109 protein-coding genes (1 of these 109 running past the window's edge) are annotated in these 115,343 nt (G+C 34.1%); 50 read left to right on the top strand and 59 right to left on the bottom strand.

Annotation, left to right across the window (positions count from 1 at the left end; genetic code table 11):
* The 6 genes from hisA to hisG form a co-directional block, all read right to left on the bottom strand.
* Window positions 1-535, bottom strand: partial view of a 1-(5-phosphoribosyl)-5-[(5-phosphoribosylamino)methylideneamino]imidazole-4-carboxamide isomerase gene (gene hisA / locus NTX22_12690; protein ID MCX6151380.1) — the 5' portion only. Its footprint begins 185 nt before the window's first position; only the first 535 of its 720 coding nucleotides appear in the window; it begins with the start codon at window positions 533-535; its stop codon lies beyond the left edge, outside the window.
* A 141-nt stretch (window positions 536-676) separates the two neighbouring features.
* On the bottom strand, window positions 677-1,261 hold the full coding sequence (gene hisH / locus NTX22_12685) for an imidazole glycerol phosphate synthase subunit HisH (GenBank protein MCX6151379.1): 585 nt from the start codon (window positions 1,259-1,261) through the stop codon (window positions 677-679).
* Window positions 1,258-1,851 carry an imidazoleglycerol-phosphate dehydratase HisB gene (gene hisB / locus NTX22_12680; protein ID MCX6151378.1) on the bottom strand — a complete coding sequence of 198 codons (594 nt, stop codon included), beginning with the start codon at window positions 1,849-1,851 and terminating at the stop codon, window positions 1,258-1,260. Before hisB ends, hisH begins: the two co-directional genes overlap by 4 nt.
* A gap of 305 nt (window positions 1,852-2,156) precedes the next feature.
* On the bottom strand, window positions 2,157-3,203 hold the full coding sequence (hisC, locus tag NTX22_12675) for a histidinol-phosphate transaminase (GenBank protein MCX6151377.1): 1,047 nt from the start codon (window positions 3,201-3,203) through the stop codon (window positions 2,157-2,159).
* Window positions 3,196-4,488, bottom strand: coding sequence for a histidinol dehydrogenase (hisD, locus tag NTX22_12670; GenBank protein MCX6151376.1), 1,293 nt, complete (start codon window positions 4,486-4,488; stop codon window positions 3,196-3,198). Before hisD ends, hisC begins: the two co-directional genes overlap by 8 nt.
* Entirely contained in the window at window positions 4,485-5,354 is an 870-nt protein-coding gene (hisG, locus tag NTX22_12665) for an ATP phosphoribosyltransferase (GenBank protein ID MCX6151375.1), read from the bottom strand. The genes hisD and hisG overlap by 4 nt, the downstream gene beginning before the upstream one ends.
* A gap of 321 nt (window positions 5,355-5,675) precedes the next feature.
* Between hisG and NTX22_12660 the strand changes: the two genes are divergently transcribed.
* Window positions 5,676-5,951 carry a hypothetical protein gene (locus NTX22_12660; protein MCX6151374.1) on the top strand — a complete coding sequence of 92 codons (276 nt, stop codon included), beginning with the start codon at window positions 5,676-5,678 and terminating at the stop codon, window positions 5,949-5,951.
* A gap of 7 nt (window positions 5,952-5,958) precedes the next feature.
* On the opposite strand, the gene NTX22_12655 is transcribed toward NTX22_12660, so the two are convergent.
* The 4 genes from NTX22_12655 to NTX22_12640 form a co-directional block, all read right to left on the bottom strand.
* On the bottom strand, window positions 5,959-6,483 hold the full coding sequence (locus NTX22_12655; GenBank protein ID MCX6151373.1) for a methylated-DNA--[protein]-cysteine S-methyltransferase: 525 nt from the start codon (window positions 6,481-6,483) through the stop codon (window positions 5,959-5,961).
* Between the two features lie 5 nt (window positions 6,484-6,488).
* Complete coding sequence (gene serA / locus NTX22_12650; protein ID MCX6151372.1) at window positions 6,489-7,685, bottom strand: phosphoglycerate dehydrogenase; 1,197 nt, start codon at window positions 7,683-7,685, stop codon at window positions 6,489-6,491.
* Between the two features lie 236 nt (window positions 7,686-7,921).
* Window positions 7,922-10,384, bottom strand: coding sequence for an ATP-binding protein (locus NTX22_12645; protein ID MCX6151371.1), 2,463 nt, complete (start codon window positions 10,382-10,384; stop codon window positions 7,922-7,924).
* Between the two features lie 259 nt (window positions 10,385-10,643).
* Window positions 10,644-12,122, bottom strand: coding sequence for an aminotransferase class V-fold PLP-dependent enzyme (locus tag NTX22_12640; protein ID MCX6151370.1), 1,479 nt, complete (start codon window positions 12,120-12,122; stop codon window positions 10,644-10,646).
* 182 nt (window positions 12,123-12,304) lie between these two features.
* Here NTX22_12640 and NTX22_12635 point away from each other — a divergent pair, with 182 nt between their 5' ends.
* Both NTX22_12635 and NTX22_12630 read left to right on the top strand, forming a co-directional pair.
* On the top strand, window positions 12,305-12,607 hold the full coding sequence (locus NTX22_12635) for a hypothetical protein (protein MCX6151369.1): 303 nt from the start codon (window positions 12,305-12,307) through the stop codon (window positions 12,605-12,607).
* A 161-nt stretch (window positions 12,608-12,768) separates the two neighbouring features.
* Window positions 12,769-13,080, top strand: coding sequence for a hypothetical protein (locus NTX22_12630; GenBank protein ID MCX6151368.1), 312 nt, complete (start codon window positions 12,769-12,771; stop codon window positions 13,078-13,080).
* A 3-nt stretch (window positions 13,081-13,083) separates the two neighbouring features.
* Here the strand turns inward: NTX22_12630 and NTX22_12625 are convergent, their stop codons facing one another.
* Complete coding sequence (locus NTX22_12625; GenBank protein MCX6151367.1) at window positions 13,084-14,010, bottom strand: J domain-containing protein; 927 nt, start codon at window positions 14,008-14,010, stop codon at window positions 13,084-13,086.
* Window positions 14,011-14,180: 170 nt separating this feature from the next.
* Here NTX22_12625 and NTX22_12620 point away from each other — a divergent pair, with 170 nt between their 5' ends.
* Window positions 14,181-15,632, top strand: coding sequence for an aminopeptidase P N-terminal domain-containing protein (locus NTX22_12620; GenBank protein MCX6151366.1), 1,452 nt, complete (start codon window positions 14,181-14,183; stop codon window positions 15,630-15,632).
* A gap of 15 nt (window positions 15,633-15,647) precedes the next feature.
* Here the strand turns inward: NTX22_12620 and NTX22_12615 are convergent, their stop codons facing one another.
* Window positions 15,648-17,681: a tetratricopeptide repeat-containing sensor histidine kinase gene (locus NTX22_12615; GenBank protein ID MCX6151365.1), complete on the bottom strand. Its 2,034-nt coding sequence runs from the start codon at window positions 17,679-17,681 to the stop codon at window positions 15,648-15,650.
* Window positions 17,682-17,846: 165 nt separating this feature from the next.
* On the opposite strand from NTX22_12615, the gene NTX22_12610 reads away from it, so the two are divergent.
* The 15 genes from NTX22_12610 (at window position 17,847) to NTX22_12540 (ending at window position 31,744) form a co-directional block, all read left to right on the top strand.
* Window positions 17,847-18,593, top strand: a complete 747-nt coding sequence (locus NTX22_12610) for an ABC transporter ATP-binding protein (GenBank protein ID MCX6151364.1) — start codon at window positions 17,847-17,849, stop codon at window positions 18,591-18,593.
* Window positions 18,590-20,275 carry a hypothetical protein gene (locus NTX22_12605; protein MCX6151363.1) on the top strand — a complete coding sequence of 562 codons (1,686 nt, stop codon included), beginning with the start codon at window positions 18,590-18,592 and terminating at the stop codon, window positions 20,273-20,275. Before NTX22_12610 ends, NTX22_12605 begins: the two co-directional genes overlap by 4 nt.
* Window positions 20,276-20,338: 63 nt before the next feature.
* On the top strand, window positions 20,339-21,259 hold the full coding sequence (locus NTX22_12600) for an EamA family transporter (protein MCX6151362.1): 921 nt from the start codon (window positions 20,339-20,341) through the stop codon (window positions 21,257-21,259).
* A gap of 26 nt (window positions 21,260-21,285) precedes the next feature.
* The gene (locus NTX22_12595; GenBank protein MCX6151361.1) at window positions 21,286-21,735 is read left to right on the top strand and encodes a hypothetical protein; all 450 of its coding nucleotides are present in this window, start codon (window positions 21,286-21,288) and stop codon (window positions 21,733-21,735) included.
* A gap of 26 nt (window positions 21,736-21,761) precedes the next feature.
* On the top strand, window positions 21,762-22,523 hold the full coding sequence (gene budA, locus NTX22_12590) for an acetolactate decarboxylase (protein MCX6151360.1): 762 nt from the start codon (window positions 21,762-21,764) through the stop codon (window positions 22,521-22,523).
* Between the two features lie 157 nt (window positions 22,524-22,680).
* Complete coding sequence (locus tag NTX22_12585) at window positions 22,681-23,670, top strand: DUF1028 domain-containing protein (GenBank protein ID MCX6151359.1); 990 nt, start codon at window positions 22,681-22,683, stop codon at window positions 23,668-23,670.
* Window position 23,671: 1 nt separating this feature from the next.
* Window positions 23,672-24,604 carry a hypothetical protein gene (locus NTX22_12580; protein ID MCX6151358.1) on the top strand — a complete coding sequence of 311 codons (933 nt, stop codon included), beginning with the start codon at window positions 23,672-23,674 and terminating at the stop codon, window positions 24,602-24,604.
* Between the two features lie 95 nt (window positions 24,605-24,699).
* A complete protein-coding gene (locus NTX22_12575; GenBank protein MCX6151357.1) occupies window positions 24,700-25,605 on the top strand; it encodes a homocysteine S-methyltransferase family protein in 906 nt (301 codons plus the stop codon).
* A gap of 104 nt (window positions 25,606-25,709) precedes the next feature.
* Window positions 25,710-27,137 carry a PQQ-dependent sugar dehydrogenase gene (locus NTX22_12570; protein MCX6151356.1) on the top strand — a complete coding sequence of 476 codons (1,428 nt, stop codon included), beginning with the start codon at window positions 25,710-25,712 and terminating at the stop codon, window positions 27,135-27,137.
* 68 nt (window positions 27,138-27,205) lie between these two features.
* Window positions 27,206-27,397, top strand: a complete 192-nt coding sequence (locus NTX22_12565; protein MCX6151355.1) for a hypothetical protein — start codon at window positions 27,206-27,208, stop codon at window positions 27,395-27,397.
* A gap of 259 nt (window positions 27,398-27,656) precedes the next feature.
* Window positions 27,657-28,970 (top strand): NCS2 family permease, encoded by a 1,314-nt coding sequence (locus tag NTX22_12560; protein ID MCX6151354.1) that lies wholly within the window; start codon window positions 27,657-27,659, stop codon window positions 28,968-28,970.
* A gap of 92 nt (window positions 28,971-29,062) precedes the next feature.
* On the top strand, window positions 29,063-29,497 hold the full coding sequence (locus NTX22_12555; protein ID MCX6151353.1) for a nucleoside deaminase: 435 nt from the start codon (window positions 29,063-29,065) through the stop codon (window positions 29,495-29,497).
* Window positions 29,498-29,606: 109 nt separating this feature from the next.
* Window positions 29,607-30,014: a bacteriohemerythrin gene (locus NTX22_12550; GenBank protein ID MCX6151352.1), complete on the top strand. Its 408-nt coding sequence runs from the start codon at window positions 29,607-29,609 to the stop codon at window positions 30,012-30,014.
* 28 nt (window positions 30,015-30,042) lie between these two features.
* The gene (locus NTX22_12545) at window positions 30,043-30,999 is read left to right on the top strand and encodes an AraC family transcriptional regulator (protein MCX6151351.1); all 957 of its coding nucleotides are present in this window, start codon (window positions 30,043-30,045) and stop codon (window positions 30,997-30,999) included.
* A 124-nt stretch (window positions 31,000-31,123) separates the two neighbouring features.
* Window positions 31,124-31,744 carry a GyrI-like domain-containing protein gene (locus tag NTX22_12540; protein MCX6151350.1) on the top strand — a complete coding sequence of 207 codons (621 nt, stop codon included), beginning with the start codon at window positions 31,124-31,126 and terminating at the stop codon, window positions 31,742-31,744.
* Between the two features lie 73 nt (window positions 31,745-31,817).
* Here the strand turns inward: NTX22_12540 and NTX22_12535 are convergent, their stop codons facing one another.
* Window positions 31,818-32,450: a hypothetical protein gene (locus NTX22_12535; GenBank protein MCX6151349.1), complete on the bottom strand. Its 633-nt coding sequence runs from the start codon at window positions 32,448-32,450 to the stop codon at window positions 31,818-31,820.
* Window positions 32,451-32,464: 14 nt separating this feature from the next.
* Window positions 32,465-33,451, bottom strand: a complete 987-nt coding sequence (locus NTX22_12530; protein ID MCX6151348.1) for a substrate-binding domain-containing protein — start codon at window positions 33,449-33,451, stop codon at window positions 32,465-32,467.
* 299 nt (window positions 33,452-33,750) lie between these two features.
* Here NTX22_12530 and NTX22_12525 point away from each other — a divergent pair, with 299 nt between their 5' ends.
* Together NTX22_12525 and NTX22_12520 are read left to right on the top strand one after the other, a co-directional pair.
* Window positions 33,751-35,028, top strand: coding sequence for a DEAD/DEAH box helicase (locus tag NTX22_12525; GenBank protein MCX6151347.1), 1,278 nt, complete (start codon window positions 33,751-33,753; stop codon window positions 35,026-35,028).
* A gap of 76 nt (window positions 35,029-35,104) precedes the next feature.
* A complete protein-coding gene (locus tag NTX22_12520) occupies window positions 35,105-35,299 on the top strand; it encodes a YwbE family protein (GenBank protein MCX6151346.1) in 195 nt (64 codons plus the stop codon).
* A gap of 260 nt (window positions 35,300-35,559) precedes the next feature.
* Here NTX22_12520 and NTX22_12515 read toward each other — a convergent pair whose 3' ends face one another.
* From NTX22_12515 to NTX22_12390, 26 genes are all read right to left on the bottom strand, one after another.
* Complete coding sequence (locus NTX22_12515) at window positions 35,560-36,666, bottom strand: redoxin domain-containing protein (GenBank protein MCX6151345.1); 1,107 nt, start codon at window positions 36,664-36,666, stop codon at window positions 35,560-35,562.
* 411 nt (window positions 36,667-37,077) lie between these two features.
* Window positions 37,078-38,046, bottom strand: coding sequence for a peptidoglycan DD-metalloendopeptidase family protein (locus NTX22_12510; GenBank protein ID MCX6151344.1), 969 nt, complete (start codon window positions 38,044-38,046; stop codon window positions 37,078-37,080).
* A gap of 142 nt (window positions 38,047-38,188) precedes the next feature.
* The gene (locus NTX22_12505; GenBank protein ID MCX6151343.1) at window positions 38,189-38,506 is read right to left on the bottom strand and encodes a hypothetical protein; all 318 of its coding nucleotides are present in this window, start codon (window positions 38,504-38,506) and stop codon (window positions 38,189-38,191) included.
* Entirely contained in the window at window positions 38,467-39,537 is a 1,071-nt protein-coding gene (locus tag NTX22_12500) for a competence protein CoiA family protein (protein MCX6151342.1), read from the bottom strand. The genes NTX22_12505 and NTX22_12500 overlap by 40 nt, the downstream gene beginning before the upstream one ends.
* Window positions 39,538-39,775: 238 nt before the next feature.
* Complete coding sequence (locus NTX22_12495) at window positions 39,776-40,549, bottom strand: DUF1828 domain-containing protein (GenBank protein ID MCX6151341.1); 774 nt, start codon at window positions 40,547-40,549, stop codon at window positions 39,776-39,778.
* On the bottom strand, window positions 40,546-41,046 hold the full coding sequence (locus NTX22_12490) for a hypothetical protein (protein MCX6151340.1): 501 nt from the start codon (window positions 41,044-41,046) through the stop codon (window positions 40,546-40,548). The genes NTX22_12495 and NTX22_12490 overlap by 4 nt, the downstream gene beginning before the upstream one ends.
* A gap of 220 nt (window positions 41,047-41,266) precedes the next feature.
* On the bottom strand, window positions 41,267-42,202 hold the full coding sequence (locus NTX22_12485) for an NAD-dependent epimerase/dehydratase family protein (GenBank protein MCX6151339.1): 936 nt from the start codon (window positions 42,200-42,202) through the stop codon (window positions 41,267-41,269).
* A 186-nt stretch (window positions 42,203-42,388) separates the two neighbouring features.
* On the bottom strand, window positions 42,389-43,267 hold the full coding sequence (locus NTX22_12480; protein MCX6151338.1) for an endonuclease/exonuclease/phosphatase family protein: 879 nt from the start codon (window positions 43,265-43,267) through the stop codon (window positions 42,389-42,391).
* Window positions 43,268-43,424: 157 nt separating this feature from the next.
* Entirely contained in the window at window positions 43,425-43,886 is a 462-nt protein-coding gene (gene tnpA, locus NTX22_12475) for an IS200/IS605 family transposase (protein ID MCX6151337.1), read from the bottom strand.
* Window positions 43,887-44,036: 150 nt separating this feature from the next.
* Window positions 44,037-44,336: a hypothetical protein gene (locus NTX22_12470; protein ID MCX6151336.1), complete on the bottom strand. Its 300-nt coding sequence runs from the start codon at window positions 44,334-44,336 to the stop codon at window positions 44,037-44,039.
* Window positions 44,337-44,495: 159 nt separating this feature from the next.
* Window positions 44,496-47,648, bottom strand: a complete 3,153-nt coding sequence (locus NTX22_12465) for an efflux RND transporter permease subunit (GenBank protein MCX6151335.1) — start codon at window positions 47,646-47,648, stop codon at window positions 44,496-44,498.
* A 23-nt stretch (window positions 47,649-47,671) separates the two neighbouring features.
* Complete coding sequence (locus tag NTX22_12460) at window positions 47,672-48,754, bottom strand: efflux RND transporter periplasmic adaptor subunit (GenBank protein MCX6151334.1); 1,083 nt, start codon at window positions 48,752-48,754, stop codon at window positions 47,672-47,674.
* 45 nt (window positions 48,755-48,799) lie between these two features.
* Entirely contained in the window at window positions 48,800-49,159 is a 360-nt protein-coding gene (locus NTX22_12455) for a four helix bundle protein (protein MCX6151333.1), read from the bottom strand.
* A gap of 48 nt (window positions 49,160-49,207) precedes the next feature.
* Window positions 49,208-50,632, bottom strand: a complete 1,425-nt coding sequence (locus tag NTX22_12450; protein ID MCX6151332.1) for a TolC family protein — start codon at window positions 50,630-50,632, stop codon at window positions 49,208-49,210.
* Window positions 50,633-50,649: 17 nt separating this feature from the next.
* Window positions 50,650-51,279, bottom strand: a complete 630-nt coding sequence (locus NTX22_12445; GenBank protein ID MCX6151331.1) for a TetR/AcrR family transcriptional regulator — start codon at window positions 51,277-51,279, stop codon at window positions 50,650-50,652.
* Window positions 51,280-51,674: 395 nt separating this feature from the next.
* The gene (locus NTX22_12440; protein MCX6151330.1) at window positions 51,675-52,919 is read right to left on the bottom strand and encodes a Glu/Leu/Phe/Val dehydrogenase; all 1,245 of its coding nucleotides are present in this window, start codon (window positions 52,917-52,919) and stop codon (window positions 51,675-51,677) included.
* Complete coding sequence (locus tag NTX22_12435; protein ID MCX6151329.1) at window positions 52,916-53,125, bottom strand: hypothetical protein; 210 nt, start codon at window positions 53,123-53,125, stop codon at window positions 52,916-52,918. Before NTX22_12435 ends, NTX22_12440 begins: the two co-directional genes overlap by 4 nt.
* Window positions 53,122-56,130, bottom strand: a complete 3,009-nt coding sequence (locus tag NTX22_12430) for a histidine kinase (GenBank protein MCX6151328.1) — start codon at window positions 56,128-56,130, stop codon at window positions 53,122-53,124. Before NTX22_12430 ends, NTX22_12435 begins: the two co-directional genes overlap by 4 nt.
* Before the next feature lie 316 nt (window positions 56,131-56,446).
* Window positions 56,447-57,808 (bottom strand): NADP-specific glutamate dehydrogenase, encoded by a 1,362-nt coding sequence (gene gdhA, locus NTX22_12425; protein MCX6151327.1) that lies wholly within the window; start codon window positions 57,806-57,808, stop codon window positions 56,447-56,449.
* A gap of 193 nt (window positions 57,809-58,001) precedes the next feature.
* Window positions 58,002-59,228: an ammonium transporter gene (locus tag NTX22_12420; protein MCX6151326.1), complete on the bottom strand. Its 1,227-nt coding sequence runs from the start codon at window positions 59,226-59,228 to the stop codon at window positions 58,002-58,004.
* Between the two features lie 166 nt (window positions 59,229-59,394).
* The gene (locus NTX22_12415) at window positions 59,395-60,027 is read right to left on the bottom strand and encodes a response regulator transcription factor (GenBank protein ID MCX6151325.1); all 633 of its coding nucleotides are present in this window, start codon (window positions 60,025-60,027) and stop codon (window positions 59,395-59,397) included.
* A gap of 36 nt (window positions 60,028-60,063) precedes the next feature.
* Window positions 60,064-61,104 (bottom strand): histidine kinase, encoded by a 1,041-nt coding sequence (locus NTX22_12410; protein MCX6151324.1) that lies wholly within the window; start codon window positions 61,102-61,104, stop codon window positions 60,064-60,066.
* 176 nt (window positions 61,105-61,280) lie between these two features.
* Window positions 61,281-64,268 carry a histidine kinase gene (locus tag NTX22_12405; GenBank protein MCX6151323.1) on the bottom strand — a complete coding sequence of 996 codons (2,988 nt, stop codon included), beginning with the start codon at window positions 64,266-64,268 and terminating at the stop codon, window positions 61,281-61,283.
* Between the two features lie 154 nt (window positions 64,269-64,422).
* Window positions 64,423-65,916, bottom strand: a complete 1,494-nt coding sequence (locus NTX22_12400; GenBank protein ID MCX6151322.1) for a T9SS type A sorting domain-containing protein — start codon at window positions 65,914-65,916, stop codon at window positions 64,423-64,425.
* Window positions 65,917-66,078: 162 nt separating this feature from the next.
* Window positions 66,079-67,407 carry an NADP-specific glutamate dehydrogenase gene (gene gdhA, locus NTX22_12395; protein ID MCX6151321.1) on the bottom strand — a complete coding sequence of 443 codons (1,329 nt, stop codon included), beginning with the start codon at window positions 67,405-67,407 and terminating at the stop codon, window positions 66,079-66,081.
* Between the two features lie 284 nt (window positions 67,408-67,691).
* Window positions 67,692-67,829 carry a hypothetical protein gene (locus tag NTX22_12390; protein ID MCX6151320.1) on the bottom strand — a complete coding sequence of 46 codons (138 nt, stop codon included), beginning with the start codon at window positions 67,827-67,829 and terminating at the stop codon, window positions 67,692-67,694.
* A 156-nt stretch (window positions 67,830-67,985) separates the two neighbouring features.
* On the opposite strand from NTX22_12390, the gene NTX22_12385 reads away from it, so the two are divergent.
* Entirely contained in the window at window positions 67,986-69,176 is a 1,191-nt protein-coding gene (locus tag NTX22_12385; GenBank protein MCX6151319.1) for a Xaa-Pro peptidase family protein, read from the top strand.
* A 228-nt stretch (window positions 69,177-69,404) separates the two neighbouring features.
* Window positions 69,405-69,803: a DUF2203 domain-containing protein gene (locus NTX22_12380; protein ID MCX6151318.1), complete on the top strand. Its 399-nt coding sequence runs from the start codon at window positions 69,405-69,407 to the stop codon at window positions 69,801-69,803.
* A 78-nt stretch (window positions 69,804-69,881) separates the two neighbouring features.
* Here NTX22_12380 and NTX22_12375 read toward each other — a convergent pair whose 3' ends face one another.
* The 3 genes from NTX22_12375 to NTX22_12365 all read right to left on the bottom strand — a co-directional run bounded on the left by NTX22_12375 (window position 69,882) and on the right by NTX22_12365 (window position 71,622).
* Window positions 69,882-70,307, bottom strand: a complete 426-nt coding sequence (locus tag NTX22_12375; GenBank protein ID MCX6151317.1) for an OsmC family protein — start codon at window positions 70,305-70,307, stop codon at window positions 69,882-69,884.
* An 83-nt stretch (window positions 70,308-70,390) separates the two neighbouring features.
* The gene (locus tag NTX22_12370) at window positions 70,391-71,140 is read right to left on the bottom strand and encodes a DUF1828 domain-containing protein (protein ID MCX6151316.1); all 750 of its coding nucleotides are present in this window, start codon (window positions 71,138-71,140) and stop codon (window positions 70,391-70,393) included.
* Window positions 71,137-71,622, bottom strand: coding sequence for a hypothetical protein (locus tag NTX22_12365; GenBank protein MCX6151315.1), 486 nt, complete (start codon window positions 71,620-71,622; stop codon window positions 71,137-71,139). Before NTX22_12365 ends, NTX22_12370 begins: the two co-directional genes overlap by 4 nt.
* A gap of 159 nt (window positions 71,623-71,781) precedes the next feature.
* On the opposite strand from NTX22_12365, the gene uvrB reads away from it, so the two are divergent.
* From uvrB to NTX22_12330, 7 genes are all read left to right on the top strand, one after another.
* The gene (gene uvrB, locus NTX22_12360) at window positions 71,782-73,794 is read left to right on the top strand and encodes an excinuclease ABC subunit UvrB (GenBank protein ID MCX6151314.1); all 2,013 of its coding nucleotides are present in this window, start codon (window positions 71,782-71,784) and stop codon (window positions 73,792-73,794) included.
* A gap of 45 nt (window positions 73,795-73,839) precedes the next feature.
* Window positions 73,840-74,535, top strand: coding sequence for a Crp/Fnr family transcriptional regulator (locus tag NTX22_12355; protein ID MCX6151313.1), 696 nt, complete (start codon window positions 73,840-73,842; stop codon window positions 74,533-74,535).
* A 172-nt stretch (window positions 74,536-74,707) separates the two neighbouring features.
* Window positions 74,708-75,334: a DUF6448 family protein gene (locus tag NTX22_12350; protein ID MCX6151312.1), complete on the top strand. Its 627-nt coding sequence runs from the start codon at window positions 74,708-74,710 to the stop codon at window positions 75,332-75,334.
* A gap of 15 nt (window positions 75,335-75,349) precedes the next feature.
* Window positions 75,350-75,694 (top strand): antibiotic biosynthesis monooxygenase, encoded by a 345-nt coding sequence (locus tag NTX22_12345; protein MCX6151311.1) that lies wholly within the window; start codon window positions 75,350-75,352, stop codon window positions 75,692-75,694.
* Window positions 75,694-76,152 carry a hypothetical protein gene (locus NTX22_12340; GenBank protein ID MCX6151310.1) on the top strand — a complete coding sequence of 153 codons (459 nt, stop codon included), beginning with the start codon at window positions 75,694-75,696 and terminating at the stop codon, window positions 76,150-76,152. Before NTX22_12345 ends, NTX22_12340 begins: the two co-directional genes overlap by 1 nt.
* Before the next feature lie 74 nt (window positions 76,153-76,226).
* The gene (locus NTX22_12335) at window positions 76,227-76,775 is read left to right on the top strand and encodes a hypothetical protein (protein ID MCX6151309.1); all 549 of its coding nucleotides are present in this window, start codon (window positions 76,227-76,229) and stop codon (window positions 76,773-76,775) included.
* Window positions 76,776-76,805: 30 nt separating this feature from the next.
* Complete coding sequence (locus NTX22_12330) at window positions 76,806-78,434, top strand: cbb3-type cytochrome c oxidase subunit I (GenBank protein MCX6151308.1); 1,629 nt, start codon at window positions 76,806-76,808, stop codon at window positions 78,432-78,434.
* A gap of 73 nt (window positions 78,435-78,507) precedes the next feature.
* Here the strand turns inward: NTX22_12330 and NTX22_12325 are convergent, their stop codons facing one another.
* Together NTX22_12325 and NTX22_12320 are read right to left on the bottom strand one after the other, a co-directional pair.
* The gene (locus NTX22_12325; protein MCX6151307.1) at window positions 78,508-82,884 is read right to left on the bottom strand and encodes an acyl-CoA dehydratase activase; all 4,377 of its coding nucleotides are present in this window, start codon (window positions 82,882-82,884) and stop codon (window positions 78,508-78,510) included.
* 253 nt (window positions 82,885-83,137) lie between these two features.
* A complete protein-coding gene (locus tag NTX22_12320) occupies window positions 83,138-83,998 on the bottom strand; it encodes a DUF2911 domain-containing protein (protein ID MCX6151306.1) in 861 nt (286 codons plus the stop codon).
* A gap of 306 nt (window positions 83,999-84,304) precedes the next feature.
* On the opposite strand from NTX22_12320, the gene NTX22_12315 reads away from it, so the two are divergent.
* Window positions 84,305-86,770 carry an AAA family ATPase gene (locus NTX22_12315; protein ID MCX6151305.1) on the top strand — a complete coding sequence of 822 codons (2,466 nt, stop codon included), beginning with the start codon at window positions 84,305-84,307 and terminating at the stop codon, window positions 86,768-86,770.
* A complete protein-coding gene (amrS, locus tag NTX22_12310) occupies window positions 86,771-87,793 on the top strand; it encodes an AmmeMemoRadiSam system radical SAM enzyme (protein MCX6151304.1) in 1,023 nt (340 codons plus the stop codon).
* 164 nt (window positions 87,794-87,957) lie between these two features.
* Here amrS and NTX22_12305 read toward each other — a convergent pair whose 3' ends face one another.
* The 6 genes from NTX22_12305 to NTX22_12280 form a co-directional block, all read right to left on the bottom strand.
* Entirely contained in the window at window positions 87,958-88,239 is a 282-nt protein-coding gene (locus NTX22_12305) for a hypothetical protein (protein ID MCX6151303.1), read from the bottom strand.
* A gap of 46 nt (window positions 88,240-88,285) precedes the next feature.
* Entirely contained in the window at window positions 88,286-88,648 is a 363-nt protein-coding gene (locus tag NTX22_12300; GenBank protein ID MCX6151302.1) for a cupin, read from the bottom strand.
* 107 nt (window positions 88,649-88,755) lie between these two features.
* Window positions 88,756-90,231 carry a T9SS type A sorting domain-containing protein gene (locus NTX22_12295; GenBank protein MCX6151301.1) on the bottom strand — a complete coding sequence of 492 codons (1,476 nt, stop codon included), beginning with the start codon at window positions 90,229-90,231 and terminating at the stop codon, window positions 88,756-88,758.
* A gap of 65 nt (window positions 90,232-90,296) precedes the next feature.
* The gene (locus NTX22_12290) at window positions 90,297-90,536 is read right to left on the bottom strand and encodes a hypothetical protein (protein ID MCX6151300.1); all 240 of its coding nucleotides are present in this window, start codon (window positions 90,534-90,536) and stop codon (window positions 90,297-90,299) included.
* Between the two features lie 175 nt (window positions 90,537-90,711).
* A complete protein-coding gene (locus NTX22_12285; GenBank protein MCX6151299.1) occupies window positions 90,712-91,671 on the bottom strand; it encodes a sigma-54 dependent transcriptional regulator in 960 nt (319 codons plus the stop codon).
* Between the two features lie 454 nt (window positions 91,672-92,125).
* Window positions 92,126-93,895: an amidohydrolase gene (locus NTX22_12280; protein ID MCX6151298.1), complete on the bottom strand. Its 1,770-nt coding sequence runs from the start codon at window positions 93,893-93,895 to the stop codon at window positions 92,126-92,128.
* A gap of 359 nt (window positions 93,896-94,254) precedes the next feature.
* On the opposite strand from NTX22_12280, the gene NTX22_12275 reads away from it, so the two are divergent.
* The 18 genes from NTX22_12275 to NTX22_12190 all read left to right on the top strand — a co-directional run bounded on the left by NTX22_12275 (window position 94,255) and on the right by NTX22_12190 (window position 108,227).
* Window positions 94,255-95,277 (top strand): 4Fe-4S dicluster domain-containing protein, encoded by a 1,023-nt coding sequence (locus NTX22_12275; protein MCX6151297.1) that lies wholly within the window; start codon window positions 94,255-94,257, stop codon window positions 95,275-95,277.
* A gap of 40 nt (window positions 95,278-95,317) precedes the next feature.
* Window positions 95,318-96,139 carry an FAD/NAD(P)-binding protein gene (locus tag NTX22_12270; protein ID MCX6151296.1) on the top strand — a complete coding sequence of 274 codons (822 nt, stop codon included), beginning with the start codon at window positions 95,318-95,320 and terminating at the stop codon, window positions 96,137-96,139.
* Window positions 96,136-96,639 (top strand): 4Fe-4S binding protein, encoded by a 504-nt coding sequence (locus NTX22_12265; protein ID MCX6151295.1) that lies wholly within the window; start codon window positions 96,136-96,138, stop codon window positions 96,637-96,639. The genes NTX22_12270 and NTX22_12265 overlap by 4 nt, the downstream gene beginning before the upstream one ends.
* Complete coding sequence (locus tag NTX22_12260) at window positions 96,636-97,565, top strand: NADH-quinone oxidoreductase subunit H (protein MCX6151294.1); 930 nt, start codon at window positions 96,636-96,638, stop codon at window positions 97,563-97,565. Before NTX22_12265 ends, NTX22_12260 begins: the two co-directional genes overlap by 4 nt.
* Before the next feature lie 86 nt (window positions 97,566-97,651).
* Complete coding sequence (nuoB, locus tag NTX22_12255) at window positions 97,652-98,071, top strand: NADH-quinone oxidoreductase subunit NuoB (GenBank protein MCX6151293.1); 420 nt, start codon at window positions 97,652-97,654, stop codon at window positions 98,069-98,071.
* Window positions 98,064-98,495, top strand: a complete 432-nt coding sequence (locus NTX22_12250) for an NADH-quinone oxidoreductase subunit C (GenBank protein ID MCX6151292.1) — start codon at window positions 98,064-98,066, stop codon at window positions 98,493-98,495. The genes nuoB and NTX22_12250 overlap by 8 nt, the downstream gene beginning before the upstream one ends.
* A 35-nt stretch (window positions 98,496-98,530) precedes the next feature.
* On the top strand, window positions 98,531-99,721 hold the full coding sequence (locus NTX22_12245) for a nickel-dependent hydrogenase large subunit (GenBank protein ID MCX6151291.1): 1,191 nt from the start codon (window positions 98,531-98,533) through the stop codon (window positions 99,719-99,721).
* Entirely contained in the window at window positions 99,708-101,522 is a 1,815-nt protein-coding gene (locus tag NTX22_12240; GenBank protein ID MCX6151290.1) for a proton-conducting transporter membrane subunit, read from the top strand. Before NTX22_12245 ends, NTX22_12240 begins: the two co-directional genes overlap by 14 nt.
* A 23-nt stretch (window positions 101,523-101,545) precedes the next feature.
* On the top strand, window positions 101,546-102,109 hold the full coding sequence (locus NTX22_12235; protein MCX6151289.1) for a DUF4040 domain-containing protein: 564 nt from the start codon (window positions 101,546-101,548) through the stop codon (window positions 102,107-102,109).
* The gene (locus NTX22_12230) at window positions 102,096-102,545 is read left to right on the top strand and encodes an MnhB domain-containing protein (protein MCX6151288.1); all 450 of its coding nucleotides are present in this window, start codon (window positions 102,096-102,098) and stop codon (window positions 102,543-102,545) included. Before NTX22_12235 ends, NTX22_12230 begins: the two co-directional genes overlap by 14 nt.
* Window positions 102,542-102,880, top strand: coding sequence for a sodium:proton antiporter (locus NTX22_12225; protein ID MCX6151287.1), 339 nt, complete (start codon window positions 102,542-102,544; stop codon window positions 102,878-102,880). Before NTX22_12230 ends, NTX22_12225 begins: the two co-directional genes overlap by 4 nt.
* Complete coding sequence (locus NTX22_12220; protein MCX6151286.1) at window positions 102,877-104,352, top strand: proton-conducting transporter membrane subunit; 1,476 nt, start codon at window positions 102,877-102,879, stop codon at window positions 104,350-104,352. Before NTX22_12225 ends, NTX22_12220 begins: the two co-directional genes overlap by 4 nt.
* Window positions 104,353-104,354: 2 nt before the next feature.
* The gene (locus tag NTX22_12215) at window positions 104,355-104,870 is read left to right on the top strand and encodes a Na+/H+ antiporter subunit E (GenBank protein ID MCX6151285.1); all 516 of its coding nucleotides are present in this window, start codon (window positions 104,355-104,357) and stop codon (window positions 104,868-104,870) included.
* Window positions 104,867-105,205 carry a monovalent cation/H+ antiporter complex subunit F gene (locus tag NTX22_12210; GenBank protein MCX6151284.1) on the top strand — a complete coding sequence of 113 codons (339 nt, stop codon included), beginning with the start codon at window positions 104,867-104,869 and terminating at the stop codon, window positions 105,203-105,205. The genes NTX22_12215 and NTX22_12210 overlap by 4 nt, the downstream gene beginning before the upstream one ends.
* Complete coding sequence (gene mnhG, locus NTX22_12205; protein MCX6151283.1) at window positions 105,198-105,578, top strand: monovalent cation/H(+) antiporter subunit G; 381 nt, start codon at window positions 105,198-105,200, stop codon at window positions 105,576-105,578. Before NTX22_12210 ends, mnhG begins: the two co-directional genes overlap by 8 nt.
* Before the next feature lie 110 nt (window positions 105,579-105,688).
* Window positions 105,689-106,291 carry a 4Fe-4S binding protein gene (locus NTX22_12200; GenBank protein ID MCX6151282.1) on the top strand — a complete coding sequence of 201 codons (603 nt, stop codon included), beginning with the start codon at window positions 105,689-105,691 and terminating at the stop codon, window positions 106,289-106,291.
* 57 nt (window positions 106,292-106,348) lie between these two features.
* On the top strand, window positions 106,349-106,822 hold the full coding sequence (locus NTX22_12195; GenBank protein ID MCX6151281.1) for a hydrogenase maturation protease: 474 nt from the start codon (window positions 106,349-106,351) through the stop codon (window positions 106,820-106,822).
* 10 nt (window positions 106,823-106,832) lie between these two features.
* The gene (locus tag NTX22_12190; GenBank protein ID MCX6151280.1) at window positions 106,833-108,227 is read left to right on the top strand and encodes a HAMP domain-containing sensor histidine kinase; all 1,395 of its coding nucleotides are present in this window, start codon (window positions 106,833-106,835) and stop codon (window positions 108,225-108,227) included.
* Window positions 108,228-108,278: 51 nt separating this feature from the next.
* Here NTX22_12190 and hypE read toward each other — a convergent pair whose 3' ends face one another.
* The 8 genes from hypE to NTX22_12150 form a co-directional block, all read right to left on the bottom strand.
* On the bottom strand, window positions 108,279-109,340 hold the full coding sequence (gene hypE, locus NTX22_12185) for a hydrogenase expression/formation protein HypE (protein ID MCX6151279.1): 1,062 nt from the start codon (window positions 109,338-109,340) through the stop codon (window positions 108,279-108,281).
* Window positions 109,341-109,449: 109 nt separating this feature from the next.
* Window positions 109,450-110,541 (bottom strand): hydrogenase formation protein HypD, encoded by a 1,092-nt coding sequence (gene hypD / locus NTX22_12180; GenBank protein MCX6151278.1) that lies wholly within the window; start codon window positions 110,539-110,541, stop codon window positions 109,450-109,452.
* 72 nt (window positions 110,542-110,613) lie between these two features.
* The gene (locus tag NTX22_12175; protein ID MCX6151277.1) at window positions 110,614-110,865 is read right to left on the bottom strand and encodes a HypC/HybG/HupF family hydrogenase formation chaperone; all 252 of its coding nucleotides are present in this window, start codon (window positions 110,863-110,865) and stop codon (window positions 110,614-110,616) included.
* Entirely contained in the window at window positions 110,843-113,152 is a 2,310-nt protein-coding gene (gene hypF, locus NTX22_12170; protein ID MCX6151276.1) for a carbamoyltransferase HypF, read from the bottom strand. The genes NTX22_12175 and hypF overlap by 23 nt, the downstream gene beginning before the upstream one ends.
* 8 nt (window positions 113,153-113,160) lie before the next feature.
* Entirely contained in the window at window positions 113,161-113,811 is a 651-nt protein-coding gene (hypB, locus tag NTX22_12165; protein MCX6151275.1) for a hydrogenase nickel incorporation protein HypB, read from the bottom strand.
* A gap of 12 nt (window positions 113,812-113,823) precedes the next feature.
* The gene (locus NTX22_12160; protein ID MCX6151274.1) at window positions 113,824-114,168 is read right to left on the bottom strand and encodes a hydrogenase maturation nickel metallochaperone HypA; all 345 of its coding nucleotides are present in this window, start codon (window positions 114,166-114,168) and stop codon (window positions 113,824-113,826) included.
* Window positions 114,169-114,194: 26 nt separating this feature from the next.
* Window positions 114,195-114,863, bottom strand: a complete 669-nt coding sequence (locus NTX22_12155; protein ID MCX6151273.1) for a sulfite exporter TauE/SafE family protein — start codon at window positions 114,861-114,863, stop codon at window positions 114,195-114,197.
* A 140-nt stretch (window positions 114,864-115,003) separates the two neighbouring features.
* On the bottom strand, window positions 115,004-115,343 hold a 340-nt coding region (locus NTX22_12150), incomplete at its 5' end, for a TOBE domain-containing protein (protein MCX6151272.1).

Raw genomic sequence — 115,343 nt, 5'->3', positions numbered from 1 at the left:
TTGCACCTGTCAACATTCCATCTGTTGATATATCTGTACACAAAAAAGTTACTACTCCAATTTCTTTACAATATTCTATATGATCAAAGATGGAGATAGATGTTTGCTCTGTCCAACCTTTTATAACTACTTTTTCGTTTTTAACATCTGCGGCAACAATAATTTTTTCAACATCAAATTTTTCAGTAATCTTTACAAACTCATTTTTATTTTGAATAGATAGAGAACCGATAATTACTTTATCAACTCCCAAAGATAAAAGTTCAGAAACATTTTCACTATTTCTAACTCCACCTCCAAACTCAATCTTTAAATTGGTTTCAGATTTTATTTCTCCAATTAAATCTTTAACAGATATTTCTCCGGATTTTGAACCAAGAAGATCAACCAGGTGCAACCACTCAAATCCGAATTCATCAAAAATCCTTGCCTGGTGTAATGGCGAATTTGGATAGTATTCAATTTTGTCAAATTCTCCTTGCCGAAGACGGACAATTTTGTTTTGAAATATGTCTATTGCTGGAATTACTATCATAGTTATTAAAAAATATTTATTTATTCTTACAAAAAAAGAAAGATTATGTTTTACTCTTAATCTTGTTCTTACTCTTTTTTCAAAAGAAAATGCTGAGTAAGATTAAGAGAACAATTAAGATCAAGTTTGAGATCACGCTCTTCATAATTCAATAAAATTCTTTAGAACTCTTAATCCTGCATCACCAGATTTTTCCGGATGAAACTGCACACCGAAGTAATTTTCCTTTTCGACTGAAGCAGAAAAATCGATTCCATGATTTGTTTTAGAAGTTGTACTTTCACCTAAAGAAAATAAATAGGAATGTGCAAAGTAAAAGAATTCTCCATCCTTTATTCCATCGAACAACGGACTTTTTTTGATTTGAAATACTTCGTTCCAACCCATATGTGGAACTGTTACTTTTGAAGAATCAAACTTTTCAATTATGCCTGGAATTATTCCGAGACAAGAAACATTTCCTTCTTTAGAATAATCTGCCAGCAACTGCATACCAAGACATATACCAAGGATGGGGCGTTTGATTATCCGGAGAAGGTTGATCAAATTATATTTATGCAACTGTCTGATAGCATACGATGCTTCTCCCACACCAGGAAAGATTGCTTTATCTGCTTTGCAAATTTCCACCTCACTATTGGTTAGAATAAATTCCTGTTTTAGAGTTCTAAGTGCATTAGCCACCGAAGCCGTATTTCCCGCTCCGTAATCAATCAGCGCAATCATATAACTCCTTTTGTTGATGGAAGACTTCCTTCACTTCGTTCATCAATTCTGCAAGCTTCGTTCAACGATTTGGCGAATGCTTTAAACATTGCTTCAATTTTGTGATGATCATTTTTACCTTTTGCTCGCAAAAAAATATTTGCTTTAAGCCCGGAAGCCAATCCTCTGAAAAATTCTTCGGTTAATTCTGTTGGAAAGTCACCGACTTTTTCGCGTTTAAATTTGCATTTAAAATTCAAACTGCTTCTTCCACCAAGATCAACTGCACATCTGGCAATCGATTCATCCATTGGAAGAAAAAAACCATAGCGTTTAATTCCTTTCTTATCACCAAGCGCTTCGTTCAAAGCAGTACCGAGTGCAATCCCAACATCCTCAACTGTATGATGTTCGTCTACTTCAAGATCACCTTTAACAGCTATGTTCAAATTGATATTTGCATGCTTGGCTATCTGTTCAAGCATATGATCGAAAAAGCCAACACCGGTTTTTATTTTCGATTTTGCGCCGCCATCAAGCGAAAGTTTTATCTTAATATCTGTTTCTTTTGTAACACGATTTACGGATGCTGTTCTTAACGAACTGTTGATTTTTTCAATTGCCTGCTCAAAGGATTTTATTTCTGACTGTTGGGAAACAACGATGGTTTTATAATCATTAAGTTTTTGCTCAGCTTTGCTTATAAAATATTTTGCTTTGAATGAGCTTTCTTTTTCCAGTTTTTGATTAATCGAAATTCCTTCGCTCAATAAAATTTTTTTCATCAACTCATCCGGTTCGAAGTCTTTAACTTCAATTACAAAATTTTTCTGTGCAAGTTTCTTCAATCCGCTTATTAAACCGGAAGCTTCTTGCAAATTGAAATCGAAAAAATTCTTGTCAATGGTTACTTTATTCATAACAACTTCTTTATTGCTTCCAAAAATTTATTATTCTCTTCTACTGTTCCAATTGATAAACGCAGGCAATCCTCAAGCATCCGGTAAGAGCTTCTGTCTCTGATTATTATTCCTTCGTCAGCTAATTTTTTCTGTATTCGTTTTGCATTCTTACACGTGAATAAAAGATAGTTTGCATCAGAATGAAATATTTTATTTATACCGGATATTTTCTGCAATTCAAATTTAACTCTTTCTCTTTCAGAAATCAGGCGCATTACAAATTCGTCTTTCTTTTTATTATTTTCAATCGCTTTTAAAACAGCGTAGCGGGTAAGCGTGTTAATGTTATAGGGTGCTTTCACTTTAAACAAGAAATTAATTATTTCCGAATTGGCAATGCAGAAACCGAGCCTTATCCCTGCCAAGCCCCAGGCTTTAGAAAAAGTCCGGAGAATTACAAGGTTAGGAAAATTTTTTACATCCTGAATTAGCGTATTATCTTTTGCAAAGTCAATATATGCTTCATCAACCACAACAATTGAATTGAACATTGAACATAGTTTCAATATGTCTTCCCTGTTTAAAAGATTTCCAGTTGGATTATTTGGTGAACAAAGAAATAACATTTTAATTGTTGAATTAAAGTTTGCCTTAACAGCATCCAAATCAATTTGAAAGTCGGGATTCAAATCGATGGAAATGGTTTCAACATTATTTATATCGCAGGCAACTTTGTACATTCCGTAAGTTGGATCAAGAATCATTGCTTTGTCTTTGGTTGGTTCACAAAATATTCTAATCAAAAGATCGATGATTTCATCTGAACCAACACCAAAGAAAAGAGATTCTTTCTGAATATTGTAATAATTCCCCACAGCTTTTTTTAATTCTTTTTGATGGGGATCCGGATACCTGTTTAATTCAAGAAATGCAAATTCTTCAACTGTTGTACCTAATCCATTTTCATTTGCATCAAGCAGGATACCTTCCGAATACTGATCTCTCGCTGAAGTATAAGGTTTCAACTTCCTGATATTTTCTCTAACTAAGTTTTCAATCATTTTTCTTTATCCTTATTGTAACAGCATTTTTGTGCGCACCAAGCATTTCCACTTCCGCTAAAGTTTCTACTGTATTTGCTAATCCCTTCAAGCCTCTTCTTGTTAATTTTTGAAAACTTATTGATTTCATAAAATTCTCTACTGAAACGCCGCTAATTGATTTTGCATAACCATAAGTCGGTAATGAGTGATTTGTTCCTGAAGCATAATCGCCAGCGCTTTCCGGTGAGTACTCTCCCAGAAATATTGAGCCGGCATTAATCACATTCATTTTATAATTTTCCGCCATATTAATATGAAGGATTAAATGCTCAGGAGCATATTCATTTGAAAACAAAAATGCATCATCAATATTTTCAACAAGTAAGGAGAAAGATGAATTGAGGGAATCAGCAGCAAATTTTTGACGTGATAAACCTTTTATTTGCTCAGCAATCTCAACTTGAACCTGCTGAATAATTAAAGACGAATTACTGATGAGAATTACTTGGGAATCACTTCCATGCTCTGCCTGCGAAAGCAGATCGGCAGCAATAAAAGCCGGGTTTGCACTTTCATCAGCAATTATTAAAACTTCACTTGGACCAGCGGGCATATCTATTGTGCAACCGGATAAATCAATACTTACAAGAAGTTTTGCCGCTGTTACGTACTGATTCCCAGGACCAAATATTTTATCAACTTTTTTGAAGTTGGCATCTCCGTAAGCCATCAATCCAATTGCCTGCGCTCCGCCAAGTTTATAAAATTCATTTATTCCAATTAACTTGGCTGCAAAAAGTAAAGCATTATTTATTTTACCATCTTTTGCCGGTGAACAGACAACAATTCTTTTGCAACCAGCAAGCTTTGCTGGAATACCAAGCATAAGCATTGTTGAAGGAAGAACAGCGTTACCACCAGGAATGTACAAACCTACATTCTGAATTGCTCTGAATTCTCTTGAACAGCGAACTCCGGGCATCATTTCAACTTCATAATCTTTTGGAATTTGATTACGATGGAAAAATTCAATATTGCGTGCCGCTGATTTTATAGCATCTTTAATTTTTTCGTCCAGGTTAATTTCTGCAGATTCAAATTCTTTAGTTGAAACAAGAATATCGTCTGAAGAAAAGCCATCATAAAGTTCAGCGTACTTTAATGCAGCTTGCAATCCATTTTCTTTTATGTCGCTTAGAATTGGTTTAACAATACTTAACGTGTCATCAAGATTTATTGCCGGTCGTTTAAGTAGTTTTTCCCGCTCTTCAGGATTCAGGTTTTTAAGTTCGTAAGTTTTCATATTATCATATTCTCAATAGGTAATAAAAGAATTCCTGATGCTCCGGCATTTTTCAGGTCACCAACTATCTTCCAGAACTGATCCGATGGAATAACCGCATGAACCGCCAGAGAATTACCATCAGCTAAGCTAAGTACAGTTGGACTTTTTAGCGAAGGAATAACATTAATTATTTCTGTAAGTGATTCTTTAGGTACATTCATCATCAGGTATTTAGAATTTTTGGCTAATAAAACCGAACGGATTCTTATTAAAAGATTGTTAAGCGTTTGGAATTTTTCGTCATCTTCTTTTAAACTTTTATTGGAAATTAAAACAGCTTCAGAATCAAAAACAACAAATGATTTTTTAAGTTTATTCATCATTAAGGTTGTACCGGTGGAAACAATATCACAAATCAGGTCAGCCACACCAAGCGAAGGAGCAATTTCCACCGATCCACTGATTTCAATTACTTTAGCATTAATTAAGTTTTCGTTTAAATATTTTTTTAAAATGTTTGGATAAGATGTGGCAATTGTTTTTCCGGACAATGCCTTAATTGAATCCGGAACGGAATCATTCGGTGCTGCAATCATCAACCGGCATCTTCCAAATCCAAGTTTTTCATTAATTATAACTTCCGCCTGCTTTTCAAATAAAACATCTTCACCAACAATACCAATATCAGCTACACCATCCTGAACGTATTCAGGTATATCATCATCGCGGAGGAAAAGTAAATCAATTTTAAAGTTACGCGCAGAAACTATCAATCTTTCCGAATAAGTTTCTATATCCAAGCCGCAATGTCTAAGAAGTTCAAGAGATTTATCCGAAAGCCTGCCTTTTTTCTGAAGTGCTAATTTAAGATTTCCATTTTCCATTTTTCTTTCCTCAAAGTGTTTAAAACTAAAAAACCCCGATTTTGTGTCGGGGCTTTCTATTTTGCGTATTGAACTTTACTTAAAACAAACCGACACCACCAAGTGGGAAATTTAAATGATGATGATGAATCATCGGTTTAACAGAACTAATAATATTTACTGATTTGGTCTTCATAATACTGTTACAAAGTTATAAAAAATTTTTAAGTTTTCAAAATTCCATAAAAACTATAAAATGCAGCATTGAAACTATCAAATTAAAGTTGTATTATTTTTGTGCAAAGTAAAAGATAATCTTCCAAATATCTTAAAGGAGTTAAGATGGCTATAATACTTTTTATTTTTTCATTTTTTGCTCCCAGGATCATTGTTGTTTTACTCTGGTTTTTTAGTCACTGGTTCGATGGTGTTTTTTCCAGTTTGCTTTGGCCAATTATTGGATTCATTTTTCTTCCAACAACTCTTCTTTGGTACAGCGTGGTTTTTCAGTGGTATGATAATTCTTGGGGAACAATTCCAATTGCAGGATTAATAATTGCAGTGTTAATCGATCTATCCCCAGCCGCAAAAAAAAGAAGACGGAAAAGGAACGGGTGAATTTATTTCAAAAAAGGTTTAATTGGTTTCCTGTTTCTTGATTCGATGAAAATTTTCTTTCATGATTTAACAGCCATTCCTTAATCCACAACCCTCCGCTATAACCTATTAGATTTCCATTGCTCCCAATAACGCGATGACACGGAATGATGATAGGAATTTTGTTTTTACCGTTCGCCAATCCAACTGCCCGTACAGCTTTTATATCACCTGTTCTTTTGGCTAAATCCAAATATGATATGGTTTGTCCAAACGGAATTTTCATTAATTCCTTCCATACTTTTTGCTGAAAAATTGTTCCACCTAAACTTAACCTGCTTGAGAATTCAGTCAACTCACCTTTGAAATATTTATCCAACTCAACAATACAATAATCAAGAATGTCATTTTTATTTTCTGGTTTAGATTTATCATTTCGCAGGAACGATATGGAAATGATGCTGGTTTCTGAGGATATAATTTCTATAACACCAACCGGTGATTGATAATAACCACAATATTCAACCGATTCTTTTGGAATTTGGGAAACCATGAATATTAATATAGTATTCTTAACTTTATTGTGTGAGCTACTTTCTCAAGATCACCCATAAGTGAATCGTTATAATTTTTGTCTACATCGGCAATCACGTAACCAATCAACTCATTTGTTCGGAGGAATTGTGATTCTACGTTAACAGAATTTCTTGCAAAGATGGTATTGATTTGCGAAAGAACGCCTGGTAGATTTTTATGAACATGAAGCAACCGGTGAGAATCTGACATTGAAGGTAATTGAATTTTAGGAAAATTTACACTTGTATAAGTACTTCCGGTTCGGAGATACTCAATCATCTTATTAGAAACGAATTCCGCTATATTGTACTGCGCTTCCTCCGTACTACCACCAATATGCGGGGTTAATAGAACGTTTGGAAGATTTTGTAATGGAGAATAAAATTTTTCATCAGCACTTTTGGGTTCTTCCGGAAAAACATCAATAGAAGCACCAACTATTTTACCAGATACAATATTATTTTTCAACGCTTCAACATCAACAACAAAGCCACGGCTAAGATTTAAAACAATTACTCCATCCTTCATCAGATCAAATTCTTTCTCTCCAATCAATTTTACATTATTAGGATTTCCGTCAACGTGAATTGTTATTACATCAGCAATTTTAAAAAGCTCTTCAAGTGAAGATAAGCGGGTTGCGTTTCCTATTGTTAGTTTATCAACAACATCGTAATAATAAACAGTCATGCCCATTGCTTCCGCAAGCATAGAAACCTGTGAGCCTATATTTCCATAACCAATAATCCCAAGCTTTTTTCCACGGACTTCGTGAGCGTGATTTACTGATTTATCCCAAATTCCCTGGTGGGCTTTGTATATTTTATCATATAATTTCCTTATAAGGAAAATAATTTCAGCAATAACAATTTCTGCTACACTGCGGGTATTACTATACGGTGCATTAAAAACTGCAACTCCATTTAATGATGCTGCTTCCAGTTCAATCTGGTTTGTTCCTATGCAAAACGCACCAATGGCAAGCAGGTCTGGTGAATTTTCCAGAACTTTTTTTGAAATTTGTGTTCTTGAACGAATTCCTAAAAGCTGTACCTTTTTTAATGATTCAATCAGTTCATCATCTGGCAAACTTTTAGACAAACTCTCAATCTCAATTCCATCTTTTTTAAGAATTTCTTCTGCAAACGGATGAATATTTTCTAATAATAGCGCTTTCATGTTTTCTTTAAATTTTTATTGTGTTCTAAAAATAACATTTATTTTAAAGCAGTACAAAATATTTTCCAGCCCAAGGTGCAATTGGAAAGTATTAATGAATATAATTTTCTAAAAATGAAATTAAAACTATTATTGGGCTTAGCGTATAGCAGAAAATTCTATTGAGAGAAATTTATGTTGTAGTCACCAATTGTTTATCTGGAGCAATCAGTTGTTAATTTTATAAGATTGGAATTTTAGTCCAACACTTTATCAACTAATTTAACAATTTTATCTTTAGAAAAAGGTTTAGATAAATAATGCGTGCAACCTTCATTAAGAATTCTCTCCCTGTCACCAACCATAGCACAAGCTGTAATGGCAATTATAGGAATGTCCTGGTAACCATTTAGTTTTCTTATTTCCTTTGCTGCTTCAAGCCCATTCATTTTACCGGCAAGATTTATATCCATAAGAATTGCGGAATATTTTTTCTTTTGCGCCATTTCAATTGAGTTTTCACCGGTAGAAGTAAAATCGAGATGATAGGAATCCTTTAGAAACAGTTTAACAACTGAGCGATTAATCTCGTCATCTTCTACGAAAAGAAGTGCAGGAATGCTTCTTCTTTTAGCGATATTTGAAATTTCTGCTGGTTGTTGTTTTTGCTTTACTATTTTGATTGGACCTAAAGAATCAGGTTTAGAAACTATGATTGGAAAACTTATTTTAAAGATAGAACCAATACCTACTTTACTTTCAACATCAATTGAACCATTCATAGACTGAACAAACTTTTTTGTAATAGTTAAACCTAAGCCCGAACCATCAAACTTCCGGTTATAACCTTCGCTTACTTGTCTAAAGGGTTCAAATATAATATCCATACTCTGCGGAGGAATTCCGATTCCAGTATCTATAACACGAATAACGGCAAACTCATTTCCCTCATAATTTTCTTTTACAATTTCTAAATTAATCCCGCCGGTTTCTGTGTACTTAATCGCGTTATTTAAAAGATTAGATAGCACCTGTAAAAATATTTTTGCATCAAGATAAGCAAACAACATTTCATTTTTAATGGTTGTTCTAAGGTATAAGTTCTTCTTCCTGGCATACTCCTGAAATTTTTCTATTGATTCTTGTACAATTTGAGAAACATTAACTTTCTTTAGTTCTAATTCAAGTTTATTCGCTTCGATAATAGAAAGATCGAGAACAAGATTTAGCGTTTCAAGTAATCTTTGCCCACTTTCGTGAATCATATCAGCACGCATTTTTAATTCCGGATCAACAAGCTCAGTTGAAAGTAATTCAGCAAAACCCATTACGCCAATTAGTGGTGTACGCAGTTCATGACTCATATTAGCAAGAAAACTATTCTTCAGGCGATTCATATCTTCTGCTTTTTCCTTTGCAATTATAATTTCCTTTTCTGCATTTTTTCTATGGGAAATATCAATCGCAATTTCAAATCGAACATCTTTACCATTGGGCCATCTGATTATTTTATCGGTAATAAGATAATCTTTACCAAGCAAATGGTTGTGGAATTCCCACTGGTAAGGTTCGCCATTAAGTTCTTTGATCTTTGCATTTGTGCAAAATTTACATGGTAAATCAAATCCATACAAAATTTTATAACATTTTTTTCCAATAGCCTCAGATTTAACTAGTCGTTGAGTAAACGGATTTGTATAAAGTATTTCATGGGAATTTAAATCCGCCACGTATATTAGCTCACTTAAACTATCAAATAGATAAAGCATTTCATCTCTCTCATTTTCCAGCGTGATCTCAGTTTTTTTTCTTGTGGTAATGTTCCTAACAACTGCCAAAACTTCATTTTGCCCGGCTTTAACAATATGCGATTCATAAAAATTGGTCTTGCCGGCAAGATTCATACTATATTCCAGCACTTCATTATTCCCGGATTCTATACAAAGTTTTACCAATCCTAATATTTTTTCGGAAAGATCGGAGTTAAAAATATCTTTTATATTTGCTCCAATTATTTTTTCCTTGGGAAGGGCTAATTCGCCAGTATTGTTTGCATGGAAATCGACGAATACTCCTGCCAGATTAATTCTGAACATTAAATCAGGAATTGCTTTTAATGTTACCCGATATTGATCTTCAATTTCAGTTAATGCTAATTTGGCAAGTTTACATTCTCTTTCTAATTTCTTTTCATTTGTATTATCTCTTGCGCATCCAATCGTTCCAATAATATTTCCAAGATCATCAACCAACGGAGCTTTGTAAATATCAAGAAATAAGTATTCGCCTTTAACATTACCAAATTCTTCAAATCTTTCTAACTTTTTACTATTCATTACCCTGGAATCTGATTCCTCGCTAATTTCTCCGAAAGTATACCAATTCGCATTCGCGGGATGCAAAGCTTTTTCTCTTTCAACAAAAAAGGATTCTGATTTTCCAATTGGTTCATCTGTACTTTTTGCCATCAGCAATTTATTACAAAGCGCTTTGTTAGTGAAGATATAATTATTATCCAAATCCTTAACCCAGATCATATCTGGAAGGTCATTACACATTAAAGTTAAAATATTGCCTAATGACTTATAATCCTCACTAATATTAATTGGTTGATTGATTTTTGGAAAACCAGGATAGGCTGATTCTAAATATCTGATTCTCTCTTTAAGAAATTCATTTTCCGCAGATAATTCTTCGATAGTTAGAGAAATATTATTCATAAACCCCTCTCTTTTGAGTTTTGTATTGAATTATCGACAAAATTCAAAGAAAATTAAATAAGCTAAAACAAATCTAAATAATTGAGTACAATTTACGTTAAGCATAGAAAATCTCTTTTGATTTTATTCACAATAATCGGGCAAACATTTATCATTACATCAAAATATAATTAAGCAACAATATAAATTACATAGAACCAAATTTTTCGCTTTACATAACTTCTAGCTTGAATATTCTTTTGTTAAACTGGAAGCGGTATTAATCTAAATTAAAAAGTTTATTTGATTGAACTTTATCCTCCCTTGAATTGATATTGTAAAATATATTTTTGGTTGGAGAATATTGATAATCCGCTTTTAATTTATCAATATTTTCAACTAATTCTTTAATTGCACCTGTTATAAAAAATAATTCATCATTTGTTGTAGTTGGGTGGAGAGATAGGCGAACCCAGCCCGGTTTTGCCGATAGATCTCCATGATCAATTTGGGTTGTTATTTTTTTAGAAAGCTGCGGACCGATATGAAGCAAATAATGCCCATAAGTTCCAGCGCAAGAACAACCGCCCCTAACCTGAACACCATATCGATCATTTAATAACTTTACAACTAAATTATAGTGAACATTTTCTACATAGAATGAAATAATTCCCATTCGCTCTTCTACATTATTGGCAAGAATATGAAGACTGGGAATTTTTTTAAATTCTTTGAAAGCAATTTTCAATAATTCCTTTTCTCTTACTTGCATATTTTTCACATTCATTTCGTTTTTAAGCTGTATACATAAAGCAGCTTTAATTGTCTGAAGAAATCCAGGTGTTCCTCCATCTTCCCTAATTTCAATATCATTCAGGAATCTATATTTTCCCCATGGATTTGTCCAATCAACAGTTCCGCCCCCAGGTTGATCCGGAGTTTTTCTATCATAAAGTTTAGAATCGAATACTATTACGCCTGGTGTTCCTGGTCCACCTAAAAATTTGTGCGGTGAAAAAAATATTGCATCTAATTTTTCAAGTTGGTCCTTAGGATGCATATTGATTTCATCATAAGGTGCAGAAGCAGCAAAGTCAATAAAACAAACGCCTCCATATTCGTGCATCAATTTTGCCATTTGATGATATGGAGTTCGAATACCTGTAACATTTGAACAAGAAGTAAAAGAACCAATCTTAATTTTTCTATTTTTAAATTTGTTTAATTGATGATGAAGTTTGTTAAGATCAACTAAACCATCAGCATCCGGTTCTAGTACAACTACTTCTGCCAGAGTTGGAAGCCAGTTAGTATGATTTGAATGATGTTCCATGTGTGTAAGAAAAACAACCGGTTTATCGTCCCCTTTTAGATTTATGCAATCCTTAACTTGTTCTGGTACCGCAAGTCCTAAAATGCGTTGGAATTTATTAATAACAGTAGTCATTCCAAATCCGGCGGTTATTATTACATCGTCAGTTCCTGCATTTACATGATTCTTAATCATTTCGTGAGCAGCATGGTAAGCTCTTGTCATTGTTAAACCGGTTATACTTGATTCCGAATGTGTGTTGCCAACAAACGGACCGAATCTTTCCAGCATTATTCTTTCGATGGGTTTGTATAACCTGCCACTGGCAATCCAGTCGGCATATACAATTCTTTTTTTACCAAAAGGGGTTTGGAAGTGTTGATTATACCCGACTATATTACTTCTAAACTTTTCAAAATATATTTCTTGTTTATCTATAATTTTCATATAGCTGTAAATTTCTGATGGGGAAATATATAAATTTTAAATGAGATATTTTACAATCTAATTCCTGCGTATTTTCCTCAAATTGAATAACAAAGGAATGTTCTTTCAGTGTACTTATTCCAGTACTTAATTTTTATACTTTTTACTCGATAATTTACTTAACTATAAATGCGGAGTTATACATGGCTAAATCAAATTGTTGGGAAATAAAAAATTGCGGGCGGCAGCCTGGTGGCATAAAAATTAAAGATTTTGGAATATGCCCAGCTTCAACTGAAGTGCGGTTGAATGATATTAATTCGGGGAAAAATGGTGGAAGATCTTGCTGGGCAATTACTGGCACTTTATGCGGTGGTAAAGTACAGGGATCCTTTGCTACTAAACTTGGTAATTGTTTAGAATGTGCTTTTTATAAATCCGTTCTAAACGATGAAGGAAAACAGCTAATGGGTGTAAGAGATATTTTGGCAAAACTTAAAAACTGATAATTATTTTTATTTATAAAGGAGATGTTTTACAATCAAACTTGATTGCTTTTCTAAATTTGATTGGCGGGCAGGTATTATTTAAATCTTATTATTCGCGTGCTAAAATTTTTTACTTTTTAATCGATAATAGACTTTAGTTATATATACGGAATTAAATGATGGCAAAATCTAATTGCTGGGAAATTAAAAATTGTGGGCGGCAACCTGGTGGAGTAAAGGTAAAAGATTATCGGGAATGTCCTGCTTCCACAGAAGTGCGTTTGAATGGAATAAATTCAGGGCAAAATGGCGGTAGATGTTGCTGGCCAATTTCAGGTACTTTTTGTGGTGGCAAAATTCAAGGAACATTTGCTGTTAAATATGGAAATTGCTTAGAGTGTAACTTTTACAAGACCGTTTTTTGTGAAGAAGGAAAACAATTAGTAAGTGTTAAAGATATCTTGGCGAAACTTAAAAATTGTGAATATTAAATATCAATTTAGTTTTCCCTTTCTCAATTCAGCTAATTTATTGAATAACTTAATTTCTTCATGAGACAAGTTTTGGGGAATAGTTATGTTAATTTTGATAAACAAATCACCACGAAATGAATTATTATCATAATCCCTAAAACCCATTCCTTTAATCCTTAATAATTTTCCATTCTCTGTTTCTTTCGGAATATCGATACTAATCGTTTTTCCATCAAGAGTTTTTATTTGTTTTTTTCCACCAAGTATTGCAGTGAACAAATCGACGTTTAATGTAAGGTAAAGATCATTCCCCTTTCTTTCAAACAACGATTGTTTACCAATATGAATAGTTAAATATAAATCACCCTTATCACCGCCACCTAAGCCAGAGGCACCCTGATTTTTCAATCGAAGTTTTTTCCCGTCTTCAATTCCAGGATTAATTTTCACTTTCAAAGTTCTACCATCCACGGTAATCTGTTTTTCTATTCCAGAGAAAGCTTCTTCCAAAGAAATATGAAGTGCTGCTTCATAATCAGCACCTTTACGCACCCGCACACGCGATGTTCTTGTTCTACCACCCATAAAATTTTCGAACAGATCAGAAAATCCGCCATAATCTTCAAAAATATCTTTAAAATTTCCTGAAAAGTCAGAACTTTTATTTCTGGAAGATGATTGATTCTTAAACCAATTATCAAAGTCGCTGCCTGCAAATTGAGAATTATTCCAATTTGAACCTAATCGATCATATTTTTTTCTTTTATCAGGATCGCTAAGCACTTCATTAGCTTCATTAATTTCCTTAAACTTCTCTTCGGAGGATTTATCCCCCTGGTTCTTATCCGGATGAAAACGTTTAGCCAACTTGCGATAAGCTTTCCTTATCTCATCTTGCGTAGCGGTTTTACCCACTCCCAATATTTTGTAGTAATCTTTAAAATCCATTAGCAATTAAATATTTGTTACACCACAATTTTAAAATTTTTCTTTACTATTCAAAATAATTTTGAAAATATTATACTAATCAATAGAATATTTATATGGATTTTAAACAATGAGTTCATTAAATATGATTCAAAAATTATTCGTTATTGGTAAATTTTTAGGAAAATAAAATGTGGAATAGAAATCCGGTCAATCCTTTTTTGGTGATTTTAAATTTTCTAATCATCATTCCGTTTATCAACTATTATCCTCAATTAAGCGATAAAACCACTTTTAAAAATCGAAGAGAATCTCTTCTTAGTAAAATGGATGGCGGGATTGCCATAATTAAAGGGGCAAAGGTTGCCAACAGAAATGGTGATGTTGATTTTCAGTTTAGACAAAATAGTGATTTCTATTATTTAACTGGATTTGAAGAACCAGGTTCAGCATTGCTATTAATTCCAGGGGAAAATAAAAAGTTTGTTATGTTCGTTCGCCAAAAAAATTTAATGATGGAAGCATGGATGGGCGCAAGATCTGGAATTGAAGGTGCCATAAAAAATTTTGACGCTGATACTGCCTTTGGAATCGGTTTGTTTGAAAAAACGTTGACCAGTTATTTAAAAGGAAAAAATAAAATTTATCTTAATACTTCCGACAAAGATTTTGTTAAACTTATTGATAGTTTATATAAAAAAGCGAATGGCAATCTGAACAAAGAAAACTTAAATGTGAATAAGATTATTGCGGAGATGAGAGTTATTAAAAGTCCCGAAGAAATTTCATTGATAAAAACTGCGTGCGATATTACAGCGGAAGCACAAATTGAAGCAATGAAGGCAGCCAAACCAAACATTATGGAAATTGAGCTGGCTGCAATAATCGAATACATATTTAAAAAAGATGGAGCCCAATACACTGCATTTCCATCAATTGTTGGTTCAGGAATAAATTCAACAATACTACATTACGAAGCCGGTAACAGAAAGTTGGAGAAAAATGATGTTGTTGTTATGGATTTGGGATCTGAATATAATAATTATGCTTCAGATATTACACGCACAATTCCGGCTAATGGAAAATTTTCTACAGAACAAAAAGATATTTATGAAATTGTACTGCATGCATTAAATGAAACGATAGATTATGCAAAACCTGGCATTGGATTCAATGAAATTCAGAACCATGCTAAAAATATTATAACCGATGGATTATTCAATCTTGGCTTAATATTCGATAAAACAAAAAGCTGGCAAACGGATATCTGGATGCCTCATGGTATTAGTCATTATGTCGGTTTGGACGTTCATGATGTTGGCGATGTAAATTATAGCGATCCCATAGGACGACTGGTTGAACCCGGAATGGTTTTTACTATTGAACCTGGTATTTATGTTAGTGAAAATGTTTTGATCAACCTAAAAGAATTTTATGGATATAAAGTTAATAAAAACGAATTAGAGGAATTTATAATTAAGGTTAAACCTAACGTTGAAAAATATAAAAACATTGGTATCCGTATAGAAGATACTGTTGTAATCACAAATAATAGCTGCCAAGTTCTTTCATCTAAAGCTCCAAAAGAAATTGACGAAATTGAAAATTTAATGCTGGAGAAAAGCAGTTTCATAGCAAAGTAAATTGAATGATTAATATTAATTCCCCGATGGAAGTGTAAAGGTGAATGTACTGCCTGACTCTAAATCACTTTTAACCCAAATTTCACCGCTACATTTCTCAACCATTTCTTTGCACAACAATAATCCTAATCCTGTTCCTTTTTCCTTCGCAGTACCGTTGCTCGATTCTAACCTGGAGGTAAAGACTTTACCCATTTCTTCTGGTCCGATCCCAACGCCAAAATCTTTAACGGAAAATTCTTTGTGTTTATTTTTTGAAATTGAAGATATAATTATTTTTCCATCGTTACAGCTATATTTTATTGCATTTGAAATCAAGTTGCGAAATATTAGATGTACCATTTCTTTATCTGCAAAAACTTTTTGCTCAAACTTAATTTCGTTTATCAAGTTCAAATTTTTATTTATAGCATTTGATTTAAATAAACCGATTACATCTTCTACAATTTTATTTACTTCAATTATTTCTGGATTAAATTCAATTCCTCCCAGATTCAATCTTGACCAGTTGAGTAAGTTTTCGAGCAATTCAAAAACTTTTTTTGCTGAATCGTTTATACCAAAAGAATAATTTTTAATTTCATCACTGGTAAGAGATTCATAATCTTCTGATAGAAATTGAGAAAGACCGATTAAAGAAGTAAAAGGGCTTCTTAGGTCGTGGGCTATAATTCCGAACAGTTTATCTTTATCAGAATTTAGGTTAGTCAATTCTCTATTTAACAACTGCAACTGCTCTTTCTGAGAGTTTATTTCTTTATTTTTTTCTTTTAATACATTTAGAGATTTTCGTTTAGAGAAATATGCCGAAAACGTTACGCCTGCCAAACTAGTAATTAAAACAATAACAATTATTAAAAAAATTCGCCAGTTTTTATCAATTATAGAATCTTTCTGAAGTATGTTCAATTCCTTTTCTTTTTTGTCGGTTTCGTATTTAACCTGAACTTCCGCAATTACGCCGCCATTTTTTTCAGTGACCATTGAATCACTATAAGCTTTAAAAAGTTTTTGATATTGAAGTGCGTTTTTATAATCACCTTTTTTCTCAAAAGCTTCTGAAATTTTTTGATATGAAGAAATAATGCCCCTTAAATCGTAATAACTTTTCCTGGTTTCGACTGATTTAAAAAAATAGTCTAGTGCCTGTTTAAAGTTGTTTAGTTTTAAATAAACGCTACCAATATCGGTATAAGTATTCCCAACTCCTTTTAAATCACCAAGCTCCTGCTTTATTTTAAGCGATTGCTGAAGATATTCTAATGCTTTATTCTGTGATCCTTTTTCTCTATTAATAATTCCCAGGTTATCATAAATGGCTGCAATTCCAAATCTATCACCCAGCATTTTTCTAATTGCTAAAGATTTTTCGTTGTAGCTTAAAGCTCTATCAAAATTATGGCTGCGTATAAAAACAAAACCAAGATGCTCATAAGATAATGCAATTCCTTCCAGATCATTAATTTGGCTGGAAACTCTCAAAGCATTCTGCATATATTTTATTGCTTTTTGATTATCATTAAGTATATAATTTGTAATGCCGATAAAATTATAACCGGTTGCTAAATTCTTTTTATCGCCAATACTTTCTGATACTTTTACTGCTTCAAAATTATGCTCAATGGCTTTTTCATAATCACCTAAACAGATATCTGTCATCCCTAAAAAATTCAAGGACCTGGCAATTCCATTATTATCCGCAATTGACTTTTTTATAACATATGCAGTCTGAAAATTATCATATGCATTGTAGTATTTATGAAAATTGTACTGAACCGTACCTAATTCGAGTAATAAATCAGATTCTCCCTTTTTATAATTCAACTTTCTGGAAAACTCCAATCCGTTATCTATCCATTTCATTCCTTCTGATGGTTGGACCTTTGAATAGCATTCTGCAAGATTTGTAATAGCATCTACTTTCTTTGTACCAACAAGTGTGGGAATTTTGTTCAAAAGACTATCTATTTTGTTTTCGATAATCGTTTGAGCAAATGAATTGACAATTACGCAAGCTTCAAACAATAATAGGAATAATTTGATTTTCATAAAGGTTTTTTAATAATAACAGCCACCGTAAATATATTGTTTTATATCTAATTATCGAAAATAAAATCATCTTGTTAATACAACAAAAGTAAACTTGTTTAATAAACGAATAAGAACAATTTAGACTTAAAATTAGTAATTTTCTAAAGGGACAATAATTTTTTAATGATTTTTATTATCGTTAGTTATATGCTTAAATTTTTGAACCTGACTAAAAAATTTGGCGGCTTTACCGCAGTTGATGGTTTAAATCTCCACATAAAGAAGAAAGATTTATTTGGCTTCCTTGGTCCCAACGGTGCAGGAAAAACAACCACAATAAAAATGATGGTTAGCCTTTATGCTCCGAGCTCTGGTTCAATCATAATAAATGAAAAGGATGCTGCTGACTTCCAAAATGAAACAAAAAAATTATTCGCATACATTCCAGACCAACCATTTGTTTATGACAAATTAACCGGAAGAGAATATTTATTCTTCTGCGGCGGTTTATACAATCTCTCAAAGAACAATATCAAAAATAAAATTGAAGAGTTAATTGAATTGTTAAAAATAGGTGATTGGATTAACAAGCGAACAGAAGTTTACTCGCAAGGAATGCGGCAGCGGATTGTTATTGCCTCTGCTTTTCTGCACGATCCAAAACTAATTATTATTGATGAACCAATGATTGGACTTGATCCACAAAGCGCTTTTATTGTTAAACAAGTGTTAAAACAAAAAGTAAATGATGGTGCAACTGTTTTTATGTCCACACATAGTCTGCACATAGTGGAGGAGATTTGTAACCGGGTTGGAATAATTAATAATGGCAAACTTATTTATGATGGTTCAATCGAAATGCTTCAGAAAATGAAGAATGAAAAGAACAATAATTTTGAAGAATTGTTTATAGAACTTACAAGCGAATGAAGCAGATTGCTCACATAATCAAATACAAGATTCTTACATTCCTAAAGCTAAATCCAATAAATACCTCCGGTGATTTTTTAAAAAGTTTTGGAAGCGTGATTGTTTATTCAGGTTTTGCAATCGGAACATTTTTTTTCTCTAAGTCTGTAATAAATTACCTGTTAGTAGAAATGAAAATCGGTTTGTTCCTGCTTCACGAATTTCTTTCAATTATATTATTCATCTTTTTTCTTTCTGTTAACGTTGGTAACATTATTGTTTCTTATTCTACACTTTACAAATCAGGCGAGATTGACTTTCTGCTTACAAAACCAATTAGCCCGTTAAAAATTTTTGTTATCAAATTTTTAGATAACTTTTTCTACAGCTCATCAACTCTGCTGTTAATAATATTTTCTTCCTTCCTTGGATACGGGATTTATTTTAAAATTGACCTTCTAACAATTTTTTCAGTTGTCCTCTTCAATTTCCTGCCATTTATGTTTACAGCCGCCGCTATCGGTGTTATAATTCTTTTGTTAGTAATGAAGTTGGCTTCTAAGATAAATTTTAAATATATAATTTATGGCTTAATCATTTTTTATTTAACATCGTTAATTACGTTCTTTAAAATTTCATCTCCTGTTAAACTTGTTAATAGTGTAATGGAATATTATCCAAATGTCGATCAATATTTTGGACAGCTTATTCCACCAATAACAAAACTGCTACCCAACCACTGGCTGTCAGAATCGCTTTATTGGATAGTTTTAAATCATTCGGATAGAGCATTTCCATATTTTATTTTTCAAGTTTTATCCTCAGTTATATTGTTTTCAATTGCTGTAATGATTGGAAGGAAATGGTATTACAAAACATGGCTTAGTTCCTTTAACCTTCGGAATGGGCAAAAGAAAAGACAAAATCATAACACGAGTTTATTTGATTTTGAAAATAAATCAGCAATTAAATCACAAACGGAAATGATTCTGAAAAAAGAATACAAATTATTTTTCCGTGAACCAAGCCAGGTAATCCATCTTAGCCTGCTATTAATTCTAATTACTATTTTTATTTTTAGTCTCAAAGGTTTATCGCTTCTTGGAACACGAATAACAGAACTTCAAACAATTATTTATCTATCGGTTTTTCTATTTAACATTTTGTTTGTTTCAACATTATCGCTGCGTTTTGTTTTTCCAATCATCAGCCTGGAGGGTGAATCTTTCTGGAAAATTAAAACTTCACCAATAAATGTTGTTAAAGCAATGCGCATAAAGTTGATGGTTTACATTATTCCAATTTTTATTATTTCGCAAATTCTAAGTTTCTTCTCTAACCGGAAATTTTCTAGCGATTTAATTTTGATAGCCGGAATTATTTCAGCTTTTTCCACTATTGTTTTGGTAATGTTAAATTTTGGGATGGGCGGCATTTTTGCAAATTTTAAAGAGCGAAATCCAATCCGGATTTCTTCTTCACAAGGTGCTTCTATAGCATTTTTACTAAATATAGTTTACATGATTTTTCTTGTTTCGGTTATGCTAATTCCTATCAGCAAATATTTCGAAGCAGTTAAAAACTATCTTGTTCCTGATCTAACTAATATGATTATTTCTGTATCGATAATCGGAGTTACATCAATCTTAATTTCTTTCCTTTTTTATAGGCTTTGTATAAAATCTCTCTCCCGCGATTTTTAATTTGGGAATTTTAATTATTTTACTTTTATTTTCATTAGGATTTGAAATTACATTAAAACTATATTGAACAAAGAAAACATAAAAGCATACATAGCTTGGATTAACATCTGCATAGTTTGGGGAACTACTTACCTTGCTATTAGAATTGGAGTAGAAGGTTTACCACCAATGCTATTTGCTGGCTTAAGATGGATTCTGGCTGGTTCGATTCTTTTCATTTATTTAAAACTTAGTGGTTACAAATTACCCGACCGAAAAGAATTTTTGCATATTTCCGTTATCGGAATTCTTTTACTTGGTTTTGGCAATGGTTTAGTTGTTGTTGGTGAACAATGGATTGAAAGCGGATTGGCTGCACTGCTAATTACAACTGTACCATTCTGGATAGTTGGACTTGAAGCATTTATGCCCGGAGCAAAAAAAATAAATGCTTTAGTTCTTATAGGTTTATTCCTCGGTTTAGCTGGTGTTACTTTAATTTTCGGAAGTAACTTAAAATATCTTTTTGAACCCTCACACATTGCCGGTATTATTAGCTTAATGATAGCAGTTGCAATTTGGTCAATCGGTACACTCTACTCCAAATACAAAAAGTTAAACGTTCATCCTTTAATGAGTGCTTCAGTACAAATGTTAGTTGCAGGAGTTTTACAAACAATTTTAGGAATTATTTTAGGCGAACTTCCAAAACTAAACTTTCAGGTTAACAGCTTTTTGGCATTTTTATATCTTGTTACATTTGGATCTTTGATCGGTTATACATCCTATATTTATGCTGTCACTCATTTACCGGTATCTTTAGTTTCAACTTATGCGTATATAAATCCGGTGATTGCTGTTTTTTTAGGGTGGCTGGTTCTTGGAGAAACATTAAATCTGATAACCGTCATCGCTTCGTTTGTTATTATACTTGGAGTGGCAATTGTAAAACGTGGTGTTGAAAAAAGTAAAATGGAATTAATCCCAACATCAGAAAAAAGATAGTTGAGAAAATTGAGGAACAGCAAATTATGGTAGAAAATAAAAAAGAATATGATCCTCGTATGCATTCAGCAGAGCACATATTGAATCAAACGATGGTAAGAATGTATAACTGCGGCAGGTCTTTCCGTGCTCATATCGAAAGTAAAAAATCAAAGTGCGATTACCGGCTTGACCATAATTTAACTGATGAAGAAAAAAACGAAATTGAAGCACGTGTTAATTCAATTATAAAAGCTGATGTGCCGGTTGTTGAAGCTTTTCTAACAAGAGAAGAAGCACACAAAGAAGTGAGTTTATCAAAGTTGCCGGAAGATGCTGGTGAGACAATAAGAATCATCAAGATTGGTGATTATGATAAATGTCCTTGCAGCGGTCAGCACGTAAAGACAACAAGTGAAATTGGTGGTTTTAAAATCATCTCTACAGATTTTAGTGATGGAGTTTTAAGATTGAGATTCAAGTTGGATTTGGAATAACCACAAAAACTATTTTAAGGATAAAGATGAAAAAATATTTACTGATTTCCATTCTATCAATTTATGCAATTACCTATTCGCAGGATAAGTTGGATATTATTTATCAAACCTCCACAATCAATGCGCTGATGGAAGGTGTGTTTGATGGACCAGTATCTTTTGCTGAGCTTAAAAAGCATGGTGATTTTGGCTTAGGCACATTTAATTCGGTAGATGGAGAAATGATTGAGCTTGATGGAATAATTTACCAGGTAAAAGCAGATGGAAAGATCTATCCCGTTGATGGGAAAATGCAAACTCCATTTTCTGTCGTAACTTTTTTCAAAGCAGATAATTCTTTTGCGGTAAAAGAAATTGATCTTAAAAAAATTGAAGAGGAAATCGATAAAAGTATTCCATCAAAAAATTTGTTTTACGCATTTAAGGTAACAGGAAATTTTGCTTATGTTAAAACACGGAGCGTTCCGGGTCAATCTAAACCGTATCCAAAACTAATTGAAGTAACCAAGAATCAAGCAGTATTCGAATTCAAGAATCTGAAAGGCACATTGATAGGATTTAGAGTTCCAACTTATGCAAACGGATTTAATGTTCCTGGTTACCATTTTCACTTCTTATCCGAAGATAAAAAGTGCGGTGGACATTTATTGGATTGCAACCTGGTTGAAGGAAATATTTCAATTGATCAGAAGCAGAATATTTTGGTTTCTCTTCCATCAACTAAAGAATTTTTTGATGCTGATTTAAGCCAAGACAAACAGCTGGAAGTGAAGAAAGCAGAGAAATAAATATTTTAAGGATGTCTCAAACGTTTTTTTAGGTTGTCATTCACACAAAAGTGGAAACCCACTTAAATATTGAAACTTGAATTCAAGTTTACTTTAGAATGACATTAGGAATTCAACTTTTAAGACAATTTCAATTCATTAACTATGGAGAAGAAAAATGAAATCAAGAATTAAATTAATTTTAGGAATAATTTTTATTCTCACTACCATTAATAGCGCACAAACTTTTTTTGGATCAAATCCATTAGCGCACACATTTTCTATTGTTGCAAGGGATTCAATTACCGGGGAGATTGGAATTGCCGTACAATCTCATTGGTTTAATGTTGGTGCGGTTGTTACCTGGGGCGAAGCAGGTGTTGGAGTTGTTGCCACTCAATCATTTGTAAATCCATCCTTCGGAATCCGCGGGCTTGAACTATTAAAACAAGGGTTATCTCCAAAGGAAGCTGTTGATAAATTGATTGAAGAAGATGAAGGAAGAGATGTACGCCAGCTTGCTATATTGGATGCAAAAGGAAGAGTAGCTGCATACACCGGGAAAAATTGCATTCCAGATGCTGGACATATTGTTGGCAATAATTTTTCTGTACAGGCAAATTTAATGGCGAGCGATAAAGTTTGGCCCGCGATGGCAAAGGCTTTTCAGGAATCAAAAGATCAGCTTGCTGAAAGAATGATTGCTGCTTTAGAAGCGGGGCAAAAAGCTGGTGGTGATATTAGAGGAAAACAATCCGCAGCAATATTAGTTTTTAAAGGGAAATCAAGCGGAAAGGCGTGGGAGGATAAATTGATTGACCTGCACGTTGAAGATAATCCGGAACCTATAAAAGAAATAAAAAGAACATTAAAAGTATTCCGAGCATATGAACACATGAACGCCGGCGATTTGGCTACCGAAAAAGGAAATATGGAATTAGCCATGCAGGAATATTCCACTGCTGAAAAAATGTTTCCACAAAATGAAGAAATGCAATTTTGGCATGCGGTTACTTTAACCAATAATGGATTACTGGATAAAGCTATTCCAATTTTTAAAAAAGTTTTTGCCAAAAACAATAACTGGAAAATCCTAACTCCAAGACTTATAAAAGTCGGTCAGCTAAAAGTAGATGACGCTGGTTTGAAAAAAATTTTAGGAAATTAAATTGAGCGTAATAATGAAGACTATGTCAACTGTTTTTTTAGTTTGCATTTTCCTTAACAGCCAGATCATAAGTCTTGAGAAAAACAAAACTTCAATAATTAAGCAAAATGATAATACTTATCTGTTAAAGTTTGCGAATTTACAACTTGTTGTTAATCCACTTATTGGTGGAAGAATTACATCAATAAAATTAGATGCAAAGGAATTTCTGGTTGGGAAAGAAGTTCATCAATTAAATTATGGTTCTACTTTTTGGCCCGCACCGCAGAGCATTTGGAATTGGCCGCCTCCATTTACTTTGGATCAAGCACCGTATGAAGTAATTTCATCATCAAAGACAATATTGCTTAAAAGTAAAGTTGATACTGTACTTGCATTACAGTTTACAAAAGAATTTTCAATTTCAGAAGCAGACACTTCAATACAAATCAAATATACAATTATCAATCCTTCCGGTAAGGATACAAAAATTTCTCCCTGGGAAATTACCAGGATGCCCAAAGGCGGCATTGCATTTTTTCCAAAAGGATTAACAGAGCCAAAGGTAAAAAATTTTGATCCAATTCCTTACGAAGAGATTAATAATTTATTATGGTATAAAAGTGAAAATAAAAAGGAATCAAATCATAAACTAAGTGTTGCTGACGGCTCCGATGGCTGGTTTGCTTACACGGTTGATGAATTCATATTCATAAAAAAATGGGGAGACGTTCTACCGGAAAATCAGGCTCAAGGTGAAGGTGAAATACCTTTATATGTTAGTCCAGATTATCCTTACCTTGAAATTGAAGCACAAGGACCTTTTCAAATTGTTAAAGCTGGAAAAGAAATTAATTGGAATATGAAATGGTTTATTAGAAAACTACCTTCACAAATAAAACGGGAAATTGGAAATAATGAGTTGGTTAAATTCGTTAAAAGAATAGTACGGTAACAGATCATTTAATCCAATTGAAATTTTAATAAGTTTGATTGAAAGATTAATTGATAATTTCTATATTGTTTCCAGATTAAAAAAAGAAAAAATTTATGTCAAAGAATATTTTAGAATTACTTTCATCAGGGATCATACTTGTATCTGATGGCGCAATGGGTACAGAACTTCAAAAACGGGGAATGAAACCCGGTACCTGTCCTGAATTGTTAAACGCAACGGATCCCGAACTGATCCGGGCAATTCACAAAGATTACTTTGATGCCGGCTCAAACATAGTAGAAACGAATTCCTTTGGTGGCAGCAGGGCAAGACTTGCAATGCATCAATTAGAGAACCGTATTAGCGAACTTGCAAAATTGGCAGCAGAAAATGCAAAAATAGTTTGCCCACCAGGAAAATTTGTTGCTGGTTCTGTTGGTCCTACTGGTAATATTCTGGAGCCACTCGGTGATTTGAGTCTGGATAAAGCTTATGATATTTTTGCTGAACAATTAGAAGCACTTGCAGAAGGCGGAGTTGATATTATTTTTATTGAAACGATGATGGCAATAGAGGAAGCAGAAATTGCTGTAAAAGCTGCTAAAGAAAAAACTAATTTACCGGTTGCCGCAACAATGACGTTTGAAGCAGGTCAGTCTGGTTTACGAACAATGTGGGGTGTTGATATTACAACAGCGGTGGAAAGATTGACAAGCGCAGGAGCAGATATTATTGGATCGAACTGCGGGCGGGGTTTTGATGAAATGATTGAAGTTGTAAAAGCGATGAGATCTTTAACTTCATTACCAATACTTGCCCAGGCTAATGCCGGTATTCCTGAATTGATAAATGGAATAAATGTTTATAAAGAAACTCCTGAATTAATTTCAGCTAAAGTAGAATATTTATTGAATGAGCGCGTAAATATAATTGGAGGATGCTGCGGTACCGGACCACAACATATTAAAGCAATAAGACTACTGGTTGATAAAATTGTTAATAATTCCCTTAAGAAATAATTTTATTCTGCTCATTCACAAGTTATAATTTCAGATTCAGCAGCAAGGAGTGGTTAATTAAACCACAAATTCTGGAATATTTTTATTAATAAATAAAATCATTGATGATTAAAATAATTTTTATACTTTTAACTCTCGTTAATGCTAATGCATTTTTTGCCCAGTACAAATTGCAAAATGCTTTTCCCAAACTAACTTTCAATCAACCACTAGGTTTTCAGGATGCACGGGATGGTACAAATAGAGTTTTTATTGTAACGCAGGAAGGGTTAATATACGTTTTAGAAAACAGTCCATCAGTCAACACTAAAAAAATATTTCTGGATATAAAAGATAAGGTGAAAAGTGGCGGCGAGATGGGATTACTGGGATTGGCTTTTCATCCTAACTTTAAAAGCAACGAGTACATCTATGTTAATTATACTGCGCCGGCTCCGCTAAGAACTATAATCGCGCGATTCTCAGTGGATAAAAACAACCCTGATGTAGTTGATAAGAATACAGAATTAAAAATTCTTGAAGTAAAACAACCTTTTGAAAACCATAATGGTGGACAACTTGCATTTGGACCGGATGGATTTTTGTATATAGGAATGGGTGATGGTGGTTCCTATGGAGATCCTCAAAACAATGCTCAAAATACTTCAGTACTGTTAGGCAAAATGCTTCGCATTAATATTGATAAATCCAGTGGTGGAAGAAATTATTCTATTCCAAAGGATAATCCATTTTTAAATAATACCCGAAGTTTCCGCGAAGAAATTTGGGCTTTAGGATTACGCAATCCCTGGCGCTTTAGTTTTGATTTTGTTTCTGGATGGCTTTGGGCAGCAGATGTTGGGCAGGACAAATGGGAAGAAGTTGATATCATAAAGAAAGGAAAATTTTATGGCTGGAGAACGATGGAAGGAAATCATTGTTATAACCCGGCAAATAATTGCGATACTTCTGATATAGTATTACCGGTTTGGGAATACGGTCACAATGACAGCGGTGGTTATTCTATAACAGGTGGTTACGTGTACCGTGGTTCTTCAATAATAGATTTATATGGGAAATACATTTATGGCGATTATGTGTCTGGTAAAATATGGGCATTAGATTATACTGGTATTAGCCAAACTGCAAACCAATTACTTATCAATAGCAAAAAAAATATTTCATCTTTCGGTACAGATAAAAATGATGAGATTTATGTTTGTTCGTATGATGGAAAAATTTACAAACTAATTTGTTCTAATCCAGCAAATATTTTCCCTGAAAAATCAACCGGTTATGGACTCTATTATAATTTTCCCAATTCTTTTTATCCAAGAACAACAATAATCGCCGATGTAAAAAAAGAAGGGCAAGTAAAAATAGAAATCTTTGATTCAAACGGAATTAAAATTGAGACCCTGATAGATAATGTTGTTCCGGCAGGTCGCCATAAATTTTTATGGGATGCAACTGGCTATCCAATTGGCGTTTACATTTACCAGATGACTGCTGGGAAAATCCACATTACTAAAAAATTGGTGTTGATGAAATAACAATCATCAGATTGAGAAGACCGAAAAAGTAGTTAGCTTCTCAGTTACTAAAACTAAACAGGTATTAAATGAATCGTAACAAGAAGTTAGATGAATGGAATATTAAGCAAGGCGACTATCAGCGAAGCTTTAAAAATGAACCGGGTTATAAAAAACGGAAAAGAAATGAAAAATTTAAGAGAGGATTACTATTCATAATAATCATTATTGTCTCTATCTTTCTAATCCTCGAATTGCTAAAATTTTTAAGAGTAGTTTAATGCATTGCCCCGTTTTATTTAATTCTTCCTATTTGGACTATTTTCAATCAACCTGACGATTAAATATACAATAATAATTATGTCCTTCTATATATTGTAAGCACAGAATTTTGCAACCAAGTTCATCTTCCAGAAATATTATTTTCGACTTTATACAACCAGTTTTTATTTGAGTTAGCAGAATCAAATAATTAAATTACCCACGCAATATTTTTCTATTAACATAATTTTTGCTGAAAGGAATCCCGGAGGGGCAATAATGCTGGAAAAATTTTTTAAGTTAAAAGAACATAACACTAACTTTAAAACAGAAGTTTTAGCTGGTGCCACAACTTTTATGACGATGGCTTATATTATTTTTGTTAATCCAAATATTCTTAAAGATGCGGGTTTACCATTTGAGCCAACTGTAGTTTCCACCTGCCTGGTGGCGGCAATTGTAACAATAATGATAGGTGTTTTTACAAATTATCCATTTGCACTGGCAGCCGGAATGGGGTTAAATGCCTTCCTGGTTTATGGTGTAGTTATCGGAATGAAAGTTCCGTGGCAGGTTGGAATGGGAATGATTTTCATTGAAGGAATCATAATTGCCATCCTTGTATTAACTAATTTCCGCGAAGCAATTATGGATGCAATTCCAATGAATTTAAAAAAAGCAATTGGTGTAGGCATTGGATTGTTTATTGTTTTTATCGGATTGAAAGATGCCGGTATTGTAACTGGTCATCCTGTTACTTTCGTTGCGCTTGGAAATATAAAGAGCGCCGGAGTTTTAGTAGCTACAATCGGCATTTTTATTACCGCCTTGCTAATAGTGAAAAAAATAAAAGGCGCACTTTTATATGGAATTATTTTAACTTCTTTAATCGGAATGATTTTTAAAAACGCTGACGGAACAGCAATTACTTCTTTACCCAAAATCATCTTCACAGATTTCAGTCAGGGAGCTTTTTCAACCATCGGACATCTGGATATTCTTGGAGCATTAAAATGGAATTATGCTGTACCTATTTTTTCATTTCTTATAAGTGATTTTTTTGACACAATGGGAACAGTTATATTAATTGCGGGTGCAGCAAATTTTCTGGATGCAAAAGGAAAGATACCAAGGTTAAAAAATGTTTTATTAATAGATTCACTTGCTGCTGTATTGGGTGGATTTTTCTGCTCCAGTTCAGCAACTACATACATTGAAAGCGTTTCAGGAGTTACAGCGGGTGGTAGAACCGGTTTAACTTCTGTTGTAACGGGAATATTTTTTATTTTAGCAATATTTATTGCACCTCTAATTGGTATAGTTCCAATTCAGGCAATTGCACCTGCGTTAATAATAGTCGGATTCCTAATGATGTCTATAATTCTGGAAATAAATTTTAATTCTTTCGAAGAAGGATTCCCGGCTTTTTTAACTTTAATTACTATTCCACTTACTTTCAGTATATCAAATGGAATTGGAATTGGTTTTATATCATACACAGTAATCAAATTGCTTGTTGGAAAAGCCAAAGATGTTCATCTTTTAATGTATATTGCAACAATTGTTTTTATAATTGATTTTATTCTTAAATAATATTGTTGTTCAAAACCCGGAATGAAAGAATGAAAATATTCCTTTTTGTATTTTTCAAACAAACTATTTCAAGAATATTCTGGAGATAATTGATGGATATTTTTATGCAAGCAGCAATAGAAGAAGCTAAACTTGGGTTAAAGCAAGGCGGAATTCCAATTGGATCGGTTTTGGTAAAAGACAATAAAATAATTGGAAGCGGACATAATAAACGTGTTCAGGAAAATGATCCAATTATTCATGCAGAAATTGATTGTTTAAGAAATGCCGGAAGGATCGGCAGTTATAAAGATACAATCCTTTATTCCACACTTATGCCCTGCTATCTGTGCGGAGGTGCCATTGTACAATTTGGGATAAAAAAAGTTTATGCTGGCGAATCAAAAACTTTCCCTGGTTCAAAAAATTTTCTAGAGGAACATAGCGTTGAGGTGATTGATCTTGATTTAGATGAATGCAAAAAGTTGATGTTGGATTTCATTCAATCCAATCCCAAACTTTGGAATGAAGATATTGGCGAATTATAATTACGATTTTTTATTTAAGGATTGGTTAATAAACCTCATTGCTTTGAAAAATAAGATGCAGGACAAATTTCTTATTCAGCTTTAATATATTTTTTTTGGAGAAACAGTTATGGCATATCTAATTTGGAATGAAGAATACAGTGTTGGAATCAGTTCTATTGATGAACAGCATAAAAAACTATTTGAAATATTAAACAACTTACACGATGCGATGAAGATTGGGAAAGCAAAAAATATTCTATCACAAATTATAACTGAACTTTTCGAATACACAACTTTCCATTTTTCAACTGAAGAAAATTATCTTCAAACGTATAACTATCCCACTTACCTGGGGCACAAAAAAGAGCACAATATTTTTGTTGCTAAAGTAATTGAATTTCAAGACAAGTTTAATCTATCAAGCGGTATGACCTCAATCGAGATGCTCCACTTTCTTAAAGACTGGATATCCCAGCATGTTATGGGTACTGATAAGAAGTATTCCGAATATCTGCTTAAGAAAGGTGCGAAATAAAATTTTTGGACTTTTACTAAACCAATAAATGAAAACAAAGCAAGAAATTTCTTTAGCTGAATATAAAGCAAGAATAAACCGGGTTATTAAATTTATTGATGATAACCTAAACAAAGATCTTTCACTTGAAGTGCTTGCTAATGCAGCCTGCTTCTCGCAATTCCATTTTCATAGAATCTTTAATTCAATTATTGGAGAAACTCCGGGTGATTTTGTAAAAAGATTGCGAATTGAAAAGGCAGCAAATTACTTGACCTTATTTCCAAACCTGTCAATTACAGAAATAGCATTTAACTGTGGATTCTCTTCATCTGCTTCATTTGCGCGTGCATTTAAAGAACACTTTGGATTAAGCGCAACTAAATGGAAAGAAAATGGTTACAAAAATATTTCTTCTGATAATAGCAAGAATAGTAAAACAGTTAGCAAGAATAGAAAAGATAAACTCCAAAATGAAAAGTATTTTTCTTCTGTAAATAATTTAACTACACAGATTAATTTATTGAAGGAAATAGTGAAACCAGAAATTAAAAAAATGCCGGCACTTCATTTAGCATACGTTGCTCATCTTAAAGGTTATAATAAAGGTATAACCGATGCGTATGATAAACTTTGCCGTTGGGCGGGACCGAGAGGTTACATAAACCAAGATTCCCTGTTCGTCGGAATTTCTCTTGATGATCCGGAAATAACTCCAGAAAATAAATGCCGCTATTATGCCTGCATAACTGTTCCGCAAGAAGTTGCTGCCCAGGGTGAAATCAATATAATTGATATTCCGGAAACTAACTCCGCTGTCTTCAGATTCAAAATAAAAGAAGAAGAGATAAAGGCAGCATACGATTCTGTTTTTAAGGATTGGCTCCCTACAAGCGGATATCAGCCGGATAATCAATATTGTTATGAAATATACTACGGAAGTGCGGATAAGAATCCTGAAAATAAATATGATATGGCAATTTGTTTACCTGTAAAACCACTTTAAAAAATGTTGACAATAATGAATGTGTGTGTTGCTGGTTTTCTTTTTGGCTGTACTGCCTGGTTTAAACCATTTAAGAGTTGGTTCTCTTTATCAATGAGGAATAAAAATTTAAAAGGAAATAGACATGCAAAAAATTGATTTCAAGAAAGAACTGAAAAAATATTATAATGCTTCATCAAAAGCACCAGAGATTGTTGAAGTGCCAGCTATGAATTTTTTTATGATCGATGGTGAAGGAGACCCAAATACTTCGCAGGATTATAAGGATTCGATTGAAGCGCTTTATACGGTTTCATATACAATTAAATTTTCAATCAAGAAATCTGCTTTGGCAATTGATTATGGAGTTTTACCGCTTGAAGGTTTGTGGTGGATGGATGATATGAATCAATTCAGCAGTGCAAATAAAAACCTGTGGAAGTGGACATCTATGATTATGCAGCCTGAGTTGGTAACTAAAGAAATGGTTGAGAAAGCAATAAAAGAAGTAGAAAAGAAAAAAACTCTTCCAGCCTTGTCCAAAATAAGATTTGAAAAATTCAATGAAGGAAAGTGCGCGCAGATAATGCATATTGGTCCTTATGCAGCAGAAGAACCAACAATAAAAAGCCTGCACGAATTTATTAAATCCAATGGAGGTAAATTTAGTGGAGAAAAACAAAAGCACCACGAGATTTATTTAAGTGACCCAAGGAAAAGCACACCGGAAAAGTTAAAGACAATCATCAGGCAACCGATGGTGTGATGGTTGAGGTGTAATGGATGATTTATAATGGAAAGAAAATAAAATCTAAAAAAATTGTTTGGTATTCCTTCTTTTAAAAATACACTGCTACAATTAATGCTCCCGATGAGATTCCTATCTTAAAATCTGACACATCCATTTTAGTTGCGCTGTATGGTGTTTTGTATTCTTCTTCTCCTGAATTAAAAACTGCCCCAAAATTGTACTGCCCTGCAAGAGAAACACTTTCCGTTAAGAAATATTCAACTCCAAAACTTAAATTAACAGATATTGATTTGGATAAAGTTTTCTGCTCGTTGGTATAAATAGCACCAAGATAGTTAGCTGAATTTACTTTTTCATTTTTGTCTTCAAACCCGGCAGTAAAACTTACTCCAATATAAGGCGAAATATTTTTCGCCATACTTATATGCTTTTCAATTCCAATTGAAGCACCATAAGACATATTCTCATCAATATTGCCTGTCAATTTTGCGGTTTTATCTCTTTCAGCTTTGGAATACGAATAATTTATTTTTCCCAGCAAAGCAAAATCATCTAATGCCCAAAATTTAAAACCGAATCCGCCATTAAATGACTCCAACCGGAATTCATTTATGCTGAAAAGTAATGATTGCTTATTTCGCATACTGGCTACTTCAGTTTTGTTATCCTGCGCTGCAATAGTAGCTGCCAATATTAGAAATAAAATGATTTTTGTTTTCAATTGTTTTCTCCCATTTAGTTTTTACCACTGTAAGAAACATACCCGCTTTTTGCAACTGCAATTTGTCCAGCATTAGTTTGCAGCCATTTCCAGAAAAGGTAGGCATTGGAATTTTTATTTAGGTTAGATCTAATAATGGCGTAAACAGGTGCAGTATATTTGTATGCTCCGCTATTGATTGTTGCTGTACCAGGTTTAACACCATTAACAGAAATTCTTTTTATATCATTACGCGGAACCATAGTTGAACTGTAAAAATAAACTGAGTATCCAATACCATTTGGATCCGCAATAATTTGATTTATCAATCCCATCATATCCATTAAAATCATTTGTTCAGCATAAATCATCAAGCGGTTTTTCATAACAAGTTCTTCCATTAACACCTGGCTGCCTGAATTTGGATTTCTTATATATGGATTTATTGCTGCATCATTACCACCAACTTCTTTCCAGTTTTTTATTTCACCAGTATAAATTCCAATAATTTGGTCAGAAGTAAGATTATCTAATAGATTAGCCGCATTGACCAGAAATACAATTCCATCTAAAGCAATTGGTGCAACTGTAAAGCTTACACCCTGGCTGGCAGCAGTCTGAAGCTGGTCTGCCGAAGGAGCATTTGCCACAAGAATTACATCTGTGCTGTCGAATATAAGTCTGTTAAATGCTCTTATACTTTTAGCAAAATGTATACTTCTCACAAAATCTACTTCTTTTGTTTTTGCAGTATCGTGTAAAGCGATAGGCACCATTGTACCATCACCGGCATCGTACCAATTATAAGATAACTTGAATATTTCGCAGGCAATTACGGTCATCATTGGAATGTTTGAAGTAGAACCATCAACCCTGCGAAAATTTTCAACATTAAAATGGCTAATATCAACTATTTCTTCCGGAGTTTCTTTTTCATTATCGGATACTTCGCAGGCAATTAAAGCAAACATAAAACTAAAAGCAGTGAAGAAATCTAATAGATATTTTCTACATCTTTTCATGATGAACCCCAAATTAATTTGAATTAGAAATTCTTTACAAACTTAATAAATCCTGTGAAGAATTAAAATAGGTTTTATCGTTAAATCATCAGTTATGTTATTGTAAAGTGGATTTAACCGGCTAAAGAAAGGCACTTTGAGATATAGTATAATTACCATACTTTTAATGTGTAGTTATTAAAAATATGCTTCCTCAAAAACCAATAGTGCTATTCTTAATAAAATAATCAATCATTTGACCGCTGTTTCAGAATACAAAAAATTTTATCAGTCTGGTCTTAAAAAGGAAAAACTAATTAATGTCATTCGAAAAACTAAATCTTATAAAACCTATACAAAAAGCATTGGCAACTGAAGGATATACTGTGCCCACACCAATTCAACTTCAGGCAATTCCTGTTATTATGGAAAGAAGAGACTTGCTTGGCTGTGCACAAACGGGAACAGGTAAAACAGCAGCCTTTGCTGTTCCAATCCTGCAAATTCTTTATGCTGAAAAAGCTGAATGGAATACAAAGAAAAATATAAATTCCCTTATTCTTACTCCAACAAGGGAACTTGCGGTTCAGATTGGAGAAAGCTTTTCTGCTTACGGAAAACATACCGGGCTTAAGAACCTGGTTATATTTGGCGGAGTGCCGCAAAAAAATCAGACCGATAAATTGAGAGATGGCGTGGATATACTTATCGCTACACCAGGCAGGCTTCTGGATCTGATGAATCAAAACTATATCAGTCTAAAGCATATTAAATTGTTTGTGCTTGATGAAGCTGACCGTATGCTGGATATGGGTTTTATACACGATGTAAAAAAAATAATTTCTAAGTTGCCCGTAAAAAGGCAATCGTTGTTTTTTTCTGCAACTATGCCACCGGAAATTGTAAAACTGGCGCGCACTATTTTAACAGACCCGGTTAAAATTGAGGTAACACCAGAATCGCCAACAGTTGAAGCGATAAAGCAGGCAGTATATTTTGTAAGTAAGCAGGATAAGAGAAATCTGCTCATTCACCTGTTAAAAGATAAAACAATTGATTCCGCACTTGTTTTTACACGAACCAAACACGGCGCTGATAATGTTGCCAAGTTTTTAATCAAAGCAAAAATCCACGCGGAAGTTATTCATGGAAATAAATCGCAGAATGCCCGGCAGCGTGCTTTGAATAATTTTAAAACGAAACAAACCAGGGTGCTTGTAGCAACAGATATAGCTGCACGGGGAATTGATATTGATGAACTTTCCCACGTAATAAATTTTGAGATACCAAACATATCCGAAACTTATATCCACCGTATCGGGCGCACGGGCAGAGCGGGATTAAGCGGAATTGCACTTTCATTATGCGATGCAGATGAAAAAGCATACCTGAAGGATATAAACAAACTTATCGGGATTCCAATTCCTGTTATTAAAGATCATCCTTATGTTATGATTGAAACCGGTAATGAAAAACCTAAACCAATTGTAAATAAAGCTCCGCCCGAAAGAAATAAAATTAAAAAAAGTGATGCACCCGGCACTACAAAGCAAAATAAAAGGAAATGGTATACCAAAGCGTGGAGTAATAAAAAGTAGAATCGGGGAATGGGTGAAACGGAGAAACGGGGATCACCGTTTCGTCGATTCACCGATTCTTATTTGGAGTATGATTATGGAAGGAATAAAACGAGGTGATATAAAGACCGACTTACACGTGGCAATTGTGCTAAAGGCAGATCAGCGCTCAGGTGAACTGACGGAAGGCTATGTAAGAAATATTCTAACCAATTCCTCAAAACATCCGCATGGAATAAAAGTCCGTTTAGAAACTGGTGAAGTTGGGCGTGTAAAAAAGATATTGGATTAAGCCGGGATAAAAACTAAAAGCGTTTTAAAGCGAAGGTTCAAAATCCGGGATTGTCTAATGTTGCAACTACAATTTTAAATCTGCTGCGATTAAGGAAAGTTGAAGATTATTATCTTTCATAAATAAATGTAGAGTAATTATTTTTTTCTCATTCTGAGTTTAGACTTCTGGTAAGGTACGGTCCTTGCCAACTAAGGAATGATTTTATGATGTTATGCATAAAAATTACCGTTAGTGAACTTACAAGACAGGTTATTGTTTTATTTATCTAAATTGAATAATAGCTTTTTAACCTGTTCTTCTGATGGAATGAACTTTAGCATTTTAATTATCTTCCCTTTACCATCTATAATAAAAAAAAATGGGGATGAATCAACTTCGAAATCTACCTTTGTTTTTCCGGAATCGAAACCAATAGGAAAAATGATATCCGGATTCTCAAGAAGATATTTTTCAAGTAGGTCTTTTCGTTTATTTTCGTGGATACCAATTACTCGCAATCCGTCTTTACTGTATTTTTCATGTAAATAATTCAATTTTACGAGTGGATAAGTCGTAATCCAACAGTTTGCACGCCAAAAATAAACAATAGAAAGCTTACCTTTCAATTCATTTTTTGTTATTCCTTTATCACTATTGTACCATTTCTCAATCGTAAAATTAGGGCACTCTTCTAACGATGCTGTACTATTTACATAGGCGTCAGAAAGAAGCTCGGCATATAAAAATCCTTTATCATAATAGAAATGTTTGTCTTCCCAAATAAACACACTATTATTACTTAAGCCTGACCTAAAATCGGTTTCATCTGTATAATTATAGTGGTCAAGCCTGAAAATTCCGTTTGTCTTTGGATTGTCATTTTTTCCGAATCCAATATATTTCCAACCAGCATATTCCCATTCTTGGAAACCCTTTTCTTCGTTAATAACCTTTGAATAAACAAAATTTAAGTTATATTCGGTAGGATCAAATCCCTCATTCTCTGAAATGTCATCTTGTATTAATCCACGCAAAACTATAAAAGGAATTCGATTGATTGATGCTTCAGCTCTTATAAAATATTTTTTAGTAGCATCATTTATTTCTATAAGGGTTTTGCTTTTTATTATTATTGGTTTGTTTTGTAGATCTCCTTTTGCAAGAACTGTTCGCCAAATAAGTTTATTCGACTTACTGATTTGTTCAATATTTATCCAACCGTTTTCCAACCAGGTGTGAACATAACTTGAATCAAAGAGCAGATCGAATTGTTCCCACTCATATTTAAAAGGATTTTCTTTCGGTTTATGAAGGTTAATTGTTTCTTGTGAATAGCATACTATGGTTATCGATAGAAAAAAGACTGTTAAAAATATTTTTTTCATCCCATCCTCCCAAAAGCTTTGATCTTTTTGTCCCAGCAGGAATAGCTCGTGCCATTAATGTTATCTATATCTATCAAGGTCAAAAATCCTTGATTAGGTGTAAAGCGGAAACTTTAATTATCAAATATCTTTACTCGAGTTTTTCTAACTCCTCACCGTTCAACTTTGATTCCGTAGTAATTATAATTTCTTTTTTCAAAACAAGGAAAGTAAAATTTTGCTTTCAACTTAACAAACGGATTGGTTTAAGTCAATAAGGTTTTATAAATAGTCATATTTAAGCTTGTTACAAAAGATACTTCGTATACCCAATCCATCCCTTTAAAAATTGTACTGCTTAAACTTACAGGGGAAAAATAGAACGTGAAAAAAATATTAGATTAAATTATAACCGAAAGAATTACCATGTTTTTATTCGCTTTTAATTTTGTCTTTTTTAATTGGTGAATAATCTGTTTTTGTCTGTCCGTTTACAATTAACTTATCAAAGAAACATTTAACACCTGTTGCAACATTCATATCTTCTACGTTCTGAATGTGAAAATGCAAATGTGGCTCAGATGAGTTTCCTGAATTGCCACAGAGTCCCAAAACCATTCCCTGTTTAACTTTTTGTCCTTCGGTAACTTTAATTGAATGCTGCTTGAAATGTGCAAAGAACAAATATTCGTTATTCATAGTTTTTATAATAACGGTATTTCCCGGAAGATAAACTGGATTCAGGTTCCCTGGTATGTTGTCCTTGACGCCATCAACAACTAAAACTATTTCTCCATCGCAGGGTGCTATTAACTCTTTACCAAAAGCATAATAATCTTCATTCGTTTTACCATCTGTCTTAAAGGAATTTCCTTTAATATCAGTGATTACAAAGTCGAAAGCATTTTTCTGTGCGGGACTTTCAATGTGGTAATTTAATTCTTTTGTATCGCCACCCCAAATAACTGTCCACTCACCTTTGAATGGAAGTGTTAATTTGGTTGAGTTACGATCAATCTTTGGCAAATTGTCTTCTGTAAAAGGTTTTACAAATAATCCATTAATTTTTGAATTATTATCAACTGAAATATTTACAGCATATAAAGCTCTTTCAAAATTTGTCTTGTAAGAAGCATATGTTCCGTTTACATACTTCACGAACTGCCGCTTTGTAATTTTTCCTGCCTGCGATTTTAAGCCGGTTAAAAAATCGATTGTTTTGTTAAGAGGCAAGAAATTTTGCATCTCACTTGAAAACAAAGCAAACACACTGTCATACTTTTCAGTATTATAAAAGTATTCTAATTTATCTGCAACGGATTTGTAAACAGCTTTCTCTGTCTGTGCAAAAAGGGTACTTGCAAGTAATGCAAGTGAAAGAGTTAAAAGTAAATTTTTCATAAATGTTTATTGTTCGTATAATTTCTAGCAACGGTTTGCAGGTATGCGCAGTTTGGAATTACAAAAGTATCTTAATTCATTATTGCAACCTTACCAATGCACTGAACTGCCAAAACTTTCTAAAATACAAATAGAGCATGAACTACTGACATTCAAAACTCATTATTTCTTTTATAAACTCATCCTTTGTAATTTTTCTTAAGAAACTATCATTTAGTATTTCAAAGATACAACCACCAAAATCGAAATATAAATTCTTACTTGATTCTTCCCACGATTTTCTTTTATAATTCCAATAGTATTTATATAAGCCGTCATGTCGAATAAGTTTATTTTTTAGTAAAACACGTTTCTTATCATAAATTGTTTGCTGTTTTGAATTTTCTGATTCAAGATATGATAATTTCCATTCTATCTTTTTTAACTCTTCTTCAAGTTCTTCTTTTTTTTTATTAACCAACTTGAAAGAGAATTATATATTTCCTTTTTAATATTGTCCTTGATACTGTTTAATATTTCCATTTCATTTTCATTGACTTCCATCTTTTCATCAATGTTTCTAATACTATCAGTAAGATTTATAATTAACTTATATTTATTAGGATGACTCTTAAAATATTGAAAATCATTTTCACTATTCAAGTCATAAACCATTGGAAATAATTCATGTATTGTAGAGGATTCAATTACTTTACATTTTCTGAAATTCAATTTATTTATATCTGCAAATGATATTATACTATAATCTTTATACTCATATTTTGGGCACTTTTCATAATTTAGAAATGTTTTCTTTTTTAATTTTAAATCTTCGAGCTCAGTATACACTTTAGCCTGCTTTTGTCGGATTCCCTTCAACTCATTGAATAATTTATTACTTGAAGGGAATGGATAATGATAATCACATTTCCTATTCAAGAGATCTTGGTAAATAGAAACAATATTTTTAATTGTATCAACATAATGCAAATACTCAATATTTTTCTCTTGAATTTTCGATTTGAGTGAATCAATCTCTTCTTTCTCTTTTTTTAAATTCTCATTTATAATTCGGAGACAGGAATTTTCAACCAAATCTTGAGGTGCCTTCATCCCAAATTTAAAATTATCCTTGAAATTATTTGCATTTATTAGCCAAATTATTTTCTCATAAAAGGTTTCCCTTTCTTTTATTATATCAGCTGAAATTGAAGAATTCTGGAATTCTACTACCAATTCATTCGTGGTTTTTATATCAGCTCTATGTTTTTCTCCATTTTTGTTTATTATAATTTCTTGCCAATCTTCTGGGAATTCGCTTTTCCATCGCCTATGCCATTCTGTTTCATGTTCCTGCCAAGGATCACAACGGGGATTAGGTGCATGACGCCAATGATGCTTGTTTATTGGTCCACATACGGCCTGAACTTTATCCATACAAATAGGGCATAGTCCAATACCTTTTTTATATGGTTTGGTTCTATCTCCACTTTCATTTATAGCGATTAACATTTATTTTTAAAATCCGTGTTATTTTTTATAAAAGCATAATTATTTTCCGAAATATTAGAATATTTTTTTTTGCAAGAACAGTAATTATCTAAGTAATTAGAGTAGTATTTTGTTTGAAACATAGTGAATTGAAAAATTGATGTCAACAAGATTACCATTCAGGCTTTGGCAAAAGTTAGGGAAATGAATTCTCGGAAATTCTTATAGTTCATGACAACCAAGTGAAAAAGTATAATGGTCAGTTAATTCGTTCAACCAAATAGCTGCTAATAAATTCTTCGTTTTTATCCAGGTAAGAAAATTGTTTGTCTAAAAGATTAGTTACTTTTGAACTCTTTTTAGGAAAAATATCTTCCATGTTCTCATATATCCCAATTAACAAAGGATGATAATTGCTCAATAAATAATGCTGTACAGTAATTGTAACCTGGTCACATCTATCATTGGAAGCAATAGGAAATATACAAATAGGTGTGTTCAATTTAGTTTTGGTTATTGCATGGGGTGCTAAATAATCAGAAGCAAAAGGGACTGCATCAGGAATAAATTTTCTTTCAAAACCGTAATCTTTAAATTTTTCTGACAGAAATGATTCCAATAATTCATAAAATACATTTCTAATGAGTTTTCTATTTAACACATTAAGCGATGTAATTTTTGTAATAGTATCTATAATTGCCAATAGATTAGGAATCAGTGAATCCTGTTCAGAAGGCAGATAAATATTCCCTGAATCATATTTTACCTGATTTTCTGATATTATTTTTTTTATCAAATCTTTTTTTGAATCCGTTTCTGTTTCAGTGTCATATGATAATTTCATTAAAGACAAACCATAATCCTGAACTATATAATTGCCATTATTTTTCTCAATAAAAATCTCGTATATATCGCCATCGGGATAATAGAAAGGAAGCATTACCTGGTAAATATTAGGTCTTATTAATTTAATATCAAACAAATCCGAAAATTGACTTGTTAGTATTTTCCTTATTTCGTTTACTTCATTCATTGTATTCCAAATAAATTCGTTTGGTCAGGATCCTCGTATTCTATTTCAAAAATTTTTAAATAATCTTTATAATTGATAAAATTTAATTCTTCGAAGAACTTTATCAAGGCTCCTTTAAAATGTACGTAATTAGATTCTTTTGCCGTATGTTCTGGTTTAATTTCTTGCAATATTGCTTCTTCAGTAGCATAATGTTTATGAAAAGAGTAATAGACTTTTCTGTCAGTAAATAAATTTTTATGCTCTCCATGTACTCCATTATATCTTACTAATATTATATTATCCTCCTCCGGTGGAATTAACATTAAGCCTATGGAAAAACGTTCTTCAAATTTTTCACTTTGCCTTATAAATATTTCAAATGAATTTTTTTCATCTTCAGAAATCGCTTCAAGATTAATTCTTCTACTTCTATTTATAAGCTTGAACTTCCCTTTAGTAGAAGAAGAAATAAGCTTAGGCATTATAATCAGGGCATCAATATCTGCTTGTTTCATAGAAAAATTGATTTTACGTAACAAACTTAATTATTGTATATATAAATTGAAATAGCTTTTCAGACAATTCACTATAATACTTTGTTATTCAATAATACAGTACCCCCAAAATTTAGGAAAGGTCGTTGCGACATAATTCAAGTAACTTTAAGTCTTCAGGTGTAAAACTTCACTGTAAATCGAATGAATCCTTACGGTTTTTATAATCTGTTAATGGTCTTCATTTATTTTTTTTTATAAACTCAATTGTCTCGTGAATTCCTTCAGCGTAAGATATTGGTTTATAATTGAAAAAATTGTTGAACTTTGTTGAATCAAAATAATACTCAAACTCACTCTGGTAAAGCATTTCATAAATTTCTGATAAAGTTTTGTTAAAGAAACCAACAGCTTTTATCATCCATTTTTTTAGAACAGAATAATTTGGAGCAACACCTAATTCTTTGGCAATCAGGTTGATAAATGTTTTCCCATCTAGTGCAGGATTGTATGTTGGTAAATGCCAAATTTGATTAAATGATTCATCACTTTTTGAGAGTAACTTTAGTCCTTTTGCACAATCTATTGTATAGCTAAATGAATGCGGTTTATTAACATCAACTAACCATTGCGCACTTTTTCCATTCATTAATTTATCAATTGCTAATACGTATGGTACACTGGATTTTGTTGCATATGGACCGTAAAAATCTGCCGCTCTTGCAATAATAGCATTTATATTTTTTTTCTTAAACTCGTCTTCCAACATAGTTGCAAGTTTTGCTCTTATTTCGCCCTTTCTACTGCAGGGATTATATGGTGTGGTTTCAGTCATTTTACCATTTACTTTACCGTACATATAAACGTTGTCAAAAAAGATCAATTTAGCTCCAACTTTTTTACAGGCATCTATTGTGTTTTGCATAATCTTATACCACAATTCTGTCCATACTTTTGTATCATACTGAAGACCTGCACTTAAATAAACTATATCGGAGTTTTTAACGCTATTCAAAGTTTCTTCATAGGAAGTAATATCTGCCTTAAACGAATCCGTTCCTGGTATTGTATAGTTGCTCCGCGAAACAAGACGAATGTTATCATCTTTAGTTTTTAATAATTCATATGCTAGTGCGTTTCCTATTGAACCACCAGCGCCTAAAATTGTATGTCTCATAATTTTATCTTATTTGTTTGTGTTTTGTATTTTAAATTTGTTTGCTTGCTTAACCACACTTATAACATTTGTAATGGGCGCGTTTGTTCCACTTCATCACAAGAGCAAGAGAGAGAACAAGAGCAAGATTAAGAACAAGAGTTAGAGAATGATTTAGAAAAATATTTATTCTTATAGCATGATGATTTACTTAATATAAAGATCCGCTACAACCGGCATATGATCTGATGGATAACGCCCATCAATTTTTTCTCCAATTATACCGTGCTGATAAACATTTATTTTCTTATTAACAAAAATGTAATCAATCTTGTTGTTCACTTCCAATGTGTCCTGGAATCCATTAAAGCTAACGTAGCCACCGTAATGCCCGTTTTGCGAAATGAATTGAGAATCAAATAATTCATGCTTTGAATCTTTGCCTTTAGATTCGGTTAGAATTTTATACGGATCAGAATCTTTAAGTGAATTAAAATCGCCGGTAACAACTACCGGAAAACCAGGTGCAATTTCTGATATCTTTTTTAATATCAAAGTTGCGCTGCTTTTCTTTGCCGCTTCACCCATATGATCGAAGTGAGTATTAAACAGAAAAAATATTTTTTTTGTTTGGCTATCAAGAAGTTTTGCCCAGGTTACAATTCTAGGGAATGCGGCATCCCAGCCTTTGGATGGTTGATCCGGTGTTTCTGATAACCAAAAAGTTGATTGGGTTAAAATCTTAAACCGATCTTTTCGTATCAGCACAGCAGAAAACTCCCCTTTTTCTTTTCCATCATCTCGTCCAACTCCAATTTGGATGTACTCTGGAAGAAGTTTATTAAAATCATCAAGTTGTATCTTGAGCGCTTCCTGAAGACCAACTATATCAGCTTTGTGGAATCTTATTGTTTTACTTACAAATTCCTTTCTATTATCCCAGGCATTTGTACCATCAGAAATTTTATCCCCGGCATACCGGATATTATAAGTCATCACTCTAAAACAATTTTTAGAATCTTTATTTGAGGGAATAGAAAAACATGTTGAAGTAAGAAAAATCAATAACAGAATAATTGCTCTCATCTAGTTTACCCTTTCTTCATTACTTCTTTGTTAATGCAATGAAGTCCTACCTTTATTTACTAGAAAATATTTAGAATCACTGGTCCCAGAGGGATCCAATATTGGTAAAAATCTTTCAAAACAACAATAGTAAAGTCCCGTCAGGGACGAAATATTATTATTCAGGTTCTCTTAAAATGTATCGTTCATCAAATTCAACGTTATAGGCTTTAAGCCACGATTTATACTCTTCGGTAAAGGTTATTTTTTTATGGTGCTGTTCTTGATTCTTTATGTAATTGATTACTTTAGATAAATGTGAATGACTATATGAGAATGCTCCATATCCTTCCTGCCACGCAAATTTTGAGTGTGTAAACTTGCTTTCATTAATCCATTTTGATGAACTACCTTTTATATCCTGAAGCAAATCAGATAATGATTGATGAGGTCTATAACCGATTAGTATATGAACATGGTCTGCGACTCCATTAATTATAACTAATTTGTGTTTTTGTGCTTGAATAATTCCTGTAATGTATTTGTACAATTCATCCTTCCATATACCATCAATAATTGCCCTTCGGTATTGAACAGCAAAAATTATTTGAATATGAATTTGTGTATAGGTGTTGCTCATTGTTGTATGCAATATTTCGTCCCTATGGGACTACTTACTGTTGTTAAATTTATTGTCTAACAATTTTTAGTCCCTAACGGGACTACCAATCTTTGTAAATTTATTTATCTTTAGCACAATTACTTGCATAAATAATGATAGAGAATTCTATTATAATATTCTTTCTAACGGCATCTGGAACAATCGTACATAATCATCTTTCATCTTTATTGTTGTATTCAATTCTTTCACCATATCAATTACTTTTTCCAACTGCTCTTCATGTTCAAATGCAATCATCCTAACACAGTTAAATCCGGGAAAAGTTCTGGAACCAAGATGCGGCATAGTTTCGTGTCCTTTGCCTTTAACATTTTCCCACTCAGTATAAAAATCAACGCCAGCTTTGTTTAGCAATTCTTCAATTCTTTCGTCATGTACTTCACGATAAACAAGGAATGCAATTTTCATAAAGTTCTCCTTAATTTAATCTTTACCCTAAAAAGTTGTCTAAAAAATAAGTTTTTTCTGTGTCTTTGTGCCTCTGTGGTAAATTCTTTATTCTCATTTAAAACATTCACCACAGAAACACAGAATCACAGAGATATTAAAAGCAATAAATAATTAAATTTATTTATTTGAAACGGGTTCAGCTTCTAACAATATTTCTTTTTTCTTTCCTGCAAAGGAAAATATTCTGGAAAAAACTTTTACAAGTTTACCGAAAGATAAGTCATCAAGTACTGAGTAAACAACCGGAACTACTAACAATGTTAGTATTGTAGATGTAATCAATCCACCAATTACTGCCTGACCCATTGGAGAACGGAATTCCGAGCCTTCACCTAAAGCAAATGCAACCGGCACCATTCCAAAGATCATCGCAAAGGTCGTCATCAAAATTGGACGAAGACGGGTTGGACCGGCTTGTAGCAATGCTTCTGTTCTGGATAGTCCGCGTTCCCGCAGAATATTTGTATAATCAATTAGAAGAATTGCATTCTTGGTTACAAGTCCCATAAGCATTATAATACCAATCATTGATATAACCGACATCGCACTATTGGCAATAACCAAAGCTAACATAGCACCAATAATTGCCATCGGGAGCGACAACATAATACTGAACGGATGGATGAAACTTTCGAACTGCATAGCAAGAACGATGTAAACAAACACGATTGCCAGCATCAACGAAATTAAAATGTTAAAGAATGATTCGGCTTGCATTTCACCTTCGCCAATTACTTTGATGTTGTAGCCGGCAGGAAGACTCAATCCTGCTGTTTGTTTCTGAATATCACCAAGTACTTCTCCCATTAATCTTCCGGAAACGTTGGCATCCACACGGATTTCACGTTGTCTTGCATACCTGTTAATAACTGAAGGTCCAGTCCCTTCATATACTTGCGCTACGTCTCCAAGTCGAACATTAATTTTTTCTCCAGCGTTACCTTTCTTGTAACTCATTATCATTAGGTTCTGAACATCGGAAATGGATTTACGGTTTGTTTCTTTCAATCTTACTCTTACATCATATTGTTCATCGCCTTCCTGGTATTTAGTAGAAACGTAACCATCAACCATTGCTCTTACAGAAGAAGCAATGGAGTAAACATTAACTCCCAAATCAGAAGCTTTGTCGCGATCAATTTTTACTCTTATTTCCGGTTTAGAAGCTTCCAAACTTGTTTCAATATCAACTGCTCCAGGGGTTGATTTGAAAATAGTTTTAACTTCTTCGGATATTTTTTTTAACTGTTCAATTTCCGGACCCTGTAAACTAAGTGTTACTGGTTTTTCTCCACCGCCAGGTCCACCTTCTACTCTAAAGTCAAAAGCAACTCCAGGAATTCCCTTTAAGGCAGTACGAATTTCATCCATTATTATTTCATCGCTTTTCTTACGATCTTTTTTCTTTACTAATTTAACAAGAATCTGTCCTTTATTTACCGGTGTATTTTCTCCACCGATTGTTGTAAGAAGATTTGTTACTTCTGGACGCAGCTTTAATTTTTCTTCTACAAGCTTACAAATTTGATCTGTTTGATCCAGCGAGGTACCTGCTGCTGCATTTACCTTAATATAGAATTCGCTTCTATCAGTATTAGGAAAGAACGCACTACCGATTAAACCACCAAGCATAAGACTTGCAAAAAATATTACGATAGAACTTAAGATAATTGTCTTTCTATGATTCAAAGCCCACTTTAATATTTTTCGATATAGGTCGTTAAGTTTATTAAAGTAATAGTTGAAATAATAGAGAATGTTTCTTAAAACATTGCGAGACTTTGTTAAATGCTCATCTTCCTTTGATAACCAGCGCGAAGAAAGCATTGGCGTTAAAGTAAAAGCTACAAACAAGGAAACCATTACTGCCACTGAAATGGTAATTCCAAACTCATAGAAAAATCTACCAACAATACCTTCCATAAATGCAACTGGAACGAATACCGCCACAATTGTAAATGTAGTTGCAAGAACAGCAAGTCCAATTTCATTGGTGGCGGATTTGGCTGCTTCAAATGGAGTTTCTCCCTGATCGAGATGCCGGTAAATATTTTCTATAACAACAATAGCATCGTCAATCAACAATCCAACTGCCAGTGAAAGGGCAAGAAGGGACATCATATTTAAAGTAAAGTTTAGAATATACATTGCAAAGAATGTGGCAATAACAGATGTAGGCAGCGCTATTGCGCTTATAATAGTACTTCTTATGTTGGCAAGAAATAAATAGATAACTATTATCGCTAACAAACCACCATAGATAAGATCAAAAAGAACATCATTAACTGAATCTTTAATGTAAACTGAATTATCCTGGGCAATTGATATTGCTAAATCCTTTGGAAGTTCAGCTTCAATTTTTTGAATTTGTTTTTTTACCTGGTCTGCTACCTGGATTGTATTTGAGCCTGACTGTTTTAAAATATTCAAACCAACTGCAGGTAATCCATTATAGCGCGACAAACTAACCTTCTCTTTTGCGCCATCTACTATTGTTGCAATTTCTTCAAGGCGGACAATATTTCCTTTATCATTTACAATAATTATTTTACCAAAATCTTTCACATCCTGGAATTTACCCATTGTTCTAAGAAGCAACTGGCGCGTTCCCTGGTTAAGGTTGCCACCAGGTATTTCCACATTTGAAGCACCTACACTTTGAATAACATCATTTATTGAAAGAGAATATGCACGTAATCTTTCAAGATCAACATTGATGTTTATTTCTCTTTCTGCTCCACCAATTAACACAACATTACCAACACCCGGAATGTTTTCAATCCTTTTCTTTATCACATTCTTCGTGAATGTAGTTAAGTCTTTTTCAGATCTCTGACCTGATACAGTAAAAGTCATAATTGGTAAACTGGCAGGATCATACCGTTGAATAACAGGATCTTCAATTTCCTTTGGAAGCTGGCTTCTAACTGCCGCTACCTTTTCTCTTACTTCCTGTGCTGCCTGCTTGCCATCAATCTCAAGTTTAAACTCAATAATAACAAGCGATACGTTTTCCTGCGATCTAGATTCAACGTGCTTAATACCGCCGATTGTATTTACAGCATCTTCCAACTGTTTGGTCACATCCGATTCAATCTGTTCTGGACCAGCTCCAGGTAATACTGTAGTTATAACAACAAATGGTATATCAACGTTTGGATAAAGATCTACATTTAAACGCGTCAGGGAAAAAAGTCCAAGCACAACCAATGATAAAATCATCATAGTGGCAAAGACCGGGCGTTTAATTGATATATCAGCTAATTTCATATTTTCATTTCCTTCTTAAAAAATTATTTTGATGAAAGGATATCTTCTTTTGTCCGAACAACTAACATAGAATCTTTTAGATTGTTCATACCTATTTTTACAACTTCATCTCCAGCACCTATACCTTCCAATACTTCAATATCGGTTTCATTCTGTATTCCAAGTTTTACTTCCTTACCAAATGCTTTCCCATCTTTCACAATAAAAACTTTAGGACCCTGTTCTGTATATGTTACAGCCTCGCGTGGAATTACCGGCGAAACCCTGGACGAAACAAGTATTACTTCAGCTTTGCCAAACATTCCTGGTTTGAACCACTGGTCTTTACCGCTTGGGAAAGTTGCTTTAACAACAAAAGTTCTTGTTTGAAGATCGGCAGATTTTGCAATCTCAGAAATTCTTCCGGTTGCAGTTATTGAAGGATTAATTTCCGAATATATTTTAATTGATTGACCAAGGCTTACGTAAGGAACATCTGCTTCGCCAACGCTAAGAACCATTTTTAACATACTTATTTTTGCAACGGTAATTATCGGCATACCCGGTGCAGCAAAATCACCTGGATTAAGTTTAACCTCTGTTACCACTCCGCTTATTGGAGAAGTTATTTCAATTGCACTTCTTGCGGCATCAAAGTTTGCTTTGGCTACATCATATCCGGTTTGAACATCATCCAAATTTTGTTTTGATACAGCTCCACCTTCGTACAGGGATTTCATCCTTGCCAGATTGCGTTCAAAGTTTTTCATATTGGACTGCGCCTGGTAATATTGCGATGTTGCTCCACTTTTATCCAATCGAATTAAAACCTGCCCAGCACTAACATTACTGCCAACTTTAACAGGAATTTCAACAATTCTTTCCGCAAGCTGCGATACGATATTTGCCTGCTGCTCTCCTTCAATTGTACCTGTATAAGTTTTAGTTAAGGTAAGTTTTTTACTCTCAACTTTTACCGTAAGTACAGAAACTGAATCTGAGCTTGCCACTCTTTTAGCTGCTTTTGATTCTTCTTTTTCCTTTGCACCACATCCTATGTACTGAAAAGAAATTACGCTAATAAGCACAACAGCCATCATCAGCCACATATTTTTTCTTTTTTCCATTTTAATTTATTCTCCTATAATAAAAATTCAATTTCAAATTAGTAATTACGAATTACAGTTTTTTAAAGTAAGTTGAATACTGCCAATAATTTTAAGTAATTCGTCACAGTCTTTTAATAAAGAATCAGAAACTTTAATTTCCAGTATTTCGGAATCTTTTAATAATCTTAACCAGTAATTAGTTTCTCTCGCTTCTTTATAAGCCAAAGTAATTTTTGCATAAAAATCTTTTTCTGTTTGCCCACCAATTGCCTCTTCAATATTTGCCCCAATTGAAGTTCCGCATCTTAATAATTGCTTTCCAAGAACATATTCGTTCTTCTCTTGAATTAAATATTTATATAATTTTATAATCCTGAGTGCAAATTGATAACTCTTATCTATTACTATATTATTCTTTTTCATTTATAAATCTTTTTTTAGCATTCGTAATTCTGAATTCGTAATCCGTAATTAAAGTTGATTGTACCCAGATGCTCTTTCCCAGTCAGCACGGGCAACAAGATAATCATAAACTGCTTGTGCTTTATTTATTTGAGTACTGGTAAGCGCTACCTGGGAATCAATTAATTCTAATTGTGTACCTAAACCATTTTTAAATCTAACTTCTGCAATTGATACGGCTTTTGTAGCTTGTTCAACACTCCTTGCCTGAGCATCAACTCTTTTCTTAGCTTCCAGCATTCTAAGTTTTGCTTCGTCAACTTGTATCTTTATTCCATCTTCAAGTTTTTTTCTGTTTAATGTTGTTTTATCCTTTTCAATTATTGCCTGCTCTATTCTGTACTTAGTTTGCAAACCATTAAAAATATTGTAAGTTAAAGTAACGCCAACCATTGCAGTATTGAGCGTGTTATATTGATTAAATTTGAAACCGTCATCCTGCGTTTGGTACTGATAATTTCCAAATGCCGCAAGTGTTGGGTAATTATCAGATTTTTGAATTGTAATATTCTTGTCTAAAATCAGTTCGTATGCCTGTAATCCAAGCAAAAGACTATTACGTTGTAATGACTGCTGGCTTTCTTCTTCAACAACATTCAATGGAACTTCATCTAACTTTAGGTCATCGGTCAAATTGATTTCCTGATTTATGTCTAATCCTAAAACATTTCTTAACGCATTTTTTGCCAATACGTAATTATTTTCCGATTGACTTAGCCGTGGTTCTGTATTTGCAACCTGTACTTCTGCCCGAAGAAGATCAAACTCAGAAGCCATTCCTTCCTTATATAGTTTTTGAAGATTTTCATAAGTCGCTTTTGCTAATTCCAAACCTTGTCTTGTAACTTCAATAATTTTCTTAGTAAACAAAACTCCGTAATAAGCTTTCTTAACATTCTGTACAGCATCCTGCCTAACAGATTGTGCGTTATGCTCTGTATAGTGGCTATATTCTTTTGCTATAGAAATTGCCGTATTTACTTTAGCACTGAACAATACCTGGGTTAATGTAAGTGAAGCCGAATAGTTATTGTCTGTACCAAGTTCTAACTTAATTGGTGTAGGATCTGGATTAAAAGGTGAATTGCCCGGTAGAAACAAAGCTTGTTTTTTAATATTTCTAACATATTGCGCTTCAAAGTTTAGCGTTGGATATGCATTTCCGTAAGCTTCGTTTATCTGGGCTTCCGATTTTTTCAAATCTTCGTTTGAAACCAAAACATCTTTGTTCTGCTCAAGAGCCATAGATATAGCTTCGTTCAAAGAGAGATTCAATTCTTTGGAAGATAATTTTATATTATTCGCTTTCTCATTGTTCAATTGCGATGACAAACTACTAATTCCACCTGGAATATAATCCTGTGTTATAAAGTTGTTTTGTGAATAATTTTTACTAATAAAAAGTATTAGTAAGAAAAGGATTATTTTTTTCACTGTTTCTCCTGAAATAATTACTTAACTAAAATTCCATTAAAAATAACGTCAAGAATAAAATTGACGTGCTGCAAAATTTCTGACTCATTCAACTTATTCATAAAAGCTAAATTTGCTATGTAGGGAAAAAGAAGTCCGTGGTATAACTGATAAAGATATTCGGGATTTACCTTTCTAATCTCCTTATTCTTTATACCTTCTTTTATTTTTTTAAAAAGCAGGTCATCTAAAATGCTATGTTTGGCTTCAAAGGTATCGTGTCTTAAGTTAGCTGGTCCTTCACCTACTGCAGTATAAAACCCGGCAATAATTATTAGTGCTTCCTTATTTTTTGCGTAATACTCAAAAATTTCTTTTGTGTAGATATTAAAAAATTCAATCAGTGAGCTGGTGGAATTTATACATCTGTTTATAATTTCAAGGCTCGCATCAAAAGTGGAATCTATAATGGACTTATATATTTCCTCCTTGGATTGAAAGTAATTGTATATTGTACCGATACCGAACTCAGCTTTTACAGCAATTTCTTCAAGCGTAGTGTGGCTAAATCCCTTTCCCGCAAAAAGAATTGCCGCAGCATTCATTATTTCTTTTTTTCTTAAAAGCTTTTCTCTTTCTTTTCTGCCTAATGAATTTAATTCTTCCATTTTTTCTTTCTCTTTTAGTGAATTATTATTTCCATCACTAATATATCAATTCTATTTTTGAATTACCCGTTTATTTTATGAATTCTAATTCATTGATTGAACGATTATTCGATTTTCAGATTCAGACGTCGCAAAATATGGTTTAGTTCCGTAATGTGAATTATTATTCTAAAAGTTGATGGTAAAATAATGGGTATGTTTATTTTGATGAACAGTTAATCGGTTAAAGCAGGAAATTAGTCGGTGAACTCTACAAACAATGTTTGAATAACTAAGTCCTCACAAAATAATATTAGATCTTTTTTAATCTTGCTCCTGATCTTAACTTTTATTTTGAAAGGAGATCAAGGTTAAAATCAAGAATTTTACTTAAATAACAATAAAAAATAAAAGAATCACACCCATCCTCTTAATTTGCATGCTTCGGACACGCGGGCAACACCTACAACCATGGCAGCTAAACGCGGGTGTACTTTCTTTTCACGCTCTGCTTCGTGTACAGTATTGTATGCTTTTGTAAGTTTATCATCAAGCCGTTGATGAACCAGATTTTCATCCCAAAAATATGAATAGCTGTCCTGAACCATTTCAAAATAAGAGACTGTTACACCTCCGGCGCTTGCCAAAATATCCGGAATAACGTAAACACCTTTATGATTCAAAATTAAATCTGCCTCTGGAGTTGTTGGACCATTTGCAAGTTCACAAACTATTTTTGCTTTTATATTATTTGCATTCTCAGCAGTAATTGAATTTTCTAAAGCTGCCGGATAGAGAACATCCACATCAAGTTCAAGAACTCCCTTATGCGGAAATTCTTTTCCACCGGGGAATCCTTTTACAGAACCTGTCTTTAGTTTATGAGTAACAAGTTCTTTGGGATCCATCCCGTTTTCATTATAAACAGCACCGCGGCTATCGCTGCACGCAATTAGTTTTCCGGTTCCTAAAATTTCCTGGTGAAGCAATGCGGCGCGTTGTCCGGCATTTCCAAATCCCTGGATTGCAAATTTTTTGGGATCTATGTTAAGTCGTTTGCAGGCTTCCCTTACTGTAATTACTCCACCGCGGGCAGTAGCATCTCTTCTTCCTTCAGTTCCGCCAAGCTGCATTGGCTTGTCTGTTAAAACTCCGGTATGATGACGATTCATTATTGTTTCGTATTCGTCCATCATCCAAGCCATGGTTTGAGGATTTGTATAAACATCCGGTGCTGGCACATCTTTATCCAATCCAATATAATGTGCAACAGCACGGATGTAAGCGCGGGAAAGATTTTCGAGTTCACGTTCAGACATATTTTTAGGATCGCAAACAACACCACCTTTACCACCACCAAGCGGAAGATCAACTACTGCGGTTTTCCAGCACATCCAGCTTGCAAGTGCACGGATTACATCTACTGTTTCATCAGGATGAAAACGGATGCCACCTTTTGCTGGTCCTCTTGCATAATTGTATTGAATCCTGTAAGCATGAAAAATTTTTACTTTTCCATTATCCATTCTTATAGGCAAAGTAAATTTGAACTCTTTCTGGGGCCATAGTAAAAGCTCTTTTGTAGCTTCATCAAGGTTAAGCAGGTTTGCTGCCTGAAGAATTTGTTCTTGTGCAACATCAAAAGAATTGTAAGATTTCATTTATTTTTATCCTTCTTGTTTTTCTCATCGGCTGATTTATCATCTGTAAAGACATCAAGAACAATTCTATACCAGCAGCCTTTACACATCAGCATACGATCAACATTAAGCAGTACTTTTTCCCACGGGCTTAATACTCTTCCGCAATGCGGGCAGGAATCGAAAACTGCGGCTCTCCTGGTCGGATCAGGTTTTTCTTCGTTCAATTTTCATCCTCCGGTTTCAAAATTATTCCTTTACTTTGCTGACCATTCATTTTTATAGTTATTGGTTTTTCAAAACGAATTAACTTTGTAAATTCCAGTTGATCATATGGCTCGCGATTTAACAGCCAGTCCCAATCCAAAAAACTATGCTGATCTTTTTCGTTAATGGTAAAGTATCCAACCTGGAATGAAGTTATGTTCTGAAAAAAATGAGAACCCTGCGACGGTGTAACGGAAAATTCTTTAAAAGTAGTTTCAACAATTGCCCTTGCGCCGGCAATCTCTTCCCACTTTACTGGAATTCCAAGCCATGGATCCAGAGTTCCCCATCTTCCAACACCTATTAAAAGATACGGACGCGATTCAGAAATAAGTCGTGTATTAAAAGAAGAAACTTCTTTGGCAACTTCCCGACTTTTAGCTCTTTCAAATTTATGATAATCTACAACAACAATATCTTTAATATCCCTAATGGCGCCGTTGCCAAGAACATGATTACTCTGACAGATGATTTTATTCTTATCCGTCTCTTCAAGACGCAATTCTTCTACTTCACGGTTAATTACCAATGGGCGCATTTGAAGTAGTCCAAACTCTCTGGGTTCTCCTTTAGGGGCTGACATTCTAACAGCAAATTCAATTTCTACTGGTGTTCCCATTCCCCAGGTACCCATATCAAGTAGCAGCTCCAGGATTTGTGGCAACGGAAATATTTTATTTTGAAGAACCGGGGCAAATGTAACAACACGTGCACCACTTCTTCCTATGCCATCATAGATAGCATCATTTTCTTTGGAGTAAGTTGAACCAACATACGTAAGCGTTCCATCATCTTCGGCAATATTTAATCCATATTGCTTCACCAAAACATCATGTGTTTCTTCAAAGCCTTCGGAGTAACCGTCCAGATCGAGAGCATAAAATTCTATTTGATTATTGTTCAATGCTTCTTTTACCGAATAGAACTGCATCAAATCCGTTGGATATTTTGGACAGAACCGTAAAGCATTGCCGCCATCAACAACGGTTTTACCCAAACCAAGCGCAGCGGAAACAGTGCCGTCATTTGATTTCTGTGGTGCAACTGGATAGAAGTTATAAGATTTTGCAACACCAGCAAAATCCGGGTAAAAGCGATTCTGATGTAACGACCCGATCAGCTTCTGGATTATCACCGCCATTTTTTCTTCTTCAAGACGGTAGGTTGTTACCTTAAAATAATCTTTTGCACCCTGGTAAAAAGTTGATGCGTAAACCCGCTTGATTGTGTTGAGCAAATCATTCAACCTGATAAGCTGGTTTGGGTGCCTGTTTGGAAGCATATAAGTTTCATAAACACCTGCAAAAGGATGATACTGCGAATCTTCCAACAAGCTGGATGAGCGAACGGCAATCGGTGTTCTGATAATATCAAGGAATGCAGCAAGTTCGCCAAGAATTTCTTCCGGAAATTTACTTGCTTCCAGAAATCTTTTCGTAATCTCACGGTCATCAGTACAGTTAAGTGCAAACTTCCTTAAATTATTTTCATCAACAAACTGATCGAAAACATCGGTGCCTAAAACTACTGCGGGCGGAACATAGATAACAACTTTTTCAAAACGGTCGCGAAGGTTGTAATCATTTATTAATGTATTTACAAAGCCAAGACCACGCGCCTTACCACCAAGTGAACCGCCACCAATGCGCGCAAAGCTGGTTTCCGGATCGAAAGATTCTTTATGAAAATCAGTTATCAACCCGCGCTGGCGCATTGTGCGGTAATTATGAAGTGAATCAATTAAATCTTTTCTTAACTCAGCTACGGAAGGATAATCAGTAATTTTCCGCGGACGCAATTTATGGGCAAGCCAAAATTCTGTTCTTGCTTTTAACCAATTGGAAAAATGATTTCGTTCTGAATGATATAAAATGCTTTCATCAGGAACTACCTGAAGCTGTTCTTCTAATTGTCTAAGATTACTTGCGTGACCAACTTCAAATCCTTCCGGTGTTCTAAAAGAGAAGTCACCAAAACTAAAGTAGTTGTTCATAAACTGGCGAAGCTCGCTAAGAAATGTTGGAGAGTCTTTTAAAAGGAATTTGGCTCCAACTAATTGCGCAAGCATTTCTTTTTCCGGATCATTAGACTGAAGTAACGCTGGTATATCCGAATGTTCTTTTCTAACAGACTCGACGAACTTTACTCCGGCAAGCGGATCCTGAACATCATTCCGCTGAAAGTCTATGTCTGAAATTATTCCAAGAATAAATTCTTTATACTTTGTGTAATATTCCCAGGCTTCTTCGTATGTTGAACAGAGAAGAATTTTGGGGCGGGCACGCATACGTAAAAATTTATGCGAGAGATTAATTCCTTCCAGAATTAACCGCTGGGATTGCTTAAGAATTTCAGTGTAAATGATTGGAAGAAACGATGAATAAAACCGTACATTATCTTCAATAACAATTATGCTTTGAACACCAACCATCCTGGTATCGTGATCGACATTAATTTTATCTTCAAGAAATTTTATTATAGCAATGATTAAACGGAAATCTCCCTGCCAGATAAATATTTTGCTAAACACAGAAGTATCGTGATGAAGCAGTAGTTCTTTAAGCTCCCTGTTATCGTAAGCAAGCAGAACAATAGGAATGTTTAGATTATTTTCCTTTAGAAGTTTTGCAAACTCAAGCGCGTGCATATCTTCAATATGCAACGTTGTTATGATAAGATCGAAACGGTTCTCTTCCTTTGCAAGCGCAATTGCTTCATTACCGCTGGAGACTCTTGTTAATTCCGGTGAGTGGCTAAGATTTAATCCCTGGTATTCATTCCTGATCAATTCGTAAAGTCTGCCATCTTCTTCAAAAAGATAAAGATCATATAAACTTGAGACAATAAGAATATCTCTGATGCGGAGCCGCATTAAATTCTGGAAACCCTGGAAGCGGTTGCCATAACCATGCTCCACCCACATCAGGTCAAAATTGTCCCAGGTTTCTAAAGGATTTATTGGCATTTAATTAACTGCAAAAATTTATTTCTATAACCTTTCAAATTCCTTTAAAAGATACTATAATAAAATAGTGATAAATAAGGAACATGATTTTCACAACCAAAATAAAGAAAGAATTATATTTTTGCACTTAAGAATTTTGCTGGGGAATGCGATTAATTAAAAAGCCCCTTCACTAAGGGAAGGGGCTGATAGATAGGCTCTATTTACACAACTCCCTGATCCATCATTGCATCAAGAACTCAGCCCCCTAAATCCCCCTATGGGGGACTTAAATAGATTCCCCTTCCCTTTGGGAAGGGGTTGGGGATGGGCTGTACTATACCACTCCCTGATCCATCATTGCATCAGCTACTTTTAAGAAGCCACCAATATTGGCACCATTAACGTAATTACCCGGGGTTCCAAATCTTTCCGCTGTTACTACGCAGGTTTTGTGTATGCTTTTCATAATCATTCTTAAACGGCTATCAACTTCTTCTCTAGACCATGGCAGGCGCATGCTGTTCTGTGTCATTTCCAAACCGCTTGTTGCAACGCCACCAGCATTTGCTGCTTTTCCTGGTCCATAAAGAATTTTTTTATCAAGGAAAATCTCAACTCCATCCGGAGTAGTTGGCATATTTGCACCTTCGCTTACAACATAAACCCCATTGTTCACTAAGTTATTTGCATCCTTTACATTTATTTCATTTTGTGTAGCGCATGGAAATGCACATTGTGCTTTGTGGCTCCACATTGGATTATAATCCAGCTTCGGATCAATCGGTGTGAAAATAGCGCTCTTGTATTTGTCAGTGTATTCTTTAATTCTTCCGCGTCTTACATTCTTTAGATCCATAATATATTTTAGTTTTCCGTTATCAATTCCTTCCTCATCGTATATGTACCCATTGGAATCGGAAAGGGTAACTACCTTACCACCAAGCTCATTTATTTTTTCAACTGTGTACTGGGCAACGTTGCCGCTGCCAGAAACTAAACAAACCTTTCCATCAAATGTTTGTTCTTTGGTTGCAAGCATTTCTGAAGCAAAATAAACAGCACCAAAACCAGTTGCTTCCGGACGAATGAGTGAGCCGCCCCAGTTCAATCCTTTACCAGTTAAAACACCGGTAAATTCATTTCTTAATTTTTTGTACATTCCAAACAGATAACCAATCTCTCTTCCGCCAACACCAATATCACCGGCAGGAACATCTGTATCCGGACCGATATGACGGAACAATTCACTCATAAATGCCTGGCAGAAGCGCATAATTTTCAAATCGCTTTTTCCTTTTGGATCGAAATCGGAACCACCTTTACCGCCGCCCATAGGTAATGTTGTTAAGCTGTTTTTGAATACCTGTTCGAATGCTAAAAATTTTAGAATGCCAAGATTTACTGATGGATGGAATCTTAATCCACCTTTGTACGGACCAATTGCACTGTTCATTTCGATCCTGTAACCACGATTGATATGAACTTCACCTTGTTCATCAACCCAGGGAACGCGGAATAAAATCACTCGCTCTGGTTCTATTAATCGCTCTAATATTTTTGCAGATCGATATTCAGGATGGCGTTCCATTACAAGCACAAGCGAATCTGCTACTTCCTGCACTGCTTGATGAAATTCTGGTTCGGCTGGATTTTTCGCTTTCACTTCAGCCATTAAATCTTTTACGAAATCAGACATTGTAGACCTCCAATTTTGGTTTAAAAATTATTTGATTTAAAATTTGAACAACAGGTTAATTAAAAATGTTGTTTGACTATCGCTTAACTTTTTTCTTTTACAAATACTTTTTTATTTGATTTTTCAAACCTTATATCTCTACGGATAATCAAATTGTCATTTACTTTTAATTCTGAATTAATAAAAAATATTTTCATAAATATGCCGTCTCTCCATGTAATACAGCATCCAATCCTTTTTCCTCTTCTTCCTTTGTTAAGCCTACCACAGAAACTTTATCAATTAGCCAAAGAACAAAGTAGGTAAACCCAAACGCGTACACTGAACTTATTGCTATAGCCAAAAGCTGAACCTGAAAGAATTTTGTGCCGCCGAAAATCAAACCATCTGTTCCTGCTGGATTAATGCTTACCGAACTAAATACTCCAAGCAGAATTACTCCGAGCATTCCTCCTACACCGTGAACACCCCATACATCAAGTGCGTCATCCCATCCTAATTTATTCTTAAGAGCAACAGCAAAGTAACAAACTACACCAGCAGAGATGCCAATTATTACAGCTGAATTTATGCTTACAAATCCGGCTGCGGGTGTAATTGTAGCAAGACCAGCAACGGCTCCGGTTAATAAACCAACAAATTTTGGTTTCTTTTCAAGGCGCCAGGCTAAGAACATCCAGGTAACTGCTGCAAAGGAAGCAGCGGTATCAGTATTAAGAAATGCCATTGCAGTAATGCCGTCAACGGCAAATTGACTTCCAGCATTAAATCCATACCATCCAAACCAAAGCAACCCGGTGCCTAAAGCTATTAATGGTATGTTATGAAGACCGGGATCTGAAACTTTTCTTTTACCTAAATAAACTACGGAAGCAAGTGCTGCCATTCCAGCAATGTTATGGACTACAATACCGCCTGCAAAATCTTTTACGCCCCAAACTGCAAATAATCCACCGCCCCAAACCATATGAACAAAAGGAAAATACACAAAGAGAAGCCACAGAATTAAAAATATGAGATACGAACTAAACCTTACGCGGTTTGTGAATGCACCGGTAATTAAAGCAGGAGTTATAATTGCAAACATCATTTGATAGGCAACAAAAACAATTAACGGGATACTATGATTTATTGGCGTTGGCGTCAGGGGATTTATTCCCAAAAGAAAAGCATTATTCAAGTTTCCAAATATTCCACCCCAGTCAGTACCGCTTGCAATATCTCCGCTAAAGCAAAGTGAGTAGCCAACAGCCCACCATAGAACAGTAGTTATTCCCATTGAAACAAAACTCTGTATCATAATCGCAAGAACATTTTTCCGTCCAACAAGTCCGCCATAAAAGAATGCTAAGCCGGGCGTCATAAGCATTACAAGACTTGTAGCTATTAGCATAAAACCAGTATTACCAGTATCGAACATTTTACCTCCGGTATTTGCACAGTTGAATTTTTTGATTTACAGATCAAAAGAATTTATTCTTTCAATATGGGAAGCAAAATAGGTGGTTGATAAGGATGGTGAAAGAATAATTTTTATGATAATTGTGTAGTAAAAATTATTACAAGATGGCTGGTTAAAATCAATGTCAGTCAATTAATTTGTTTTGAAGAACATACTGAGTCAATTCAACATTGGATTTAAGATTCATTTTTTCAAAAATTCTATTGCGATAAGTATAAACTGTTGGAACACTGATGGATAATTCTTCTGCTATTTCTTCTATTGATTTTCCGGATGCAATTTTACACATTATTTCATATTCCCGGTTTGATAAAATTTCATGTGGAGATTTATTAGTTTTATCTCCAAGTCTATCAGCAAGTTTTTCTGCAAGAGTTGGACTAATATATTTTCCACCGCCAACAATTTTTTTAATTGCCTTCACTAATTCTTCCGGGGCACTAACTTTTTTAAGATAACCGGCAGCTCCTGCTTTTATAGCTCTTATTCCATATTGCTCTTCACCATACATACTAAGAATTAAAACAGGAATTTGTGGGAAACGAATGGATATATCTTTTAAAATTTCAATGCCACTTTTACCCGGCATGTTTATATCTAGAATTATTAAATCAAATTCCTGCTTTTCTAAAATAGGAAACAATTCCTCCGCGCTGCCCGCTTCTCCCTGAACAACAATATCATTTTCTTCAGCAACTATCTGCTTCAAACCTTGCCGTACAATTGAGTGATCATCGGCTATTAATATTTTAATCATGTTTTTTCATTCCGTCTTTCATTTTATACTCAACCTCTAATTATCAATCGGAATTTCCACCTTAACCGTAGTTCCTCTTTCCATTGTACTTTTAATTATAACTTCGCCGCCAAGAAGTAGTGCTCGTTCTTTCATTCCCAAAATACCAAGCGATTTTGGATCATTAATCTGATTCATCGTTATTCCCTTTCCATTATCAGTAATTTCCAAAATAAAATTATTCTTTAATTCTTCAAGATAAATTCTAACTCTTGTTGCGTTAGCATGCCTTGCAACATTCGTCAAAGCTTCCTGAAATATTCTGAATATTGCAGTAGCCTTTTCTTGTTCGAGTAAAATTTCTTCTTTGGGTAAAAGCCACTCAAAGTTAATTCCGGTACGCGTGTGAAATTCCTGTGCTTGCCACTCGATAGCCGGTATTAATCCAAGCTCATCCAAAATTCCAGGGCGTAGTTTTGAGGTGATGCGCTGGACAGACTCAACTGAATCATCTAAAAGTTTTGCAGCAGATTCCAACCTTAACTTTAAATCCTGTTGATCCTCCCGTAGTTTTTTAGAAAGTAATGTTATTTGAATTTTAAGAACAGTTAATACCTGCCCAAGTTCATCGTGAATTTCGCGCGCTATATTTGTACGTTCTTCTTCGCGGATTGATTGTAAATGTGAAGAAAGATTTCGCAACTGCTCGGTTGTACTTTTTAGTTTTTCCTCCACACGTTTTCTACCGACTGGTTCCCTCCCAACAGAGATAACTATTTGTTTTCCGTCTAATTCAAAAAGGATAGAATTGATTTCCAAAATTAATTTTAGGTTATTTTTTGTAATAAGCGGGGCATCAAAATTAATTTCACCTTCTTCAATTAACCTTTCAATAACCGGGATTAATTCCTTCTCAAAACTTACCTCACATATTGAAAGTAAATTTAACTGCGAGAGTTGATTTTTTGTATAACCAAGTTTTTTACATGCGGACTCGTTAACCATCGTAAAATTACCGAGGGTTTTACCGTAGTTTAAGTTGCAGACAAAAACCGGGTCGCTAAGGTTATCAAATACAAGGTTAAGAAAGTTTTCCATTTATAATTTATTTCAGGTTAAATATAGTCTATAATGAAAAATTTAATTCCAGCAACCATCTAAAATCAAAATTCTTTTTCCCGCTCAAAGGTTTGTTGATATAAAACGGTAAATCAAATTTGATAAATTTGAAATCAATTCCAACTCCAGCATCACATCGGAGTATATCAAAGGAATCAACCTGCTTTTGGTTTTAAAACGACTCCTTTATTTTGATGACCATTTATTTTTACAATTATCGGGTTTTCAAACTGAAGATGCTTTGTGAATTTTAATTCCTCTATAACCGGCTGGTTAGATAACCAATCCCAATCAATAAAATCTTCTTTTAAATGTGAGTTGACTGTAAAATATCCAACTCGGAATGATGTTAGATTTTGAAAGAAGTGCGAACCTTGTGATGGAGTAACGCTAAAATCTTTAAATCCAGATTCTACAATTGCATGAGCGCCTGAGATTTGATCCCACGTAACGGGAATACCAAGCCAATGATCGAGCGAGCCCCATCTTCCAACTCCTACCAATAAGTATGGTCTTTTCTGGTTTAGTAATTTTGTGTTAAGCGAACCAACTTCATATGCTACATCCCTGCTTTTACTTCTGTCAAATTTTTCAATATCCACAACTATTATATCATAGATGTCTTTAATTTCACCATTGCCAAGCACCTGTGTACTTTGTACAATTAAATCTTCCTGATTAAGATCATCAACAATTAAAATTTCATTTTCGCTGCTAAGAACCATTGGGCGCATTTGCAGTAAACCAAACTCTTTCAAAACTCCGGGTGGAGTTTTCAGATTAACAGCAAATTCTATTTCAATTTGGGCACCCATTCCCCAGTGCCCTAAATCCAAAAGCAAATCCAGAATTTCCGGTAGAGGAAATATTTTATGTTTTAGAATTGGAGCAAATGTAACCACCCTTGTTCCAGCGCGGGATATTCCATCATAAACAGAATCATTTTCTGCTGAATATGTAGACCCAACTGTAAACAATGTTAAGTCTTCTTCTGATTTTTGAAGTTCATAATTCTGCACATAAACATCTTCCGGATGTGCCGTACAATCTTTAGAAAAAGCATTTAAATTAAGCGCATAAAAATCCTGCTGTGCGTTACGTATTGTTTCCTTTGTTGAAAAAAACTGCAGAAGATGCCGCGGATACTTTGGACAGAAACGAACAGTGTTCCCACCTTCAACTACTGTTTTACCAAGACCTAAAGCTATTAACGCAATGCCATCCGAAGATTTTTGTGGAGGAACCGGATAAAAGTTATAAGATTTTGCAACGCCCGCAAAATCAGGATAATGTCTTCCTTCTTTTCTTTCGGAACCAACCATCTTTTGAATTATAACCGCCATCTTTTCTTCTTCTAGCCGGTATGAAGTTGCTTTCATATAATCTTTGGCTGCTTTGTAGAAAGTGGAAGCGTAAACCCGTTTTATACTATTTAACAGTTCACGAATTCTAATTTTTGGATCAGTATTATTATTTGGAATCATATAAGTCTGGTAAACACCGGCAAAAGGCTGAAATTGGGAATCTTCTAACAAGCTGGAAGAACGTACAGCAAGAGGAACCTTAACCAATTCCAAAAAATCTTTCAACCGATGGATAATATCTTTTGGAAATTTCTTTGCTGATAAAAACTTTTTGGTAAGAATTTCATCATCATCTGTATTAAGAGCAAAACCTATTAACTGGTTATCTTCCATGAACTGATCGAAAACATCTGTTCCAATAACAATTGCAGATGGAACATAAATATCAATTCCTTCAAACTTATTTGTGATGTTAAAGTTTGTAATTAAGTTGTTGATGAATCCCAAACCACGCGCTTTACCGCCAAGTGAACCGCCGCCAATACGTGCAAAACTGTTTTGCTCATCAAAAGTATCTTTAGCAAAATCTGTGGTTATTCCTCTTGTTCGCAATGATTGATAAAGTTGGATGGATGAAATTAATTCCTTACGTAAATCTTCAACTGAAACAAAATCGGTAACCTTGCGCGGGCGAAGCCGGTGTGCCAGCCAAAATTCCGTTCTTGCTTTTAACCAAATTGAAAAATGATTTCGTTCAGCATGATACTGTATGCTCTCCGCCGGTACAACCTTTAACTGCTCTTCCAATTCCTTAATGTTAGTTGCTTTGCCAACTTCACCACCATCAAAGGTTCTAAATGTAAAGTCACCGAACCCAAAATTGTTGATCATAAACTCACGCAATTCATGTAAAAGTCTTGGTGATCCTTTCTGTAAGAACGATACACCAACAGCGCGTGCTTTTTCTGCTAATTCAGCATTACTCGATTGGAGCAGGATTGGAATATCTGCATGCCGTTCTTTAACTGCCTGTGCAAAACGAATTCCCGAGATTGGATCCTTAACTCCATTCCTTTTAAAATTTATGTCAGAAATGATCCCGAGAATAGAGTCGGAATATTTTTCGTAAAAGCCCCAGGCTTCTTCGTAGTTTGTACATAAAAGAATTTTAGGTCTTGCCCGCATACGCAAAAATTTATGTGTTAAGTTCACGCCTTCAGAAAGCAATCTCTGCGATTGCTGGAACAACTCATTGTAAATTATTGGCAGGTATGATGAATAAAATTTTACATTGTCCTCAATTAAAATAATTGATTGAACACCAACAACTTTGCTGTCGTTCTCAACATTCATTTTGTCTTCGATGCACTTTATAATTCCAATTAGTAACCTGTAATCTCCCTGCCAAATAAATATTCTTTCAAAAATTGAAGTATCAAAATTTGAGACTAATTCTTTCCGTTCCCTGTTATCATACGCAAGAAGAATAATCGGAATTGTTATTCCTTCCTCGCGTAACTGTTTTGCAAATTTTATAACGTGCATATCATCTATATGCAGCGTTGTAATGATTATATCAAAATGATCCGCTTCCTTGGCAATTTCGATTGCTTCTGCTCCGCTTGAAATATGTGTTATTTCCGGGGAGTGATTTAGATTTAATCCCTGGTATTCCTTTCTTAGTAATTCATACAATCTGCCATCTTCTTCAAAGAGGTAAGAATCGTAAAGGCTAGAGACAAGAAGAATATCCCTGATTTTATAGTGCATCAGTTTCTGGAATTTCTGGATCCGTTCCCCGTAAGAATACTCAGTATGTAGTTCTTTAAACTTGTTCATGATTTAATGCGGAATGTTGCTATCAATAATTTGATGGTTAATATAATAAAAATAATTCTGTATTTGGAATAGAGAAGCAGAGTGAGAGGAAGCGGAAATTAAAAGGATTTTTAATAGTTGTATTCAGCAGTATAGTCGAACTGTTCTTATTCTCTTATCGTATAAGTACCATCTTTTTTGTAACGGAAGTTGATCCCGTTGTTAACTGGTAGAAATAAACTCCGCTTGATAGTCCGTCGGCATTGTAATTAACCAAATATTTACCTTCTTTTTGAAATTTATTTACTAACATTGCTACTTCTCTTCCCAATACATCATATATTTTCAATTTAACATCGCTGAGGTCTGATAACTGATAGCTAATTACCGTTGTTGGATTGAATGGATTAGGGTAGTTTTGATACAACTCGAATTTTTTTAGGGTATTATTATCTTCATACTCAACATTTGTTACAGTAGTATCTCCATATAATTTTCCATTAATATATGCTCCGATAAGATAACTACCACCACCTTCTATAGTTGATTCAGTTAATCCAAGTCCTCTTGTAAAATATATACCATCATTAAGCATGTCAGGATACCGGAAAAAATAAATTGTGTTATAATTTTTATTGTTTATTCTTTGTATTTTATTGAAACTTTGATTCATTTTAATAGTATCACCTAAACAAGAACTAAATTTGTATACAGGCATCGATGATTGAGTATTGTTCTGCCAGCTATAAATAACATTGTTCTCATTCCTAACAAATGTTGAACCATTAAAAACAAAATATCTGTTTCCATCTGGTAGTAGAGTATCACCCGTTACTCTGCTGGTTGTATAATATTTCATGGTACCTGAAAAACTCAAGTACACCCAATAATCCCCAACGTGAAGTGGATAAAACTCATTCCAGTCTATCTTCTGCCTCTTTGCAAGAAGGTAACCATAGGTAATGTCTTTTATTATTCCACCGAAAAAACTTCCTTGAAGTAGTTCTTTTTTTTCGGCTCTCCCTTTATAGTTAATAATCCCAAAATTTTCGACTAATGTAATATTATATTCAAAATACCAATCAACAGTATCTATTAAACTAATATCAATGGCTTGTAGCGTATCTCCGAATGCTGCTACATTATATATTTCATCAATTCTCCAAATTTTATCTGGATAGGGTGAGATATAAAATGTGTATTCTTTAAGAGGATAGTCAAAAAGAAGACTATCCTTATCATCATAATAAATATATATTTTATTTGTAGAATCTTTTCTTTGATAGCTATAACTTGGCTTTTCATTAATACTGTTGCAGTATTTACCTTCTCTTATTACTTTATAACTTATTCCATTAGGCATTAGTGTATCACCAATAATCTCTTTGATATATGAAAATTTTAAATATTCCTTGTTGTTAAATAAAGTAGTTGTATCTTCTTCAATATATTCCCAGAAATCACCTGTATTAAGAGGGTAAAAATCAGGCTTACTGTTGTTAGGATTTATTTTCTCGTTAGTTTCCAATCTCTGAAATACCGGTTTCTTTTTCTTTTCTAATTCTTTAATAAACGCTGGTTTATAATTTTCATAATGTTCAAAAATTTCCTGCGCATCAATTATATTAATTGAAAAGAATAAAAGAACAATACTTAATAGAAATTTCATAGTCTCCTCGAGAAAGTATTCTTGTATCAGACTTCTATAGGAAGATTTTCTCCAGACAAAAAACTTTGTTTACAAAAATATTTTACTTTCATTTTTTAACCCCGAATAAGAAATATGAAAATAAATCCCCTTCCTTTTGGGAAGGGGTTGGGGATGGGCATTTTATACTAAACCTTGATCAATCATTGCATCAGCAACTTTTAAAAATCCTGCAATGTTGGCTCCGATAACATAGTTATTAGCAAAACCAAATCTATCTGCAGTACTTATGCATGTATCGTGTATCCTGATCATAATCTCGTGTAATCTTTTATCAACTTCTTCTTTGGGCCAAGGCAGGCGCATACTATTTTGGGACATTTCCAATCCTGATGTTGCAACTCCGCCAGCGTTGGATGCTTTGCCAGGTGAAAATAAAATCTTAGCTTCAGTAAATACTTTATATCCTTCCATAGTAGTTGGCATATTAGCACCTTCGCAAACACAAATACAGCCATTCTTTACCAATTCTTTTGCATCGTTTCCATCTAATTCATTTTGGGTTGCACAAGGCATTGCAACATCTACTTTAACGCCCCAGGCTCTCTTTCCGGCATAGAACGGAACTTTAAACTCTTTTGCGTATGGTTCAACCGCATCCTGTGCGCTCGATCTAAGTTTGAGCATATAATCAATCTTTTCGCCGCTGATGCCGTCCTTATCATAAACAAATCCATCAGGACCGGAAAGTGTAACCACTTTTCCACCCAACTGATTTATTTTAATTACAGCACCCCAGGCAACGTTTCCAAATCCGGAAACGGCAAAAACTTTTCCGTCAACCGATTCACCTTTTGTCTTCAACATTTCCTGCGCAAAATAAACCGCACCAAATCCTGTTGCTTCCGGACGGACAAGTGAACCGCCCCAGTTCAAACCTTTGCCAGTAAGAACGCCTGTAAATTCATTCTTCAATCTTTTATATTGACCAAACAAGTAACCAATTTCTCTTCCACCAACTCCAATATCACCGGCTGGAACGTCTGTATCAGCACCAATGTGACGGAATAATTCGGTCATAAAACTCTGGCAGAAACGCATAACTTCGTTATCACTCTTACCTTTAGGATCGAAATCTGAACCACCTTTTCCGCCACCCATTGGCAATGTTGTAAGTGCATTTTTAAAGATTTGTTCAAAACCTAAAAACTTTAAAATTCCTAAATTAACTGAAGGGTGGAATCTTAATCCGCCTTTATATGGACCGATTGCACTATTAAACTCAACTCTGAATCCGCGGTTAATATGAATTTCTCCCTGATCATCCATCCAGGGAACACGGAATGTAATGGTTCTTTCAGGTTCAACCATTCGTTCTAAAATTTTAGCAGATTTGTATTCCGGGTGTCTTTCTAATACAACTTCCAAAGATTCTGCAACTTCCTGAACTGCCTGATGAAATTCAGGTTCTGATGGATTTTTAGCCTTTACCTGTGCAAGTAGCTTATTAATATAATCTGACATAAAAGCCTCTGATTGTGATTTTAAATTTGTTATTTTTTTGATGTTAAACTAATAATTACTTTTTTAGCATCAAAAATTATTTTCAACACTGCCCAGACGCAACTTCCATGCCCATCAAAAATTTGGTTTAAGTTGTTTTAAGTGAATATACTCTTTTATTACATATTTTTTTTCTTAAAAATAGTAAAGCATATTTTCAAAAATAGGTATTGAACATTGGGCTTGTTTAATGTTCTCTTGTCAAAGAAATCAGAAAGTAGTTCTGCGGAACCTTACAAGTTTGGTGAATTAAGTAAATCTATTGCTTTATCAACTGAAAGATGATTACCATAAATGAAACGACCCGAATATTTAGTGGAATATGATTCTTGAATAACTTTGCTAATGTCTTGCGTTGATTTAATAATCATTGATACTGAAAAAATTATACTCAGTTCTTTTATAATTTTTATCTGTGGCATATTACACTAAAAATTGTTTCTTGCCTAACTATTCTTAATTGGCTAACTTTAATATAAATAAAACTGGATTTAAAAAATTCTTTCGTTAACAAATTTGGAGTTGCAATGTCGAAAGAGATGATTAAAGAGAAACTAAATCAAGCTGTAAAAATTCTGCAGGAAAAAGATGTTGATATGTGGTTGATTTTCACCCGCGAAAGCTCAACTATAAAAGATCCAAGTATGGAAATAGTTGTTGGAACAAACTGCACATGGCAATCGGCGTTCATAATAAATAAAAATGGTGATACAATTGCTATCCTTGGTTCGCTTGATGTCCCCAATATGAAAATGCAGGAAACATATGGAACAGTGGTTGGTTATCTAAAATCAATTCAAGAATCGTTACTTGCAACATTAAATAAGTATAATCCAAATAAAATTGCTATCAACTTTTCCCGCGATTCCAATTTGGCAGATGGATTAACACATGGAATGTACCTTGAGTTAATTGATCATCTTAAGGATACAAAATTTGCAAACCGATTAATATCATCTGAAGAAATTATTTCAGCATTACGTGGAAGGAAATCTCAGGCGGAACTTGGAATAATGAAAGAAGCCATCAACGAAACACTTAAAATATTTGATCAGGTTACAGGATTTATTCGTGTTGGTATAAGTGAACAGGAAATTTCTGACTATATGAAAAATTTGGTAAAACAAAAAGGCTTTGGTTTAGCCTGGGAAGCTGATTATTGTCCATCAGTTTTTACCGGACCAGATACAGCAGGAGCACATGCAGGACCAACTGTACGTAAAGTTGCACCTGGACATGTTCTAAATATTGATTTTGGAATTTCTATTAACGGATATTGTTCCGATCTGCAGCGTACGTGGTATATCCTAAGAGATGGCGAAGATAAAACACCGGAAGAAGTTTTGAGAGGATTTAATGTCATAAAGGATTCCATTAAACTTTCCGCAAAAGAATTAAAACCCGGCAAACAAGGCTGCGAAATTGATGACGTAGCAAGAAATTATATTTTGAAAAATGGCTATGAAGAATATCCGCATGCTCTCGGTCATCAAATTGGTAAGGTTGCCCACGATGGCGGAGGCTTATTAGCACCACGCTGGGAAAGGTATGGCAATCTTCCATTTAAACTTGTTGAAGAAGCACAAGTTTATACTCTTGAACCGAGATTACCAATAAAAGATTACGGCATAGCAACTATTGAGGAAGAAGTTGTTGTAACTAAAGATGGGTGCGAATTTCTGTCTGATCCCCAGGAAGAAATTTATTTGATAAGATAAGTTCAATTTTTACTTCAAAATAATCTTTTAGATAAGATTTTAACTCCAATTTAATAATTGGAGTTTTTTTTGAAATCACAATTAACGTTGCCAATCTGTAACGCAAATCATATACTATCCCATTCATTCAACTAACATGTTGCAATTAACCGAATAGTGATTATCTTTATAAATAGAGAGGTAAAGAAGGAATATTATTGCCAGAATTTAATATGAAAGAATGAACTTATGAATTTTACAAAATACTTTACTCCAGATGAAGCAAGCAAAACATTACCGTATGTTAAAAGGATTGTGCGCGATATAATAAACACAAGTGAATTTATACGTTCATTAGCCACGCAAGGAGAAAAAGACGAATTTAAAAATTTAGAGATGCAAACTTTAGCTAAAACTATAAATAATTATATTAAGGAACTTGAAGAAGTTGGCTGCTATTATAAAGACTGGAATTTTACAATTGGTCTGGTGGACTTCCCTTCAATCATAGATAAAAAAGAAGCAATGCTCTGCTGGCGCAGCGATGAAGATGAAATTATTTATTACCACGAATCCCAATCCGGTTATGCGGGTCGTAAATTAATTCCAGAAGAATATTTTTTAAATAAAGAAAAAGTGCTGGATTAGCTTTGGAATTCTGGATGCTTGATAAAGTAATACATCTGGTTTCCAGAATCTTAAACCCAACTTTCATGATTCTAATTATTACTTCGCTTCAATCCTATACGAATGAGTAACTTCAGCAGCTTTTTCAAGCATCTTGGTAACTGCACAATATTTCGTTTGCGAAAGATCTATCGCTCTTTCAATATCTTTTACAGGAAGGTTATCTCCATAAAAAACATATTCAATGTGAATCTTTGTAAAAACCTGCGGATGTTCGTCTGCAAGATCTGCCGAAATGTTAATTTCAAAATCTTTCATGTTAATTCTTTTTTTCTGAAGAATAGAAACAACATCGCTTCCTGTGCAGCCACCTAAACCGATCAACAACAATTCTTTAGGTCTAATGCCGGCATTGCTTCCACCAAATTCCTCGGGTCCGTCCATAGTAATCCAATGGTTGGAATCCGTTTTGCCTGCAAAGGTGATTCCTTTTATTTGTTTGATATAAGCTTTTCTGGTTCCCATTTATTACCTAATTATTTATAGAAAAAAACAGGTGGATTTCTGATGATAATTAAATAAAAATAATTTAGATAATTATAAATTTATTATGCAACGAGCTTAAATTTGTGTTTTTCTCTTTGAGACCAAGGAATATCATAAATTCCATATTCCTTTATCGCTTGAATGACATCGACGGGTATTTCTTTATCAATATCATTTAGTACCATTATACCTTCATTATCGCGAGCCAATTTTGTATCCTCAAATCCAAATAGATGTGAAATAATATTTTGTTTTTTGGGATTAACTACAATTTTTAATATTCTTTCAGTTTCTTTTTGTGAAGCAGGAATCAGAATATCAAACTTGTGCTGAAATGTACTTTTTCCTTGCAATATAATATTCCTTGAAAAACGGACAGAGTTATGGTTTAAATAATTTACAACATCTTCAATAAAATATGATTCGACTTTTGGTTGTGCTAAAACATGTAAATCATCTACAGCTAAAATTGCTTGAATAAAATTATGCTTCCTCATTGGAAAAGTCTGAGGTGTGGCGTAACTTAGTAATTCATTCCCACTTACTGATATTCCGAAACCATTTAATATAACTTCAAGTTCCTTCTTCCTAGATGGTGTATTAAACTCCAATCCTTCCATTTCAAGATTTTTAATTGTATCACCATCATCTGTTATTACTATTCTATCGTTAGCATCTCTTTTAAGATAGATTTGAATATAGTCATTAATGTGATTTACGAAAGGAGTGGATATTTCGTAATATCCATTTACTTCCTTGTAATTTATTTTTTGTCTTAACCAATCAATATAGCTTTGTATAAGATCTTTCATAATAATAATCTCTTTTCAATTTCTGGTAATTTTTTAGCATTACAATAAGTAAAAAATTCTATCATAATATCATAAATGTCCTTTCCCTTAAAATTAAAAAATAAATCAGCAGGTACTGCCCATTTATTATTAAAATCTTCTATGTAAATATGCAAATGGGGACACTCAATTTCTTGTCCATTATACGGTTTTAAAATTTCCAGCGGGACTTCATTTATTTCTGGGTTAAGATGTGCAGGTCCGTCAATATCCAATCTTCTAAGTATATATATCTTCCTGACACGACTCTGATAAGTAACTTTCCTTATTTTTATTATTGATCTTGTTATATCAAATAAAAAACTTTCTCTTTTATCCAGGGATGTAAAAGGAATTACTAATTTATCCCCGGACACAGGGAATGTATATTTTGCATCGTCTTCAGGTATTTTTTCTATTTGGAAAAAATAATCTGCTTCAGTTTGTGTTATTAAATATGACATAATCTTTTTATGGTGTAATATAACTTTTATTTTAACGCAAGTAAATAATATTTCATTAAGATTTCCAAACTTTTCGATTAGATATTTTATTATTCCTTTTATTTTTATACTTCCTTCTTTACATTATCTAAGAAAGAAAAAATGAATAAGAAAGATTATATGCCAGAATTCCAACTTGAGTCTACCTACAAACCTACGGGTGATCAACCAAAAGCAATACAAGAATTGGTTGAAGGATTAAACCGCGCAGAAAAGCACCAGGTATTGCTTGGAGTAACCGGCAGCGGTAAAACTTTTACAATGTCTAATGTTATCGCCCAGGTGAATAAACCTACTTTAATCATTTCGCACAATAAAACTTTAGCCGCTCAACTTTACTCCGAATTCAAATCCTTCTTTCCAAATAATGCAGTTGAGTTTTTTATTAGTTATTACGATTACTATCAGCCCGAAGCTTATGTTATTAAAAGAGATTTATACATCGAAAAAGATTTTTCCGTAAATGAAGAGATTGACCGGCTGCGGCTTAAAGCTACTACTTCCTTAATTGAAGGAAGACGGGATGTAATAATTGTTGCAAGTGTAAGCTGCATATATGGAATTGGTGCACCGCAAGAATACGCACGACAAATCATTTTTATAAAAAAAGGAATTGCCCTTACCCGCAAACAACTAATGCGTAAACTGATTGATATTTATTACACCAGGAACGATATCGAGTTTACCCGTGGCACTTTCCGCGCACGAGGTGATGTAGTGGAAGTAATTCCTGCTTATCAAAACGATGAAGCAGTAAGAATAGAATATTGGGGAGATGAGATTGAAAGAATTTCGATAATTGATTCGACAACGGGTAATATTATTCGCGAAGTTGATTCAGTCCCAATTTATCCAGCAAAGTATTTTGTTACTACAAGAGAGCAGGTAAACCGTGCTATAAAGGATATTGATGATGAACTGCACGACAGATTAAAATACTTTAACCAGCAGGAAAAATATTTGGAAGCGCAACGAATAGAACAAAGGACCAAATTTGATATTGAGATGATAAAGGAAATTGGTTACTGTTCTGGCATTGAGAACTACTCAAGGCATATGGAAAATCGCCCACCCGGTTCTCGTCCTTCCTGCTTGTTCGATTACTTTCCCAAAGACTATCTTTTGATAGTGGATGAATCGCATGTAACGATGCCGCAGATAAGAGGAATGTATAATGGCGACCGCTCGCGGAAAGAAGTTTTAGTTGAATATGGTTTCCGTCTTCCTTCTGCTCTGGATAACCGCCCGCTAAAGTTTGATGAATTCCAGGACTTGGTTAACCAGGTTATTTATGTTAGCGCAACTCCTGCCGATTATGAGCTTGAACAATCGAAGGGTGCCTTTGTAGAACAGGTTATTCGTCCCACTGGATTGATTGATCCTGAAATTGAAATCCGCCCGATTAAAGGACAGATTGATGATCTGATTGGTGAAATAAGAATTCGTGTTGCCAGAAAGGAAAGAATTCTTGTTACCACATTAACAAAAAAAATGGCTGAAGATTTAACAGACTATCTTGACAAGATTGGAATTCAGGTTCGCTTCATTCACAGCGATGTTGAATCACTTGAAAGAGTTGAGATTATCCGTGATTTACGTTTGGGTGATTTTGATGTTCTTGTTGGTGTAAATCTTTTAAGGGAAGGACTCGACCTGCCTGAGGTTTCTCTGGTTGCAATCATTGATGCTGACAAGGAAGGATTCTTACGAAGCGAGCGCTCGTTGATGCAGACTGCTGGCAGAACCGCACGAAATATAAATGGAAGAGTAATTATGTATGCTGATAAGCTTACCCAATCAATGAAGAAAACAATCGATGAAACAAACCGCCGGAGAAAAATACAGACGGAATATAACCAGGAAAACAACATTACTCCTGTTACAATTTATAAAAGCGTAGAAGAAATCATGAGCTCTACTTCAATAGCCGATGTTAGAAAAAAAGAGAGCGACAAACCGGCTTCCTTTACTAAGGTTGCCGAACCTGTAATAAAGTATATGAGCAACGAACAAAAACAGGATTTAGTTGAACAGCTTACTGAGGAAATGCTTAACGCTGCAAAAGATTTGGAGTTTGAACGTGCTGCATCGCTACGGGACGAAATTGATAAATTGAAAAAAATGATGAAATAGAATTTTCCCTCTTTTACATAAGTTAATCTTAGTTATTTTTGCATTATGAATATTAACCGGATAATAATAAAAGATAAACTTCGCGAGCTTCATCTATTCTCTGAACTTGATACAGAACAGTTAATGCAAATAGCATCTATCAGCAGTATTGATTGCCATAAAAAAAATGATGTTATTTTTAGGGAAGGTAGTATATACAAAGGCTTTTATATTTTACTAAAAGGAACAATAAAGGTTTATAGAAAAACTTCCCGGGGTAAAGAACTAACTCTTCATATAATTAAACCGTTTAATGCATTTGCAGATGTCCCATTATTTGAAGGAAAAATTTATCCTGTTAATGCGCAGGCTGTGGATGATTGTACTTTATTATTTATTCCAGGCGACGGTTTTAAGAAATTATTGTTGGAGAACCCAACAATTTGCTTTAAAATGTTAAGCGGTTTTGCAAAAAGAATGAGAGCGCTAACAAGAAAAGTCGAAGACTTGACTCTAAAGGATGTTTCAATCCGTCTTGCTGAATATTTAATAAATGAAGTTATTCGATCAGGTACAGAAAAACTTACTGAACCAATTATTAAACTAGTCATTTCTAAAAAAACACTTGCTTCCTATCTTGGAACAATCACCGAAATACTTTCCCGTACTTTTCACAAACTTGAAAATGAAGGACTTATTAGAGTTGCAGATAAAAAAATATTTATTAAGGACTTCAATCGCTTAAGAGAAATGGCTCGTTGATTTCCTGAAATACCGCACGACTTATTAAATTATATTTCTTTCCTCCACCGTTTCTAATAAAACTTGAATAAGTAAATAATTTTTGATTAATTGACTTAAGTCAATCTTTAATGGATACTTCTTTGTGTTATTGTTGTTTTAATATTTAGAAACAATAAAAAAGAGGTATAAAATGAGAACATTAAGAAGAATCAGTTTACTAATTATATTCAGCATATTAATCTTGTCTCCAAAAAATATTTATGCTCATTGCGACGGACTGGATGGTCCGGTTGTAAAAACTGCAATGAAAGCTTTGGAATCCAACAATGTGAATTTAGTCCTGATATGGGTTCAAAAGGAAGATGAATATTTTATTAAAGATGCTTTTAAGAAAACTCTTTCCGTAAGGAAACTGAATGAGGAAGCAAAAGACCTTGCTGATATGTACTTCTTTGAAACCTTAGTAAGAATACATAGAGCAGGTGAAGGCGAACCATATACAGGATTGAAACCAGCCGGAAGAGATTTAGGTGCAGTGATACCCGCCGCAGATTTATCTATTGAGAAAGGCAAACTAGAACCCCTCGAAAAAGTTTATAAACAGAAAAATCTGCCAATTGATAAAATTCAAATGCTCTTTAAAGAAGTAATTGAAAATAAGAATTATAATATCAATGATGTTGATGCAGGTAGAAAGTATGTAAAGGCATATGTAGAGTTTCTGCATACGGCTGAGCACTTGTATGATTCATCTGAAAAGACAAAGGCTGAGAAAAAGCACAAATTGGAAAAAGCAGAATCTAATCACAAACATTAAAAAGGAGAATAATTTATGTTTATAAACACTATTGAGTTCCCGCCAATAAAAGCTGGCAAAGAATCTGAGTTTCTTGAGTGGTTTAAATGGTCGAATAGCGTTTACAAAAAATTTACTGGATTTATTTCCAGGCGACTCTTGCAACACACTAAAGGAACTGGAAGCTATGTTATTTTAATGGAACACGAAAACGATAAGACCTTTATGAATATGCATACAAGCAAAGAACAAAAAGAATCTTTTGCTAAATTAAAACCATTACTTGAAGGTTCGCCTTCAGCAAAGTTTTATAATGTTATTATAGATAACGAACAAAAAAAATATTATTTTAATTCAAGAGATTTTAACAAGGATATCTAATGTTTTCCACAGTTAGGTATTTTATAAAAACCAGCATAATCTTTCTTGTAACAGGAATACTATCCGGACTTTACATTTTGATAGCAAAAGAATTCTATAGCATTTGGCCACATCCGGAATTGGTTTCTGCCCACACAAATATAATACTGCTTGGTTCTGTAATGATGATGATTATGGGTGTGGCGTTATGGTTCTTTCCACGAGCCGAGAAAGATGATAAACTTTACAAACCGGATCTGATTCTTACTACATATTTTATAATTACTTCCTCAACTATAATCAGATTTTTATCTCAAGTTATTTCATCTTTTATTTTGCCAAACCAACTTCTAAAATTATTACTTGTGGCTTCTGCCGCTGGACAGGTATTTGGAATCATTATTTTTTTTATTTCTATGTGGGGAAGAATTAGATCTGTTGGTAGTCATATTCGGGAAGCTAAAGGAGAAAAGTTTTAATCAATAATTTTATTATCAAATACAACGTACTGAATTTAAATAAACAAATAGATTTACAAAAAAAAGGTTAAACTATGATTGATTCAAATACTGTATTGACGGGACAAACAATCGCCTACACTTTTTATGTCCTTGCAATTATGGCTTTAATGGGGTGGTTTGCATACAAGATAACAAGAGATGGTTCCGGTAAAGGAATCAAACCAGCAATATTTTATTCGTTTGTAGTTTTTCTGGTAGTTATCGGAGTCTCTCTTCATATTGTAACGCATGAAACAATTCCATGGAAACCGATGGATTTAAATCGTGCAGAGATTAAAGCCGATAAGGAATTTCATATCACTATGAAGAACCACCTAATTCAACTCCCATCAACAAAACTAATAATAACAAAAAATGAGATAGTAAGATTTATAGTTGATTCGAAAGATCTAACTTATGGTTTTGGATTATTCAGAAGCGACAACTCAATGGTATTCCAGATGCAGGTAATTCCCGGTCATCTTAATGATATTCTTTGGCAGTTCGACCGCGCGGCTGTTTATTCTATCCGATCAACTGAATATTCGGGTCCTAAGGGAGTAAATATGATCGTGAGAAATGCTATCGAAGTAGTTGAATAAAAAATTTTACAACTTATAAGGAATTTGAAAATGAGTTTTTTACAAATATTAACAAACGGAGAACAAGGTTTATTCAAACCTAATTCCCTAACGCCAATGCAAAAATTAACATTGCGGTTTGTTGTAGTTGGATTGATCTATTACGGTGTTGTTGTTATTGAAGGAATGTTGATGAGATTATTTGAAGTTAATCCCAATCTTGCTTTGGGCGTAGAACCAAAACAGTTTTTTGCTATAATGACGGCACACCCACTTGTAGGAATTTTTGGTTCTACATATTCCATTGTATTTGGCGCCTTTCTTTTCCTTGTTCCATTCTTAATGAAAAAACCATTGTGGAGTATTAAATTAGGAAACTGGAACTTTTGGTTAATTGCAATCGGCACTTTTGTGTTTTGGTTTGCTGGATTTGTATCTCACTATTCTCCTCTCTACACACTTTATTGGCCTTTGCCGGCAGATTTTTCGCAGTTTAGTGTTTTAGGTGGAACTTTCTTTATCGTTGGGATTGCACTCGTAATGGTAGGGACTGCATTTTTTGTTATCAATATTTACAAGACTATTACATATACTCCCGATGGCTGGGAGAAACAACCTAAAGGCGCATTAATAAAATCTGCACTCGGATTAACTGGTTTAACAAATCTATTTTCAAAAAAGAAAAAAGAACATTTGGTTTCTCTACCTGTTGCTGCAATAGCAAGAGGAACAGTTGACACTGCTTTTAATGCTGTGGTTATTTTATTCGCCGGTGTTTTAATATTAGTTTATATGGTTGCCGAATTATTTGGAGTAAGTCTAAAACATTCTGCTATTGATGCTTTATTATATAAAAATTTTTTCTGGTGGGGTCTTGATTTAATTGCCGATGGACTGGTTTTAATATTTGTTGCCGGTACATGGTATTTACTTGCAACATTAATTACTGGCAAAAAATTATTTATGGAAAACTGGGCGCGTGCAGCTTTATTTATTGAAATGGTTGTTAGCTGGACTGTCTGGTCGCATCATTTAATGTCAGATCAGGCACAGCCAGGTATATTAAAAATTCTATCCGGGGAAATGGTTACTGCGTTTGAACTGATTACACAAGGTTTAGCTTTCTTTATTACACTTGCAACACTTTGGAGCGCAAGACCATTAAAAATGAGTCATCCATTAAAATTTTTACTTGGCGGATTGCTCGGATTTGCTTTAGCTGTTCCAGCGGGTATTATGCAGGCTGATTTAGGATTGAATAGAATTCTTCATAACACTCAATGGATTGTTGGTCCTCACGTTCACGTTGCAATTTTAGTAGGATTGACAATGACACTATATTCGGCAATATATTTTCTCTTTCCAATCCTTACTAACGGAGCAAAACTTTATAGCAACAAATTGGCGAACTTCCATTTCTGGGCACATCTTCTTGGTGGAATTGGAATGGGCGCTTTTATGGGGATGGCTGGATTAAGGGGAATGTTACGCCGTTCAATTTACCTCAACGGCGAATTCAATGTTTATATGATATTAGCAGCGCTTTCCGGCTCATTGATTCTTCTGGCATTTTTGGCGTTCTTCTATAATATTGTTATGAGTGTTGGATTGAAAGGTGTAATTGGAATCTTTATGCCTTCTAAATTAAAAACGACTGATTTATTGCCAGCCGAGAAATGAGATAAATATTTTTTAAGATCTGTAAAACAGAGCCCGATGTTTCCATCGGGCTTTTTTATGGTTGGATCAAATTCTATTCAACTTCTGAAACAGCGCTATTGTACTGCGGTAAAGTTTCTCCTTCGGGAATATCCCATCCTTTGGTTTGAAAACTTTCAACCAATCTTGTGAAAACTTCCCGGTACTTTCTTTTTGTTGGTTCATCTTTGGATTTTAGCTTTTCATGCAATCGCTCCGCCTGAAGCATAAAAATTTCAATCTTCGATTGTATTATCTGCGGGAATAAATTTCCGTCAGTTTCAACTGTAAGAAACGGCAAATCTTCAACATCAGGATAATTTACTTTTTTCTTTTTTAACTGAGATTTTATCTTTCCATCAATATTCATTTCTACATTCAGGATCGATTCTGCAACCCGCGATGGCATACATCCGAATGGTCCCAAAGAAACTACTCCGCAAGTATGATCTAAAATTTCACTTAAGGCAGAACCAACTGTTAAGACAGCTTCACCTTCCAGTTTATCTTTTATGAACGGTGAGGCACTTTCAATTACTTCTTCAACATCGGTTAAGTGATATTCGTAGAAACCAGACATAGCCAGAGCTTTCTTGATTTTCTTTTCAATTTCTCTTTGGGTAATATCTCTTATCTTAAATTTAACTCTATCGCCAAGCCCCAAAGTTCCATCACCATTCTTTCCTGCAAGATAATTTGAGTAATAAACATATTCACCGATTGGAGCAGTTTTAACAACAAATCCTTTTTCGGATAATCTTTCAATCAAATCCATCCTGGAAAATTCATCGTGGCGGACAAATATTTCTCCAATCAATGCAACCTTCTTTGCATCTTTAATCGATTCTTTTGTTTCAATTTTTGATAAGACTATGGCTGATTTTTCAATCAACTTATAAATACTACTTAACTTTAGTTTTGAAAACCCAGAAAGAACTTTTTTAAACTCCTCTTCAAAAATCTGGTTTGCTTTTTCTTTATCAACAGCTAATGCCTGGATTGCTGTATAAATATCTTTCAGAACATCAGAAACAGTAACGGCAGCCCAGCCACGAATTACAAAATCGTTTCCAAGTCCACCATAAGAATCTTCATCTGTTAAAGTGTAAACACCAACGTTTTTCATTTCCCGTTTATTAATCAAGTCTTCAAGAAAAACGTGATATTGCCCAAGCCGGCAAGGTCCATCGCCTTTTGTCATAAAGAAAAGAGTTTTTTCATTTGGATTTTTTCGGTAGTTATAATAGTCTATCATCGAGCCGGCATTTAATTGAAGTGGCAAACATTCTTTACAGGTGGAATTTCCTCTTCCGATCATTAATGTTTCAAAATCATAAACAGGAAGTGGTTCGGAATTTATTCCCACTGATCTGAATGCCGCAGAAAAAAGTTCTGTCCCCAATCTGCCCATACTTGGAACAAGCACCTTTATGGAAGGATCGCTAATTGAAAACTCATTTCCATCAGAATCAACAATACAATGTGAGTCTTTAATTCGCAGTGGAATAAAATCATTATGACTTTCTACTTCAATTTTGTCTTTGTTCAGTTCGCGGTAACTTTTTATTATATCAATCGCAGCTTCAATTCTTGTATTGATTCCTGCATCAGCAGAGTGGCTGTCCAGCTCAAGTGTAAGTGATGGTTTCTTTCCCATAATATTTCGGAAGTAACCAATGATGAACGAATCCGGACCACAGCTAAAGTTTGTAATAAATGCACCAAACAATTGCGGATGGCTTTTAACAAATCGCGCAGTTTTAAGCACCTGCTGCCCTAAACCCCAATACATATGCTGATAACTTTCCAGTTCTTCCGTTGGAAGAAAATCATGCGGAATAATTTCAAAATTTCTTGAAGCAAACTTTTGCGGAATTCCCAGATTGGCTTCCTTTGCAAAAGCGTTATAGCTCCTGCCAAATAATACAACGGCAAATCTTTCCGGATCTTCTTCCAGCTTTGCAAGAAAATTTTTGCCGATTTGTTTGAATTCGCTTAACATCATCATTAAATTATCAACTGCAAAATCAAATGCGGCTGAAGCAGTTACTTTATCTTTAGCTAACTCAACGGCTAAAGTAATAAATTTGTTCTTTTCACTTTCATAACCAGCGGAAAAATTTAATACCGGAGAAAGAATTTTGATTCCTTTTAACTCATCTTTAAACGTGGTTTGTAGATAGTAACTTTCTGATTGAAGCAGCACGCAGGTTTTTTTCTGTGAATTGGAATCCTGATTTTGAATCTCACTTATGTGCGGAAGAAAAATATAATCCGGTTTTTTATCAATTAAATCCTGGAAAAATCCATGCGCAAGTTCTGCCGGGTAACAGAATGTCGATTCCTTTTTGTCTATTCCATTTGGTTTGGCATCGCTGCCAAGGATAATTCTAAATCCAAGTTGCGTAAAGAAATTGTAGTACAACGGATAAAGTGTATTCGTCAGAAATGATTTTGAAATTCCGATTGTCGGAGCATTATCTTCTAATTCAATTGGATGAATGTATTTTTCGTAAACCAAATGTTGGCGAAGTTTTACCAGATCATTTTCTTTGGAAGAAGGATTAATATCAAGTTGAAGATTGTAATACTTGTTGCAGGCTCCGCCGAAAGGATATTTTTTTCCTTCAATTTTAATTAAAGATACTCCGCATTTTCTATCGCATTTTTCGGCACCACCGGCACAAACAAATGAGTTTTCGTATTCTACCTGCCTGTTAATTAGCTCATCAAGATTAAAAGTATTTTCTTTAATCAATCCCAGTTCTAAACGATTTTTAATTTCCAATGCAACACCAAATGCGCCCATTAAACCGGGCTCAGGGGGAACAATAATTTCTTTTCCTGTTAATGCCGCCATTGCAACTGGCACAGCTTTGTTGTAACAAACTCCACCCTGCATAAAAACTTTTTTACCAACAGGACGATTTCCTTTTACGCGGTTATTATAATTCATGCAAATTGAATAAACTAAACCGGCAACTATATTCTCTTTCGATAATCCTTCGTGCAACGCATTCTTAATATCACTACTAATGAATGCTGCACATTGATCATTAAAATTCGGAGGTCTGTCTGCCAGCAACGCAATACTGCCAATCTCTTCATAATCTATATGAAGCGATTCATTAGCTGCTTCTTCAAGAAAGGATCCGGTACCAGCAGAGCAAGCTTCATTCATTGCATAGTCTGAGGCGATCCCCGAAGTAATGTAAGTATATTTAGCATCCTGTCCACCGATTTCAAAAATCGTATCGACATCTTTATCAAAATAAATTGTTGCGGTGGCATGCGCAATTATTTCATTTATAATTCCTTTTGTAAGAGCGTGTAATCCTGCAATTTGACGACCTGAACCTGTTACACCGAGTCCAACTATTTTTACCGGTACTTGCAATTGGCTTTTCAAACTTTTATAGCATTCTATCGATGCTTTAACCGGATCTCCGTTTGTTCTTAAGTACTCAGATGCTAAAATAGAATTATCATTTAATCTAAGCAGAATTGTTTTAGTTGTTGTTGAGCCAACATCCAGACCAATAATACAAACGTCATTTTCTACAGGTATTTCTCTTTTCATTTCTTTAAAGTGAACCATTGAAGTAAATGCGTTCAACGGTTTATGGAAAGAAAAAGCCGAATGTCCGTCAATGAAAAGATTTTCCATTTCATATTTAATTGTATCATTCTTCAACGCAAATACTGCCGCACCAAGGGCTTCAAAATATGGCGCTTCTTCCGGAATTAATACATTTTCAAAATGTTCTTTAAGAAAGCGGAGCATTGCTTTATTCTTTGTTGTTCCGCCAATCAATATCGCAGATTTATGCGGTATCTTGGAGGTAAGTTCAATTATCTTTTGTGCCATCATTTTAGATAAGCCGGCAATAACATTTTCTTTAGGAATTCCTTTGTTCAATGCGTGGGTGCAATCCGATTTACAGAATACAGAGCATCTGCCGGAGATATTGTATGGTTCTCCCTTTACTCCAAACTTTACAGCTTCTTCAATACTTAAATCCATCCGTTTAATCTGCTGCAGAAAAAATTCCCCGGTACCTGATGCACATTTATTTCCGGTAGAAACTTTCGCGATTTTATTTTCTTTGTCTAATGAATAAACAATAAAATTTTCTCCACCAGCACTAATTATTAAATCGGCTGATAGTTTCTGATTTTCAAGTGCAAATTCAATTGCTTCAGCTTCTGATATTGAAGTGAGATTTAGAAATTTTCTGTACTTCTTTCCGGTAATAGTAATTTTTTGATCTGAAATGCTTTCGAGAATTTTCACAAGTACTTCTTGCGGATTGCCATTATGAGTAAAACTTTTTGCGGAATCTACAGTTATAGAATTGTGCTGTTTACTTGCGTAGACCGCAGAAATTGTGGATGCACCGACACAAATACCGAGAGATTTATAAACTGACATTATTATGCAATCTATTGTTAAAAGCTGGATGAAATAAAAGAAATATCTACGTTAATTTCTAATTAAGTTATTATTAAAGAGTTCAAAAAAAATCGACTTGTTATTCCAGTCCCGACTTTTCGTTATGATAAACTCCAACAGGAATTCATTTAAATAATTTTAGACTCCCCCTACCTACTAGGTTGTTGCAGAATGCTATTTTTATCGTGGTGAGTACCTGCCTATCGAGCAGACAGGGAGTCGAACCACAAAATCACTTCTTACTTTTTAATTCATTCTCTAACTTACTAACCAGTGGAGAAAATGTTTTAAACTCTTTATCATTCTTACCAAGTTCGCGCGATTTGTTAATCAACTTAATGGCTTCTTTAATTTGTCCTTTCTTTCCAAGCAGCTTAGCCTTAACAAAATAATTGTAATATGTTCCTTTCATAGCAATTGATTTCTCTATCCAATCCATTGCTTCAACTAAATGCACATCATTATCGGCGGCATAATTAGCAGATGCGGCAAAAGTTACCCAGTCATCTGGTTTAACTTCGTCAATTGCTTTTTTAATATTATCATAAGCTAAAGAATCAGTATTAACTAAAAGATTAAAAGATACCTTCAATTTTTCCCAGGCAAGATTAACAGTTGCACTATTTGTAGTAACATCCGAAAAATAAAAAGTCATCGATTCTAAAAAACGATTTTCTGAAGGTTTAACTTTAAAACGAACCACATCTTTGGTGCTGTCGTAATTAAATGCACCCCACTGCTTTGCTACAGAGTTTATTACAACAATCCAATAATCCTTCGTAGGAATTGTAAACAATCCATACTTGCCGGCAATTATTTTATTTCCATTAACAATTACATCTTCACTAAAAGAAATTGTAGTTGCTTCATCTGCACCGTTGCGCCAAACCTGGTTGAATGGGACAAGATCGCCCCAAATAACTCTTCCCTTAACATTTGGTCTACTATAATTGATAGTAACATCTGTTAAACCGATCCGCTGCATAACTGAAGCTTTCTGGCTGATTCTTGGCAATTCAAGTTGAGCGCTTACATTTGCAAATAAAATTAAAAGCAGTGCAAATAAATATTTTTGAATACCCAATTTGTACATATTATTTCCTTTCGTATGAATTATTTCCTGTTATAATTTACTAAATATTTGGCAGTTTAGCTTTCTCTGGCTTACTATTGTTCAATTGTTGAATTGTTTTGAAAATGTATCTTTAGCTTAAGCAATTTAACAATCTAACAATTTAACCTCCGCGTTTCTATTAAGATAAGTGAAACAATTAGTAAGTTTGTCATTCTTTTGGCTCCGGCTTGTCCTGAATATGAATATCTAATCTTCAATTTAATTATTGTTAGTTATTGTTTATTTTAGAATCAGGATTTTCTACACTTATCATAGGGAAATTTTATGAATCATTTAAAATCCGCTAAACATAATGAACTTACTATCGGCGAATTAAAACAAAAATGTGAACCGAAATTTATTAATTTCAAATCCACATCAAACGTACCATCCATCCAGGAAATTATTGGGCAGGAGCGCGCTCTTAAAGCACTTAAAGTTGGTGTGGCATTATGGAGCCCAGGTTACAATATTTTCATAACCGGATTATCCGGCACTGGCAAAGCAACCACTGTAAAGCAAATGTTAGAAACAATTCGACCTCAGTGCCCAACACTTTACGATTATGCATATGTTAATAATTTTGAAAATGACAGCGAACCAATATTGATTGTTTTTACTGCCGGTGATGCAATCAAGTTTAAGCGGGATTTAATTTCTACAATTCAATATTTGCAAACTAAAATTCCCCAGGTACTGGAAGGTGATCCTTTTAAAAATGAAAAGAAAAAAATAGTATCTGAGTTCAGTAAAAAAGAAAATGAATTAATGGTTTCCTTTGAAGAAAAATTAAAGACGGAAAATTTTTCTATTGGACAGGTTAAGGTTGGCGAGCTATCCCGCCCGGAAATTGTTCCGGTAATAGATAATCAACCTGTACTTATTCAACAGATTGAGGAACAGGTTAGATTAGGAAAAATAAATAAAGAAAAAGCGGCGGAAATTACTCAGAAGTTTGTTGTGTACCAGGAAGAGTTGCAGGGAATCTTCCGGCAAGGTTTACAACTTAGCCAGGATTATCAATCCAAATTGCAGAACTTGGAAAAGAAAACTGTTAGAGTAGTTATAGTTGCAGCAATAGGCAGTTTAAAAGAAAAATATAAAGACGAAAAAATTAAACTTTACCTTGAGCAGGTTGAAAATAATATTTTCGAAACGCTGGATGTATTCAAAGGAGCTAAGCCAAAAACTGAACAGACAGAGGAAGGAATAATAATAGATTACTTTAAGGAGTATGAGGTAAATATAATTTTGGATAATTCCAATGTAGTTGAATGCCCGATCATTATAGAAACAACACCGTCCTACAATAATATTTTTGGAACGATTGAAAAATTTTCTGATGGCAAAGGAGGATGGTATTCTGATTTTACAAGAATTAAAGCTGGCTCAATCCTAAAAGCTAATGGCGGATATTTAGTTCTGAACGCATCAGACGCAATACAGGAACCAGGTGTATGGAAAGCGCTGAAACGCGTATTGCTATATAGTTTACTTGAGATTCAGGATTTTGTAAGTTATTACCAGTTTTCACCATCCATACTAAAACCAGAACCAATTGAAGTAAACACCAAAATAATTTTTATCGGCAGCAGTTACCTTTACTCAATTCTTGCTTCTTATGAAGACGATTTTAAAAAATTGTTTAAGATAAAATCGGATTTTGATTATGAGATGAATCGCAATGAAAAAAATCTGGAGCAGTACATTAAAGTTGTAAAAAAAATAATTGAAAACGAAAAACTAATGGAATTTGACAAAGATGCTATTGCCAAAGTGCTTGAATATGCTTCGCGTTATGCTGACAATAAAACTAAATTAACAACAAGATTTTCTTTTATTGCAGATCTTTTACGTGAAGCTAATTTTTGGGCGGGCGATAACGGAAGCAAACTTGTTTCAGGATATCATGTCCAACAGGCCTATAACTCCGCACGGGACCGGCATAGTTTATATGAATCAAAAATTTCTGAAATGATTAAGGATAATGAACTTTTGATTGACACTGATGGTGAACGCATAGGACAGGTAAACGGGCTGGCAGTTTACGGAACAGATTATTATTCATTTGGTAAACCGACAAGGATTACTGCAACTGTTTCGCTTGGAATTGGAAACATTATTAATGTTGATCGAGAAGCAGGGCTAAGCGGAAATACACATAACAAAGGAATGTTGATTATTTCCGGTTACTTTAGAGAAACGTTTGGACAAAAAACACCGCTTTCCTTTTCCGCAAGCTTGGTTTTTGAACAAGGTTATGGAATGATTGACGGCGACAGCGCTTCATGTGCGGAAATTTGTGTTTTACTTTCTACTCTGGCGGAGATTCCAATTAAGCAATCATTAGCAATTACTGGATCGGTAAATCAGAAAGGAGATGTACAACCGATTGGTGGTGTTAATGAAAAGATTGAAGGTTATTTTGATGTTTGTAAAGCGCGCGGATTGGATAAGAAACATGGAGTAATAATTCCATTTCAGAATGTAAAAAATTTGATGTTGAATGATAAAGTAATTGAAGCTGTTAAAAAAGGGGATTTTCATGTTTATCCAATTTCCAGAATTGAAGAAGCAATTGAAATTTTAACAGGAGTTAAAGCTGGAAAGAAATTGGCAAATGGAAGCTATCAAGCCAGAACAATTTTTGGAATGGTGGAAAGTAAACTTAAACTTTTGCACCAGCGTACAAAAGTGAAAAAAAAGAACTCCAATAATTCGGATAAAAATCATCCGGCAAAGAAAAAATAAATGGACGCAGAAACATTTAAACTCGCTAAGTGGTGGGAACAAACAGAGAATGAAAAAATTCTTTGTACTCTTTGCCCCCGGTATTGCACCATCGGCAATGGGCAGGCGGGTTTCTGTTTCATTAGAAAAAATATTGATGGTAAGCTATACTCTTTAGGATATGGCAGACCAACCGGATTTGGAATTGATCCAATCGAGAAAAAACCGTTGAGCCATTTTTATCCTGGTACAACAATACTTAGTTTTGGAACTGCCGGATGCAATCTTGGATGCAAGTTCTGCCAAAATTGGTCGATAAGTAAAGCACGGCTCGATGATTTAAATTCACTTGAAGCTTCTCCCGAACAAGTTGTTGAGTTGGCAAAAAAGTATAATACTCCTTCCATCGCATTTACTTATAATGATCCAACAATTTTTGGTGAGTATGTTGTTGATATTTCCAGGATTGCCCGTGAAGAAGGAATTCATTCTGTAATGGTTACTGCCGGATATATCGATAAAGAAGCACGAAAAGATGTTTACAAGTATATTGATGCAGCCAATGTGGATTTGAAAGCATTCACAGAAAATTTCTATCATAAACTTACTTTCTCTCATCTGAACGATGTTCTTGATACTTTAGTATGGCTTAAGAATGAAACTGAAATTTGGTTTGAGATTACAACCTTACTAATTCCTGATGAAAATGATTTACTGGATGAAATAAAACAAATGTGCGATTGGATTTTGAAGAACCTTGGCGATTCGGTTCCTCTTCACTTCACAGCATTCCATCCCGATTTTAAGATGATAAATAATATCCGCACTCCGGGGAAAACTTTAGATATGGCAAGAAGCATTGCCATCGCTACCGGAATAAAATATTGCTATGTAGGAAATGTTCACAACATAGAAGGACAAACAACTTTTTGTCCATCCTGCAAGACTGAATTAATAAAACGTGATTGGCACAGCGTATTAAATAATAAATTGCTTAATGGAAAATGTTTTAAGTGCGGAGAAAATATCGCTGGAGTATTCTAACATTTTCAAAAATGTAAAAATCCATGAACTGTCTTGAACCAATTTCCACTTAAAATTACAACCCGTTTAGAAAAGTTACCGCAGAAATAGTACATTATTTAAATTCTTATTTTCAAAAGATTGGCTTCTTAGCCAGACAAGAATTCTTTTTAGAAGAAAAGATTTTATCCGGGGATCCATATCTTACCAGCAACAATCAATTCGGATTCTGAAGGTAAGATTAATGGACTGGAAGATTTTGCAAAGAACGCAAGTCCTTTATAACTGGTAAGGTATTGATAATTTTTTTTAAATATTCCGCCGGTTGATTGTACAATAACTAATCCTCTTCCTTTTTGTAGAATACGCAAAAACTCGGTGGGTTCCACATGTACAATTACTCCGGATGCTTTAATTGCTTGTGCAATTGCATTAGCAGCAACGGCAGCTTCTGTTCCATAAACCATAATACCTCCAACAATCAAAAATACTTTAGATGAATTTACTTTTCGTTTAACTTTCCCGATGAACAAGTATAGGTGAAAACGCAGGCAAACAAACAGCAATATATTCTGCCCCGTCCTCTGCCGGTGTGCTGTATTGAACCCATTTACCTTTGGGAACAATTATCGTCTGTCCTTCTTTAACATCGATTGAACCATCACACGAAGTAACCCGCAGCATCCCTTTAAAGACCACCGTATACTCATCAAACTCAGGAGTTTGTTTTGGTTCTATCCATCCTGAAGGACTAATCATTCTGGCAATACTTACAGCGTTGGTAGCAGTGTTTACTCTTCCAACAAATTCATCAATAATTTTGGGTTTATTGCCCACAGCTTCAATTCGGTTTGGTGAAATAATTAATTTTGGCATTTTGAACTCCTCTTAATTAACTATTGCAAGATAATAAAAAAGGCGAGTCAAATGCTCGCCTTTTTTATAACTATAAATGTTTTAATGATTAAAACATTTGGTATAAATTATCTCATCAAAATTAATTTTTTTGTTTCCTTGTAACTTCCTGCCTCTAATCTATATAGGTAAACTCCGCTGGGCAAATTACTCGCATCAAAAATTGCTTCATAACTTCCAGCATCTTCTTTGCTGCTTACCAGCGTGGATATTTCTTTACCCTGCAAATCATAAACTTTTAGTGTTACAAAACTTTCAACTGGAATTGAATAAATTATTTTTGTGGTTGGATTAAAAGGATTAGGATAATTCTGCTTTAACTCAAAAGTATTTAATAAATTGTTTGTCTCGATAGTATTACTTTCATTATCATTTTGCGCAGTAACATTAGCAGAAGCTAATATTCCATGTGGACCTGCACCTGTAGGTGTGGTAGTATGGCAAACCACGCATTTCTTCAATGTACCAGCAAATCCTTGCAGCCGGATGTTTTGTAAATTGTCGTTCGGTTGTGAAGTTGGATATATTGCATGTGGACTTCCATGGCAGGAAGAGCAGTAAAGACCGCCATGACCTTTCGATTCTCTAAAAAGTTTTCCTGTATTCTCAGCAAATTTACTACCATGGCAAGTTCCGCATTTAGGTTCATCCAGCCAGGGTCTTCTTCCCTTTTCAATTGACTCGGTTACCTGCTTCATATTACCATGGCAATCCTGACAAATCATTTGTTTTGTTTTACCATTTCGCATTACATCTCTTAAACATTGGGTTTTAGCCCCGGGATGACATTTATAACAGGTTGCCATTGAATTCAGAGCAAGAAGATCTTTGTGCTTTTCATGTAAACGAAATGATAAAGATTTAGCTTCTCTATTTCCTGCCATTCCCAAAGCATTAGAGGCGTGGCATTTAGCGCAAAGTACAGGTCCATTCCTGTTAAATCCATTTACTCTTTCATGTTCATTTAGTATTTGAGTTTCTGATGAGTGACAGCCGGAACTTATGCAACTCATTTCATTGCTAACAGGAATTACAAAATCAGTTGTAGCAAGTATAGTTGAACTATTATTTAACCTGGCGACTATATGCATCAATTGATATGGATTTTCATTTACAAGATCTTTATCCTGATAAGGTGTAATCGGAATTCCTGTTGCTATAAAATTATTCCCATCAATTTTCATTACGCCGGTTAAACCATTGCCAGTAAGACCAATATTTGCAGCTAATGGTTGGGCAAGATTGAAGAGCTGTTGGGCATAAGTCCAAAAATTAGTTTTCCCTACAGAATAGGAATTACCTGGAATAGAATATGCAATTGTATAACCTGCAGTTAAAACTTGCGGTTTTTGTCCTGGTATTTTTCTTATCAACTGTGCACGAACATTATTGTAAGGGGGAAGTACAACAATTTTTGAAAAATTCTTATTGGAACAATGCATTCCCAAATCATTCCACCCAATTAATACGTATTGCTGCGCAAAAACTGAAAGAGAGCTAAACATCATTATTAAAAAAAGTTTTAAAATAACTGTGTATTTCATTCCAACCTCCTATTAATGAGTATAATATTTCCAGATATTGGTTCTATACGATTTTTAAACCAAATTCAGTTAACTGAAATTGTTCCTTGATCTGCAAAAGGAATATTTGAACAAATTGATTCAGTTAATATTTTAGCTTGCACAATTACTTTATCACCCAATTTAATCTCATTAAAATTATTGTTAGGCAATTCAGTGCAAATACTATTAACTAAAATTTTCACAAAGTTTTTTTCACCTGTTTTAATTGCAGCTACAACTTCTCCGGTAATGCAAAGTTTGCAGGTAATATAATTATTTTCCATAAAGCTTTATTTTGTTTTATATAATTACACAATAATAGTGCCTATAAAATTGTTGAGTAATAAGGATTTTATGCGGAGAATTTTATTTTAATAACGGATATTGACTTATTGTTAGTGGAAAACCATAGGGTGAACTACGTTGCGTATGTAAAAATTTGAATTAAATATTTTAGTGTTAATGAAGTTTGTGTTTTTTAATCTTATCGCGAAAAGTTGAAAGATTTAGATTTAATAAATTTGCTGCTTTGGTTAAATTACCTTCGGCTCTAGCGAGTGCCTTTTTTAATAAATTGCTTTCAACGCAGGATATTACTTCTTCATAACTCATGGAGTTTGCTATATAACATTTCTCACATTCATTCACTACAAAATTAGTGTAATTACCATTAAAAATTTCATTTGGAAGGTCCTCTACATTGACTTCATTCTCTGCAAACAACACAATCCGCTGAACAATATTTTTAAGTTCTCTAATATTACCAGGATAATTGTATGTTTTAAGAGCCAGTAACGATTGATCTGAAAAAGTAATTTTTTTTAACGGAACAAACTTTTTTGTAAAATGATTTATAAGGAAAGGAATATCATCTTGTCGTTCTCGTAATGGAGGTATAAAAAATGGGACGGCGTTAATACGATAGTACAAATCTGCTCTAAAGCGTCCTTCATCAGTTAGTTTTTTTAAATCGATTTTGGAAGCAGTAATTAATCTTACATCAATTGGTATTGGAGAAATTCCCCCGATTCGATTCAACTCCTTATTTTCAATCACTCTTAAAAGCTTGGTTTGAATATTTAGCGGAACATCATCTATATCATCTAAAAATATTGTGCCGTTATTAGCAATTTCAAATAAACCTTTCTTTTCATTAAATGCAGTTGTATACGCACCTTTTTCATGACCAAACAGTTCGCTTTCTAATAACTCGAATGGCAAAGAAGCTAAACTTATTTTTACTAAAGTATTATCTCTTCTTGAACTTGAGTTGTGAATATATTCTGCAAAAATCTCTTTTCCAACTCCAGTTTCTCCTACAAGTAGAACGCTTGTATCAGACATTGATATTTTATTTATACGGCTAAGAATATCAAGCATTAGTAGATCTTGAGTAATAATTTCAGGATGAGTTAACATTGTTTTTTACTTCCTTTATATTAGCCAGACAATCTTGGAAAAGATTAAAAAATAATTAGCCGGATAAATAAAATTGTTATTGTAAGCTGAAAAAATATTTTAGTAGTCTTTCAAAATTTATTTTAAGGAATTTTTTTTTGAAAGACTTAAGCTGTTTTTCGCTTTAATGGACAAAAGGTCTTTATAAAAGTAAAAAGAATGAGCATAAAAATCAAAAGTTTATCTTTAATAATTCCATTTTCTTCTAAATTTGAAGATAATCGATTAATTATATAAAATTTATTTCCATAATCGGTTGCATTTAAATACTATTCCAACTTTAATTCTATTTGAAATGCAAAATAATTGTGCGGATAATTTATTTGTTCTTTAGTATGGTTATCAATCTTTAATCTATTAATATGATAATTAAGCACTATAGTTTTTGTTTATACTGTAGCTCTACGATTTTATTCTATTTGAATGAACTATCGCGAAAAACTTCTTTTCCTTCGAATAAAGTTAGCAGCACTTTTGTTTTACAAATTTCATTAACCGATATATTAAACAGGTTTTTATCAAGCACAATTATATCTGCCAACTTACCTGTTTCAATTGAACCAATAGTATTTTCGATGAAATTTGCATAAGCTCCATTAATTGTAAAGCTGGCAATCATCTGATCAAGCGATGCCCTTTCCTGCTGCCAAAGAATTTCTTTCGGATCAATAACATTTAATTTACTGCGTGTAATCCCGGTTTGTATTGCATTTAAAGGATTGCAGGGGATAGTAACAGCATAATCACTTGCAGAAGCCACCATAACTCCAGCTTTAAAAAAACTTTCCATTGGATATTCCATGTCAGCACGCTTCTGTCCAAGATACGGAACCTGAATATTATAGTAATAATCATCTTTCATAAACCAATATGGTTGAGGAACTGCAATCACTCCAAGCTCCTTAAATCGTAAAATCTCTTTTGGATCAACCAATTGAAGATGAGTTATTAAATTTCTTGAATCGCGTTTTCCATTTTTCTTTTGTACAAACTCAAAAGCATCTAATGTTACTGAAGTTGCAGCATCGCCAATTGAATGAACATGAATTTGAAATTTATTCTTGTCTAGTTCAGCACAAATTTTATTTAGATCATCGGCTTTCCAGAAAAACTCTCCGCGTGAACCAGGAAGATGTTTATAAGATTCTTTAAGATAAGCCGTACTTCCTTCAACTACGCCATCAATAAATATTTTTGCTCCATTTGTTAGAAAAAATGATCCCTTGTTTTTTTCTCTTTCTGTAATTAGTTGTTTTATCTGTTCAATTCCTTTGGCAGGATCAACATAAAGTGAAGCACGGAATCTCATTGTTAATCGATTTTCTTTCTCAAGATTTTTGTATGCATTAAAATCATTTCCACCGGCATCAACAGAAGCATCGTGAGCTGTTGTGATTCCAAATGAAGCAGCCATTTTCTGGTATGACTCAAGTGCTAGCACCAACTGATCAACTGTATATTCTGGAAAAAATTTTGCAACTAAGTCAGCAGCATTTTCTCGCAAAGTTCCGGTAGGTTCACCGCTTCCTGGATCTTTTTCAATTACGCCGCCAGGTGGGTCTTTAGTTTCTTTCGTAATTCCAGCCAACTCAAGAGTTTTTGAATTTACCCATTGGGAATGACCTCCTTCATCGGAAAGAGAAACGGGAATATCTTTGATTATTTCATCAATGAATTTTTTATCAGGACCGGTTTTGCTGAATAAAGTATTCTTCCAACCTCTTCCCTTTATAAATTTTGCATCAGGATGTTTAGCAACAAAATCTTTAATTGCCTTTTGATAATCTTCAATTGAATTCAACCCATTGAAATTAACATCAAAAAGTTCATGGGCTGCACCGTATGCCGGATGGCAGTGGCTATCGATAAAACCGGGAAGAACCATCCTTTTATCAAGGTCAATTACTTTTGTCTCTTTACCAATGTATTTATTAACTTCATTATTAGTACCGACATAAACGAACTTTCCATCTTTAATTGCAACAGCTTCGGCTATAGTTCGCTTGTTATCAACGGTGTAGATAGAACCATTTTTTAAAACGAGATCAGCAATGGAGTAATTATTCTGATGGCAGGAACTGCAAAGACTGCCAATAAGTATTAAAGAAAAACAAAAAATTAAAAAGTTCTTGGATTTATTGTTTTCAGCCGAAAAATATTTTGGAGTTGAATGTTTGGCTGACAATGGATGCTCATTAATTATAGAAATACGAAAACATCTTAATTATAATGTTTTTAAATGTCAAGATTGGCAGAAGCAATATATTGTACATCAGTTTGCTATTTAAGGCTTCGTATTATTAAAAGAAATTTTTTTTTTAAATATTTACTTGACTTTCTAAAATCTGGAATATAAATTAGCCATCAATTAAAAAAGGATAAGAATAGCTTTTATATAAAGCGTGAATTGAAAACTTTGCTTTAAAGAAAAGAATACGAATACATTCTGTCTGAAAGATAATTCTAAATATTTTGAATAAATCTTTTTGTGCAAGTGCCCCGAATAATACTTGTAATGCTTCCATTAAGCAGGGAGGTAGACAGATGATCGTATCAGTGAGTGATTTTTATTCTTTTTTAAACCAACTAACCGAACAAAAAATATTTGATGAAATTATCCTGCCCGCAAAACCATTCGATCAAGCAAGTGAAAAAACATTTTTTACATTTTTCTCGGAAGGAAAAGCTTTTGAATTAGATTCTTTCAGAACAGTTGAACCTGCAAAAATACTATTCTATCCTCCGAGAGAAAGGGTTCTTCCTTCTTACCAAACTTCTAAAAAAAGACTGATAATTGGTATTAAAGCTTGCGACCTTAGTGCTTTATTATTGCTGGACGAAGCCTTATTAAATTCTGGATTTGTAGATCCATGTTACAGTTACTGGCGAAACAATACAACAATTATCAGTTCCGATTGTATGAATAGCGGACCAAATTGCCTATGTCTGCTGCTAGATGGTAAACCTTATCCTGAAAAGGGATTTGATTTAAATATTTCAAGAATAGATAATAATTATCTTTTTGAAGTCAATTCTAATAAGGGAAATGAATTTGTGAAGTTGATGGAACTATTTGTTTCAATCAGCGAGGAAACCCCAACTGAACTTTCTGCATTGAATATACAAAGACAGCATTGCATTGAAGAGTTATCAAAAAAAATAGAACTCCAATTCAAACCGGAAGTTAGAGAACAAACCTCCCTGAAAAATAGTGATGTATGGTTGAGTGAAAGTGGAAATTGCGTTAATTGCGGAGCCTGCACTAACATTTGTCCCACTTGCTATTGTTTAATTCTGAATGATGAATCAAAAGAAAATAATTTTATAAAAGTACGATCTTATGATTCCTGCCAACTACACGGATACGCCCGAGTTGCTGGAGGCGGTACACCCCGCCCAAGGGCTTATCAGAGATTTAAAAACAGAGTACTTTGTAAATTTTCTTATATGAAAAGCAATTTTAAAATGTTTGGCTGTACAGGATGTGGACGCTGTATTGAGGCATGCGGTCCGGAATCGACTTTTATGAAATTAGGAAAAACAGTTAAAGAAGGTGTTGTTGTTTAATAAATTGAAAAACGCACTCTATTTAAAGTGGAGGAATTAAATGCAAAATCCATATGAGGTGATACCGGGAACCATTTATAACATTGTTCAGGAATCCCCTTTAATAAGAACACTTAAAATTCGTCCAGAACAACCAATCTCTTTTAAAACTGGACAGTTTGTTGAACTTACTGTACCTGGAATTGGGGAAGGTCCTTTTACTCCTTCATCTTCACATTACATTTCCGAAGAAATGGATATAACAATTATGAAGACAGGTTTTGTTACGGAATACATACATCAAACAAAGATTGGTGATGTAGTTGGATTAAGAGGTCCATACGGTTCACGTTATCCATTAGAAAAATTTGAGAATAAAGATATACTAATACTTGGAGGAGGTTGTGGTCTTGCCCCTTTGCGCTCTCTTTTCTTAACGCTCATTCATGATATTGACAGATATAACAGCATTACTTTTTGTGCAGGAGCAAAAACTCCGAAGGATTGTATTTACAAAGATTTTGTTAGTGAATGGAGAAAATATAGTAAGGTTAAATTTATTCGTGCTGTAGATATGGTTCCTGAAGGCGAACAATGGGATGAAGATGTTTGCCTGGTAACAAAATTACTTCAAAAAATATCACTAAATCCTAAAGGAAATCCTGCTATTGTTTGTGGTCCGCCAGTTATGATGAAATTCGGTACGATGGATTTATTAAAATATGGTTATGAAGAGCATAATATTTACCTCTCGATGGAAAAGAAAATGTACTGCGGATTTGGTCAATGCAGGCACTGCGTTATGGGCAGCTATTACGCTTGCAAGGATGGTCCAGTCTTCACATATGATCTGATAAAAAATGAGGAGGCAATTTGGGAATGAAAAAACTTTTAATAGATATACCGGTTTTAATTGACTCACGAATTCCAGCACAGAAAATAGAATGCGAATATATGTTCCATCGTAAAAACGATGGTCATTTTTCTCTATTGGAAATAGCACAGTTTGCTGTTTATTGCAGACAATGCAAAGAAGCTTTCTGCGTTGAAGCATGTCCCAAAGAGGCTTTGGAACGTCTTGATTCAGGAATGATTAAGCGATATAATATGCGTTGCGTGGGATGTAAAAGCTGCATCTTAGCTTGTCCATTCGGCACAATCTTTCCGGAGGTGATTAATTATATAACTGCTAAATGTGATTATTGTCTTAATCAACTTAAGGAAAACCCGGAATACGAACCGTCTTGTGTTAAAACTGCACCAAACAATTCATTCTCGATGAAAGAAATTGAAAAAGAAATACCGAAAGAACATCTTTACATTGTCGGTGAACATCTTGCTATCAAGGAATATAGCTGGATGAGTAAGGAGGAGAGAAGATGAAACCTGAATTCATTTTTTATTTATTAATTTTTCCGGGTCTGCTTTTTACCGGTATTATAGGCTTAACAGTTGGCTGGGTTGATAGAAAAGTTTCTGCACGTTTTCAGTTCCGTGTTGGTCCTCCTTTCTTCCAAAACTTTAATGATTTTTTCAAATTACTTGGTAAAGAAACAATATTAGTAAAAGATGGAATCCATTCACTTTTTTTAATCGCTCCTTTGGTTTCATTCGGAATGCTGGTTCTTGTTTCGTCTATGATTGGTACAGCTCTATTCTTTAACGAAAGTTTTAGCGGTGACTTAATTGTTATTATGTATTTGTTAATGATTTATTCTGTAATGGTAATCCTTGGTGGAGCATCAACTGGAAATGTATACTCAAGTATTGGCGCAGGCAGAGAGATAAAACTTCTTCTTGCCGATGAACTGGCATTCATTCTAATATGTCTGGTTCCAATTATTAAATCCGGCTACCAATTAGATCTTACTAAAATTTTACTGGTACAAGAAACAACTGGTGCATTTATAGGATCTATCTCCGGCACAATTGGATTTATCATTGGTTTGATTTGCATCCAGGCAAAGATGACATTGCCGCCATTCCACATTCCCGAAGCCGAAACAGAACTTGTTGAGGGACCATTTATGGAATACAGCGGACCTCCATTAGCATTTTGGAAGCTAAATCATTTTATGATGTATGTTCTTTTTCCGTTCTTACTAATTGTTCTTTTCCTTGCAGGATTTAATTTTACTGGAATTGGAATTCTGTGGGCTGTACTAAAATATTTAGTAATAGTTGTTTTGATGATAATTATTAAAAATACAAATCCAAGAATTCGCATAGATACTGCGCTTAATTTTTTCTGGCGTTATGCAGCCGGGTTAAGTTTTATTGCAGTAATCCTGGCAGTATTCGGTTACTAAAAGATCAACATTTTAATTTTTTTAATGTTGATTTGATTATTAGGAAAAACAAATATTAAATAATGAATCAATCTGATGAGGTACTGATGGGCTGGTACAACAAACGATTAGCAAAATCAATCTGGGTATTTCACGTAAGCGGTTCGCCATGTAATAATTGTGATATTGAAATTTTAGACCTGCTTACACCAAAATATGATTTGGAAAGATTCGGGATCAAATTAGTGGGTTCAGTTAGACATGCCGATGTTCTGCTTTTAAGCGGAGTAATAAATCAAAAGATTGCGCCCAAGATTAAAAAAATATATGAGCAAGCACCAAAGCCAGTTTTTGTTGTCGCTGTAGGAACCTGTCCAGCTTCAGGCTGCTGCTTTAAGGATAGCTATAATATTGTACCTAAACGCGAAGATGTAATCCCTATTAATATGTACATCCCCGGATGCCCGCCAAAACCGGAAGCAATGATTGAAGGTGTGGCAAAACTTATGGAGGTTTTAAATGGATAGAACCGAAGAATTCTTAAATCGAATGCAAAATAAAATCTTTAACATTATTAAAAAGAAAAAGAGACTTTATTTTGAAGTAAAAAATGAAAATGTCCGGGAAGTTGCAGATTATCTTTTTACTGGTTTAGGATGCAGGTTATCAACAGCTACAGCAACTGAAGTTTATAATGGCTTGGAGGTTTTATATCATTTCTCTCACGATGAAACTGGTGATTATTTTTGTCCAAGAATAATTATAGTTGATAAGAAAAATCCAAGGATGAATTCTATTACACCAATTGTAAAAGGTGCCGAGTGGATTGAAAGAGAAATGTTCGACTTGTTCGGAATTGATTTTGAAGGACATCCAAGAAAAGAGCTACTATTAACCGGCAATCATCCAAAGGGATTAAGACAACCTTTGAGGATTACTAAGCTATCGTAGCAAAAAAGAATATAAATATTTCAAGTGGATAAATTATGAACAATAACACTATTCCTGTTGGTCCTTTCCATCCGCTGTTGGAGGAAGCAGAATATTTTACTTTGATTGTTGATGGTGAAAAAGTAGTTGATATTGATTTGGAAATCGGATGGATGCATCGCGGACATGAATTTATTTCAGAGACCAAAAGTTTTACTCAATCAATTTATCTGGTTGAAAGAATTTGTGGTATTTGTTCAACCTCCCATCCGCTTGCCTGTGTGCATGCGATTGAAGATGTAGATAATATTGAAATTCCATTGCGTGCGCGCTATATACGAACTCTGATTGGAGAACTTGAAAGAATTCATAGCCACCTTCTTTGGTTAGGGTTAGCGGGTCATTTCATCGGGTATGATACTCTTTGGATGTGGGCATGGAAATGGCGGGAACCTGTTCTTCAAATGTTTGAGATTATTTCCGGGAACAGGAATCATTATGGAATGATGAGAGTTGGAGGAGTTTCAAAAGATGTTATTCCTGATTCCATTCCGGAATTGCTGAATATTTTAAGTGAACTGGATAAGAAGATGGATATGATTGCAAAAGCCGCCAATGATGATCCCGTTCTTCACTCAAGGTTAAAAAATGTCGGCATTCTCTCAAAACAGGCAGCAATAGATTTCTGTGCAGTAGGTCCAACTGCACGGGCATCAGGCATTTCTGTTGATGTTAGAAAGGATGAACCAACTGATGCCTATGATCTTGTGGAGTTCAACGAAATCGTTTTAAGTAATGGTGATGTTTATGATAAATTGGTTGTTCGTGTTCTCGAAACATTGGAATCAATAAAAATTGTCCGACAGTGTTTAGATAAATTAAAAACTATAAATGGACCAATTCTAAATAATGTAAAAGAAATTTCTCCGGGTGAAGGAATTGGCAGATACGAAGCCCCGCGTGGTGAAGTATTTCATTACGTAAAAACAGATGGAACAAACCGTCCACTTAGACATAAAGTTAGAGCACCAAGTTATGTTAATATTCCAACTTTTGAAGCATCTTGCAAAGGAATACCTATCGCCGACGCCTTGATCACACTAGCATCTGTCGATCCTTGTTACTGTTGCACTGAAAGATCAATTAAGATTAAGAACGTAAATAGAGATCCATTTAATATAGATCTGCTGAAATTATCAAAAGCAAAAACCGAACAACTTAGGAGAGAGAGTAATGCTGGAAAATGAGCTGGCTATACTTGTTTATATTCCTTTTGGAATAGCGGTATTAAATATCTTCTTACCAGTTATAGTAAGAAAGGTTCTTACTTTCCTTACAATACTCTTTTCATTTGTTATAGTTCATAAGCTTTATACATCGCCGGCAGAAAACCTGATATTATTTAATAATGTTGTTTTTGCTGCGGATCAGATGAGTTTATTTGTTTTAATCTTCATTCAGCTTCTTAGTATTATTATTCTAATCTTTTCATTGAAGGGTATTTCTAAAGCAATAGAAAAAAGATTTTTTATTCTATATCCGCTTACACTTGCATTTTGTAATGGAACTGTTGTAAGCCAAAACTCTATAAGCTTTTTAATTTTTTGGGGACTCTCTGGTTTAGCTCTTTATATGTTTGCTTTGTTAGGAAAGACTCAAGAAGCACCTTCCACTGCCAAAAAAACTTTCATTATAGTAGGCGGAAGCGACGCTTTTTTAATAATGGGATTAGTAATAATGTGGTTTTTAAAACCTGAGACTGGATGGATGCTAAAAAATTTCCAACTACCTTTAACCGGAGAATTATCATACATAGCTTTTTTCTTTTTGCTGGTAGCATCATTCGCTAAAGCTGGCGGTTTTCCATTGCATACTTGGGTTCCGGATTTCAGTAAAGATGCCCCAATAGAAAGTGTTGCACTCCTTCCTTCTTCATTAGACAAATTATTGGGTATTTATCTTCTCGCACGGATGGTAACATCTTTATTTATTGTTGATATTTTAATTAATATGTTACTGATTTCTCTGGGTGCAATTACTGTAATCACCGCTGTAATGATGGCGATGAATCAGCACAATGGAAGAAAACTTCTGGGCTATCATGCCGTCAGCCAGGTTGGATATATGATTATGGGGGTTGGCAGCGGTAGTGTTTTAGCCTTTGCCGGCGGACTTTTTCATATGATCAATAATACTATTTACAAATCGAATCTTTTTCTATCTTTAGGTTCAGTTGAAAAACAAACCGGCACGAATGATTTAGATAACCTTGGGGGCTTGGGTAAAAAAATGCCGGCTACATTTGTTATGGCTTTGGTTGGAGCGCTTTCAATTTCTGGCATTCCGCCTTTCAACGGATTCTTTTCTAAATGGATGATTTATCAGGGACTTCTTGAAAAAACAAGGGACTTATCTCCCGGATATCAAATTTGGCTACTCATCTGTTTAATTCTTGCAGTGTTCGGAAGCGCATTAACATTAGCCAGTTTCATGAAATTTCTGCACGCCATTTACCTTGGTAAGCGCCCACAAATTTATGATAATATTAAAGAGGCGCCAGCAAATCAGTGGATTGCAACCGGGTTGCTCTCTTTTCTTTGTTTGCTTTTCGGAATATTCGCTATACAAATTCCGCTGAACAAATTTATTTATCCGGTTTTATTAGATAGCCAATTGCCTCTGCCACAATTTATTGGCTTATACAATCCGCAAATAATTTTCATTTTGTTTGGAATAGCATTCATTGTTGGATTAATCATTTATCTTTCCACCAGTAAGGTTAGGTATGATGAAGTCTACTTAGGCGGAATGTCGCCGTCAGAAAAATTCAGAATTTCTGGAACAGCATTTTACAATGAGATTAGAAATATGATTCCGATTCGTTACATCTACAATTGGGCTGAAAAAAAGTATTTTGATTTATATAGTATCGGTTCGAAATCTACTTTTGCTTTTTCTGATGTTTTTCAAAAGGCACATCCGGGACAGTTACAGCTTTATATTTTATACTTAACACTGGGATTTTTGATTTTCATTTTATTCATATAAAAATAAATAAAACGGAGAGTGTAATGCCCATAGAAACATGGTTAATATTTATCCTCTGCTTTATGATAGTTGCTTCTATTGTTGCGCTTGAAATAAAAGATATTCTTTCTTCAATTATTGCAGTTGGTGTTGTAGGGCTGGGTGTTTCAATGTCTTTTCTTTTTCTTCAAGCACCGGACCTTGCTATCGTCCAATTTCTTTTTGAAATTTTTGCTTTAATTATTCTTATTAAAGCTTTCATTAAAAAGGAATATCACAATGAAGAGCCGTCAAAGGTAAACAAGATTTTAATTGGAGTTACAATAATTACTCTGGCTGCAATTTTCTATTTAAGTATTTCAGTATTTAAACTTTTACCTCCATTTGGGCAGCCAATAATGAGTATCGGACAATACTATCTTGACAACGGAGCTGCACAAACCGGTGCGGCTAATCTTGTTTCATCAATAGTGCTGGATTATAGAGCGTACGATACTTTGGGTGAAGTAACAGTTCTATTCACGGCAATTTTAGGAACACTTACAATTTTGAGGATTAAATCTAAGTCCAAAGCCAGCCATAAGGAGAGAAACGATGAATCAAAATAATGGAATGACCCTTATAGTTAAGACTGTAACAAGAATAACGGTTTGGGTAATCATTCTTTATAGTTTCTATATTATTTTTCACGGGCACCTGACACCTGGAGGTGGATTTGGTGGAGGTGTAGTTTTTGCCTTAGCTTTTTTAAACTTTATGCTTGCATATGGCAGAGACGAAACAAGTAAATGGTTGAAGATAGAACTTCTTTACGATCTTGAATCGACCAGTGCCACATTATTTCTTGTTGTTGGTATTTTAGGCATTGGATTTGGCGGAGCATTTTTAGCAAATTTTATTGATCATGGAAAACTATTTCATTTAATAAGCTCAGGAACAATACTTCCGTTAAATATTATTATCGGTATTAAAGTGGCGTTGTCCTTATTCTTAGTTGTTTGGGTTCTGGCAAAATTCAAAATTGAAAAAGGAGAGGACGAATGATTATTTATCTTCTATGCTTTGCTCTTTTCTTAGTTGGATTGTATGGTGTTCTAACCAAGCGTGATCTGGTTAAGATAATTCTTTCTATTGGAATAATGGGTTATGCTGCAAATTTATTTTTAATATTAATTGCATATAGAAACAATTCCATTTATCCAATTTTAACTGAAGGAAAAAAGATTGAAAAAATGGTCGATCCATTGCCGCAAGCTTTGGTTCTTACTTCTATTGTGATTGAATTGGGTACAACAGCTATGCTTGTAGCACTTGCCATTCGTTTATTAGAAAAATATAAGACTTTTGACATAACAAAAATAAGGAGGCTGCAAGGATGATATTACCTTACTTTGTTGTAATTCCTTTACTAGCAGCATTTCTTATTACCCTAATTGGCGGTATAAAAGATGACTGGGCTGTAATCCTATCATTTGTTGCTTCTATAGCTTTGCTGGTTCTTTCTTTCTTTTCATTCATAAGTGTTGGATCTGAAACTATTACCTACTCAATGAGCAACTGGAAGCTTCCGTATGGAATTGTTCTTGTACAAGATTCATTTTCTTCTTTTATGTTAGTTATGGTTAGCGTTATTTCTTTTACATCAATCCTGTTCTCTGTTAATTATATCAGGCATCTTGGGGAAGATTGGAAATATTATGCCCTCTTCAATCTTTTAGTTACCGGAATGAATGGTGTTATTATCACTGGCGACTTATTTAATTTATTTGTGTTTATGGAAATAGCATTATTTGCCGCTTTTGCTCTTGTAGCATTTGGTGGTAAAGCCGAAGAGTTTGAAGCATCATTTAAATATGCTGTTATGGGTTCTCTTTCTTCTATCCTTGTTTTGGTTGGTATAGCAATTACGTATAGCGCTACCTCCAATTTAAATATGGCAAAAATCGCTGAGATGATCACACATGTAAATCCTAAAATTACAATTTGGATTGGCAGTTTGTTTATGGCGGGTTTTGGATTAAAAGCAGCCGCAATGCCATTTCATGCCTGGCTTCCGGATGCACATTCATCTGCACCGGCACCAATTTCTTCAATGCTTTCCGGTGTTTTAATAAAAGCTCTTGGCATTTATGTCCTAATCAGAATCTTTTATAATGTTCTTGGAGCACCGCAAATATTTTTAACGGTTTTTCTAATTATGGGTGCTGTCTCAATCATAGTTGGGGTTTTTCTGGCAATTGGTCAATGGGATTTAAAAAGACTGTTAGCTTATCATAGCATTAGCCAGATAGGTTATATTTTGCTTGGGATTGGATTAGCCACACCGTTGGGAATTCTTGGAGCGGTCTTCCATTTATTAAACCATGCTATATTTAAATCATTGCTGTTTTATAATGCAGGTACAATAGAGATGGTTTTGGGAACACGCAATTTAAAAAAAATGGGAGATCTTACTAAACTTCTTCCTGTAACTTCCGGAACTTCGCTTATTGCTTCATTATCAATCTCCGGAATCCCTCCCTTTAATGGTTTTTTTAGTAAGCTTATAATTATTATCGCTGCAATTCAATCCAACCAACCAGTTTATGCATTGCTTGCGGTAATTGGAAGCATACTTACACTTGCTTCATTTATGAAAGTACAAAGATATGGATTTAGAGGGGAAAACCTGGTGGAGCACTCCGATGTTAAAATCGGGTGGAGAATGAAATCTGCAATGATCGTTTTAGCCTCTCTTTGTTTGCTTTCAAGCTTATTGATCATCCCTGGAATTAGGGAAGTAACTCTCGATCCTGTTGTAAACAATATTATGAACAAGACACAATACATCAACTTAGTAATGGGAAGATAAAGATGAAAACTGAAAACCGCAGCAGAATTATTGTTTTTGTTTTATCGTTTCTTATCTGGATTGCCCTGACAAATATTGTGGACATTCAAGAGGTTATTGCTGGAATATTTCTCTCAATTATTGTCAGCTTAATTGCAGGTCATTTCCTGGTAACTACTGAAAAAAAGAAAAATCTATTTATCAGGTTTGTTTTTATAATCAAATATTTTTTTGTGTTTATTTGGGAGATGATTAAGGCAAACCTTCATGTTGCATATATTGTTATCCATCCAAAGCTGCCAATTAAACCAGGAATTGTAAAAATAAAAACCGACTTAACTAAGGATTCGGCAAGGACCATACTTGCAAACTCAATAACGTTAACACCCGGAACAATGTCTGTTGATATTAATCCTGATAAAAATGAATACTACATTCATTGGATAGATGTTCTTTCTAAAGATCCGGCAGATATTAAAGAAAATACTCGAATTATTTCTGCTATGTTCGAGAAAATTTTGAAGGAGGTATTCGAATGAGAATTATAAGATGGACCATAGGATTAATATTAATATTGGGATTTATTTACTTCAACTTTTTCTTTTACACTGGTGAACTTATTTTCAAGCTAATCAACGTTATTCTTTTTAGCACTTTGTTTATTCTGTACAGGGTAATGTTCGGACCATCTCCTGCAGATAGAATCATAGCAGTTGATATTCTTGGCGTACTGATAATTGGAATGTTAGCCCTGATGGGACTTTATTATAAAGAAGGATTCTTTATGGATATTGGATTAATTTGGGCATTACTAAGCTTTGTTGCTTCAATTGCTTTTGCAAAAATTTTAGAAGGGAGGCAATTAGATGATTAACGAAACAATCGGCTATATTTTTATTTGTATTGGAGTCGCTTTTGATTTTCTTGGCGTACTTGGATTAGTAAGACTTCCCGATGTGTATAATCGTCTGCAAGCAGCCACCAAATGTGTAACATTCGGGTCTGCGGGAATTTTATTTGGCGTTTTTATTATTCAAGGATTTACAAGTTTTGGTTTTAAGGCTCTTCTTGGAATTGCATTTATTTTTCTAACTTCACCTGTGGCTGCGCATGCAATTGCAAGAGCATCCCATAGAAGTGGAATTAAATTGACTAAAGAATCTATTATTGACAGCTATGCTGATGACAATGACCTAAAAGATGAAACGGTTACAACCGGAAAAAACGAGGGACACATCTTTAGTTGAAAAATACAATTGAATAATAGAATTACTACTTAGGAAATTCCCTGGAAATTAATAAAGGTGCTGATTTATTAAAACTTTATTGTTAATTCTGCTTTAGGAGAAATCAAAAGATGTATTTACCAAAAGTTCGGGAAATAAAAGAAGCGCTTAACTCTTTTTTTACTAAACCTTACACAACTAAGTTTCCTGCGGTAGCTTATAAAGCACCGGTGCAATTTAGAGGATACCCCAAATATTATAAAGAGTATTGTGTCGGTTGTGGTACGTGTGCACAGGTATGTCCGCCCGCAGCAATAAAAATTGTTGATGATAAAAACACATTGACACGTACTCTTTGTATAGATTATTGCTCCTGCATAAACTGCGGACAATGCGAAGAAAAATGTATCACTCAAAAAGGCATTAAATTATCCAACAATTATTCAATGGCTGTAACTTCAACAACTGCACCCGAAGTATTTGAAACATTAGAAAAAGAAATTGTTTATTGTGAAATATGCGGAGAAATTATAGCTTGCCGCGATCACCTATTGTGGATAAAAGAAAGATTAGGAGCTAAAGCATTTGCTCATCCCAACTTTTTACTTGAAATGCAAAGACAATTTTTTGATTCTGAAACATCAGTGTCCAAAAGTAAAATAAGAAGAGAAGATTATATAAAGGAAGTCTGCCCGAAATGCCGGCATACGGTTGTAGTTGCAGATGAATTTTAATTAGAAAGTTTAAAGGAGCATTTTTTCAGTCACCATTCAATTTAAACACGGTTTGAAGTGAACCTAAAAGAACTTTCGGAAATTCTATCTGATTTTAATCCTCAGGAGATCGTTTTTGTTGGGCTAGGCAATCCATCCAGAGGTGATGATATAGCTGGATTAATCTTCATTGATAAACTTCAATTAATCTCTCAATTTAGTAAAGCTCATTTTATAGAAGCTGGTACTAACCCAGAAAATTATCTGCAGCAAATATTAAATTTGAATGCAAAAGTAATAGTTTTTATTGATGCCATTAATTGGGGTGGAGAAACAGGTGAAATAATATTATTACCAGCGGACAAAATTGATTCTCTGAGTATTAGTACGCATACATTCTCAATAAAAATGATAGAGGAATACCTGGGCATCTTACAGGAGTTAAAATTTTTATATATTGGAATTCAACCAGGCACTTTACAATTTGACAAAGAAACAACCAATGTTGTCCAAAAGAAAATTGAATTATTCTTTAATAATTTTGTAACCTAATCAACTAAATATGTTCACTACGTTTTCAATAAATATTTCCTTACCATTTTATACCGTGGAGGATCTTAGAACACGTATTGGCTGGTATGTTAACTTAAGATGGATTGCAGTATTCGGGGTTTTGGCTTCTGTACCTATTAGTCAAGGAATGTTTCACTTTAAAATAGCATACACAGAAATGCTATTCGTTGCTTCAATATTGGTTGTATTAAATTTGATATACTTCTTTCTATGGAAACATCTACCGCAAAAAAATGCAATTCTTGAATTAGCTTTTGCTGAAGTTCAAATATTTTTGGATTTGATATTAATCTCATTTCTTATTCATTATTCTGGAGGAGTGGATAATCCATTTTTTTTCTTATATCTCGTTCATGTAATTTTATCGGGGATATTATTCCCGGGGACAGTTCTACCTTATATTAATGCTACTTTTGCTGCTTTACTGTTTACCATCTGGTCCATTCTCGAATATTTTAATGTAGTAGCTCAATACACACTTCTGTCAGTTTCAGTTCCTCTTTCTATGCTTATTGTATCCTTATCCGCATTTTATATAATTAACTTTTCTGGCATCTACATTATTAACAATTTTATGCTTAGATACCGGAGCCTTAAAAAAATTATCGATGAGAAAAATGATCTTCTTGAAAAATCTATCGAACAGAGAAGTAAAACATTCAGATTTGCTGCTCACGAAATTAAAGCCCCTTTAACTGCTATCAAAAGCACACTGGAAGTTGTAAAAGATTTGTATAAAAACGATCTTAAACCGGAAGTATTTGATTTAGTACAAAGAGCGGAAAGAAGATCTGATCAAGTTTTGGGAATGGTTAAAGAAATGATAATGATAACACAATATAATCTTTTAACCGAAAAACCTGTCTTAGAAAAAGTTAACATGGAAGAATGGATGTGGCAATTAGTAATACAACAACAATCTTCTGCTTTAGCAAAAGGAATAAAACTTTTTGTTATTTCATCAGGTAAATTAAAAGAAGTGGAGATTGATAAAGTAGGAATGGAGAAAGTTTTAGATAATTTATTAAGTAATGCTATTCGATATACACCCTGTGGTGGTGCTGTAAATGTTGAGCCATTTATGAAGAAACATTCGTTTGGGTTTTCTATTTCGGATACGGGCATTGGAATTGAAGAAAAAGATTTAGAGCATATCTTCGATGAATTCTACAGAACAAAAGAAGCAAAACAGATGGAGCAGATTGGTACGGGTCTTGGATTGAACCTTGTAAAGGAAATTATTAAGAAGAATGATGGGACAATTAGTGTAACAAGTATAGTTGGCAAAGGCAGTACTTTTAAGATAGAACTACCCTTGTTTTCAAATGAAGAGGAAGAAGAACCCGAATATAAAGATGTGCACAAACATTACCTTTTTGAATAAAAATTTTTCGGGCTAATTGCATTTTAATACCTGCACAGCATAAAAATGATATCAACAAATCCTGGGCAGTTGGTCATCGGAAAGCATATCAACAATCCTCTTACTTCCAATTAAGGTTTTCATAACTACAACACCAGGATGATCTTCAACCATGCCGCCAATAATTACAGCATCTTTACCAAGTCTTTGCAAGCGCATTACTCTCAGAACATTTTCAGCATCTTTCTTAGGAACAAAGACAAGGAGTTTTCCTTCATTGGCAATATATAACGGATCAAAACCTAATAATTCGCACGCGCCCTTAACTTCTTCCTTTATTGGAATTTTGTTCTCATCTATTTCAATTCCCAATTGAGATGCTTCAGCTATTTCGTTTAATGCACTTGATAAGCCTCCCCGAGTTGGATCCCGCATCATATGAACGTCTTTCGAACAAATAAGAATGTTCTCGACTAATTCATTTAAAGAAGCCGTATCGCTTTCAATTGTTGTTTCAAATCCAAGTTCTTCCCTGGCTGCAAGAATGGCTATCCCATGATCCGCTATCGAACCACTTAGAATAATAACATCGCCTTTACAAACTCTCCCGGGAGAAATTTCGATCCCATCATAGACTTTACCAATTCCGGAAGTGTTAATAAAAATTTTATCTCCTTTGCCATGTTCAACCACTTTCGTATCACCAGTAACAATCTCAACATTGGATGCTTGAGCAGCAGCCTTTATTGACTTTACAATCTTATACAAATCTTCCATTGGAAAACCCTCTTCAATAATGAAGCTGGTGGAAATATAAAGCGGTTTTGCTCCGCACACAGAAAGATCGTTTACAGTTCCATTCACAGCTAATTTTCCAATATCACCACCCGGAAAAAAAATTGGTTGGACAACGTAACTATCAGTTGTAAAAGCCAATCTTTGATTATCAATTGTAAATATTGCTCCATCGTGCTGAACATTTAGTAATTCAGATTGAAAAGCCGGTAAAAAAACTTTTTGAATAAGCTGATGGGTTAATAAGCCACCGCTTCCGTGTGCAAGTAAAATTTTATCAGTCTTTGAAATAGGAATTGGACATTGCATAGCAAAGTCTGGTGTTTCTTTTTTTTTCATTTAATATTCCCGAGAAAAAAGCCAACTAAAGTTATACGTTAATTTTAATATCAAATGCCGAACTTGAAATGGATAATAAAATAAATTATGTTCTGTAAAAACATTGCAACTAAATTGGCTGACGTTTGTATTTGAAAAAAGCTGCGCATGCACCTTCCGAAGAAACCATTGGTGCACCAACTGGTGAAGAGGGTGAACAAGCTTTTCCAAATTCAGCACACTCAATTGGTTTCTTAATTCCACGAAGGATTTCTCCGGCAATGCAATTAGATTTTTGATTCGAAGGAACCACATTCAAATTAAATACAATTTCCGCATCATAATCAGAATAGTCTTGTTTTAATTTTAAACCGCTGTCTTTAATAATTCCTATCCCACGCCAATCTCTATCAATAATCTCAAAAACTTCATCCATTATTTTTTTCGCATACAGATTTCCTTCCTTCCTAACTGTACGCGAATATTGATTTTCAACCGTGTGCCGTCCGGATTCTAATTGAATTATATTGAGTAAGATTCCTTGAATTATATCTATTGGCTCAAAGCCGGTTATTACTATAGGGATTTTATACTTTAATGAAATCGGTTCAAAACAATTATACCCTATGATACTGCAAACATGTCCGGGCGCAATCAATCCATTTACTTTTACAGAATCTGAAGAAAGAATAGCTTCAATAGCCGGTGGAATAAGAACATGGGCACAGAGTGTAAAAAAATTATGTATTCCTTTTTTTTCTGCCAGTTTAATTGCGTGGGCAGTAGCTGGTGCAGTTGTTTCAAATCCAACAGCAAAAAACACAACCGCTTTCTCTTTTTCGGCTTCAGCAATTTTTAATGCATCTATGGGAGAATATACTATTCGAACATCACCACCGGAAGCTTTAACTTTTAGTAAATCATTATTAGAACCCGGAACTCTAAGCATGTCTCCATAAGAAGCAAGAATAACATCGAAATTAGAAACCAAATAAAGTGCCTTATCAATTACTTCCACTGATGTAACACATACCGGACATCCAGGACCATGAATCAACGATATTTTATCAGGAAGTAACTCTTCCAGCCCATACTTTAAAATTGTATGAGTTTGACCTCCGCATACCTCCATAATCGACCAACTGTTTTTAGAAATAGATTTAATTTTTTCAGCTAAAACTCTGATGATCTTACTGTCTCTATACTCATCAATAAAACGCATAGTAGTTTATAAATTAAAATTTTTGAGCATTTGAAATATATTTAACTCTTCTGTTCCCTTTCATTCTTAATTCTATTTTTCAATTCTTTTCTTTAACTCTTCTTCCATTTCAACTATTAAATTTAGATTTTCTTCTGCTTCTTTTTCATCAACTTTTGAAATAGCAAAACCAACGTGCACCATTACATATTCTCCCAATTTTGCATCGGGTAACCAATCAATACAAACAGATTTAATAACTCCGCCAAAATTTACTTTTGCCATTCGTGGCGATTCTTGTGTATCATCGATTGAAATTATTTTACCTGGAATTGCTAAACACATTTTGATTTCCCTGTTTGTTGATTTCTTTTTTAGATTTACTTAAAACATAGGCGATTTGCCCGAATGATATTCCGCCATCGTTAGTTGGAACAAGCTGGTGCCAGTAGACTTTAATTTTTTCCGCTTGCAGTTTTTTAATTGTCTTTTCGAGCAATAATACATTTTGAAAACACCCACCGCTTAAAATAACTTTTTCTTGCCGGAAATAATTTGCCATATAGAGGATAATTTCAACAAGTGTATTATGGAATTTGCCAGAAATGGTACCGGGCGATTTTTTTACTCGGATATCTTCCAGAATTTTATCGAGCATTGGTTCCCAATCAATAATCTCTTCATCCGCTATAAAATTAAATGGATATGAAGAGCTTTCACAAGGATCAGCCGCATATTCTAACATCATAGCTGCCTGCCCTTCAAACGAAGATTTTTCTACGATGCCTAACAGATATGATATTGCATCAAATAATCTTCCCACACTGGATGTAGTAAAGCAGTTAATATTTTTTTGCAAAATGTTAAAGAATAATTTAAGCTCTTTATTTGAATATCTAATTCCTGCAATCTTTTCAAAAGATTTAAGTTGGTCTCCATAACACTCAAATAAAATTCCTATTGTAGAACGCCTAATATCTTTGATTGCTTTATCACCGCCCGGAAGTTTAAACCTTCTGAACTGAGCTAAATGCTTAAAGCTGTTTTCATCACAAAGAAAAAATTCGCCTCCCCAAATTGTTCCATCTAAACCGAGACCGGTTCCATCCCAGGCAACACCGAGTGCGGAGCCTTCAACTTGATTTTCTAATTTACAAGACGCAAGATGAGCAATATGATGTTGAACTGAAATATGATTTTGGAAATTTGTTTTAGCAAATTTTGTGGCTGTATAATCCGGATGCAGATCACAAACAACATTTTCATTATCAATCTTATAAAGATTTTTATAATCGTTATACACATTTTCAAAATTTAAGTTCGCCTCTAATGTAGAAAGATCTCCAATGTGCTGGCTTACAAAAATGTTACCATTTTTAATAAATGATATAGTGTTTTTTTGATGTGCTCCGAGAGCAACCAGGTTGCCATACTTATCTGAAAGAATACTATTGTTTATTTGTTTTATAATAGGAAGCGGCGCAAACCCACGAGCACGGCGTAACAGCATTGGTCTATTCATTACAATTTTAATGATAGAATCATCCAAGGGTCGAACAATCGGTCTATTATGAACAAGAAAAAAATCGGCAATTCCGTGTAGTCTATTAAGAGCTTCAATCTCGTCATAACAAATTGGTTCTTCTGATAGATTTCCGCTGGTAGCAACAATCGGTGTCCTCAGTTCATGCATTAAAAGATGGTGAAGCGGGGAATACGGTAGCATCGCGCCAAGGTACGGATTTGAAGGAGCAGCAGATTTTGCAATCAAAAAGTTCATCTTCTTTTTTAAAAGAACAATGGGTGATTGCACAGAACATAGTATTTTTTCTTCCAATTCATCCACAGCACATGCTTGTTTTACCTGATTCAAGTTGGAGAACATCAAAGCAAACGGTTTTTCTTCCCTGGATTTTCTTTGCCGTAATCTTAGTATTGCTTTTTCGTTAGTCGCATCAACCACAAGATGAAAACCGCCAATCCCTTTTATAGCAACAATATTTCCTTCTTTGATGAGCTGAACTGCTTTTTTTATTACTTCCAAATTATTACAAAGGGAAGCACTGGCAGAGTTAAAGAGCGAAAGAGTAGGACCGCAATCGTAGCAAGAAATCGGTTGAGCATGAAATCTTCGGTTATCAGGATTTTCATATTCTTCTTTACACTTATCACACATCTTAAATAATTTCATAGAAGTATTTGGTCTATCGTATGGTAAACTATGTATAATCGAAAGACGAGGACCACAGTTAGTACAATTGATAAATGGATAGAGATAACGACGGTTTGATGGATCATACAATTCATTTAGACAATCTTTGCAGGTTGCAATATCGGGCAGGATTAATGTTAAATCATTTCCTGCACAATAACTTTCTTTTATTTCAAAGTTTTTATAACCGTAAATGTCTAAATAGGAAAATTCAAGATTAGTTATTTCACAATGAACTGGTCTTTCGGAATGTAATCTTGTAAGGAAATTTTGCAAAGAAACTGAATCGCCTTCTATTTCAATAAAAACTCCGGAATTAGAATTTAATACAAATCCATTAATATTTAATTGGGAAGCAAGTTTATAAATGAATGGACGAAATCCAACACCTTGTACAATCCCTTGAATAGATATTTGCATTCTTTTTTTCATTTTTTTTTAAGATTCAATTTTAACCAATCGATCCATTTGGTAATACCTTCGTCGGTTGTGCAAGAAGTTTCGAAAACTTTTAGCTTAGGATTTATTAAAAGAGCATTTTTTCTTAAAATGTCTACATTGCTATTAAGGTGGGGACATAGATCAATTTTATTGATAATTAGCGCTTCTGAATTTCTATACGCAACCGGATATTTAAGCGGTTTGTCATCCCCTTCAGTTGTACTGGCAACAATTACTTTTATGTCCTCACCCAAATTGAAACCAGCCGGACATACAAGATTTCCAACATTTTCGATGAACAATAAATCAATTTTTTGCTTTAAATTATTAACAGCATCGCGGATTAAATTAGCTTCCAGATGACATGCCCCGTTTGTTATTATTTGTACAACAGGAGTTTTTAGTTCGGCAACCCGCTTTGCATCATTATCCGTCTGAACGTCTCCCACTATTACAGCAATATTAAAATCATATCTACTATTAATGATCGTTCTCTCGATAATGCTTGTTTTGCCGGATCCGGGTGAGCTTAACAGATTTATTACAAAAATATTCCTATCATTAAAATATTTTTTTAAATCTCCGGCAATTGCATCATTCTTTTCTAAAATTTTCCGCTCAATTTTAATAACCGTCATTTTTCACCACAATTAAGAATTTAAAATTAATTCACTTAATTCAAGTTCATCGCCGGTAATAACGGATAAATTATTGCTACCGCATTTTTTACAATTGAAAATGAAATCTTCATCTGAAAAAACAAAGTCACAATTACCGCATTTCAAAACAATTGGAGAAATCTCGATATCGAGTTTAGTCTTATAAAAAGGAGTGTTATCAATTATAGAATTAAAAGCTGATAATAGTGCGTTTGGAAAGATGTTGCTCAATTTTCCAATTTTAACTTTTATAGAACTTAATTTATTTATATCCTGTAAATCTAAATTTTCTTTTACGATCTCAATAATTTTTTGTGCTATACTTGATTCGTGCATAATTATTTTTTTGAAGATCCTGCTTTTTAAATAAATATCCAGACAATTCCAACTCCAATTGCAACAATACTAAATCCGAACATTAATCCTTTATAGAAATTTATTTGTTTATTAACAAAATAATTTGATGATATGCCAATAAGCTGAGAAAATGCCATCATAGCTAAAATTGTTCCCATTCCAAATGAAATTAAATATTCTATTGATTGTACCTTGTTGGAAAATGCAAGAGCTGGTAAAACACCAAAAATGTGAGAGCTTCCGGCTAACCCATGCAATAAACCAACTGCAAGCGCAGTATGAGTATGAAAGTGAGTAGAAGGCTTATCATTATTTGCAGTGTGTGTATGAGAATGGAAATGCTTGTGAGTAATTCCATTATGTTCATGTTCATGAACATGTATTTTATTGGTAAATACTTTTTGTAATCCCCATAAACCAATCCCAATTAAAATGATGCCTACCAATTTTTCGCTAAAAGAAGAGAAAATATAAAATGGAATAAGATCGCGAAAAATAATTAGTAGCACGCCAATAATAAATACACCGGAAGTATGCCCCAATCCCCAGCGTAAACCAATATTCCAGGTTGACTTCCTCTTTTCTGCTGCTAATGGTGCAATAGCTGCCAAATGATCTGGACCTGAAAGAACATGCAAAAAACCTGCTGCAAAACCAGAAATGATAGCAATCATGTTTATATATATGTTTATTGTGATCTTTTGATATGCGAAAATAGAAAAATATATCAATAAACAAAACAGAAATAATTAGAAGAAACCATGTAGGTAATAACTCAATGGAAATGTTTGTTATAGTTAATGAATAAAATAAATTAAATTTTAGTTTCCAGAGTTTTATCAAAGAAATGAAGCTTGTCTAAGTTCAGATATAAATTTACCTTCTTCCCTACATCTGGTTTTTCTCTTGCCGGTATTCTTGCTATTATTTGCGAATCTGCCAGAGTAAAGTATAAGAAGATTTCATTTCCCATCGGCTCTACCACTTCTAGCGTTGCTTCTATCTGCTGCATATTTTTATTATCTGTCTTTGTATCGGATATATCTTCCGGTCGGATTCCTACTGTTACTTCCTTTTCTTGCTGATCCATCAACTTTTCATTCTTATCATCTAATTTAATTTTCAGCTTTCCATCCTTGCTTATAAATGTTATT

The sequence above is a fragment of the Ignavibacteriales bacterium genome, assembly GCA_026390815.1.
GTDB lineage: Bacteria > Bacteroidota > Ignavibacteria > Ignavibacteriales > SURF-24 > JAPLFH01.
The sequence above is the reverse complement of the archived record's forward strand: the minus strand, read 5'-3'. Positions and strand labels throughout refer to the sequence as shown.

Coding starts and splice junctions, on each gene's coding strand:
- NTX22_12490 (MCX6151340.1), bottom strand. CDS start 41,046: ATGAAACAAGCAGATATTGATGCCCTGATTATAATGCCTAAGCTTATT.
- NTX22_12210 (MCX6151284.1), top strand. CDS start 104,867: ATGAGAATTATAAGATGGACCATAGGATTAATATTAATATTGGGATTT.
- NTX22_12250 (MCX6151292.1), top strand. CDS start 98,064: ATGGATAGAACCGAAGAATTCTTAAATCGAATGCAAAATAAAATCTTT.
- NTX22_12190 (MCX6151280.1), top strand. CDS start 106,833: ATGTTCACTACGTTTTCAATAAATATTTCCTTACCATTTTATACCGTG.
- NTX22_12160 (MCX6151274.1), bottom strand. CDS start 114,168: ATGCACGAATCAAGTATAGCACAAAAAATTATTGAGATCGTAAAAGAA.
- hisD (MCX6151376.1), bottom strand. CDS start 4,488: ATGAAAACTTACGAACTTAAAAACCTGAATCCTGAAGAGCGGGAAAAA.
- NTX22_12285 (MCX6151299.1), bottom strand. CDS start 91,671: ATGTTAACTCATCCTGAAATTATTACTCAAGATCTACTAATGCTTGAT.
- mnhG (MCX6151283.1), top strand. CDS start 105,198: ATGATTAACGAAACAATCGGCTATATTTTTATTTGTATTGGAGTCGCT.
- NTX22_12470 (MCX6151336.1), bottom strand. CDS start 44,336: ATGAAAATTGCATTCCTTGTTTATCGTGAAGTACATGACGAAAGAATT.
- NTX22_12605 (MCX6151363.1), top strand. CDS start 18,590: ATGAAGCAGATTGCTCACATAATCAAATACAAGATTCTTACATTCCTA.
- NTX22_12330 (MCX6151308.1), top strand. CDS start 76,806: ATGAGTTTTTTACAAATATTAACAAACGGAGAACAAGGTTTATTCAAA.
- NTX22_12465 (MCX6151335.1), bottom strand. CDS start 47,648: ATGAAATTAGCTGATATATCAATTAAACGCCCGGTCTTTGCCACTATG.
- NTX22_12445 (MCX6151331.1), bottom strand. CDS start 51,279: ATGGAAGAATTAAATTCATTAGGCAGAAAAGAAAGAGAAAAGCTTTTA.
- NTX22_12410 (MCX6151324.1), bottom strand. CDS start 61,104: ATGGAAAACTTTCTTAACCTTGTATTTGATAACCTTAGCGACCCGGTT.
- NTX22_12200 (MCX6151282.1), top strand. CDS start 105,689: ATGTATTTACCAAAAGTTCGGGAAATAAAAGAAGCGCTTAACTCTTTT.
- uvrB (MCX6151314.1), top strand. CDS start 71,782: ATGCCAGAATTCCAACTTGAGTCTACCTACAAACCTACGGGTGATCAA.
- NTX22_12220 (MCX6151286.1), top strand. CDS start 102,877: ATGATATTACCTTACTTTGTTGTAATTCCTTTACTAGCAGCATTTCTT.
- NTX22_12635 (MCX6151369.1), top strand. CDS start 12,305: ATGGCTAAATCAAATTGTTGGGAAATAAAAAATTGCGGGCGGCAGCCT.
- hypD (MCX6151278.1), bottom strand. CDS start 110,541: ATGCGTTTTATTGATGAGTATAGAGACAGTAAGATCATCAGAGTTTTA.
- nuoB (MCX6151293.1), top strand. CDS start 97,652: ATGGGCTGGTACAACAAACGATTAGCAAAATCAATCTGGGTATTTCAC.
- NTX22_12315 (MCX6151305.1), top strand. CDS start 84,305: ATGAATCATTTAAAATCCGCTAAACATAATGAACTTACTATCGGCGAA.
- NTX22_12640 (MCX6151370.1), bottom strand. CDS start 12,122: ATGAAAATTATAGATAAACAAGAAATATATTTTGAAAAGTTTAGAAGT.
- NTX22_12565 (MCX6151355.1), top strand. CDS start 27,206: ATGAATCGTAACAAGAAGTTAGATGAATGGAATATTAAGCAAGGCGAC.
- NTX22_12485 (MCX6151339.1), bottom strand. CDS start 42,202: ATGAGACATACAATTTTAGGCGCTGGTGGTTCAATAGGAAACGCACTA.
- NTX22_12610 (MCX6151364.1), top strand. CDS start 17,847: ATGATTTTTATTATCGTTAGTTATATGCTTAAATTTTTGAACCTGACT.
- NTX22_12660 (MCX6151374.1), top strand. CDS start 5,676: ATGGCTATAATACTTTTTATTTTTTCATTTTTTGCTCCCAGGATCATT.
- NTX22_12545 (MCX6151351.1), top strand. CDS start 30,043: ATGAAAACAAAGCAAGAAATTTCTTTAGCTGAATATAAAGCAAGAATA.
- hisG (MCX6151375.1), bottom strand. CDS start 5,354: ATGGAAAATGGAAATCTTAAATTAGCACTTCAGAAAAAAGGCAGGCTT.
- hypF (MCX6151276.1), bottom strand. CDS start 113,152: ATGCAAATATCTATTCAAGGGATTGTACAAGGTGTTGGATTTCGTCCA.
- NTX22_12325 (MCX6151307.1), bottom strand. CDS start 82,884: ATGTCAGTTTATAAATCTCTCGGTATTTGTGTCGGTGCATCCACAATT.
- NTX22_12290 (MCX6151300.1), bottom strand. CDS start 90,536: ATGGAAAATAATTATATTACCTGCAAACTTTGCATTACCGGAGAAGTT.
- NTX22_12645 (MCX6151371.1), bottom strand. CDS start 10,384: ATGAATAATATTTCTCTAACTATCGAAGAATTATCTGCGGAAAATGAA.
- NTX22_12215 (MCX6151285.1), top strand. CDS start 104,355: ATGAAAACTGAAAACCGCAGCAGAATTATTGTTTTTGTTTTATCGTTT.
- NTX22_12370 (MCX6151316.1), bottom strand. CDS start 71,140: ATGAAAGATCTTATACAAAGCTATATTGATTGGTTAAGACAAAAAATA.
- NTX22_12525 (MCX6151347.1), top strand. CDS start 33,751: ATGTCATTCGAAAAACTAAATCTTATAAAACCTATACAAAAAGCATTG.
- NTX22_12620 (MCX6151366.1), top strand. CDS start 14,181: ATGTGGAATAGAAATCCGGTCAATCCTTTTTTGGTGATTTTAAATTTT.
- gdhA (MCX6151327.1), bottom strand. CDS start 57,808: ATGTCTGATTTCGTAAAAGATTTAATGGCTGAAGTGAAAGCGAAAAAT.
- NTX22_12240 (MCX6151290.1), top strand. CDS start 99,708: ATGCTGGAAAATGAGCTGGCTATACTTGTTTATATTCCTTTTGGAATA.
- NTX22_12245 (MCX6151291.1), top strand. CDS start 98,531: ATGAACAATAACACTATTCCTGTTGGTCCTTTCCATCCGCTGTTGGAG.
- NTX22_12560 (MCX6151354.1), top strand. CDS start 27,657: ATGCTGGAAAAATTTTTTAAGTTAAAAGAACATAACACTAACTTTAAA.
- NTX22_12460 (MCX6151334.1), bottom strand. CDS start 48,754: ATGGAAAAAAGAAAAAATATGTGGCTGATGATGGCTGTTGTGCTTATT.
- NTX22_12415 (MCX6151325.1), bottom strand. CDS start 60,027: ATGATTAAAATATTAATAGCCGATGATCACTCAATTGTACGGCAAGGT.
- NTX22_12595 (MCX6151361.1), top strand. CDS start 21,286: ATGGTAGAAAATAAAAAAGAATATGATCCTCGTATGCATTCAGCAGAG.
- NTX22_12625 (MCX6151367.1), bottom strand. CDS start 14,010: ATGGATTTTAAAGATTACTACAAAATATTGGGAGTGGGTAAAACCGCT.
- NTX22_12495 (MCX6151341.1), bottom strand. CDS start 40,549: ATGAATGAAGTAAACGAAATAAGGAAAATACTAACAAGTCAATTTTCG.
- budA (MCX6151360.1), top strand. CDS start 21,762: ATGAAAAAATATTTACTGATTTCCATTCTATCAATTTATGCAATTACC.
- NTX22_12430 (MCX6151328.1), bottom strand. CDS start 56,130: ATGCCAATAAATCCTTTAGAAACCTGGGACAATTTTGACCTGATGTGG.
- NTX22_12305 (MCX6151303.1), bottom strand. CDS start 88,239: ATGGTTTATGGAACAGAAGCTGCCGTTGCTGCTAATGCAATTGCACAA.
- NTX22_12390 (MCX6151320.1), bottom strand. CDS start 67,829: ATGATTATTAAATCAACGCAAGACATTAGCAAAGTTATTCAAGAATCA.
- hisH (MCX6151379.1), bottom strand. CDS start 1,261: ATGATTGCGCTGATTGATTACGGAGCGGGAAATACGGCTTCGGTGGCT.
- NTX22_12575 (MCX6151357.1), top strand. CDS start 24,700: ATGTCAAAGAATATTTTAGAATTACTTTCATCAGGGATCATACTTGTA.
- NTX22_12555 (MCX6151353.1), top strand. CDS start 29,063: ATGGATATTTTTATGCAAGCAGCAATAGAAGAAGCTAAACTTGGGTTA.
- NTX22_12530 (MCX6151348.1), bottom strand. CDS start 33,451: ATGAAAAGATGTAGAAAATATCTATTAGATTTCTTCACTGCTTTTAGT.
- serA (MCX6151372.1), bottom strand. CDS start 7,685: ATGAAAGCGCTATTATTAGAAAATATTCATCCGTTTGCAGAAGAAATT.
- NTX22_12225 (MCX6151287.1), top strand. CDS start 102,542: ATGATTATTTATCTTCTATGCTTTGCTCTTTTCTTAGTTGGATTGTAT.
- NTX22_12155 (MCX6151273.1), bottom strand. CDS start 114,863: ATGATTGCTATCATTTCTGGTTTTGCAGCAGGTTTTTTGCATGTTCTT.
- NTX22_12455 (MCX6151333.1), bottom strand. CDS start 49,159: ATGAAAAAGAATAATATAGTAATAGATAAGAGTTATCAATTTGCACTC.
- NTX22_12355 (MCX6151313.1), top strand. CDS start 73,840: ATGAATATTAACCGGATAATAATAAAAGATAAACTTCGCGAGCTTCAT.
- NTX22_12385 (MCX6151319.1), top strand. CDS start 67,986: ATGTCGAAAGAGATGATTAAAGAGAAACTAAATCAAGCTGTAAAAATT.
- NTX22_12550 (MCX6151352.1), top strand. CDS start 29,607: ATGGCATATCTAATTTGGAATGAAGAATACAGTGTTGGAATCAGTTCT.
- hypE (MCX6151279.1), bottom strand. CDS start 109,340: ATGAAAAAAAAAGAAACACCAGACTTTGCTATGCAATGTCCAATTCCT.
- NTX22_12375 (MCX6151317.1), bottom strand. CDS start 70,307: ATGGGAACCAGAAAAGCTTATATCAAACAAATAAAAGGAATCACCTTT.
- NTX22_12295 (MCX6151301.1), bottom strand. CDS start 90,231: ATGAAATACACAGTTATTTTAAAACTTTTTTTAATAATGATGTTTAGC.
- NTX22_12260 (MCX6151294.1), top strand. CDS start 96,636: ATGAAACCTGAATTCATTTTTTATTTATTAATTTTTCCGGGTCTGCTT.
- NTX22_12440 (MCX6151330.1), bottom strand. CDS start 52,919: ATGAAATCTTACAATTCTTTTGATGTTGCACAAGAACAAATTCTTCAG.
- NTX22_12275 (MCX6151297.1), top strand. CDS start 94,255: ATGATCGTATCAGTGAGTGATTTTTATTCTTTTTTAAACCAACTAACC.
- NTX22_12630 (MCX6151368.1), top strand. CDS start 12,769: ATGGCAAAATCTAATTGCTGGGAAATTAAAAATTGTGGGCGGCAACCT.
- NTX22_12230 (MCX6151288.1), top strand. CDS start 102,096: ATGAATCAAAATAATGGAATGACCCTTATAGTTAAGACTGTAACAAGA.
- NTX22_12380 (MCX6151318.1), top strand. CDS start 69,405: ATGAATTTTACAAAATACTTTACTCCAGATGAAGCAAGCAAAACATTA.
- NTX22_12655 (MCX6151373.1), bottom strand. CDS start 6,483: ATGGTTTCCCAAATTCCAAAAGAATCGGTTGAATATTGTGGTTATTAT.
- NTX22_12500 (MCX6151342.1), bottom strand. CDS start 39,537: ATGTTAATCGCTATAAATGAAAGTGGAGATAGAACCAAACCATATAAA.
- NTX22_12365 (MCX6151315.1), bottom strand. CDS start 71,622: ATGTCATATTTAATAACACAAACTGAAGCAGATTATTTTTTCCAAATA.
- NTX22_12265 (MCX6151295.1), top strand. CDS start 96,136: ATGAAAAAACTTTTAATAGATATACCGGTTTTAATTGACTCACGAATT.
- NTX22_12320 (MCX6151306.1), bottom strand. CDS start 83,998: ATGTACAAATTGGGTATTCAAAAATATTTATTTGCACTGCTTTTAATT.
- NTX22_12510 (MCX6151344.1), bottom strand. CDS start 38,046: ATGAAAAATTTACTTTTAACTCTTTCACTTGCATTACTTGCAAGTACC.
- hypB (MCX6151275.1), bottom strand. CDS start 113,811: ATGACGGTTATTAAAATTGAGCGGAAAATTTTAGAAAAGAATGATGCA.
- NTX22_12175 (MCX6151277.1), bottom strand. CDS start 110,865: ATGTGTTTAGCAATTCCAGGTAAAATAATTTCAATCGATGATACACAA.
- NTX22_12585 (MCX6151359.1), top strand. CDS start 22,681: ATGAAATCAAGAATTAAATTAATTTTAGGAATAATTTTTATTCTCACT.
- NTX22_12345 (MCX6151311.1), top strand. CDS start 75,350: ATGTTTATAAACACTATTGAGTTCCCGCCAATAAAAGCTGGCAAAGAA.
- amrS (MCX6151304.1), top strand. CDS start 86,771: ATGGACGCAGAAACATTTAAACTCGCTAAGTGGTGGGAACAAACAGAG.
- NTX22_12570 (MCX6151356.1), top strand. CDS start 25,710: ATGATTAAAATAATTTTTATACTTTTAACTCTCGTTAATGCTAATGCA.
- NTX22_12270 (MCX6151296.1), top strand. CDS start 95,318: ATGCAAAATCCATATGAGGTGATACCGGGAACCATTTATAACATTGTT.
- NTX22_12335 (MCX6151309.1), top strand. CDS start 76,227: ATGATTGATTCAAATACTGTATTGACGGGACAAACAATCGCCTACACT.
- NTX22_12235 (MCX6151289.1), top strand. CDS start 101,546: ATGCCCATAGAAACATGGTTAATATTTATCCTCTGCTTTATGATAGTT.
- NTX22_12300 (MCX6151302.1), bottom strand. CDS start 88,648: ATGCCAAAATTAATTATTTCACCAAACCGAATTGAAGCTGTGGGCAAT.
- NTX22_12350 (MCX6151312.1), top strand. CDS start 74,708: ATGAGAACATTAAGAAGAATCAGTTTACTAATTATATTCAGCATATTA.
- hisC (MCX6151377.1), bottom strand. CDS start 3,203: ATGATTGAAAACTTAGTTAGAGAAAATATCAGGAAGTTGAAACCTTAT.
- NTX22_12405 (MCX6151323.1), bottom strand. CDS start 64,268: ATGAACAAGTTTAAAGAACTACATACTGAGTATTCTTACGGGGAACGG.
- NTX22_12340 (MCX6151310.1), top strand. CDS start 75,694: ATGTTTTCCACAGTTAGGTATTTTATAAAAACCAGCATAATCTTTCTT.
- tnpA (MCX6151337.1), bottom strand. CDS start 43,886: ATGAGCAACACCTATACACAAATTCATATTCAAATAATTTTTGCTGTT.
- NTX22_12480 (MCX6151338.1), bottom strand. CDS start 43,267: ATGAGAGCAATTATTCTGTTATTGATTTTTCTTACTTCAACATGTTTT.
- NTX22_12540 (MCX6151350.1), top strand. CDS start 31,124: ATGCAAAAAATTGATTTCAAGAAAGAACTGAAAAAATATTATAATGCT.
- NTX22_12520 (MCX6151346.1), top strand. CDS start 35,105: ATGGAAGGAATAAAACGAGGTGATATAAAGACCGACTTACACGTGGCA.
- NTX22_12420 (MCX6151326.1), bottom strand. CDS start 59,228: ATGTTCGATACTGGTAATACTGGTTTTATGCTAATAGCTACAAGTCTT.
- NTX22_12615 (MCX6151365.1), bottom strand. CDS start 17,681: ATGAAAATCAAATTATTCCTATTATTGTTTGAAGCTTGCGTAATTGTC.
- NTX22_12400 (MCX6151322.1), bottom strand. CDS start 65,916: ATGAAATTTCTATTAAGTATTGTTCTTTTATTCTTTTCAATTAATATA.
- NTX22_12515 (MCX6151345.1), bottom strand. CDS start 36,666: ATGAAAAAAATATTTTTAACAGTCTTTTTTCTATCGATAACCATAGTA.